Raw genomic sequence first — 115,343 nt, forward strand, 5'->3', positions numbered from 1 at the left:
ACGGAGCCGCCGAGCACGACCAGGACGAGCCCGGCGAAGCCGAGCAGCACCCGGTTGACGATCCTCAGCATCGTGTCTCATCCCTTCCGGCCGGGCCGGCGTACATGCACCGCCAGGGCGGGCGGCCGGGACAGGCCGAGCCCCCGGATGCCGTCGGCGAGCGTGACGTCGAGGTCGGCCCGTACGTCGTCGAGTTCCCGGAAGTGGGACACCGCGCGGACGTCGATCTTCTTCCGTCCCGCCCGGACCCGTACGGATCGCACCCCGGACACCTCCATGGCCCGGTCGCGCAGGGCCAGTGCGGCGGCGCCCCGGTGCAGTCCGGCCCGGACCCGGGGGTGGACGCGCCGCATCGGCAGGACGTCGCGCAGCCCGGGGGTCGCGGCGAGCAGGAGCAGCCAGAGGCCGAGGAGCACGGCGATCCCGGCGCCGACGAGCACCCAGATGTCGTCGAGGGGCCGCTCGGCGAGCTCCCGGGCCAGCGAACGGCGCCATGCCATCGCGGGCCGGTCGGCACGCACGGCGACGACGTCGTACAGGAGGAGGCCCGCGCCCGCGAGGAGCAGGACCGCGAGGATGCCCGCGGGGATTCTGCGCGCGGACCAGAAGCGTTTCTCGCCGCCGTTCTCGCCGTCGAGGACCGGCAACGGGTCGTAGACGGCGGCGGACGCCGACTGGTCCGGTTCGTGGCCGGCCGCCGCCCTGCCGCCGGCCGGCGCCCCGGCCGTGTCGTCGGTCTTCTCGGCGGTCCGCGCGGCGGCCTTGCCCCCGGCCTCGTCGGCAGGCTGGTCGGCGGCCTTCTCGATGACGGGTAGTCGCTGAGTGGTGCCTTCGGAGCGCTGGGGTTCGCTCATCGCGTCCTCCCCTGTGCCACGTCGTGTGCGTGCGTCGGATGCAGCCGTTCCACCTGGACGGCCACCTCCGACACGTGCATTCCCGCCAACGTCCCTACCCGCTCGGTGACATGACGACGCACCGCAGCGCATTGGCCACCGATGTCCGAGGGGTAGGGGAGCCCGAGACTGACCCGGACGCGCGCGGTCTCGCGCAGCACGACGACGGTGGCGTTCGGGGGCGCGGAGTCGCGCGTCGGCGCCACCAGTGCCTCGCGCGCCGCCTGCGCGGCGATCTTCGCGACCACCCGTTCGGCGATCCGGGTCGCCCCGCGCTCACCGGACGGAACGGCCCTCGTCTCTGTGGGACGGCCGCTGTCCACCGGGTTCATCGGCGTCGGTGGTCACGCGAACGGAAGAAGTCGCCCAGCTCCAGGTCCCCCTCCAGGAACCGGCCGACGACGAAACCGACGGCGCCCAGCGCGGCCACCAGCAGAAAGGCACCGAAGCCGCCGAAGTACCCGGCGAAGCCCAGCGCCATCCCGGCGATCATGCCGATCATGGCCAAGCTCATCCTGCGCTCCTAGGAACTCGGACTCCTGACATGGGGGGGGTGGGGCCCAGGCTCCGCTCACTGCAGCCGGGACTCCGGCTCGTCGTCCTCCTCGTCCGGCAGCTTCACATCGCTGACCGCGATATTGACCTCGACGACCTCCAGGCCGGTCATCCGCTCGACGGCCGCGATGACGTTCTCGCGCACATCGCGGGCCACATCGCTGATGGAGACCCCGTAGTCGACGACGATCTCCAGGTCCAGCGCGGTCTGCACCTCGCCGACCTCGACCTTCACGCCCCGGGTCGCCGCCTTCGTGCCACCGGGCACCCGGTCCCGCATGGCCCCGAAGGTCCGTGACAGACCGCTGCCCATGGCATGCACGCCCACCACTTCCCGCGCGGCGAGCCCGGCGATCTTCTCGACGACACCGTCGGCGATGGTCGTACGCCCCCGGGCCGCCGGATCGCCGCCACCGCGCCGGGTGGTCTTCCGCCCGACGTCCGTCGTCTCCTTGGTGGTGGCGGGCCCTTCCGTCCGGTTCCGCTCCGTCATGTCAGTCATGCCGTACGTCCCTTCCGGTCGTCCCCCTCAGACCCACAGTAAGCGCGGTTGCCGCGCGGCGCGCCGGGGATGCGGCACGCTGGAGGAATGACGGCGGACGGTTGGACGAGAGCGGTACGTCAGCAGCTCCGGCTGGGCCGGGTGCTCCCCCTGGGCGGCCCGCACGACGGCGCGTGGATCACGGAGAGCGCGGCCCGGGCGGCACTGCGCCACACGGCCGCCTCGCTGCGCGGGGTCGTCCTGGGCACCCTGCGCATCGCACCGGCCGACCCGGACGGCTCCCACGGCTCCCCCGGCACCGCGGTCCCCGCTCCGCCGAGCGCCCTTCCGCCCGGCCCCCTGCGCATCACGGCCGACTTCGTCGCCTACGCGGGCTCGTCCGCCGAGCCCATCCCGGTCACGGCGGCCCGCCTCCGCACGGCCCTCTCCGCCACGGCCACGGAGGGCCTCGGACTGACAGTGACGGAGATCGACCTCCGGGTGACACACCTGCTGGAGGACGTGGCGGACGAGGAGCAGCCCACCTACCCGGCCCCCGAGTCCCCGCCCACCGCCACGCCTCCGCCCACCGGCGACGACGAGAACGCCCGCGCCGCCGCCGCGGCCCTCTCGGTCCCCGGTGTCACCCACCTCACCGCCACCCTCGGCCGCCCCCATGCGACAGGGCCCGCCCTCCCCCGCCGCCATCTCCTCGTGGAACTGGCGGTGACGGAGGACAGACGGGCCCTGGACGTGGCACGCGACGTACGCGCAGCGGTGAGCGAGGCCCTGCCGGGCCACCCGTCGGTGGCGGTACTGGTCGCCTCGGTCGTTCCTGCCGCGGGTCGGTACGGCTAGCGGCCTGCCGGGCTACTCCCCCGCTCCCGCGAGGTCCCGCAGCCGCCGGGCCTGCGAGGCCCGCTCCGCCGCCCGCTGCTCGTCGTACGAACGACCTACCGCTCCGCGCAGCAGTGTCTTCGTCTCGATCACGGCATCCCGTGGCGCGGCGACCAGCGCGGCCGCGAGGTCCCGTACGGCGTCGTCGAGCTGGTCGACGGGCACGGCGAGGTTGGCGAGGCCGACCCGCTGGGCCTCGTCCGCCTGGACGAAGCGGCCGGTGAGGCAGATCTCCAGCGCGCGGGCGTATCCGACGAGGCCCACCAGCGGATGCGTGCCGGTGAGGTCGGGCACGAGCCCGAGGCTGGTTTCGAGCATGGCGAACTGCACGTCGTCGGCGACGACGCGCAGATCACAGGCGAGGGCAAGCTGGAAGCCCGCACCGACGGCGTGCCCCTGCACGGCGGCGATGGACACGATGTCGTTGCGCCGCCACCAGGTGAACGCCTCCTGGAACTCGGCGATGGTCGCATCGAGCCCGGCGTCGTCACGGCGCGCGAGATCGATGAACGACGGCTCCCCCTCGATGCCTTCGGGCGTGAACATCTGCCGGTTGAGGCCGGCGGAGAACGATTTGCCCTCGGCACGCAGCACGACCACACGGACGGAGCCCGGCACCGACCGCCCGGCCTCGGTGAGCGCCCGCCACAGAGCGGGGCTCTGCGCGTTGCGCTTGGCCGGATTGGTCAGCGTCACCGTGGCGATCGCGTCGTCGACGGTGAGCCGTACGCCATCCTTGTCGAGCAGCGGTTCGAGCGAAGCCATGGGGCGCCTCCGATGAGTGCGGTCAGCAGAGCGATGAAGCATTGCTAAGTGACTGCACAGTAACCACCCGGCCGATCAGTCGACCGACCGGGTGGCCACCATCGAAGCCGATGGGCCGCCCGGCGCGTCAGGCCGAGGCGGCCTTCTTGCCCCGCGTCGCGCCGCCACGCCCTCGGAGCGTGACGCCCGACTCGCTGAGCATCCGGTGTACGAAGCCATACGAGCGGCCGGTTTCCTCGGCCAGTGCCCGAATGCTCGCACCGGAGTCGTACTTCTTCTTCAGGTCTGCCGCGAGCTTGTCGCGCGCGGCGCCGGTAACCCGGCTGCCCTTCTTCAGAGTCTCGGCCACCCGGTCCTCCTCATGGGAAGTGCGCTCTGGTCTCCTCATGATCACCCCTCCGGGGCGTGATGGCCACCCATTCGGCAAGGTCCGTGAGACAAGGTTTTGACGACAGGAGCGCGTCCCCACAAGCGGAACCTGTAACTCCGCCCGGTGTCGTCCGTACACCCGAACGGGTTGTTCTGAGAAGTGCCAGGTCAGAGACGCACGACGGCCGAGCCCTTCGTGGAGAAGGGCTCGGCCGTGAAATCGATGTACGACACACCTCGGTACGAGGAGATCTCACACAGATGATGGATCACGGATGGGCCGAATGATCCATAGGCTGTTGATCAACCCATTCGATCAAGCTGTCGGCCGCGTCATCCGGCTCAGGCGAGCGCGACCAGGTCCGCGTAGTCCGCGCCCCAGAGGTCCTCGACGCCGTCCGGCAGCAGGATGATCCGCTCGGGCTGGAGCGCCTCGACCGCGCCCTCGTCGTGGGTGACGAGGACGACCGCGCCCTTGTAGGTGCGCAGCGCGCCGAGGATCTCCTCGCGGCTGGCGGGGTCGAGGTTGTTGGTGGGCTCGTCGAGCAGGAGGACGTTCGCGGAGGACACCACCAGGGTCGCGAGCGCCAGACGGGTCTTCTCGCCGCCGGAGAGGACCCCGGCGGGCTTGTCGACGTCGTCGCCGGAGAACAGGAACGAGCCGAGCGTCTTGCGGATCTCGACCAGGTCCAGGTCCGGGGAGGCGGAGCGCATGTTCTCCAGGACCGTGCGCTCCGGGTCGAGGGTCTCGTGCTCCTGCGCGTAGTAGCCGAGCTTGAGGCCGTGGCCCTCGATCACCTCGCCGGTGTCGGGCTTCTCGACGCCGCCGAGGAGGCGCAGGAGGGTGGTCTTGCCGGCGCCGTTGAGGCCGAGGATGACGACGCGGGAGCCCTTGTCGATGGCCAGGTCGACGTCGGTGAAGATCTCCAGCGAGCCGTACGACTTCGACAGGCCCTCGGCGGTGAGCGGGGTCTTGCCGCAGGGCGCGGGCTCGGGGAAGCGCAGCTTGGCGACCTTGTCGGAGACCCGGACCGCGTCGAGGCCTGCGAGCAGTCGGTCGGCGCGCTTGGCCATGTTCTGCGCGGCGACGGTCTTGGTGGCCTTGGCGCGCATCTTGTCGGCCTGCGAGTGCAGCGCGGCGGCCTTCTTCTCGGCGTTCTGCCGCTCGCGCTTGCGGCGCTTCTCGTCGGCCTCGCGCTGCTGCTGGTAGAGCTTCCAGCCCATGTTGTAGACGTCGATCTCGGCGCGGTTGGCGTCCAGGTAGAACACCTTGTTGACGACCGTCTCGACCAGGTCGACGTCGTGGGAGATCACGATGAAGCCGCCGCGGTAGGTCTTGAGGTAGTCCCGCAGCCAGACGATCGAGTCGGCGTCGAGGTGGTTCGTCGGCTCGTCGAGGAGGAGGGTGTCCGCGTCGGAGAAGAGGATCCGGGCCAGCTCGATACGGCGGCGCTGACCGCCGGAGAGGGTGTGCAGCGGCTGGCCGAGCACCCGGTCGGGCAGGTTGAGCGCGGCGGCGATGGTGGCGGCCTCGGCCTCGGCGGAGTACCCGCCCTTGGTGAGGAACTCCGTCTCCTGGCGCTCGTACTGCTTGAGCGCCTTCTCCCGGGTCGCGCCCTGGCCGTTGGCGATGCGCTGTTCGTTGTCGCGCATCTTGCGGATCAGGACGTCGAGGCCGCGCGCGGAGAGGATGCGGTCGCGGGCGAGGACGTCGAGGTCGCCGGTGCGGGGGTCCTGCGGGAGATAGCCGACCTCGCCGGAGCGGGTGATGGTGCCGCCGGCCGGGATACCCTCACCGGCCAGGCATTTGGTGAGGGTGGTCTTGCCGGCGCCGTTGCGGCCGACCAGGCCGATGCGGTCGCCCTTGGCGATGCGGAAGGTGGCGGACTCGATGAGGACGCGGGCACCGGCGCGCAGCTCGACGGCGGAGGCGGAGATCACGGACAGGCTCCAGGGCGGATCGGGGTGGCGGGTGGGCGGCTGAGGACGTTCCCGCCGTCTAATGCGCGAGGAGAATGGCCATGGGCCGATTCTAACTGGGGGCAGCAAGCGGTTTTCCGCCCGTGTGACAAGGGATCACGTGGTCTCGGTCACCGGTGCGCCGGGCTCCGGCCGGTCCGTTCGCTCGGCAGGGCGTTGTCAGTGGTGGGTGCAAAACTGAGCAGCGGGTCGTATTCCGGACGACGGAGAGGTCGTGATCGGTATGACAGGCAGGAGCGACGGACGCCCCAGCGTCTATCCGACGCTGCTGTACGCGGACGCCAAGGCCGCCATCAGGCAGCTCACGGAGGCCCTGGGCTTCACCGAGCTCTCGGTGTACGAGGGCGAGGACGGGGTGGTGCAGCACGCCGAGCTGACGCAGGGCAACGGCGCGGTGATGGTCGGCTCCAAGGGCAGCGGCAGCGTCTTCGACGGCGCGATGAAGGGCGCGGGGCCCACCGGGGTGTACGTCGTCGTGGACGACGTGGACGCCCACCACCGGCGGGCCGTGGAGCACGGCGTGGAGATCCTGACGCCCCCGACGGACCAGGACTACGGCTCGCGGGACTACATGGCCCGGGACGCCGAGGGCAACATCTGGAGCTTCGGCACGTACGCCCCCGAGATAGGCGGCTGACGCCCGCCCCGGTTCCGTGCGGCCCCGAGTGTCCCGGTCAGCTGCCTCCGGTGTGCACCTGGAAGGCGGCGCGGCGGACGGCCTTGGCGAGGGCCGGGTCGGGGTGGGCGGCGGCGAGGGCGACCAGGACCTGGACGGTGCGGGGGTGGCCGACCGCGCGGACCTCGGCGAGCAGCGCGGGGACCGTGGGCTGCACCGCGGACTCCAGATGCCGTACGAGGAGGGGGGCCTCGCCGTGGTCGGCGACGGCGGCCGCGGTGTCCACCCAGAGCCAGGTGGACTCCTCGCGGGTGAGGACCTCGTGGGCGTCCTCGGGGTCGGCGCCGTCGTGCTCGGCGAGCCAGAGCAGGGCGTAGGGGCGCAGCGGGGTCTCGTCGCAGACCGTGCGGACGTCGGGTTCGGCGGGGGCGCCGACGACGCGCAGCGCCTCGAAGGCGAGGCCGCGGATGAGGGCGTCCTCGCCGCGGGCGGCGTTGATGAGTTCGGTGACGGCGCCGCCGACGGGGCGGGCGGCGAGCCAGGCGCGGTATTCGGCGCGGGCCGCGTTCGGGCGGAGCTGAGCGCAGCCTCTGAGCATGTCCTCGGCGGAGACCTCGATGTTCCCGGCGGGGCTCTGCGCGGCGACGCAGATCTGCTCCAGCTTGACCCAGACCGCCCAGCTGCCGAGGGGGGTGAGGGTGGCCTGGGCGTCGCCGTAGGTGAGGGCGCCGACGGAGGCGAGGGCGCGCAGGGACCAGTCGAGGAGGGGGGCGAGGGGGGTGTCCTCGGTGCTGGGTTCCGGGCCGGCCTCGGGCTGGGGGCCGTAGGGGACCTCGCAGCGTTCGGTGCGCAGTTCGGTGACCCGCTGGTCCAGGAGGTCGAGGAGCTGCTCCACGGGGACGGGCCCGGCGGAGAGCTGGAGGAAGGAGAGCACCTGGGGCATGGCCGAGACGACCTCGGCGACGGCCGCGGGCTCCCGGTCCTCGGGCTCGGGGTAGGCGATGGACCAGGCGTCGAAGAACGCGACCCAGCCGCGCAGTACGGCGCTGTCGTCGCGGTGCCAGGCGCGCAGCCGCCAGCCGGGGCGCGCGCTGTCGCCGTGCACCTCGACGAGTCCGGCCAGCCGTGCCGTGTCCCAGTCGTGGCGGACCTGATCCGGGGTCAGCCCGAGGTCGGCCGCGGCCCGTTCGGCGGTCGCGGTGGAGAGGGTGCCCTTGCCGTCGGGGCTCCCGCTCTCGCGGCCGGGGCGCAGGGCGGCATCGGCCCAGTGGGCGACGCGGGCCGCGTCCGCCAGGACGGCGCGGGCCATGCGGGCGAGTTCCACGGGCGGCGGGGTGCCCTCCGGGGGCCGGGGAGCCGGTCGGCGGCGCTGGGTCACTGCTGCTCGGGGAGCGGCGGCCAGGGTTCGCGGGCTGACAAGTCGGAGCCTGGAGTCGCGCGGAGTACGGGACGTCACGGGGGCAGTCTTCCGGTTGACGGTCCGAAAACCCAAACGGAATGTCACAGCGGGCGACAGGGGTGGCCAACGCACGGGTCCCTCCGGGGGGACATGGGTGGGTATCGCCTTGGTTCGGCACTAAGCGGAATGGGCCCTACCTGTCTGGGGTGGGCCCGGATTCGTTCGCCCCCGCCGCCCCTACCCGTCCCATCCCCGGGGCTCCGCCCCGGACCCCGCTCCTCAAACGCCGGAGGGGCTGAGTATGCCGGAGGGGCTGAGAGGTTTCCGCGAACGTCTACATCAGCTACATCAGCGGGGTCAGGAAGCGGCGCAGGGTCTCTTCGTAGGCTGTGGGGTCCGCGTTCCACATGGCGCCGTGCGGGGCGTGGCGGACCGTGCGGAGGGTGACCCGGTCGGGGCGGAGGGCGGCGAGGCGGCGGGAGGGGCCCCAGGGGGCGACGGTGTCGTCGGGGCCGTGGAAGAGCAGGGTCGGCGCCCTCAGCCCCGAGGGGACTGCCTCCTGGCCGGCGGGGCCGGCGCGCAGTCCGGTGCGGCCCTGGGCGGCGCGGACCGCGAGGGGCAGCAGGGCGCCGGGGGTGCGGCGGGCGGCGGCGAGGGCGCGCAGGGTGGCCGTCCAGTCGAGGACCGGGGAGTCCAGGACGAGTCCGGCGACGCGGTCGCGCAGCGCGGAGTGCGTGGCGGCGCGCAGGGCCATGGTGGCGCCGGTGGACCAGCCGTGCAGGACGACCCGCTCGGCGCCGGACCTGACGGCGTACCGGACGGCCGCGTCGACGTCGCGCCACTCGGTCTCGCCGAGGTGGCCCAGGCCGTCCGGGGAGCGGGGTGCGCCGGGGTCGCCGCGGTAGGCGAGGGCGAGCACCGGGAAGTGGTGGCGGTGCAGGAACTCCATGACGTTCATGGTGTGTTCGCGGGTGGCTCCGAGGCCGTGCACGGCGATCACCCAGGTGTCCCGGGCGGCGGGCACGAACCAGGCGGGCAGGGTGCCGAGTTCGCCGGGGATCCCGATGTCGTCGTGGTCGAGGCCGAGGGCGGTCCGCGGGTCGCCGAGGTGGAGCCAGGGGGTGAGCCGGACCTTGTCCCCCGGCTCCAGGGTGCCGTGGGTGACGCGCTCCAGACGGCGCACGACCGTGTCGGGGGCGTGCGGGGCGCCGTCCAGGACGTTGCCGACGACCGCGTGGGAGCCGGTGCCGGTGAGGCCGTAGGTGCCGGGACGCTGGGAGGCGAAGGCCCGGGTCAGCGCGATACGGCCGGCGGCGGTGGAGTGCACGGTCAGCCGGGGTTCCGTGGGCAGCGGTTCGCCCGGCGGCGCCTTCAGCGCGACATCGCTCGCCAGCCGGCCCGCGGCGACACTGGCCGCGCCGGCCGCGAACGCGACTCCGACGGCGGCGACTGCTGCTTTGACTGGACCCACGGGACCAGTGTCCTGGCGGACTCCGTCGGGGGCCAGTGGGCGGGGGTGACGGGGGTGACGGCAGTGCGGACCTGGTGCCGGAGGCGCCTCACCCCGGCTGGCCGTACCCCCGGAGCCGTTCGCCCGCCTCGCTCAGCTGTTCGCCGGTGAGCAGGTGCGGGGCGAGGCCCGGGACCGAGGAGGCCGTCAGCCAGACCCTGCACATCCATTCGAGCTGGGTCGTGCGGTCGTAGGCCTCGGAGAGCGTGTTCCCGTAGGCCATCGTGCCGTGGTTCTGGAGGAGGCAAGCCGTGCGTTCCGTCAAGGCACGGAGCATGTTCTCGGCCAACTCGGGGGTGCCGTAGGTCGCGTAGGGAGCGACGCGGACGGGTCCGCCGAGGGCCGCGGACATGTAGTGGATCAGCGGCAGCTCGTCCACGAGGGTGGAGACGGCCGTCGCGTGGACGGCGTGGGTGTGGACGACGGCACGGGCGTCGGTGGTGGTGTGGATCGCCAGATGCATGGGGAGTTCGCTCGTCGGGCGGAGCGTGCCGAGGACCTGCCGGCCGGAGAGGTCCACGCCCGTCACGTCGTCCGGGGCCAGGCGGTCGTACGGCACTCCCGTCGGTGTGACCAGGACGGTGTCCCCGACGCGTACGGACACGTTGCCGGAGGTGCCGACGACCAGACCGTCGGCCACCGTCCGGCGGGCCGTCGCGACGAGTTCGTCCCACGCGCGCGCCACGTCGTCCGGCACGCCCCGCCGCCGTACGGTTCGCGCACCCCGAGAATCCCCACCCGCGTCCCGCTCGTCCCGGGTGCCGCTCCGCTGCTCAGCCATGCCGTGATCCTGCCAGGCGGATCGCGTCGCCGGGTCCCGGGCGCGGGCACTGCAGGACCGAGAGCGGGCCTCCGGAAGAGCCCATGTACGCATACATCGCCCGGTGTTGGTGATTGGCCGGTGATCGACCGGGATTCGGTGATCTTCCAGTAGCCTCCGGATGTTTTGTCGCACAAACAGCCATTCCGGGGGGAAACCAATGGCCCGAACTCTTCAGCCGTCCCGTCGTCGCAACCGCGCCTTCGCCGCCTCCGTCGCGGCACTCGCCCTGGGGGGAACCGCGCTCGCCGAGATCCCCGTCTCGGCCGCCGCCAAGCCCAAGGGGCACGACGTCTCCTCGCACCAGAAGAAGGTCGACTGGTCGAGCGCGAGGTCGAAGGGCGCCGAGTTCGTCTACGTCAAGGCGACCGAGTCCACCACCTACCGCAACCCGTACTTCGGCCAGCAGTACGACGGCTCGCGCGGCGCGGGCCTGATCCGCGGCGCGTACCACTTCGCGGTGCCGAACCGGTCGTCCGGCAAGGCCCAGGCCCGCTACTTCGTCGACAACGGCGGCGGCTGGCGCGCGGACGGCCGGACGCTGCCGCCGGCCCTCGACATCGAGTACAACCCGTACGACAAGAAGAAGAAGTGCTACGGACTGAGCGACAGCCGGATGGTCGGCTGGATCGCGTCGTTCAGCGACGAGGTCAAGCGCCTCACGGGCCGCCGTCCGGTGATCTACACGACCACGCACTGGTGGAAGACCTGCACCGGCAACAGCGCGGCCTTCGGCCGGAACCACGCGCTGTGGCTGGCCCGGTACGACTCCTCGGGGGCCGGGGAGCTCCCGGCGGGGTGGAAGTTCTGGACGATCTGGCAGTACGACAACGGCAGCGGGAGCCTGCCGGGTGACCAGAATCTCTTCAACGGCTCGACGGGCCGGCTGAAGGAGTTCGCCAAGGGGTGACGCACCGAGGGGCGCGGGTGTCCGCCGAGGGGCGAAGAGCCACCGGACCTCGGCATTCCGCCTCAGTTCGAACGCCAGGCCGCCGCTCCGTCGAGCTCGACACATCCGCCGACACACAAGCGGAACGGCGGCACCGCATTCACTACACCCCCGCGCCCGTCCCAGTTCATCTTCCGTTCACCCAGGTTGCCTACGGTCCACGTGCCACTGACATCCAAAAGAAGACCGGGTAAATGGAAAACTTCTCGCTGATCCTCGCGATCGTGGTCATCACCGCGCTTGCGTTCGATTTTACGAACGGTTTCCACGACACCGCCAACGCGATGGCCACCACCATCTCGACCGGCGCCATGAAGCCCAAGGTCGCGGTGGCCATGTCCGCCGTGCTCAACCTTGTCGGCGCGTTCCTTTCGATAGAGGTCGCCAACACCATCTCCAAGGGGCTCGTCGACGAGTCCGGCATACAGCCAGAGGTCATATTCGCGGCGCTCGTGGGCGCCATCCTCTGGAACCTGCTGACCTGGCTCGTCGGGCTCCCCTCCAGTTCCTCGCACGCCCTGATGGGTGGCCTCATCGGCGCCACCATCGCCTCGGTCGGCGTCGGCTCGGTCCACGGTGACGTGCTCGTCACCAAGGTGCTGATCCCCGCCGTCGCCGCCCCGCTGGTCGCCGGTGTCGCGGCGCTGCTCGCCACCCGGCTGACGTACCGGCTCGGACGGCACACCAGCGAGAAGGCCTCCGGCAAGGGCTACCGCGCCGGACAGATCGCCTCCGCCGGTCTGGTCTCGCTGGCCCACGGCACGAACGACGCCCAGAAGACGATGGGCATCATCACCCTCGCCCTGGTGGCCGGCGGCGCCCTCGCGCCCGACTCCGACCCGCCGGTGTGGGTCATCGTCTCCGCCGGCGCGGCCATCGCCCTCGGCACCTACCTCGGCGGCTGGCGCATCATCCGCACGATGGGCAAGGGCCTGACCGACCTCCAGCCGCAGCAGGGCTTCGCCGCCCAGACCAGCGCGGCCACGGTCATCCTGGCCTCCTCGCACCTCGGTTTCTCGCTCTCCACCACGCACTCGGTCTCCGGTGCCGTGATGGGCGCGGGCCTCGGCCGCAAGGGCGGGGTGGTCCGCTGGTCCACCGCGACCCGGATGTTCGTCGCCTGGGGTCTGACGCTGCCGGCCGCCGCGCTGGTCGCCGCGCTCGCCGAGTGGGTGACGTCCTTCGGCAGCTGGGGCACCGCCGTCGTCGCGGTCTTCCTCGTCGCCTCCAGCGCCGCGATCTGGGTGGTCTCACGCCGTGAGGTCATCGACCACACCAACGTGAACGACGCCGAGGAGTCGCCGGGCGTGGTGACCACGGCGATGGCGGCCGTGACACCGCCGCCGGCCGGCACCGTGACCGAGGACCTCACGGCGACCATCCCGGCCCCCGCCGCCGAGACCACGGCCTCCGCGAACGCGTCCACGCCGACGCCCGCCGTCTGAGCCCCGCGACCCCCTGAGGAAGATCACCACCATGCACATCGACTGGGCAGCCCTCGGCTCCGTCTTCGGAGTCAGCCTCGTGGTCACCGTGGCCCTCGTCGGCCTCTTCACCCTGGGCATCGTCGGCCTCTCCAAGCGGGAGGAGGCGTCGACCCGGGGCGACTCGGTGGCGCTCGCGACCACCGGGGCGTACGTCTGCTTCGCGCTGTGCGCGGCGGCAGTGGCGTACGGCATCTCGCTCATCATGACCTGAGCCCGGAAGTCCCACGGCCCTTCGGGGCCGTGGGGCGGCCTCGTCAGCGGTGGTGCGGCCTTCGGGGCCGCGCCTCCCCCAGCGCCCGGTTCAGGACCCGGAGCCGTTCCGTGACCGGGGTCAGTCCCCACCACAGGCCGGCCCCGGCGGCACCGAGGACGGTCACCACCAGCCAGACCAGGGCCCGCACATCACCGCCCGGCACCAGAAGCCCGGCCAGGGCGCCCGCTCCGACGGACAGCACGCCCATCACGGAGCAGAAGAGAGCCAGTGGGGCGGCCTCGGTCACCCGTTCTCGCCAGGCGTCCGACTTCCCCGTGCGTGCCGAGGCGGTTCCCCTCGCTCGGTCTGCCATGTGCGCACCTCCCGTCCCCCGGGCGGAACTTCACGATCCGCCCGCTCCCGGGTCCACAAGCCCCGCCAGAAAACCACACCACGGCGCGTAGCGGTAGACGAGCAGCGCGTCACTGTGTGAGTTCGCGTCACGAACCATGACGCGCTCGGCCCGGCGGCCACTTCCTGTCGTTCCCTCAGGTGTTCCCGGCCCGGGCATCGGGGAAGAGCGCGGAAGGAGCCGATTCGGGTGTCTGACGGGATTTCGGCGGTGTGGGCCTCAGCACACCGCTGCGCCGCAGGTCAACAGCAAGTTGACGGGTCTTCCGGGGGCGTGGTGGACTGCCGGGGCCATGTACGACGGCAGGAGAGGAAGCCGGTGCGAGTCCGGCGCGGTCCCGCCACTGTCACCGGGGGAGCTTCTCGAAGCCCTTCCCGGGAGCCAGGAACTCTCGCCGTCGGTCTCGTCGAACCAGGGCGTGGACACCCTGAGTGAGGACACATCGCCATGTGCGCCATGCGCGGCTGCCCGTCGGGGCTCGACGCCCGGTCCCTGCCCGACCCCGTGAACGGCTGAACCGATGCGTGCCGATCGCGTGTTCGCGTACGGCGCCGCCGCCGGACTTCTCGGTGATCTGCTGCTGGGCGATCCGCGCCGGGGGCATCCGGTCGCCGCGTTCGGGCGGGCCGCCGGTGCCGTGGAGCGGGTGCTGTGGCGGGACCACCGGGGGTGGGGCGCGCTGCACACCGCGGTGTGCGCGGGCGGCGCCGTGGCGCTGGGAGCCGCCGCCGCGTCCGCCGTACGGCCGTCGCGTACGGCCTCCGTCGCCCTGACCGCCGCCGCCACCTGGGCCGTTGTCGGGGGGACCTCGCTCGGGCGCGAGGCTCGGGCCGTCGGGCGGTACTTGGAGTCCGGGGATCTTGAGGGCGCTCGTGCCCGGTTGCCTCATCTGTGCGGGCGGGATCCGCAGGCGCTCGACGCGGACGGGATCGCGCGGGCCGTCGTGGAGTCCGTCGCCGAGAACACCTCCGACGCGGTGGTGGGGGCGCTCGTGTGGGGGGCCGTCGCGGGTGTGCCCGGGCTTGTGGGGTTCCGGGCCGTCAACACGCTGGACGCCATGGTCGGGCACCGGTCGGAGCGGTATCGGCGGTACGGCTGGGCCTCCGCGCGGCTCGACGATGTCGTGGGCTGGCCGGGTGCCCGGCTGACCGCGATGCTGGCCGCCGCCGTCGGCGGGGACGCCCGGGGTGCCGTACGGGCCTGGCGGGCGGACGCGGGGAAACATCCGAGTCCCAACGCGGGGCCGGTGGAGGCGTCGTTCGCGGGGGCGCTCGGAGTGCGATTGGGGGGCACGTTGTCGTACGGGGGGCGGGTCGAGCATCGGCCGGTGCTGAATGGGGAGGGGCGGGCCGTCGTCGTGGGGGACATCGAGCGGGCTGTGCGGCTGTCCCGGCGGGTGAGTTGGCTCGCGTTGGGGGTCGGTGCGGGTGCGGCGGTGCTGCGGGGGCGCGTCGCGGGGCGCTCGGCGCGGCGGTCGAGGAGTCAGGGATGAGTGGCGGGCTGTTGGTCGCCGGGACGACCTCCGATGCCGGGAAGAGTGTCGTCACCGCCGGGATCTGTCGGTGGCTGGTGCGGCAGGGCGTCAAGGTCGCGCCGTTCAAGGCGCAGAACATGTCGCTCAACTCCTTCGTGACGAAGGAGGGCGCGGAGATCGGGCGGGCCCAGGCCATGCAGGCGCAGGCCTGCCGGGTGGAGCCCACCGCGCTCATGAACCCCGTGCTGCTGAAGCCCGGGGGTGAGCGCAGCAGTCAGGTGGTGCTGCTGGGCAAGCCCGTCGGGGAGATGAGTGCGCGCGGGTACCACGGCGGACGGCAACAGCGGCTGCTCGGGACCGTGCTGGAGTGTCTCGCCGAGTTGCGGAGCACGTACGACGCGGTGATCTGTGAGGGGGCCGGCAGCCCCGCCGAGATCAATCTCCGGCGCACCGACATCGTCAACATGGGGATCGCCCGGAACGCCGGGCTTCCCGTGCTCGTCGTCGGCGACATCGACCGTGGGGGCGTGTTCGCGTCCTTCTTCGGGACCGTCGCGCTGCTCTCGCCCGAGGACCAGGCGCTCGTCGCCGGGTTCCTCGTCAACAAGTTCCGGGGCGACGTCTCCCTGCTGGAGCCGGGGCTCGACATGCTGCACGGGCTCACCGGACGGCGGACGTACGGGGTGCTGCCGTTCCGGCACGGGCTCGGCATCGACGAGGAGGACGGACTGCGGGTCTCGCTGCGCGGGACGGTCCGGGAGTCGAACGTCGCGCCGCCCGTCGGGGAGGACGTGCTGCGGGTCGCCGTGTGCGCGGTCCCGCTGATGTCCAACTTCACCGATGTGGACGCGCTCGCCGCCGAACCCGGTGTCGTCGTACGGTTCGTGGACCGGGCCGAGGAACTGGCCGACGCCGACCTCGTGGTCGTACCGGGGACCCGGGGCACCGTCCGGGCGCTGGAGTGGCTGCGGGAGCGGGGCCTCGCTGACGCCGTCCTGCGACGTGCGGCGGAGGGGCGGCCGGTGCTCGGGATCTGCGGCGGGTTCCAGGTGCTCGGGGAGCACATCGAGGACGACGTCGAGAGCCGGCGGGGGCGGGTGGAGGGGCTGGGAGTCCTTCCCGTCCGGGTGCGGTTCGCCGAGGAGAAGACGCTGACGCGGCCCGTCGGTGAGGCCCTCGGGGAGCGGGTCGAGGGGTACGAGATCCATCACGGGGTCGCCGAAGTGCTGGGCGGGGAAGCCTTCCTGGACGGCTGTCGGGTCGGGCAGACCTGGGGCACGCACTGGCACGGGTCGCTGGAGTCGGACGGGTTCCGGCGGGCCTTCCTGCGCGAGGTGGCCGCCGCTTCGGGGCGCCGTTTCGTACCGGCCGCCGACACCTCGTTCGCCGCGCTGCGCGAGGAGCAGTTGGACCGGCTCGGCGATCTGATCGAGGAACACGCGGACACGGACGCGCTGTGGCGGCTCATCGAGTCGGGGGCGCCGGCGGGGTTGCCGTTCGTGCCGCCGGGGGCGCCGGGGGTGCCCGGATGAGGGCGCCCCTGTCTCCGGCAATCCCCGCAGGCGCGGGGAGCAGACGAGAACGCCGCCCATGCGAGGCGACATGGCCGGGCCATCCCCGCTCGGGCAGGGAGCACGGCACCAGATTGATCGCCCATGAGCCACCAAGCCACCCCCGTCTCACCCATTCACCCGTAGGAGGGACCAACGCGTGAGCTCGCACTTCCCCTTCACCGCCGTCGTCGGGCAGGGCGACCTGCAACTCGCCCTGCTCCTCAACGCCATCTCACCGCGCATCGGCGGTGTGCTCGTGCGCGGCGAGAAAGGCACCGCCAAGAGCACCGCCGTGCGGGCGCTCGCGGCGCTGCTGCCGGAGGTGGAGGTCGTCGTCGGGTGCCGGTTCTCCTGCGATCCCACGAATCCGGACCCCGCGTGCCCGGACGGGCCGCACGAACCGGCGTTCGAGACCCGGCCGTCCCGCATGGTCGAACTGCCCGTCGGCGCCTCCGAGGACCGGCTCGTCGGCGCCCTCGACATCGAGCGGGCGCTCTCCGAGGGCGTGAAGGCGTTCGAGCCGGGCCTGCTCGCGGACGCGCACCGGGGCATCCTCTACGTCGACGAGGTCAACCTCCTCCACGACCACCTGGTCGACCTGCTGCTCGACGCGGCGGCTATGGGCGCCTCGTACGTGGAGCGCGAGGGCGTCTCCGTACGGCATGCCGCGCGGTTCCTGCTCGTCGGGACGATGAACCCCGAAGAGGGCGAGCTGCGGCCGCAGTTGCTCGACCGGTTCGGGCTGACCGTCGAGGTCGCCGCCTCGCGGGAGCCGGACCAGCGGGTGGAGGTCGTCCGGCGGCGGCTCGCCTACGACGACGATCCGGCGGGTTTCGCGGCCCGTTGGGCGGACGAGGAGGCCGACGTACGGCAACGGGTCGTCGCCGCACGCGAGTTGCTGCCGTCGGTGGTGCTGGGCGACGGGGTGCTGCGGCAGATCGCGGCGACCTGCGCGGCCTTCGAGGTGGACGGGATGCGGGCCGACATCGTGATGGCCCGGACGGCGACCGCGCTCGCCGCGTGGGCCGGGCGGACCGAGGTGCTCGCGGACGATGTGCGGCAGGCCGCACTGCTCGCGCTGCCGCACAGGCGACGCCGGAACCCGTTCGACGCGCCCGGCCTCGACGAGGACAAGCTCGACGAGACGCTGGAGGAGTACGCGGAACCGCCGCAGAACTCGCAGGACCCGAACGACTCGACCGACTCGACCGACTCGCAGGACGACGATCCCGACCCCGACCCCGACCCCGATCCCGACGGGCCCGGTGGTGGGCAGCCGCCCGCTCCGGAGTCCGAGGGGCCGCAGAGCGGCGACAGTGGTGCTCAGCCCGAGTCCGGGGAGGGCGTGCCGGCGCAGGCGCCCGCCGCCGGGGAGCAGTCCGCCGTACGGGCCGCCGAACCCTTTCGTACGAAGGTGCTGAGTGTGCCGGGGCTCGGGGAGGGTGCCGCCGGGCGGCGTTCGCGGGCGCGGACCGAGCACGGGCGCACGACCGGGGCGCGCCGGCCGCGCGGCGCGCTGACCAAGCTGCATCTGGCGGCGACCGTGCAGGCCGCCGCGCCGCATCAGCGGACGCGGGGCCGGTCCGGGCCGGGACTGGTCGTACGGCGGGACGATCTGCGACAGGCGACCCGGGAGGGGCGTGAGGGGAACCTCGTGCTGTTCGTGGTCGACGCCTCCGGGTCGATGGCGGCGCGGCAGCGGATGAGTGCCGTGAAGGGCGCGGTGCTGTCGCTGCTGCTCGACGCCTATCAGCGGCGGGACAAGGTGGGGCTGGTGACCTTCCGGGGGTCGGCCGCCGAGGTGGCGCTGCCGCCGACCTCGTCCGTGGACGCGGCGGCGACCCGGCTGGAGTCGCTGCCGACGGGCGGGCGGACGCCGCTCGCGGCCGGGCTGCTCAAGGCGCACGACGTGCTGCGGGTGGAGCGGCTGCGGGACCCCGCGCGCCGGCCGCTGGTCGTCGTGGTGACCGACGGACGGGCGACCGGCGGGCCGGAGCCCGTCGCGCTCGCCGGGCGCGCGGCACGGCTGTTCGCGGCCGAGGGCCACGCGTCCGTGGTCGTGGACTGCGAGTCGGGCCATGTCCGGCTGGGCCTCGCCGGGCGGCTCGCGGGTGAACTGGGCGGTACGGCGGTGACGTTGGACGAGCTGCGGGCGGACTCCATCGCCGGGCTGGTCCGGGATGTGCAGGGAACGCAGGGCGCAAAGGGCGTGCAGGGCGCCAAGGGCGTGCAGGGCACGCAGGGGACTTCGAGGAGGGTGGCGTAGATGCCGCAGGGACAGCCGAGTGTCGTACCCGACGACGGACTGACGACTCGTCAGCGTCGCAACCGTCCGCTGGTGTTCGTGCACACGGGCATCGGCAAGGGCAAGTCGACCGCCGCGTTCGGGCTCGCGCTGCGCGCCTGGAACCAGGGGTGGCCGATCGGGGTGTTCCAGTTCGTCAAGTCGGCGAAGTGGAAGGTCGGCGAGGAGAACGCGCTGCGGGTGCTGGGGGCGTCCGGTGAGGGTGGGTCCGTCGACTGGCACAAGATGGGCGAGGGCTGGTCGTGGGTGCAGCGCGACGGTCAGATGGACAACGAGGACAAGGCCCGGGAGGGCTGGGAGCAGGTCAAGCGGGACCTGGCGGCCGAGACCTACAAGCTCTATGTGCTGGACGAGTTCGCGTACCCCCTGCACTGGGGGTGGATCGACACCGACGAGGTGATCGACGTGCTGCGGAACCGGCCCGGCACCCAGCATGTCGTGATCACCGGGCGGAACGCGCCCGAGAAGCTCGTCGACTTCGCGGACCTCGTGACCGACATGTCGAAGGTCAAGCACCCCATGGACGCGGGCCAGAAGGGCCAGCGGGGCATCGAGTGGTGACATCGTGACTGCTTCCTCCCCTTCCTCTCCTTCCTCTCCTTCCTCCCCTTCCTCCGCTTCGCTGCCGTCCGTGCCCCGGCTGGTGATCGCCGCGCCCGCCTCGCGCAGCGGCAAGACCACCGTGGCGACGGGGCTGATGGCCGCGCTCACCGAGCGGGGCCTCGCCGTGTCCCCGCACAAGGTGGGGCCGGACTACATCGACCCCGGGTACCACGCGCTCGCGAGCGGGCGGGTGGGGCGGAACCTCGACGCATATCTGTGCGGCCCCGAGCTGGTCGCGCCGCTCTTCACACACGGCGCGCGCGGGTGCGACATCGCCGTCGTCGAGGGTGTGATGGGGCTGTACGACGGGGCCTCGGGGCAGGGCGAACTGGCGTCCACCGCGCATGTGGCGAAGCTGCTGCGGGCGCCGGTGGTGCTGGTCGTGGACGCGTCGTCGCAGTCACGGTCGGTGGCGGCGCTGGTGCACGGGTTCGCCTCATGGGACCCCGAGGTGCGGATGGGCGGCGTGATCCTCAACAAGGTCGCCTCGGACCGGCACGAGGAACTGCTGCGGGACGCCCTGGAGTCGACCGGTGTGCCCGTGCTGGGAGTGCTGCGGCGGGCACCCCAGGTGGACACGCCGTCCCGGCATCTGGGACTGGTCCCGGTCGCCGAGCGGCAGGCCGCGGCGGTGGAGGCCGTGGCGGCGATGGCCGCGCAGGTGCGGGCCGGATGCGATCTGGAGGCGCTGGTCGCGCTGGCCCGGACCGCCGGGCCGCTGTCGGGTACGGCGTGGGAGCCGCCCGTCGCCGACGTCACGGGGAGGCGGGAGGTGGTCGCCGTGGCCGGTGGGCCAGCCTTCACCTTCTCCTATGCCGAGCACGCCGAACTGCTGACCGCCGCCGGGGCCGAGGTCGTCGTCTTCGATCCGCTGCGGGACGAGCAACTGCCCGACGGGACACGGGGGTTGGTGATCGGCGGCGGGTTCCCCGAGATGTACGCCGCCGAGCTGTCCGCCAACGAGCCACTGCGGAAGGCGGTCGCCGAGCTGGCGTTCGGCGGGGCTCCGGTGGCCGCCGAGTGCGCCGGGCTGCTCTATCTGTGCCGGGAGCTGGACGGGCGGCCCATGTGCGGGGTGCTCGACGCGACGGCCCGGATGGACGAGCGGCTGACCCTCGGCTACCGGGACGCCGTGGCCGTCACCGACAGCGTGCTCGCGCCGGCCGGGACCCGGATGCGGGCGCACGAGTTCCACCGGACGGTCGTCGAGCCGGGGGCCGGAGCGACTCCCGCCTGGGGGATACGGACTCCGCCCCCGCGCGTCGAGGGGTTTGTGCGGCGAGGGGTGCACGCGAGCTATCTGCACACCCACTGGGCGGCGGAGCCGGGGGTCGCGCGGCGGTTCGTGGAGAGATGCCGGACGTCATGAGCGGGTCCGGAGGGTCCGGAGGGTCCGGAGGGTCCCGCCGCACGCCCGTCGCCGCGTTCTGTTCATTCCGCCACCCCCACCACCAGCCAGATGAAGCCCGCCCCGGCGATCGTGCACAGCAGGGTGGAGCGGGCCGGGTGTTCGTGGTGGGCCTCGGGGAGGATCTCGGCGGCGGCGAGATAGAGCAGCGCGCCGCCGAAGAAGCCGAGGTAGCAGCCGAGGGGGCCCTCGGGGATCGTGAACAGCAGGGTGGAGGCGGCTCCCACCACCGGGGCCGCCGCGTCCGCGAACAGCATCGCGAGCGCGCGGCGGCGGGCGTTGCCGTACACGCTCGTGAGTGTGTACGTGTTGAAGCCGTCCGCGAAGTCATGGGCGATCACCGCGAGCGCGACCGCGATGCCCATGCCCTCGCCGATCTGGAAGGCCGCACCGATCGCGACGCCGTCCATGGCGCTGTGTCCGACCATCGCGGCGGCGGCCGTCAGGCCCACCTGGGGCGTACGGCCGTTGTGCTCCTCCGCCCCGTGCGCCGCCTGACGGGCGGCCAGCAGGCGTTCCACCATGTGGGCCAGGAGGAAACCGGCGACGAACAGCAGCAGGGCGGCGGGGACGCCGAAGACCTCGTCGCCGGCGGCCTCCAGGGCCTCGGGGAGCAGGTCGAGGCCGACCACGCCCAGCATCAGGCCGCCGGCCAGGCCCAGCACCAGGTGACGGCGGTCCGTCACGCGTTGTGCCGTCCAGCCGCCGAGCAGGGTCATCAGGAACGCGCCGAGTGCCACGAAGACCGCCATGCGTACTTGCTACCGGATGAGTGGGGGGTGTTGGCTGCGGCGCCCCGGGTGAGTGCGGAGTGGGGAGGTCGGGTTTCGGGTGCGGGTTCGTCGTGGCTTGTCGCGCAGTTCCCCGCGCCCCTCAAGGGGCGCGGCTGTGGCTGAGCCTGTGTTCAAAGCACTCGTTGTAGGTGTGGGCGCCTCCACGGGTGCGCCGGTGGCGGAGGTGCTCGGCCTGGTCAAGGGCACCCTGCGGGAGGCCGGTCTTCCACCCGATGCGGTCGTCGCGCTCGCCACCGTCGACGCGAAGGCTGGTGAGCCCGGGCTCGTGCGGGCCGCCGAGGGCCTCGGGGTTCCCCTGGTGAGTTACTCGGTGGCGGAGTTGGCCGCCGTGGAGGTGCCGAACCCGTCCGACGCGGTCCTCGGCACCGTGGGCACCCCGTCCGTCGCGGAGGCCGCCGCGCTGGCGGGCGGGGGTGAACTGCTCGTCCCGAAGCGGAAGTCGGAGCCGGTGGACGGGCGGGCGGCGAGGGTGACGTGTGCCATCGCGACGGCGAACCCTGGCTTCGCCGGACCCGGCGCGGGTCGGCATGATGATCATCATGACCATGAGACGGTGACCGCCGCCGCCCCGCCCTGACCACCCCCCACCCCGACCGACACCCTCCCGCTTCCGCCACCCACCACCCGCCACTCGCACTCGCCACCCGCCATCCAGGCCCGGCCCCGGCCCCAGACCCAGACCAGAACCCCGAGCCCGCCACCTGGCCCCGCACCCGCACCCGCACCCGCACCCGCACAATCCTTCGCCTCCGAGGAGACATCGTGACCACCCCGCCCCCCGCCCTGCTCATCGCCGGTCATGCCATCCGGGACGATGCCGGGGCCGAGGCGTTCCTCGGCTTACTGGGTGAGCTGGGGCGCCGCCACCCGGGGTTGCCCGTCGGGGGCGGCTTCGTCGAGCCGGGCTTCGTCGAGCCGTTCCGGCCGTCGCTGGGCGAGGCCGTGGACGGGCTCGTGGAGGGCGGGGTACGGCGGTTCGTCGTGGTCCCGCTGGCCTGGGAGCCCGGGCGCGCCGAGCGGGACGTGGCGGCGGCGCTGGCCCACGCGCGGGAGCGGCACCCGGAGATCTCGTACATCTGCGGTCGGCCGCCCGGCCCTCGTCCGGCGCTGCTCGACCTCCTGGAGCGGCGGACGGAGGAGGCGCTGGGGTCGTCCGCGCCGCGTATGCCGGGCGACCGGGCCGATGTGACCGTGCTGCTCGTCGGGCACGGGTCGACCGATCCCGAGGCCAACGCCGAGGTGCACAGGGCGGCCCGGCTGTTGTGGGAGGGGCGCGGGTACGCGGGGGTGGAGACGGCGTTCGTGTCGCTGGCGGCGCCGGACGTGCCGAGCGGTCTGGACCGGTGTGTGCGGCTGGGCGCGCGGCGGATCGTCGTGCTGCCGTACTTCCCGCTCACGGGTGTTCCGGCGGACCGGGTGCGGCAGCAGACCGAGGGCTGGACTGCCGCTCGTCCGGAGATCGAGGTACGGTCGGCCGATGTCATCGGACCGGAGCCTCAGCTGCTCGATCTGGTCGTGGAGCGGTACCGGGAGGCCCTGGAGGGCGACCGACACATGAACCGCGACTCCCGGGACTCCCACGGCTCCCCCGGCCACGGCGGCACCCCGCCCGGCGCCGGGGACATCACAGGGCTGCCGCGGCAGCCGCGCGTCCGTCCGGACGACGACGGGCACCATGGCCACGATCATCACCACTGGGGACACGCGCACTCCCATGCACACTGAATCCGATTCCGGGAGCAGGCCCGGCCTGCGGCACGCGGGGCACGACCTGCGGCATCACGGCGACGCCGAGGTGCGGGACGACGGGGCGAAACTCATCGACCTCGCCGTGAACGTCCGGGCCGACACACCGCCCGCCTGGCTGCGGGAGCGGATCGCCGGGTCGCTCGCCGGGCTGGCCGCCTACCCCGACGGGCGGGCCGCCCGGGCGGCGGTCGCGGACCGGCACGGGCTGCCGGTGGAGCGGGTGCTGCTGACGGCGGGCGCGGCCGAGGCGTTCGTGCTGCTCGCGCGTGCCCTGAAGGTCCGTCACCCCGTGGTCGTGCACCCGCAGTTCACGGAACCGGAGGCCGCGCTGCGGGACGCCGGGCACACCGTGGACCGGGTGCTGCTGCGGGCGTCGGACGGCTTCCGGCTGGACCCGGCGGCCGTGCCGGAGGACGCGGACCTGGTCGTCATCGGCAACCCGACCAACCCGACGTCGGTGCTGCACCCGGCGGAGTCCATAGCCCGGCTGGCCCGGCCGGGGCGGACGTTGGTGGTCGACGAGGCGTTCATGGACGCGGTGCCGGGTGAGCGTGAGGCGCTGGCCGGCCGGACGGACGTACCCGGCCTCGTCGTCCTGCGCAGTCTCACCAAGACCTGGGGGCTGGCCGGTCTGCGGATCGGGTACGTCCTCGCCGCCCCCGGGACGATCGCCGAGTTGGAGCGCGCCCAGCCCCTGTGGCCGGTGTCGACGCCCGCTCTCGCGGCGGCCGAGGCGTGTGTGTCGGACCGGGCGCTGGCGGAGGCGGCCGACGCGGCCGGGCGGATCGCCGCCGACCGCGCCCATCTGGTCGCCGGGCTCCAGGAGTTCGCCCCCGACGGCCTCGCCGTGGCCGAGCCCGCCGAGGGCCCGTTCGTCCTGGTCCGGCTGCCCCGCGCGACCGCCGTACGACGGCATCTGCGCAACCTCGGCTACGCCGTCCGCCGTGGCGACACCTTCCCGGGGCTGGACGAGGAATGGCTGCGTCTGGCGGTCCGCGACCGGGTCACGGTCAACGGTTTCCTCCAGGCGCTGGACCTGGCGATGACGCTGGCGGACCGCTGAGCCGACCGAATCGGCCCGAGGTCGCCGCCAGGCTCTCCCGGGTGCCGTCCGGGAAGCGGACCTCCACGGTTCCGTCGGCGGCCACCGCCGCGCCCGCGCCCGTGTGCGACGCGTGCGGGTCGGCGCTGAGCATCACGAGTGTGACCAGGAGGGGCGCGCTCCCCTGAAGTCCTCGTTCGAGGACGGGGGTTGCCGAGTGGTGCCCGTACGCGTTCGTGCCGACGGCCCGTACGACGGCTCCCGGTCCGTCGCCCCAGCCGTACAGGCCCACGATCGCGCTGGTCAGACCGTCCGCGCGGCGGGCCAGCGCCCAGCCCGGCCCCGTCGCCTCCACGGGCGGCCCGGAGTCGTCGGCCACGGCCCAGCCTCCTTCCCGTACGGCGACGGCCGTGTCGGGCGCGGTGTCGACGCGGTGCACCCGGATCTCCCACGGGCCGTGCACCACGCTGGTCGTCTCGATGCCGTCGCCGTACCGGGAGGCGGCGCGGCGGCCCTCGGCGCCCAGGGGATGGATGCGGCCTCGTGGGGAGGGTGTGCCGTCGGGGGCGAGCAGGGCGAGGTGGTTGTCGGGGCCCGACCGCGGGGGCGCCGGGGTCTCCGGTGCCGTGGCGCTGGAGTAGGCGAGCCGGGCGTAGTGGGGGCTGTCGTCGGCCGTGGCGGGCGGGGGCGGTAGCCGGTCGCTGCCGTGGTTGACGAGCCGTACGAGTCCGTCGGCGGCGGTGGAGTGCAGCAGCCAGCCGGGGCCGGGCAGGGCGAGCGTGGTGTCGGCCGTGTCGACGGGCGCGGGCTCCTCCGGTGCCGTCCACACGGGGTGGCTCTCGGGCAGGAGGAGGCCGAGGAAGGCTTTGCTCGCCCAGTACGGGGAGGCCGGGCCGGAGTAGCGCTGGGTGACGGGGAGGAAGGGCCGGTACCAGCCCAGGGTGAGCAGGCCCCGCTCGTCGGGCACGCCGCGTTCCGTGAAGTGCCTCAGGGCGCCGGAGGCGAGCCGGCGGGTGCGGCCCGGCGGCAGGGGTGTGGCGTCGGCGAGGGCGCCCGCCCACAGCGGGGCGGTGGTCGCGAAGCGGTAGGTGAGCGAGCGGCCCTGGTGCACCGGGGCCCCGTCGGCGCCGAAGAAGTGCTGGTGGGCGCCGAGGAACTCGCGCAGCCGCCCGCGATGCCGGGCCACCAGCCCCGCGTCCGCCCTCGGGCCGGCGATCCGCGCCCACAGCACCGGATACAGGTGCAGCGCCCAGCCGTTGTAGTAGTCGAACTTCCGTCCGTCGCCGTCCGTGTACCAGCCGTCGCCCCGGTACCAGTCCTCCAGCCGGGCGAGCCCCGCGTCGATCTCGGCGCGGCTGTGCGGGGCGCCGGCCGAGGCGAGGAACTCCTCGGTGATCACCTGGAAGAGCCGCCAGTTGGAGTCGTTGACGTCCGCCCCGACGAACCCGCCCAGCCAGTCGGCCACTTGTCCGCGTACGGCGTCGTCGAGGTGGTCCCACAGCCACGGCCGGGTCTCGTGCAGGGCGATGGCGATCGACGCGGCCTCCACCATGGGCTGCGCCCGGTCCGTGATCGCCGGCCACCGCTCGTCACCGCCGCCCGGATCGGTCCCGGCGGCGAGCCCGGCCGCGTACCGCTCGATCAGGGCGGGGCCGACCCGCCCGCCCGAGCCCGCGATCCGGAAGGCGGCGAGCAGAAAGGACCGCGCGAACCCTTCGAGGCCGTCCGACCATGCGCCGGAGTGGCTCGCCCGACCGGGCAGCCGGTACTGGGCCAGCCCCGGCGACGCGTACGGCACCAGCCCGTCGAGCAGCCGATCGGCCATGGCTTCCCAGTGGGCTCGGGTCCAGCCGGTGAGGGGGGAGAGGAGGTGGTCGGTGGGCGGAAGCGTCGAGTTGTCAGTGGGCGACACGTGCGGCGCGGTCATAGGGAAGTGCATCCTCCGTGACTTGTAGACAGAGAGCAGGGCAGCGCACCCCTTCAGGGGCGCGGGGAACTGCGCGACCAGCCACCCACGACCCGCACTGTCAAGACAGCCCCCTCGGTGGCCCCACACTCCGCCGCACAACGATGTGCGTGCCCAGCAGATGGTGCGTACCTGCGGCGCTGCCGGGATCGCGCAAGGCGATCCGCACAGCCGCCCGGCCGAGCTCCTCCGCGGGAGTACGCACCGTCGTGAGCGGCGGATTGAAGTCCTCGGCCAGCGGAATGTCGTTGTACCCGACCACCGAGATGTCACCGGGAACGCTCAGCCCCGCGTCGGCGATCGCGCGGAGCGCCCCCGCCGCGACCATGTCGTCCCCCGCGAACACGGCCGTGAACTCCCGTGTCTCCTTGAGCAGTTCGGTCATCGCACGCAGCCCGGCCGGGCGCCCGAGGCCGCAGTCAACGACCCTCGCGGCCTCGGGCGGCAGCCCGTGCTCGGCGAGCGCGGCCCGGTACCCGGCGACCCGGGCGTCGAGCGCGGTGTTGCCGGGCAGCCCGCCGAGGAAGACGATCCGGCGGTGCCCGGCCGACAGCAGATACCCGGTGACCGCCCGCGCCCCCGCCTCGTTGTCGAACTCGACGACCAGCGCGGGGATCCCGGGGTCCGGGGCCGGCCGCCCGCACAGCACCAGGCGGGCGCCGGACGCGTCCAGGGCCTGCGCGTACTGGGCCACGCGCGAGCGGTACGCGTCGTCCTCGACGACCCCGCCGACCAGGATCACCAGCCGCGCCCCCTCCTCCCGCATCAGCCGCACGAACTCCATCTCCCGCTGCGGGTCTCCCCCGGTGGCGCCCACCACGCACAGCCAGCCCCGGTCGGCGGCCTCCGCCTCCACGCCCTCGGCGACCTGGGCGTAGAAGGGGCTGGTGACCTGGCGGACGACGACGGCGGCCATCCTGCGGCCGCCGCCGACCAGGGCGCGGGCGTGCGCGTTGGCGACGTAGTCGAGCTCGCGGGCGGCGCGCAGGACGCGGGCCCGGGTGGCGGCGGGCACGGGGTGGTTGCCGCTGAGCGCGCGGGAGGTGGTGGCCGTCGACACCCCGGCCCGCTCGGCGACCTCACGGATCGTCACCCGCCCCTTGGCCACCGGGTCCTTGACGGCCGACTCCCTGGCAGCCGACTCCCCGGTGCCCGATTCCCTGGCTGCCGATCCCCTGTCGGCCGACCCCTTGGCGGCCGATCCCCTGGGCTCCGCCTGCTCGGGCGCCATGTCGTTCCCCATCCCCCGCGTCTCCTGTTCCGCTTCCGCTTTCGCTGCCGCCGCCGGCCCGCCGCCGTTCACGTGTTGGCCGCGTGGTCCTTCGCGAACTCCTCGGCCATTCTGTCGCCGCCCCGCTCCCGCCACTTCTTCACGGTGGCGTCCCATGCGGAGAGCGGAAGGCGTCCGGCGACGATGCCGGTGACCGTGTCCTCGACGAGGGCCTTGAGGGTGGCGCCCTGGGAGTTCTTCGTGGCCGACTGGAGCCCGAAGGAGGCGTTGCGGATGGCGTGCGGCACGACCTTCCGCTGCCAGCTGTGCAGGGCCCGTACGGCGTCCGGCATGCCCGGCACGAACAGCACCTGGGGGCCTTCGGCGAGGTACTTCAGCGGGAGGTTGGTGTTGTTCTCGACCTCGCCGAGCCGGGTGACCTGCGGGGAGCCGTCGGCGGCGCGGGTGAAGTGGGTGCCCTCGACGCCGTAGTGGACGAGTTCCCACTCCTCGCTTCCGAAGGGGGCGGCGAGATAGTCGAGGATGCGCAGCAGCAGCTCGATCCGTTCCTTCTTCGCCTTCTTCAGCACGGTGTAGCCGAAGGAGCGGCGGGCGGCGACGATCCCGCCGGGCTCACCGCCGACGCTGTACGGGAGGGCCGCCGCCGGGGTCAACTTGCCTTTGCTCTCCCGGTACTTGGGGAGGTAGGCGCCGAAGCCGTCCTGCATGGAGCCGACCGTGCCGTTGTAGTAGAGCGTGGTCAGGTCGATCTGGGAGACGGATGTGGCGTCGGGGTGGTACGAGCCGTCCTTCCGCAGCCGCGCCTGGAAGGCGAGGGCGGCCTTGAAGCGCTCGTCGGCCCAGGCCGACTCGAAGGTGCCGTCCTTGCCGACGGCCCACTCCATGGGCGCGTTGTGGGCGGCGGCGTGGACGGCGTTGCCGAAGAGGGAGCCGGCGGCGGCGCCGAGGGCGTAGGTACGGCCGTCGGTGGCCCGCTGGGCGACGGCGGCGAAGTCGTCGGCGGTCCAGCCCTCCTTCATGCCCGCGTCGGTGAACATGCCCTGGTTGAGCCAGAGCGTCGAGCCGGGCAGCGGGCGCTCCAGCGGGATGCCGTAGAGGAGGCCGCCGACGCGGCCCATGTCGCGCCAGGCGTGGGTGGGGATGTTCGCGAGGTTCGGGTAGTCGGCGATCGCGTCGCCGGAGAGGAACGGGGTGAGGTCCTCGGCGCGGCGCCGGACGAACTCGGCCTCGCGGGGCAGGACGAAGCCGGAGAAGACGTTGATGATGTCGGGCAGGGTGTCGGCGTCGCCGGCCATCACCGTGGCCATCTTCTTCTGGTAGTCGGCCTGGGGGACGATCGTGTACTCGATCTTCACCCCGAGCGCCTTCTCCACCGCCGCCCAGAACCGGTTGGCCGAGGCGGGCTTCGGGGGCGTACCGAACGACACGGACATGACCTTGACCGTGGAGCCGTCGCCCGGGGTGCGGGAGACGGACCTGGCGAGGTCGGCGGGGTAGGCGGTGTAGCCGGCCTGGACACCGGCCCCGGTGGGCGCGAGGTCCGGCTTCGGGCCGTTCGCGGGGGTGTAGGCGGGCCAGGGCGCGAGCTTCTTGCCCGCGTTGGAGACATCACTGTCGCCGGAGCCCGTGGAGCAGGCGGTCAGCAGGGCGGGGGCGGCGGCTGCGGCACCACCGGCGGCCATGGAGCGGAGCAACGTACGGCGGGACATGCGGGGCATGAGCGGAAGACCTTTCCGTGCACGGCTCTTGACGGTCTGTCAGCTGCCAGGGGGCTGTCAGCTCTTGATGGCGCCGGTGAGCACGCCCTTCGTGAAGTACTTCTGCAGGAACGGGTAGACGAGCAGGATCGGTACGGTGGCGATCACCAGCACCGCCATCTGCACGGTCTGCGGCGCGGTGACGGTGCCCTCGCCGGTGGTCGCGTCGGTGAGGCCGGAGCCGGCCACCACATAGGTGCGCAGGACCTGCTGGAGGGGCCAGTGGTCGCTCTCCAGATACAGCGAGGCGTAGAACCAGGAGTTCCAGTACGCCACCGCGTAGAACAGTCCGACGACGGCGAGCGCGGCCTTGGACAGCGGCAGGACGACCGAGAACAGCACCCGCCAGTCCCCCGCCCCGTCGAGCCGGGCGGCCTCGTACAGCTCCTCGGGGATGCCCTGGAAGAAGCCGCGCAGGACGACGAGATTGAAGACGTTCACGAGGACGGGCAGGACGAGCGAGGCGTAACTGTCCAGCAGGCCCAGCTCCTTGACCAGCAGGAAGCTCGGGATCATGCCGGGCGGGAAGAGGAAGGTGAACAGGATGAGCAGGAGCGCCGGCCGGCCGCCGAAGACGCCGGGGCGGGAGAGCGCGTAGGCGAGGGTGACCGTGCAGGCGAGGCTGAGCAGGGTGCCGACGAGCGTGACGCCGGCGCTGACGCCCAGGGCGTGGGTGACGATGCCGCCGTCGAGGATGTCGCGGTAGGCGTCGAGGCTCGGCTCGGTCGGCCACAGCACCCAGCCGCCGTTGGCCACGACCTCGTCCGTGGAGGCCAGGGACGTGGACACGATCACCAGGAACGGTACGCACACCAGCAGCACGACGGCCACGAGGGCGACGGCCTTGGCCGCCTGGGTGACGGGCTTCGGCTTCTCCAGCCAGCCGGGGCGGGCGGCGGTGCGGGAGCCCGCACGGCCGGCGGTTCGGGCTCGGGCGCTCACTTGTAGACCCCCTGTTCGCCGAGGCGGTGGGCGACCTTGTTAGCGGCGTAGACGAGCAGCGCGCCGATGACGCCCTTGAACAGGCCCGCGGCGGCGGCGAATCCGTAGTCACCGCCGACGATGCCCTGGTAGTAGACGAAGGTGTCGATGATCTCGGCGGCCTCGGGGCCGACCGCGTCGCGCTGGAGCAGCATCTGTTCGAAGCCGACGGAGAGGATGTCGCCGAGCCGCATGATGAGCAGCAGCACGATCACCGGGCGGATGGCGGGCAGCGTGACGTGCCAGAAGCGGCGCCAGGGGCCCGCCCCGTCGATCGCGGCGGCCTCGTACTGCTGCTCGTCCACCTGGGCCAGCGCCGCGAGGAAGATGATCGTGCCCCAGCCGGCGTCCTTCCAGATGACCTGGGCGACGGTGAGCGGCCGGAACGCGTCGGGGTTGCCGATGATGTCGACGGTGCTCAGCCCCATGCCGTCCAGCGAGGAGTTGAGCAGTCCGGTGTCGCCGAGCAGTTGCTGGAACAGGGCGACGACGATCACCCAGGAGATGAAGTGCGGCAGATAGGCCACCGACTGCACGAAGCGGCGGACGCTGCTGAAGGTGAGACTGTGCAGGAGCAGGGCGAGCGCGAGCGGCACGGGGAAGTAGAAGACGAGCTGGAGGACGGCGATCCAGAGGGTGTTGAGGACGGCCGCCCAGAACGCCCCGTCCTCGAACATCCGTTGGAAGTTGCCGGTGCCGACCCAGGGGCTGCCCCAGATGCCGTCGAACGGCACGTACTCCTTGAAGGCGATGAGGTTGCCGGCCAGGGCGCCGTAGTGGAACAGCAGGAAGTAGGCGAGGCCGGGGAGCATGAGCAGCAGCAGGGCCCGGCTCTGAAAACCTTTTCGTCGGACAGCGGCCAAGGTTCCCCTTCTTCTCGATGAGTCGAGGCGAAGAGGAAGTTAAAACGTTTTCATCGACCGGTCAACAGCCCTGACAGACAACGGGTGTTGGGCGCCGCAGCAAGTTCCGGCCAGTTCCCGACGTGGCGCATCGACACCCCCGGCGGACACTTTCCTGCGGCTTCACACCACCTCGCGTATCCCTCCAGGCTTTCCACGCATCGTTCGCAGTCCGGAACTTACTCCTCCTTTTGGCATGTCATTGACACGGCTTTGGGGGTTCTTGGTACACAGATGGGCCCGGCGATTCCTGTGCGACCCCTGTGCTCACGGGGAACAAGGAGCCCTTCATGGCAGCCTTAGACCACGCCCGTATCCGCCTCCGCCGCATCCGCCTCAGCCGTCTCCGTCTGCGTGCCGCCCTGGTCGGCGCCGTGGCGACAGCCCTGATCATGAGCACCGCGCCCGCCGCCCCCGCCCGCACCGGCGAGGCGAGACCCGCGGCGGCGGTGGAACCCGACACCAGCGATCCCCGCGAGGGCTGGAGACCCGCCGGCGAACTCGCCGAGGACAAGGACGACCCCGGCCTCCTGGACCGTCTCTTCGGCGACGACGAGGACGGCGACGAGAGCGACCGGGGCGACGGCCCCGAACCGCCCCGCATCGAGCTCGACCGTTCCCGGGGCAGCTCGTCGCTCACCCACCGGGGCGTCTCGGGCGACGCCGACGGCGTCCGGATCGAGGCTCCCCGCACCACGCACGCCACCGGCGCCGACCTCTCCTGGAGCGCGTTCCGGGGCAAGGGCCTGCGGGAGTACGAGGTCCACCGCTCCACGGAGAAGGGCTTCACCCCCACCGACGAGACCCTTCTCGCCCCCGTCGACCGCGGCACCCGGACCTTCGCCGACCGCACCGCGCCCCCGGCGCCCGGCGCCGGCAAGGCCGAGGACAAGGCCAAGGCCAAGGCCAAGGGCCGCACGTACCACTACCGGATCGTCGTCCGCACCCAGCAGGGCACACTGCTGGCGGGACCGGCGCGCACGGTCGAACTGCCCGCCGTCGGCAAGGTGGTCAAGGGCACCAAGCTGCTCGCCGCCCCCGAGGGCGAGACCTACTTCCTGCCGTACACGCCGGCGCGGATGATCCCCGGCGAGAAGGCCACCGTCGAGGCGACGCTCACCAACACCACCGCCACGGTGTGGAAGAAGGGCGAGCGCGTCCTGTCGTACCGGTGGACGCTGGACGGCAAGGACGTCACCCACCTCCTCAACAAGGACGCCACCCCGCTGCCGAAGGACGTGGCGCCCGGTGAAACGGTCACCTTCGACGCCGAGTTGAAGGCACCGGTCCTGGTCGACCCGCTCGACAAGCGGCTGACCTTCGGCCTGGAGTGGGACCTGCGGGAGAAGGCCACCGGCGACTGGCTGTCCGAGACCGACGGCGTGCCGCCGTCGAAGCACGAGGTCACCGCCGAGTACCCGACCTCCGACCAGCTCGGTCTTGAGGGCTTCCACTCGTACGCCGGGAAGAACACCGGTGCGGGTTCGGCGCTGATGAGCAATCTTCACGCCGGCAACGCTGTGTGGTCGTACAACTCCTTCTCGAATCCGTCGCTCGGCTTCTCGACGTTCCTGCGGCTGGCCTACAACTCGCAGGACGCGTCCAGCACTCCGGCCGGATATGGCTGGTCGCTACAGGCATCCTCGCCCGTCCGGGTCGGCACACCGCTGGACTTCCACCCGTCCGCGCTGCTGCCCAAGCAGATCACGCTGACCGACGGCGACGGCACCAGCCATGTCTTCAGCAAGAACAAGAAGGGCGCGTGGGACTCCCCCGCCGGGGTCCACTTCCGCGTCAAGCAGCTGGAGAAGGACTGTCTGCTCCATCCCCACCAGCGGGAGGCCTGGGAGTTCCTGCGCCCGGACCGCACCCGGTTCCTCTTCGACTGCCAGGGCTATCCGAGCGCCCAGGTGGACAAGAACGGCAACCGGATGGAGTTCACGTACGAGGAGCGGCTCCTCGGCCACCCGTCCAAGCTGCTGAAGTACGTCACCGACGCCGAGGGCCGGCGCACGCTCACGGTCGACTACTGGGAGAAGGGCGAGGCGTACACGTACGTCGACAAGGACGGCGAGGTCCGGGAGGGCAAGCACCTCCTCAACCCGTTCATCGTCGACAAGGTCCGCTCGGTCACCGATGTCTCGGGGCGGCGGATCGACCTCACGTTCACCGAGAAGGGGTTCCTGGCCCGGCTGACGGACGGGGCGAACGCCGCCGAGAAGCTCCGCAAGGTCTTCAGGTTCGACTACGGCAAGGAGTTCGACCACCCCGGCCTGAAGCTGGTCGAGGTGACCGACCCGCTCGGGCACGCCACGAAGGTGGACTACGTCGGCCCGCACGACGACAAGGACCAGCTGCATTACCTGGGGTACACCAAGGAGATCACCGACCGGCTGGGCGGCCTGACCGAGTACCGCTACGCGGACCCCGACGGTCATGACGGCAAGGGGACCCGGACGGTCGTCACCGACGCCGAGGGCAATCCGACCACCCAGCTGATGGACGGCTACGGCCGCCCGGTGAAGCTCACCGACGCCAAGAAGCGGACCACGAAGCTGGGCTGGGACGCGGAGAACAACGTCACGCGCCTTGAGGAGAACAACGGCGCCGCCCGCACCTGGAAGTACGACCCGAAGACGGGCTACCCGCTGGAGTCGAGGGACGCCGAGAGCGTCGAGCACGACCGTCCCGCCGCCACCCTCTCCTACGCGACCGGCGAGAACGGCTACATCGCCGACCTGGTGCGCCGTGTCTCCCCGGAGGGCCGCGCCTGGCAGTTCGGCTACGACGCGCGCGGCAACATGACCTCGGTCACCGACCCGAAGGGCGTGGAGAGCGAGCCGGCCGCCGACTACACCTCCACGAACGCCTATGACGCGCGGGGCCGGCTGACCGCCGCCACCGACGCCAACGAGCACACCACGAAGTTCGAGGACTACGACCCGTCCGGCTATCCCCGGGTGATCGAGGACGCCCTCGGCAACCGCACGGTGACGACGTACGACGTGCGCGGCAATGTCACCGAGGTCCAGGAGGCCGACGGGGCGACGACCACGCAGACGTACGACGTGTTCGCGCGTCCGCTGGAGAACCGCAGGCCGAAGGACCAGAAGGCGGGCGAGTTCATCGTCACGCCCGCGCCGGAGTACGACCGCAACGACAACACGCTGGTCTTCACCGCCCCCAACGGGGTGGCGAGCACCAGCGAGTTCGACGCGGCGGACCAACTGCTGAAGTCCACACAGCCGGGCGACGAGGAAGGCTCGCCCGCGCGGGTCTCGACCTTCACCTACGACAAGGTCGGCAACCAGCTCACCTCGACGGAGCCGAAGGGCAATCTGACCGAGAAGCCCGGGGACTTCACCTCGACGACCAGGTACGACGAGGTCTACCAGCCGATCGAGGCGGTCAACGCGGCCGGCAAGCGCGCCTCGGCCGTCTACAACGACGTCGGTGACCTGGTGAAGGTCGTCGACGCCCGCAAGAACGACACCGAGGACCCCGACGACTACACCAGCAGGTTCCGCTACGACCTCGACCACCGGCTCCTGGAGACCACCGACGCGGCCGGGAAGTCGACGACCAGCACCTACGACTGGGACGGCCTGACCGTCGCCACCGCGGACGCCGACGGCAACCGCACCGAACTGGTCCTGGACGCCCGCGCCGCCCTGGTCGAGGCCCGCGTCCCGCACGACGGGGACGGTGACGACGCGGTCGTCCGCACGACCCGCTTCGAGTACGACGAGGTCGGCAACCAGACCCGGGTCGTCACCCCGCGCGGGGTCGAGACCGGCGACGACACACGGGACTTCACCGCCGAGACCGTCTACGACGAGCTGAACCGCGTCAAGGAGACCCTGACCCCCTTCGATCCGGACGACGACCGCTACAACACACCGGACCGGACGACGTACGAGTACGACGCGCTGAGCCGGGTGAAGAAGGTCAGTGCCCCGCCGTCCGAGGGCCAGAGCGTCCGCAACGAGACGGAGTACACCTACTTCGACACCGGCTGGATCAAGACGTCCACGGACGCGTTCGACATCAAGAACGCCTACCAGTACAACGACCTGGGCCAGCAGATCCAGAACACCCTGAGCAGCGCGGGCGGTTCGGTCTCCCGCACCCTCGACTCCGCCTTCTACCCGAGCGGCGCCCTCAAGTCCCGCTCGGACGACGGCGTCCCGGTCGGTCTGCAGGTCGCGCTCGTCGACAACTCCGACATCAACAACACGGCGACGCAAGGCACGTGGACGGAGGTCGCCGCCGAGGGTTCGTACGGCTACAACGCGCAGACGCACGCGGCCGGTTCGGGTGAGGACCGCTTCGTCTGGCAGCTGACGATCCCGCAGTCCGGGGACTACACGGTCTACGTCCAGTACCCGAAGGTCGACGGGGCGGCGAAGGACGCGGCCTACGAGATCAAGCACAAGGACGGCACCGCGACCAAGACCCTCGACCAGACCGAACTCCCCGGTGAATGGCGCTCCTTGGGCAAGTTCGCGTTCACCGAGGACACCGGCCAGGCCATCACCCTCACCGACAAGGCGACCGGCACGGTGGTCGCGGACGCGGTCCGGCTGGTCCGTGACTACGAGGGCGACACCGACAACGAGAAGAAGGACTTCTCCTACCGGTACGACGCCAACGGCAACCAGACCGAGATCACCGACAACAGCCCCGGCGTCGAGACCGACCGCTACACCCTCGCCTACGACGAGCTCAACCAGCTCACCGAGGTCGTCGAGCACGACGGTGACACCGTCCGCGACACGACCGCGCTGACGTACGACGCCAACGGCAACACGCTCACCACCACCCACGACCTGACCTGGAGCAAGCTGGAGTACGACGCGCTGGACCGGGTCGAGCGGATCACCAACGCGGCGTCACCGACGGCGGGCGACCAGCAGGTCACGTCGCTCGCGTACACGGCCCGGGGCGAGCTGGCGAAGCAGACCAAGCCCAACGGCAACGTCCTGACCGTCGACTACTACCTCGACGGCGCGACGAAGAAGACCACCGAGAAGCAGTCCGACGACACCCTCGTCGCCGAACACGCCCTGAAGTACAACGCCAACGGCCACAAGGCCGAGGACGTCCTGAAGCTGATGGACGCCGACGACCACGGCAAGACGATCGACAACACGTACGCGTACACGTACGACCCGCAGGACCGCATCGCCAAGGTCGCGAAGTCCGGCGACGACGAGAAGACGGAGGAGTACCGGCACGACGCGGCCGGCAACGTCGTCTGGCAGACGGTCGACGACACGACCACGACCCACCGCTACGACCGCAACCGCCTCCTGACCTCCACGGCGGACGGCGCCTCGTCGACGTACAACTACGACCCGCTGGGCCGCCTCGACACCGTCTCCTTCGGCGGCGACACGATCCAGAAGTACCGCTACGACGGCTTCGACCGACCGGAGTCGATCACGGCCGGCAGTGGTGACGCGGCGAAGACGACCCGTCTGACGTACGACGCCTTCGACCGCACGGTCAAGGAGACGGTGGGCAGCGGCGACGACGCGAAGACCACCCTCTTCACCTATCTGGGCATCACCTCGAACTCCCTCAAGGAGGAGGTGACGGACGAGGGTGTCACGTCCTTCCAGTACGCGTCCTGGGGCCAGAAGCTGACCCAGATCAAGGACGAGGAGGACAAGGACCCGGAGACCACGCAGTACCTCTACCACCCGCACGGCGACGTCGAGGCCCTCACCGACAAGGACGGCGACACCAAGACGACGTACGGCTACACGGCGTACGGCAAGAACGACACGGCCCAGTTCACGGGCGCCGACAAGCCGGGCGCGGGCAGCGAGGAGCCGTACAACTCGTACCGCTTCAACTCGAAGCGCTACGACACGGCGTCCGGCACGTACGACATGGGCTTCCGCAGCTACGACCCGGGCCTGAACCGCTTCCTGACCCGCGACATGTACGGCGGCGCGCTGGCGGACATGGGCCTGACGATGGACCCGTACACCGGCAACCGCTACGCGTTCGCCGGCGGCAACCCGATCTCCTTCATCGAGATCGACGGCCACCTCTTCGGTCTCTCCTGGTCCGACATCGGCCACGCGGCCCTGGACGTGGTCGGCCTGATCCCGGTCGTCGGCGAGGCCGCCGACCTCGCCAACTGCGGCTGGTACGCGGCCGAGGGCGAGTACGTGGACGCGGCCCTGTCCTGCGCCTCGGCGATCCCGTTCGCGGGGTACGGGGCGACTGCGGCGAAGGCGGCGAAGTACGGCGACAAGGCGCTGGACGCGATCGACACGGCGGGCGACACGGCCCGCGCGGCGGACAACGCGGCGGACGCGGGGCGGGCGGCGGACGCGGGGACACCCCCGGCCGGCGGCACCCCGGACGCCCCGGCGACCCCGAAGGACCCGGCCCCGGCCGACCCGGCACCGGCCCCGGCGAACCAGGCGCCCGCCCCGGCTCCGCCGGTCAAGCAGCCCCCGGAGGCGCCGCCGGCCAGCGGTGCGTGCAACAGCTTCGTGCCCGGCACGAAGGTCCTGATGGCCGACGGTTCCACGAAGGCGATCGAGGACGTCGAACTCGGCGACAAGGTCGCGGCGGCGGACGTGGAGACGGACGACGCTCAGACCCGAACCGTAAGCCGCACGATCACGGGCGAGGGCACCAAGCACCTGGTCACCCTCACGATCGACACTGACGGCCGGGCCGGCGACGCCACCTCCACGATCACGGCCACCGACGGTCACCCGTTCTGGCTTCCGGACGTGGGCCGCTGGGTGGATGCCGGGGACCTGGAGCGCGGCCAGTGGCTGAGCACGGGCAGCGGCAGTTGGGTCCAGGTCACGGCGATCAGGACCCGGTCGGCGAAGGCAACCGTCCACAACCTGACTGTCGCGGGTCTGCACACGTACTACGTCCTGGCCGGGGACGCACGTGTGCTGGTGCACAATGACAACGGCTGCGTCACCGCCTACCGACAGGCACGGGACCTGGCAGGCACACGAGCCAACCCGGACACCTCGTCGGTGGCCGTGGCGCACGTCCGCAGCACCACGGATCCGTCGGTCACGGACACCTGGGTGGCCACAGAACTGCCGGGGCTGCCTTCCGAATGGAGGGGCGCGGGCTCGCCCAACATCAACGCCCGTTACGTCATGGGCCAGGGACACGCGGAAGACACGATCATGGGTGCTCTGGGAAGTGGCTGGGAGCTGGTGAGCATGGCCTCGTCGACCCGGATGTGTGGAGCGTGTCTGGCACAGGGCCTGGCCCAAGGACTGCAGACGACGAGGATCGGCTACGGAGGGGGAGTCTCCCGAACAGGCAATACTCCGTACCGAGTTCTGACCAGACGTTAGCGAGCTGTGAGTGCGATTGTTCGGTGAATTCGCGGAGGGTCCCAGGGTTGCTGTCTCCGGGGCCCTCCGCCTCGCTCGTGTCCTGCCGATCCTCCGGGTCATCCGGTCCCCCTCCGTCAGGGAACTGGAGAGCGTCGTCAACAGCTCCGGGAGGAACGGCTCCCTCGCGCCCGATGTCCTGGTGTCCCTGAGGCAGCGACGCGCCGAACTGGTCGGCAGCACCGATGTGCTCCTGCCCGATTACTACGAGGCGACGGCAGTGGCCATGGGGTTGTGGATCGCCGACCCCGGGGGGCTCGCCGCTGCCGCGGCTTTCTCGAAGACCAACGCAGTCGCCGCGAACCTGTGGGAGTGCTGTGACGACATCGTCCACAGGGCACACGCTTTCGCGTCCCCTCCGCTGAGCGGTCTCAGGACGACACTGCGCGGGGTGGAGAACATGTGGTTCGAGCGTGACCTCGAACTGCTCTCCTCTCCGGTCGACCCCCAAGAGGTCCTCACAGCGCGACTCCGGGACATCGCCGGCAAGATGGCCGGGAGGAGGGACATCGCGGAGACGATCGCCAGGTGCGCGGGCTGGACGCGGTGACGATCACCCCACGACCCGCCCGTTCAGCACCACCCGCAGCGGGGCCCCCAGCACGCGTACGTCCGTGCGGGGGTCCCGTTCGTACACCACCAGGTCGGCGGGGGCGCCCTCGGTCAGGGCGGGGCGGCCCAGCCAGTCGCGGGCGGACCAGGTGGTCGCCGCGAGGGCCTCGACCGGTGGGATTCCGGCGGTGACGAGTTCGGCGACCTCGGCGGCGACCAGGCCGTGGGCGAGGGAGCCGCCGGCGTCGGTGCCGACGTACACCGGGATGCCGGCGTCGTAGGCGTTTCGGACGGTGTCGTAGCGGCGTTCGTGGAGGCGACGCATGTGTGCGGACCAGCGGGGGAACTTGGCCTCGCCGCCGGCGGCCATGGTCGGGAAGGTGGCGATGTTGACGAGGGTGGGGACGATGGCGACGCCCCGTGAGGCGAACAGCGGGATCAGGTCGTCCGTGAGGCCCGTGGCGTGTTCGACGCAGTCGATGCCCGCCTCGACGAGGTCGCGGAGGGAGGACTCGGCGAAGCAGTGGGCCGTCACGCGGGCGCCCAGGAGGTGGGCCTCCGTGATCGCCGCCTCCACCGCCTCACGCGGCCAGCACGGCGACAGGTCGCCGACGCCGCGGTCGATCCAGTCCCCCACCAGCTTGACCCAGCCGTCGCCGCGCCGGGCCTCCTGGGCGACGTACGCGACGAGTTCCTCCGGCTCGATCTCATGAGCGAAGTCGCGGATGTAGCGGCGGGTCCGGGCGATGTGGCGGCCGGCGCGGATGATGTTCGGGAGGTCGTCGCGGTCGTCGATCCAGCGGGTGTCGGAGGGGGAACCGGCGTCGCGGATCAGCAGGGTGCCGGCCTCGCGGTCGGTGAGGGCCTGCTTCTCCGCGACGTCCTCCGGGACCGGCCCGTGGGGGCCCAGGCCGACGTGGCAGTGTGCGTCGACCAGGCCGGGCAGGGCCCAGCCGTCGACGGTGCGGACGTCGCCCGCGGCGAGGGGACGGTCGTAGGAGATCCGGCCGTCGATGACCCAGAGTTCGTCGCGGACGTCCTCCGGGCCGATGAGGATGCGTCCCTTTACGTGCAGCACCGCGTGGTCGCTCATGCACCGCACGATATGCGCTTCGCTCGCCGGGTTGTTCCTCGACCGCGGCCCGGTGGGGGCTTGTCGCGCGGTTCCCCACGCCCCTGACGGGGCGCGGGCCTTACGGGACGCTGTCGTGGTCCTCCTCCACGTTCGCCATCGCCGGGTCCAGCAGCCGTGAAAGGAAGTGGCGCGTGCGTTCGTGGGTCGGGTCGCCGATGACCTGGGCCGGGGTGCCGTCCTCCACGACCACTCCGCCGTCCATGAAGACCACTCGGTCGGCGACCTCCTTCGCGAACGTCATCTCGTGCGTGACGACCATCATCGTCATGCCTTCCTGGGCCAGCATCCGCATCACCGCCAGCACATCCCCCACCAGCTCCGGGTCCAGTGCCGACGTCGGCTCGTCGAAGAGCATCACCTCGGGGCCCATCGACAGCGCGCGGGCGATCGCCACGCGCTGCTGCTGGCCGCCGGAGAGGGAGGCGGGGTAGGCGGTCGCCTTCTCGGACAGGCCGACGCGTTCGAGGTTCTCGGCGGCCACCTTCGCCGCCTTCGCCTTGTCCCGCTTGAGGACCCGGCGCTGCGGCAGTGTGAGGTTCTCGGTCACCGTGAGGTGCGGGAAGAGGTTGAACTGCTGGAAGACCATGCCGATCCGGCGGCGTACGGCGTCGATGTCGACATCGGGGTCGGTGAGTTCGGTGCCGCCGACGAAGACCTGCCCCCTGGTGGGCTCCTCCAGGAGGTTCACACACCTCAGCAGGGTCGACTTGCCCGACCCCGAGGGGCCGATCACACACACGACCTCGCCCCGGCCGATCTCCAGGTCGATGCCCTTGAGGACCTCGTTGGCGCCGAACGACTTGTGCAGGCCGCGTACTTCGATTTCGGGCCGGGTCATTTCACGGCCTCCTGGGCCTTCGCCTCCATACGGCGTACGACGAAGCCGAGCGGGATGGTCACCAGGAGGTAGCAGAGTCCGGCGACCAGGATCGGCGTGGAGTTGGCGGTGGTGCTGGCCAGATCGCGGCCGTACTTGGACAGTTCGCGCTCCTCCAGCGTGACGCCGAGGAACAGGACGAGGGAGGAGTCCTTGAAGAGCAGGACCAGTTCGTTGGTGAGCGGCGGGAGGATGATCCGGAACGCCTGCGGGATGATGATCGAGACCATCGCGCGCGCCGGTGAGAAGCCCAGCGAACGGGCCGCCTCCAGCTGGCCCTTGGGGACCGCCTGGATGCCCGCGCGGATGGTCTCCGCCATGTACGCGGCGGCCACCAGGCCCAGCGCGAGGGCGACCTTGCCGTACGTACCGCCGGGGATCTCCGTGCCGGGGAAGGCCAGCGGCACGGCCACCCCGATGAAGATGAAGATCAGCAGGGCGGGCAGGCCCCGGAAGATCTCGATGTAGACCCCGGCGAACCAGCGGTACGGGCCCACCGACGACAGCCGCATCAGCGCGATGACCATGCCGAGGACGAGTCCGAAGACGAAGCCGGACAGCGTGTACAGCACGGTGTTCTTGAGGGCCAGCGTGATGACGTCGGGGAACATCTGCTCGGCGATGTCCCACTGGGCGAACTGGTTCTTCAGCCGCGCCCAGTCGGCGGACGCCGCGAAGGCGACGACGGCCCCGACGAACACCACGTACTGCGCGCCCCGGGACAGGGCTCGCTTCCGGCTCCGGCTGAGGCCCTTGCGCTTGGGCTGGAGCGGTGTGTCCGGGTCGGTCACGCTCATGAGGCGGACGGGGAGGCGGAGGCGGCGTTCTCGTCGTACGGGCCGATCCACTGCTCGTACAGCTTCTTGTACGTGCCGTCGGACTTGGCCTCGGACAGCGCCTTGTCGATGGCGGCGAGGAGCTTGGTGTTGCCCTTCTTCACCGTGAAGCCGTACTGCTCACCCGTGTTGATCTGCTCGGCGACCTCGAAGGCGGCGGCGTTCGTCTTGTCCTTCAGCCAGCCCTGGACGACCGGGTAGTCGATGATCACGGCGTCGACCTGCTTGGTGCGCAGGCCGTTGAGGACGGCGTCGGAGGACTCGAAGGAGACCGAGTCGATGCCCTTGCTCTTCGCGTAGTCCTCGCCGGTGGTCTGGGCCTGGGTGCCGACCTTCTTGCCCTTGAGGTCCGCGAAGGAGCCGATGCCGGCGTCCTTGTCGGCGAGGACGGCCTGGGTGGCCTCGAAGTACGGGTCGGAGAAGTCGACGTTCTTCTTGCGCTCGTCGGTGATCGTCATACCGGCCGCGGCGAGGTCGCACTCGCCGGAGTTCAGGAAGGCGCCCGTCTTGAAGTTCTCGAAGGGCGTGTCCAGGATCTCCTGCTTCACGCCCAGGTCCTCGGCGACGAGGTCGATCAGCGCCACGTCGAAGCCCTGCACCTTGCCGTCGATCTCCGACTGGAACGGCGGGTACGGGAGGTGGGTGCAGGTCGTGAGCTGACCGCCCTTCACCAGCTCCACCCCGCCGGCCGCGGTCGTGCTGCCGCTGCCGCCGTCGCCGTCCGAGGAACAGCCGGCCACGAGCAGCAGACCGGCCGCGGCGGTGGTGGCGGCCAGGATGCGGGACCGGCGTCCGGGGACCGAGTTCACGGGGAGACCTCCTGTAGGGGAACTGAGACAACCGATTATAAGGAGATGTTTGACTTCCCCAAACCAATCCGTTGGCCATCAGGGCGCCTGACCTCGGATGTCGCTGGTGTGGGGTGCGGGGGGGTGCCGTCGGTACTCTCGAAACCATCTACCCCGTCAGTGAAGAGAGCACCCCGTGACACACCCGTTTCTGGATCTGGCCCCGCTGACCGCCGCGCGCTTCGCGTCGATCGAGGACCGGGTGGCCCGGCTGCTCTCCACCGAGCAGGACGTCGTGATCACCCAGGGCGAGGCACTGCTGCCGCTGGAGGGCGCGATCCGCGGGGCCGCCGGGCCCGGTACGACCGCGCTGAACGTGATCACCGGCCCGTACGGGCAGACCTTCGGGGACTGGCTGCGGGACTGCGGGGCGACCGTGATCGATCTGGCGGTCCCCTTCCACTCGGCGGTGACGGCGGCGCGGATCCGGGACGCGTTCGCCGAGCACCCGGCGATCGACTTCGTGTCGCTGGTCCACGCGGAGGCGGCGACCGGCAACACCAACCCCGTGGCGGAGATCGGCGAGGTCGTCCGCGCGCACGGCGCCCTGTTCTATCTGGACGCGGTCGCCTCCGTGGGCGCCGAGCCGGTGCTGCCCGACGCGTGGGGTGTCGACCTGTGCGTCATCGGGGCGCAGAAGGCCATGGGCGGGCCGGCCGGGGTGTCGGCGATCTCGGTGAGCGAGCGGGCGTGGGCGCGGATGGCGGCCAACCCGCGGGCGCCGCGCCGCTCGTACCTCTCCCTCCTCGACTGGAAGGAGCGCTGGATCGACGGCGGCCGACGCGCGCTCCTGCACGCGCCCGCCCAGCTGGAGATGCTCGCCCTGGAGGCCTGTGTGGAGCGGATCGAGGCGGAGGGGCTCGACACGGTGATGTCCCGGCACGCCTCGGCCGCCGCGGCGACCCGCGCGGGGGCGCTCGCGCTGGGCGGGGGCCTGGAGCCGTACGTCCACGAGGCGGCCGACGCCGCTCCGGTCGCCACGACCCTGCGGGCGCCGGCCGGGGTCGACGCGTCGGAGCTGGTCGCGAAGGCGCTCGCCGCCGACCCGGCTCTGCCGCTGGCGGCGGGCGGCGGCGCCCTCGCCGCGGAGATGGTCCGGGTGAACCACTACGGCCCCGACGCGACCCCCGGGGTGGTGCACGCCTGCCTCGCGGGGCTGGGCGCGGCGCTGGCGGAGTTCGGCGTGGGGGTCGACCTGGAGGGGGCCCGCCGGGCGGCGGCGGAGGCCTGGGCGTAGCCGGGCCCGAGGAATCGGAGGGAATTGCGGGCGGCCGACGGCAACTGATTGAGCCTGTTGGCGACTGTTGGCGGCCGTTTTTCCGGCAGGAATACAGTGGAATTCACAGAACAGGATCCCGTATTCTTCTGCCCGCTCTTCACTCGCCTAAACGCAAAGGTTTCGCGAACAACGGCGGGACCAATTCGAGCAGATCTCGTGAGGGTTACGTACGTGTGACCGACTCCACAGCGCGCCCTTTTTGTGCGGTAATTTACGGGCAAACACCCGCACATCGACCACGTTTCCCCGGTCGACTCACGCCCGCGTGATAACACGCGAGCGCCCCATGCGTAACCCCTTGCGGCGATGCAATTCGAAATTCCCGTGGGTAAATTCAAGCCCATGACTGCCGCACAAGCAGAACCACTGACGGAAATCGCTGAAGGGATTCGGATCGACCGCCCGGACGTGTCGGACGGCGCCGCGCTGTGGCGCATCGCCGGGGACTCCGGAGCCCTCGACCTGAACTCCTCGTACAGCTATCTCCTGTGGTGCCGGGACTTCGCGGACACCTCGGCGGTGGCGCGCGACGAGTCCGGGGAACCGGTCGGATTCGTGACCGGATATGTGCGCCCCGAGCGGCCGGACACCCTGCTCGTGTGGCAGGTGGCCGTCGACGAGGCGCACCGGGGCCTCGGCCTCGCGGCCGCCCTGCTGGACGGGCTCACGGCACGGGTCGCTCGACGGCACCCCGTCACCACCGTCGAGACCACCATCACCCCGGGCAACACCGCGTCCGAGCGCCTGTTCGCCTCGTACGCCGAACGTCATGGCGCGAGTGTCGAGCGCACGGTCCTGTTCGAGGCGGGTGACTTCCCGGACGGCTCGCACCAGCCCGAGGTGCTGCACCGCATCGGTCCGCTGTCCCCCTGAGCCCCGCCCGCACTCCCCCGCACTCCCCCTCCCCTTCACTCCCCCCACGCACCGAGGAGCGATTCGACGTGACCATCACCCAGCCCGACCTGAGCGTCTTCGAGACCCTGGAGTCCGAGGTGCGCAGCTACTGCCGCGGCTGGCCCACCGTCTTCGACCGCGCGCAGGGCAGCCGGATGTTCGACGAGGACGGCCACACGTACCTGGACTTCTTCGCGGGTGCCGGGTCACTCAACTACGGCCACAACAACCCCGTACTCAAACGCGCCCTCATCGACTATCTGGAGCGGGACGGCGTCACCCACGGGCTCGACATGTCGACGACGGCCAAGCGGGCGTTCCTGGAGTCCTTCCAGAACCTGGTGCTGCGGCCGCGCGACCTGCCGTACAAGGTGATGTTCCCGGGCCCGACCGGCACCAACGCGGTGGAGTCGGCGCTGAAGCTGGCGCGGAAGGTGAAGGGGCGCGAGGCCATCGTGTCGTTCACCAACGCCTTCCACGGCATGTCGCTCGGGTCGCTCGCCGTCACCGGCAACGCCTTCAAGCGGGCCGGGGCCGGCATCCCGCTGGTGCACGGCACCCCGATGCCGTTCGACAACTACTTCGACGGCCAGGTCCCGGACTTCCTGTGGTTCGAGCGGCTCCTCGAGGACCAGGGGTCCGGGCTGAACAAGCCCGCCGCCGTGATCGTCGAGACCGTGCAGGGCGAGGGCGGCATCAACGCCGCCCGCCCGGAGTGGCTGCGGGCGCTCGCCGAGCTGTGCGAGCGGCAGGACATGCTGCTGATCGTCGACGACATCCAGATGGGCTGCGGTCGTACGGGCGCCTTCTTCTCCTTCGAGGAGGCGGGCATCACCCCCGACATCGTGACCGTCTCCAAGTCCATCAGCGGCTACGGGCTGCCGATGTCGCTCTGCCTGTTCAAGCCGGAGCTGGACATCTGGGAGCCGGGCGAGCACAACGGCACGTTCCGCGGCAACAACCCGGCCTTCGTCACGGCCACCGCCGCCCTGGAGACGTACTGGGCGGACGGCTCCGCGATGGAGAAGCAGACCCGGAAGCGCGGTGAGCAGGTCGAGCAGGCGCTGATCTCCATCACCGAGGAGAACCTCGCGGATGTGAAGGAGTACCGGGGGCGCGGCCTGGTGTGGGGCATCGAGTTCCACGAGAAGGCGCGCGCGGGGCGGATCGCCCAGCGGGCCTTCGAACTCGGGCTGCTGATCGAGACGTCCGGCCCGGAGAGCGAGGTCGTCAAGCTGCTGCCCGCGCTCACCATCACGCCCGACGAACTGGACGAGGGCCTGCGCGTCCTCGCCCGCGCCGTACGGGAAACCGTCTGACTCCGAACGGGAAACAGTCTGACGCCGTACGGGAATTCATCTAACTAGGAGGCATCGCAACACCGTGATCGTCCGTTCGTTCAAGGACATCGAAGGAACCGACCGGCATGTGAAGGCGGCGTCCGGCACCTGGGAGAGCAAGCGGATCGTGCTCGCCCGGGAACGCGTCGGGTTCTCCCTGCACGAGACCGTCCTGTACGCGGGTACGGAGACGTCGATGTGGTACGCGAACCACGTCGAGGCCGTCGTGTGCGTGGAGGGCGAGGCCGAGCTCACCGACCAGGAGACCGGGCGGAGTTACACGATCACGCCCGGAACCATGTACCTCCTCGACGGCCACGAGCGGCACACGCTGCGGGTGAAGGAGGACTTCCGCTGCCTGTGCGTCTTCAACCCGCCCGTGACCGGACGCGAGGACCACGACGAGAACGGCGTCTACCCGCTGCTCACCGAGCCCGAGGAGGTGTGACACCACCATGACCACCGTCACTGTCACCGATCTCTACCCCAGCCGCGGCGCCACCGAGGTCTCGGTGCCGCGCAAGGACCCGGTCGTCTGGGGCTCCCCCGACACCCCCGGCCCGGTCTCCCTCGCCGAACTCCAGGCGTACGAGCGCGACGGCTTCCTCCCCGTCGAGCAGCTCATCGCGCCGGACGAGGTCGCCGTCTACCGGCAGGAGCTGGAGCGGCTCGTCGCCGATCCGGCGATCCGCGCCGACGAGCGCTCGATCGTCGAGCCGAAGTCGCAGGAGATCCGGTCGGTCTTCGAGGTGCACCGCATCAGCGAGCTGTTCGCGCAGCTCGTACGGGACGAGCGGGTCGTCGGGCGGGCCCGGCAGATCCTCGGCTCGGACGTCTACGTCCACCAGTCCCGGATCAACGTGAAGCCGGGCTTCGGCGCCTCCGGGTTCTACTGGCACTCCGACTTCGAGACCTGGCACGCCGAGGACGGGCTGCCGAACATGCGGACGGTGTCCGTCTCGATCGCGCTGACCGAGAACCACGACACCAACGGCGGCCTGATGATCATGCCGGGGTCGCACCGGACGTTCCTCGGCTGCGCCGGGGCCACGCCGAAGGACAACTACAAGAAGTCGCTGCAGATGCAGGACGCCGGCACCCCGTCCGACGAGGCGCTGACGGCCATGGCGTCCGAGTACGGCATCAAGCTGTTCACGGGCAAGGCCGGTTCGGCGACCTGGTTCGACTGCAACTGCATGCACGGCTCCGGCGACAACATCACGCCGTTCCCGCGCAGCAACGTCTTCATCGTCTTCAACAGCGTGGAGAACACGGCCGTGGAGCCGTTCTCGGCGCCGGTACGGCGGCCGGAGTTCATCGGCGCGCGGGACTTCACCCCGGTGAGGTGACCCCGCCGTCCCGGTGACAGGGCCGGGCGGTCGCTCCCCCTCAGCGACCGCCCGGCCCTTTCGCGTGCCCCGGCACCCGGCCGGAGTGCCGGGTGCCGTGCGGCGGCGGGTGCTACAGCGCCGGGTAGTCCGTGTATCCCTTGGCGTCGCCGCCGTAGAAGGTCGCGGGGTCGGGCTCGTTGTACGGGCCGCCCGCCTTCAGCCGGGCCGGGAGGTCCGGGTTGGCGAGGAAGAGCTGACCGAAGGCGACCAGGTCGGCGGTGCCGTCCTCGACGAGGGCCAGGTCGTCGGGGCCGGTGGGCCCGTCCGTCGCCGGGTTGAGGACGAGGGCGCCGGAGAACAGCTTGCGCAGCCGCTGGGTCAGCTCGCGCTGTCCGGGGGCCTCGCCGATGTGCAGATACGCGAGGCCGAGCGGCTCCAGGGCCTGGACGAGCGCGGTGTACGTGGGCTCGGGGTCGGGTTCGCTGATGTCGTTGAAGGGGTTGCCGGGCGAGACGCGCAGCGCGGTGCGGTGGGCGCCGATCGCCTCCGCGACGGCCTTCACGGTCTCCACGGCGAAGCGGACACGGTTCTCGTCGGAGCCGCCCCAGTCGTCGGTGCGGAGGTTGGAGCCGGGGGCGAGGAACTGGTGGATCAGATAGCCGTTGGCGCCGTGCAGTTCCACTCCGTCGAAGCCGGCCTCGATGGCGCCGCGCGCCGCCGCCGCGAAGTCCTGGACGGTGCCGAGGATCTCGTCGTGGGTCAGCTCGCGCGGGGTGACGAAGTCCTTGGGGCCCTCGTGCGTGTACACCTGCCCCTGCGCGGCGACCGCCGAGACGCCGACCGGGTGCAGGCCCTCGGGCAGCAGCACGGGGTGACCGATCCGGCCGGTGTGCATCAGCTGGGCGAAGATCGTGCCGCCGGCCGCGTGCACCGCGTCGGTGACCTGGCGCCAGGCGGCGACCTGGTCCTCGTGGTGCAGCCCGGGGGTGTTCGGATAGCCCTGGCCCACGTGGGAGGGCTGGATGCCCTCGGTCACGATCAGACCGGCGGAGGCTCGCTGGGCGTAGTACTCGGCGGTGAGAGCGGTGGGGCGACCGCCCTCGGCGGCACGGCTGCGGGTCATGGGGGACATGACTATGCGGTTGGCGAGCCGCGTGCCGGACAGGTCGATGGGGTCGTAGGCGGTGGTCACGGTAACTCCCGATGAGTGGGTCATGTGGTCGGCCAATCAATCCAACCGGGCAGCACCGCAACCCATTCCTTGGTCGGCAAACTTTTTTCGGCCGGGCGGTACCCTTGGGCGGTGAGACCGAGCTGACCAGGGAGTTTTCTCATGGACCCCACCGAGAAGTGTTCGACCGCGCTGCCGTCCGCGGCGCGCGGCGGTCCGGTCAGTCACGCGGTCTCCCGGGTCGCCCGGCTGCATCGCAACGCCGCCGGGCGGCTGTTGCGGGGGCTCGGGCTCCACCCCGGGCAGGAGCTGGTGATGATGCACCTGTGGGAGGGCGGGCCGGCGCGGCAGTCCGCGCTGATCCGGCTGCTCGACCTCGATCCGTCGACGGTGACGAAGATGCTCCAGCGGCTGGAGCAGGCCGGGCATGTGCGGCGGCGCTCCGATCCCGCGGATCGGCGGGCCGTGCTGGTGGAGGCGACCGAGGAGAGCGGAGCTCTTCTGGGTCGGGTGGAGGCGGCTTGGGCGGAGTTGGAGGAGCTGACGTTGGCTGGGCTCGATGCTGCCGAGCGCGCTCAGTTCTTGCGACTGCTGACCCGGGTTGAGTCGAATCTTTGTACGGAATCGACAGGTCATTGATGCCTCGTGGGTACATGCGGGTCCGTGGGGGCTGGTCGCGCCCGCGCGGCGGAGCCGCGAATGCCAGAGCCCCGCGCCCCTTACGGGGCGCTCCTCACAGCCACGCCAGGGACGCCGCCGTCTCCAGTACGGTCCTCGCCGCGTTCTCGTCGCCCGTGATTCCCCTCGGGACCTCGTCCGGGGCGTAACGGCCGCCCACCAGGAGGCAGAAGTCGACCGGGTCCAGGGCGAGTTCGGCGTGTACGGGCTCGGTGTCTGAGCCGAGGACCCAGCTGGTGTCGGTGGGGCCGGTGACCTCGAAGAGGACGGGGGGCGCGTCGTGGAGGGCCAGGCCGAGGATGCGGACGGCCAGCCGGACCAGGGACCAGAGGTGTTCGTCGGGGGGCGCGGGGACGGGGATGCCGAGCGCGCGGCCGATGTCGTCCGTGTGGATCCACGCCTCGAAGGCCCGCACCACGAAATGGTCGGCGACCGGCAGCCGCAGGCCCATCACCGTGACGGCGCGGGCGGCCAGTTCGGGGTCGGCGGCCTCGGGGGTGGCCAGCAGCGCGGCGGCCTGCGCGGCCCAGGTGGCGACCGTCTGCCCGGGGGTGCGCCCGTGCTCGTGGGCGATGACGTCGGCGGTGCGCCTGGCCCAGGCGTCCCCCGGGGGCGTGCCCTCCGGGATGTGCGATGCGGGCAGGCACGGGGCGACGCCGAGGAGTACGGCGAGGTGCTCGTCGGCGGCGACGAGATGCGCGACGGTGGCGTGCGCGTCCCAGTCGTGCACGACCGGTGTGCCCCAGCGGCCGTCCAGCTCCGGGACCAGCGCCTGGAGTCCGGCCACGGCGGCGGCGTAGGGGGCCGCGTGGTGGGCGATCTCGGCGGCGCGGGGACGGCGGGAGCGGAGGGCGAGCCCGAGGACCCCGTCGGCGCTCCCGTTCACGGAACCGTTGGGCCCGGCGCCCGGCTCCCCCGCTCCGTCCAGCAGTCGTACGGTGTCGCGCAGCCGGTCGGCCTCCGCCGCGCACGAGGTGCAGGCGGCCAGGTGCGGGGAGACCGTCCGCCGGTCGGCGGGTGGGAGCGCGCCGACCGCCCAGGCGGCCAGCAGCTCCCGTACGCCGTCGTGGTCGTTGGTCATCGCGCGCCGCCCTTTCGCCCTGCCATGTCCACGATACGCACGACCCGTACGGTACGGACGGTCGTGTGCGCCCCCATCACACGCCCCTCACCGTCGCGGGGTCCGGTGGGTCCGCGAGGGACTCCGCCAGTTTGCGCAGCGCCGAGCGGAGCCGGGTCTTCGCGGTGCCCTCGGGTATGCCCAGTTCGACGGCGGCCTGGCGGTAGGTGCGGCCCGCGAAGTACGCGAGGTGGACCACCTCCCGCTGGGGGCGCGGGAGTTCGGCGAGGGCGGTGTGCAGCTTCAGGGAGCGCTCACGGTCGACGACCGCCTCGTCCGGGCCGGGCCCGGCGTCGGGGATGGCGTGCAGCGCGATGTCGTCCGCGCGGGCGTCCTTGCGGTGCCGGGCCTCGCTGCGCACCCAGTCCACGGCCCGCCGGTGGGCCACCATGGACAGCCAGGTGCGCAGCGAGCCCCGGCGCGCGTCGAAGCCGTACGGCCTGCTCCACAGCTGGGCGAAGACCTCCTGCGCCACGTCCTCGGCCGCCGCCGGGCTGCGGGTGACCCGGACGGCCACCCGCCGGACGAGTCCCCCGTACGCCGCGTACGCCTCACGCAGCGCGGACTCGTCCCCGTACACCAGCCGCCGATGCAACTCCACATCGATGGACGGCTGTTCGAGCGTCGGCTCCACCGGCACCACCACCTCGTGAAGCCTTCCTAGCGTCCTGGGGGCGGTCCGCGCCAGTGGGTCTCGGAAGTCAGCCGGACAGGACGTCCAGGAGCCGGTCGACATCCGCGGGCGTGTTGTACAGGTGGAAGGCGGCCCGCAGATGGCCCGCGCGGTCGGAGACCTCGACCCCCGCTCGGCTCAATTCCGCCTGCCGGTGGCCGAGTCCGGGCACCGACACGATCGCCGACCCGGGCGCCGGAACCGGCTCGTGGTCCAGTACGGCGAGGCCCGCGCGGAACCGGTCGGCCAGCGCCAGGTCGTGATCCCGTACGTTCGCCACGCCCAGCTCCTCGATCAGGGCCAGGGAGTGGCGGGCGCCGGCGTAGGAGAACAGGCTGGGGCTCTCGTCGAACCGGCGGGCGGAGTGGGCGAGTTCCTCGACCGGGCCGTAGCAGCTGTCCCAGGGCTCCTCCCCCGCGACCCAGCCGGCGAAGAGGGGGGTGAGGCCGCCGAGGTCCTCCGGGACGACGAGGAAGGTCACTCCGCGCGGGCAGACGAGCCACTTGAAGGCGACGGAGACGACATAGTCGTAGGCGTCCGCCTCGATCGGCAGCCAGCCGGCGGACTGCGACGCGTCGACGTACGTACGCGCCGCGTGCGCCCGCGCGGCCTCCCGGATCGCGTCCAGGTCGGCGACCCGGCCGTCGGCGGACTGCGCGGCGCTGACCGCGACGAGCTCCGTACCGGGGCGCACCGACTCGGCGACGCGCTCCAGCGGGACCTGGCGCACCTTGAGGTCGCCGCGTACGTGGAAGGGGTTCACGAGGGAGGTGAAGTCGCCCTCGGCGGTCAGCACCTCCGCGCCCGCGGGCAGCGAGGCGGCGACCAGGCCGCTGTAGACGGCGACCGAGGCCCCGGCCGCCACCCGGCGGTCCGGCACCCCGACGATCCGCCCGAACGCCGCCCGCGCGGCCTCCACATCGGCGAACATGTCCTGCGGCCGGCCGTCCGCCACGGACTCCACACCGGCCCTCATCGCGTCGACCGCGCGGGCGGGCAGCAGCCCGGTACTGGCGGTGTTCAGATAGGTGTTCTTCGGGACGAACTCGGCACGAACGAGGCTCTCGAAGGTCTCCATACGCCCACTGTGGCAGCAGACCCGGCATTTCAGGGGCGCGGGGAACTGCGCGAGCGACCACGACGCGGGTGCGGCCCGCGAACCGTCCGCACCCCTACGGCACTACCCGGCCCCTCTACTGAGGCACCGCGCACCCCTCCGGCCCACAGGCCTCCGCCCCTTCCGCCGCCACGACCTTCAACGGCGCCGGCCGCTCCCCCCAGGCCTGAGCGAGCGCCTTCTCGAACACCTCCGCGGGCTGCGCCCCCGACACCCCGTACTTCCGGTCCAGCACGAAGAACGGCACCCCGTTCGCCCCCAGCTCGGCCGCCTCCCGCTCGTCGGCGCGGACGGCGTCGGCGTAGGCGTCCCGGTCGGCCAGCACCTTGCGCGCGGCCTCCTCGTCGAGCCCCGCCTCGACGGCCAGCTCGACCAGGTACGCGTCCGCGTCGGCGTACACGGACCGCTCCTCGGCGAAGTTCGCCCGGTAGAAGGCCTGCAGCAGCTCGCTCTGGCGGCCCTGCTCCTTGGCGAAGTGGATCAGGCGGTGCATGTCGAAGGTGTTGCCGTGGTCACGGCCCTCCGCGCGGTAGGGGAGCCCCTCGGCCGCCGCCTGCTCACGGAGGTTGTGCTCGCCGGCCTGGGCCTGCGCCTCGCTCATCCCGTACTTCTTGGTCAGCATGGTGAGGACCGGCTGGATGTCGCCCTTGGCCCGGTTCGGGTCGAGCTCGAAGGAGCGGTGCACCACCTCGACGCCGTCGCGGTGCGGGAAGGCGGCGAGCGCCTTCTCGAAGCGGGCCTTGCCCACGTAGCACCAGGGGCAGGCGATGTCGCTCCAGATCTCGACGCGCATGGTGTCAGCTCTCCAGTCGTACGGGTACGGAGACGGCCTCCGCCTCTACGGTTGGTGAACGTTCAAGCAGGCGGGCTCATTCCCGGGCCACGCTTGTTCCCGGGCCGCGCTCATCCCCGCCTCGCTCATCCCGGCCGTGCTTGTTCCCCGGCCGCGCTCATTCCCCGGTCACGGTGAAGGTGAGGAGGATGTGGTGGTCGCCCGGGGCGGGCGGGTGCAGGGGGTCGGGGGTCCAGCCCAGGGTCGCGTAGAAGGCGCGGGCCCGGTGGTTGTCGATGTGGACGGAGAGTCCTGCCGTGCGTTTGGCGTCCGCCCGCCACTCCTCCACGCAGGCCGCGTGCAGGGCTCTGCCGGTGCCGCGGCGCCAGTGGGCGGGGTCCACGTGGAACTGGGTGAGGTGGACGGTGTCGGTGGGGGCGTCGGCGGGGGTGCGGAAGGAGGCGATGGCGGTGATGTGGCCGTGCTCCACGGCGCACAGTACGTGGCCGTCCGGGCGCTCGATGGCGTGGCGCCAGGTGGCGGGCCAGTCGGTGCCGTCCTGAGGGATGCCGTTGGGGTAGTACGTCGCGCGGGCTCGGGTGTGCAGGGTGGTGATGGCCGGGGTCTCTGCGGGGAGCGCGGTCCTGATCACGCGCGCGCCGGTCACTCGGGTCACACGGTCCTTGATCATGTCGGGGAGGACGTGGGTGGGGGCGCGTGTGGTTCCGGGGGGTTTTCTCGCCCCCGCTGGGGGGTGGCTTGGGGATGTGGGTGGGTGCGGGTGCGTGGGGCTTCTCGCGCAGTTCCCCGCGCCCCTGAAAAGCAGGGGCTGCGCCCACTGCTTTTCAGGGGCGGCCCCCCTCAGCTGCCGTTTCTCAGGTCCTTTGGCCAGTTGGGGCGGAATTCGATCTTGTCGTAGGTGACTACGCAGCCCTCGCCCATGGGGGACTGGGTCATGAAGCCGATGAGGGCGGCGCCGCTCTGTTTTTCGTCGGCGAGGGTGAAGAGGCGGACGAAGGTCCAGTGCTTGCCGTCGCGGGAGGCGTGGAAGGCGAAGGCGCGGCCGGTGCGGCTGACCCGTAGCCAGACCGAACTGCCGTCCACGGTGAAGGAGTTGGCGTCGTCCGAGTGGCCCCGGGTGACCACCGTGCACACGGTCGGCACGTCCGGGGAGTACTCCAGGCAGAGCTTCGCCCACGCCCGCTCTCCCACGTGGACATACAGCACGCCCGCGTCGAACCCGGCGGCGAAACCGACGGTGACGCGGGCGATCAGCTGGAAGTCCCCCTCCGGCGACCCCAGCAGCCTGGGCGCGTCCGAGGCGGGGTCCAGCCCCTCACCGGTGGGCGGCACGAACCGGTCCTGCCGAGCACCGGCCCACCCGGTGAGCACCCCGTCCTCATGGGACCAGTGCCCATCGGGACCGTATGTGCGAAGGGGGAAGGGGAGTTCGGGTATCTCGACGTCCATTGGGGGATTCTTGCAGCTCCCGGCCCCCTGCCGCGCCCCGGAAAGGGGCGCGGGGAACTGCGCGAGCAACCACGATGCTCGCACAGCCGGAAACGAACAGAACCCCTACGGCGCTCCGCAAAGCGCTGCTAGCGCTCCAGCACCCCGTTGAAGCGACGCGGCAGCCCCAGCGGGTTGTCGTCCCGAAGCTCCGGCGGAAGCAGGGCCTCGGGCGCCCCCTGGTAGGCGACCGGTCGCAGCCACCGCTCGATGGCCGTCCCGCCCACCGACGTGGACGTGGAGGTCGTCGCCGGGTAGGGCCCACCGTGGTGCTGGGCCGCGGCCACCGCGACTCCCGTCGGCCAGCCGTTCACCAGCACACGCCCGGCCAGCGGCGTCAGCTCGGCCAGCAGTTCCGGTCCGCGGCCCTCGCCGGCGGCCTCCCCACCGGACAGGTGCACTGTGGCGGTGAGGTTGCCCGGCAGACGGGACAGGACCGACTTGGCCTCGTCCTCGTCCGCGTAGCGCGCCACGACCGTGAGCGGCCCGAAGCACTCCTCCAGGAGCAGATCGTGCTCGCCCTCGGTCGCCAGCTTGCCGGCGGGGACGGTCAGGAATCCGGGGCTGACGGTGTGCTCGCCGCCCGCGCCGGCGGTCACCGGGGACTCCACGTCGGGCAGCTCGGCGCGCTCGGCGACACCGGCGAGGAAGTTGTCGCGCATCCGGTGGTCGAGGAGGACCCCGGAGTCGACGTCGCTGACCGCGTCGGTGAGGGACTTCAGCAGGCGGTCACCGGCGTCACCGGCGGGCGCCAGCACCAGGCCCGGCTTCACGCAGAACTGGCCGACACCGAGGGTCATGGAGCCGGCGAGGCCGGTACCGATGGCCTCGGCGCGCTCCTCGGCGGCGGCCGCGGTGATCAGGACCGGGTTCAGGGAGCCCAGCTCGCCGTGGAACGGGATCGGCACCGGGCGGGCCGCGGCCGCGTCGAAGAGGGCGCGACCGCCGCGTACCGAACCGGTGAAACCGGCGGCCGTGACGAGCGGGTGCTTGACCAGCTCGACGCCCGCCTCGAAGCCGTGCACGAGACCGAGGACGCCCTCGGGGATGCCGTGCTCGGCGGCGGCCCGGCGCAGCACGATCGCGACCAGCTCGGACAGCGCCGGGTGGTCGGGGTGGGCCTTGACGACGACCGGGCAGCCGGCGGCCAGCGCGCTCGCCGTGTCGCCGCCCGGGACGGAGAAGGCGAAGGGGAAGTTGGAGGCCGAGTAGACGGCGACGACACCGAGGGGGACCTTGTAGCGCCGCAGGTCCGGGATGGGCGGGGTCGCGGTGTCGTCGGGGTGGTTGATCACCACGTCGAGGAACGCGCCCTCGTCCACGATGTCGGCGAAGGCCCGCAGCTGGTAGCAGGTACGGGCTAGTTCACCGGTGAGCCGGACCGGGCCGAGCGCGGTCTCCGCGTCGGCTACCTCGACGAGCTGGTCCTTGGCCGCCTGGAGCTGGTCGGCGGCCGTGCGCAGGAAGGCCGCGCGGACCGTGCGGTCGGCCAGGGAGGCCCGGGCGGCGTGCGCCGCGCGGACGGCGGCGTCCACCTCCTGGGCTGTGGCCTCCACCGCAACCTGCTCGCGCTGCTTCCCGGTTCGGGGGTCGACACTCCAGACTGGTGCTGCTGCCACCGCGGGTTCCTCCACGTATATCTGGGTCAATTCCCAGGGGTATTTCTGGGTCATCCACCAGGGTCGTTCGATATGCTGAACGCTGTCTCTGATGATGAATACTCGGTATCGGAGACTATTTCCCGTCCAACGAAGGGGTCAAGGGCGATGTCGGCAGTCGAGACGGGCGGCGGAGCACAGGTGAAGTCGGCGGTGAGGACCGTTGAGCTGCTCGAATACTTCGCCGGGCGCCCCGGTATGCACTCCCTGGCGGCGGTCCAGGAGGCCGTCGGTTACCCCAAGTCGAGCCTGTACATGCTGCTGCGCACCCTCGTGGAGCTGGGCTGGGTGGAGACGGACGCGACGGGCACGCGGTACGGCATCGGCGTACGGGCACTGCTCGTCGGCACGTCGTACATCGATGGCGACGAAGTGGTGGCGCTGGCCCGGCCGACGCTGGACCGGCTGTCGGACGACACGACGGAGACGATCCACCTGGCCCGTCTGGACGGCACGAACGTCGTCTATCTGGCCACCCGGCAGTCGCAGCACTATCTGCGGCCCTTCACCCGGGTCGGCCGCCGGCTGCCCGCCCACTCCACCTCGCTCGGCAAGGCGCTGCTGGCCACCCACACCGACGAGCAGGTCCGCAAGATGCTCCCGGAGACCCTTCCGGCGCTGACCGAGCACACGATCACGGACCGGGAGCAGCTCATCGAGGAGCTCCGCCAGATCCGTGAGCAGGGCTTCTCCGTGGACCGCGAGGAGAACACACTCGGGCTGCGCTGCTTCGGTGTGGCGATCCCGTACCGCACCCCGGCCCGTGACGCGATCAGCTGCTCGGTCCCGGTGGCCCGGCTGACCCCGGCCCATGAGCAGCTGGTCAAGGACGCCCTCTTCGACGCCCGCGACCGGCTGACGCTGGCGACGCGGCGGCTCTGAACCCGCACCCGGAACGGCTCGACGGCAACCCCGGTTTCATGAAGACCTCATGAGAAAGCCGGACGAAGGGAACGACTGATCGCTTCCCGCTCGTCTTTCCGGGTGCCATGAACAAGACGATCAGGCGCTCCGCCGTCTTCACCCTGCTGCTCGTGCTCGCCCTGCTGGTACGGGCGACCTGGGTGCAGTTCTACGAGGGCACGGCGCTCGCGGACGACCAGAACAACCGGCGCAACGCGATCAAGACGTACGCCGACCCGCTGGGGAACATCATCGTGGCCGGGGACGCGATCACCGGATCGGCCCGGACGACGGACAGCGATCTCGCGTACAGACGCACGTACACGGACGGCGAGCTGTACGCGGCGGTGACGGGCTACGCCTCGCAGGCCTACGCGCCGACGCAGCTGGAGGGCGTCTACCGGGATCTGCTCGACGGCACGGACCTCCGGCTGAAGACCGTGATGGACACGGTCACCGGCCAGCGGGCCGACCCGGGCAATGTGATCACCACGATCGACCCGGCCGTGCAGAAGGCGGCGTTCGAGGCGCTCGGCGACAAGAAGGGCGCGGCCGTGGCGATCGACCCGGCGACCGGGAAGATCCTCGCGGTGGTGTCGACCCCGTCGTACGACCCGTCCTCGCTCACCGACGCCAACACCGCCGGTACGGCCTGGAAGAAGCTCAACGCGGACGCGGACAAGCCGCTGACCAACCGGGCGCTGCGCCAGCCGCTGCCGCCGGGGTCGACGTTCAAGCTGGTCGTGGCCGCCGCCGCGCTGGAGGACGGGCTGTACGGGTCGGTGGACGACAGGACGGTCAGCCCGGACCCGTACCCGCTGCCGGGGACGACCACGGAGCTGTCGAACGAGAACCCGAGCGCGCCCTGCGAGAACGCCACGATCCGTACGGCGCTGCAGTACTCGTGCAACAACGTGTTCGCGAAGATGGCCGTCGACCTCGGGCAGGACAAGGTGCGGGCGATGGCTGAGAAGTTCGGGTTCGACGACAAGGCGCAGGACGTGCCGGTGCGGGCGTACGAGAGCGTCTATCCGTCGGACATGGACAAGTCCTCCACGGCTCTGACGGGTATCGGCCAGTACGACGTCACCGCGACGCCGCTCCAGATGGCGATGGTGTCGGCGGCGATCGCCAATGGCGGCAAGCTGGTCTCTCCGCACATGGTGGCGCAGATCACCGACGGCGGTGGCGACGTCCTGGAGGACTACGACGCCGACGCGGACACGAAGGAGATCATGAGCTCCGACACGGCCGGGGAGTTGCAGTCGGCGATGGAGACGGTCGTCGAGGACGGCACGGGCACGAACGCGCGGATCTCGGGCGCGACCGTGGGCGGCAAGACCGGTACGGCCCAGCACGGCGAGAACAACAGCAAGACGCCGTACGCCTGGTTCACGTCGTTCGGGAAGTCCGACGGCAAGGAGGTCGCTGTCGCGGTCGTCGTGGAGCAGTCGAACGCTGCGCGGTCGGAGGTCAGCGGCAACGGGTTGGCCGCGCCGGTTGCGAGGGCCGTGATGGAGGCGGCGCTGAAGGGCTGAAAGGCTGAAGGACCACGAGGTCCACCTGAACCACCTGAATAGGAAGGGCCGCCCTCACTCCCCCCGGAGGGCGGCCCTTCGTCTTCGGCTGCGGGCCGGTCGTGGTTGCTCGCGCAGTTCCCCGCGCCCCTTCAGGGCACGGGGTGGTCAGCGAGGTTACTTGACGCCGAACAGCTGCTGGATCGGGTTGATCGCGAAGTAGATCAGGAACAGGGCCGAGGTGCCCCACAGCAGCCAGTGGATCTCCTTCGCCTTGCCGAGGACCGTCTTGATCAGGACGAAGGCGAGGAAGCCGGCGCCGATGCCGTTGGTGATGGAGTAGGTGAACGGCATCACGACGATGGTGAGGAACGCCGGGATGGCGATCTCGTACTTGTCCCAGTCGATGTTCTTGACCTGGATCATCATCAGGAAGCCGACGGCGACGAGCGCGGGCGCGGCGGCCTGCATGGGGACGATGGTCAGCAGCGGGGTGAGGAAGAGCGCCACCGCGAAGAGGCCGCCGGTGATCAGGTTGGAGAAGCCGGTGCGGGAGCCCTCGCCGACGCCGGCCGCGGACTCGATGTAGGAGGTCGCGGAGGACGAGGAGGCCGCGCCGCCCGCGACGGCCGCGGCGCCGTCGATGAGGAGGACCCGGCCGAGGTTCGGGACCTTGCCCTCCTCGTCCAGCAGGCCCGCCTCGGCGGTGATGCCGACGACCGTGCCCATGGTGTCGAAGAAGTCCGACAGCAGCAGGGTGAAGATCAGCAGGACGACCGTGATGACGGTGGTCTCGCCGAACGAGCCGAACAGGCTGAAGTCGCCGATCAGTCCGAACTCGGGGGCGGCGACGAGGTCGTCGGGGACCTTCGGGGTGGTCAGGCCCCAGCTCTTGATGTCGGCCACCGAGTTGATCACGATCGCAACGACCGTCATCGTCAGGATGCTGATCAGGATCGCGCCCTTCACCTTGCGGGCGAGCAGCGCGATGGTCAGCAGGACACCGAGACAGAAGACCAGGATCGGCCAGCCGGACAGCGCTCCGGTCGCGCCCAGCTGCACCGGCACGGTGGTGTTGGCGATGTCGGGTATCCGGCTGACGAAGCCGGCGTCGACGAAGCCGATGAAGGCGATGAACAGGCCGATGCCGACACTGATCGCCTGCTTGAGCGCCTGCGGGATGGCGTGCATGACGGCCTCGCGGAGGCCGGTGACGACCAGGACGCAGATCAGCAGTCCTTCGAGGACGACCAGGCCCATCGCGTCGGACCAGCTCATGAGCGGGGCTATCTGGAAGGCGACGACGGCGTTGAGCCCGAGGCCCGCGGCGAGCGCGAGCGGCAGGTTGCCGCCGACGCCCATGATGATCGTCATCACGGCGGCCACGAGGGCGGTGGCGGTGACGAGTTCGGCGCCGTCGAGGGTGTGGCCGTACTTGTCCTTCGCGCTGCCGAGGATGATGGGATTCAGGACAAGGATGTACGCCATCGTGAAGAACGTGGCGAAGCCGCCGCGTATCTCACGGGCGAAGGTGGATCCCCGGGCGCTGATCTTGAAGAAGCGATCGACGCTGTTCGCCCCGGGTGGCGCGGCTCCGGGACGGTCGGCCACCTTCTGTGCGTCGGACATGGACGGTACTCCTAGAGACATGCGTGTTCTACGCGCGGATGCTGGCTGGATTGTTCCCCTGTTGAACGTGATTCAGGTTTTCTCCGTGTTACGGAATCGGAGTTCTCCCTGTAAGACAGCGTTCGAAGCCACGTACGAACACCTTTCACGATCACTGCTACTCTTCCGGATCTCGTCGGGGGTCGACCCCTGACGATCACGTGTCATTCACATGACACGCACAGGCAGCCGGCTCGGCTGCCGAGGCCGCAGCGAGAAGAGAGGTCCCCGTGGGCACTGTCGTCGACGACGCAGCCTCCGTGGAGTTCCACGCCTTCTTCGAACGTCACTACGCCGAACTGTCCCGCCTGGCCCACCTGTTGACCGGTGAGGCCGACGCCGCCGACGACCTGGCCGCGGACGCGTTGCTCGCGATGTGGCACCGCTGGGACCGGGTCCGCGCGGCGGACCATCCGGTGGCGTACGCCCGCGGTGTGGTCGCCAATCTTGCCCGCACCCGGATCCGCAGCGCGGTCCGTGAGCGCCGCAGGATCACGCTGTTCTGGTCGCAGCGCGAGGAGAAGACCGAGAATCCGGATGTGCCCGGGGTGGTCGACGTCCAGTCGGCGCTGCGCAGACTGCCGTTCCGCAAGCGGGCGTGTGTGGTTCTGCGGCATGCTTTCGACCTCTCGGAGAAGGACACGGCGCTCGCCCTCGGGGTCTCGGTCGGTACGGTGAAGAGCCAGACGTCCAAGGGGATGGCCGAGTTGCAGAAGCTGCTCGGCACCGAGGACGCGCCACGGCGTATGCACGCCGGTGTCACGAGCGGGGGCGTGCGGGGCGCGAGTGTGACCGGTGCGGGTGCGCCGGGCGGCGGAGGAAGGGACCGATGAGGGACGTGCACGAGGAGCTGCGCGCCCGGCTGCGCGAGTCGGCCGAGGCGCACGAGCCCGACCGCGCCCGCATCCTGGCCCGGATCGAGCGCGGTATGGCCACCCCCGAGAAGCGCCGGAGCCGTGAGGCGACCCGGCCGCCGCTGTGGGGCTGGGTGCGGGTGGTCACCGCCACCGCCGGGGTCGCGGGTGTGCTCGCGGTCGGCGGTTACGCGGTCGCCTCCGCGGTGAAGGGCGAGGAGGCACCGCCGGCGGACCGGGGGACCGTCGTGGTCTCCCCGACCCCGGTCGAGTCCCCGGCCGCGACGAGCCGGGCGCCGGTCCACCCCGACCACCCGAACCCGAGCACCGGCGGCGAGCAGCGGAAGAAGCCCAGCTCGACCCCGTCGAAGAGCCCGTCCACCAAGGACACGACCGCGCCCGAGCTGCCCGCCTCGGGGAACGAGGAGGACGGCCCGCTCTGGTCGGACGGCTCGGTCGACCCGCACAGCAACGACTTCTGGGCGCAGAGCAATCTGACCCTGAGGACGAGCGAGCAGCTCACCGAGCTGACCGTGCAGCTGCGGATCGCCCAGACCGGCGGGGTCACCTCGGCCGGTGCCTGGCGCTCGCTGCCGGAGCAGGACTTCGACCTCACGGTCGAGGCGGACGACGGCTTCCTGGTCTACACCTGGGTGCTCAAGGACGGCCGTACGGTCCCGAAGGGCGAGTTCGTGTTCGCCGGGCAGTACAACCACGAGCGCGGCGGCCGGGACGCGGGCGACGACCGCTACGCGATGACCGCGAAGGCGGGCGGCGAGGACCTCGCGGTGGCGGGCGACTTCGAGGGCCACGACGACAACGACTCGACGGACGACGGCGATTCGTAAAGAAAACCCGTAGCGGCGGCAACCCTTTCCCCGCCGGTGGCGACCAAGAGACGCAAGAGTCACCACCAGCGAGGAATCGGGTCATGACCGTACCTGTGGGCGTGGACGGAACCACCTGCGCGTTCCCGTCATCTGCTCTCACGTGCAAGTGACCCGAGAACCGACAAAACCGGAGTACCACCCTTGAGCACCCACAAGAGACGCCTCACACGCCGGCGCGTGCTCGGGGCCGGCGCGCTCGGTGTCGCCGCCACCGGCGCCGCCGTCGCGGGCGGCACCGGCCTTCTCTCCACGGCGTCCGCCGCCGGCTTCGGCCACTCCGACGACGGCGGGAACTTCGTCGTCGACACCGGGGCGAACCTCGTCTTCAAGGTCTCCAAGACCACCGGCGACCTCACCTCGCTCCGCTACCGGGGCAAGGAGTACGAGGGCTACGGCGGCAAGCACTCGCACGTCGAGTCCGGTCTCGGCGCCTCGACGGTCACGATCAAGCAGTCCGGGTCGACGATCCTGGTCAAGGCCGTGCACGGCGCGATCACCCAGTGGTACGCGGCCCGCAGCGGCCAGAACACCGTCTACCTGTGGACGAACAAGGCGGACGCCTCCTTCACGGCGACCCGCTTCCTCGTCCGCCTCAAGCCGGGGATGTTCCCGAACGAGGGCCCGGACTCCTGGATCGAGGCCTCCGACAAGGTCATCGAGGCCGGTGACGTCTGGCGGCGCGCGGACGGCACGACCCACTCCAAGCACTACTCGGGCAAGCGGGTCGCCGACTACGACCACATCGGCTTCACCACCGGTTCGGTCGGCCTCTGGATGGTCCGCTCCAACCATGAGAAGGCCTCCGGCGGCCCCTTCTACCGCTCGCTGCTCCGCCACTCCAACGACCTCGGCGCCGGGCTCTACGAGATCCTGCACTACAACCAGGCCCAGACCGAGCCGGAACGTTTCGGCCTACAGGGCCCGTACATGCTGGCCTTCACGGACGGCGGGGCGCCCCCGGCGTCGCTCTCCCACGCGAAGCTCGACACCTCCTGGGTGGACGGGCTCGGCATCACCGGCTGGGTGGGGGCGTCGGGCCGCGGCAGGGTGGCCGGGGTGGGCCTCAAGGGCATGGACCCGAAGTACGCCTACACGGTCGGCTTCGCCAACAAGGACGCCCAGTACTGGACGAAGGCCGCCGCCGGTACCGGTGCCTTCTCCTGCAAGGGCATGCTGCCGGGTACGTACACGCTGACCGTCTTCAAGGGCGAGCTGGCCGTGCACACCCGGGAGGTGAGGGTGACGGCGGGCGGCTCGACCGCGCTGAACTCCCTCACCCTCACCGGCGATCCGTCCGCCGCGAGGACCCTCTGGCGGCTCGGCGACTGGGACGGCACGCCCGGCACGTTCAAGAACGCCGAGCTGATGACGTACGCGCACCCCTCCGACGGCCGCGCGGCGAAGTGGACGGGCAATGTCACGCTGGACAGCGGCGACCCGGCGGCGTCCTTCCCGGCGTACATGTGGCAGGACGTCAACGACGGCATCCAGATCTTCTTCAAGCTGACTGCCGCCCAGGCCGCCGCCGCGCACACCCTGCGGATCGGCGTCACGGACGCGTTCGCGGGCGGGCGTCCCCGGGTATCAATCAACGACTGGGTCTCGCCGATCCCGGCGGCCCCCAAGCAGCCTTCCACCCGCTCGCTCACCACGGGTTCGTACCGGGGGAACAACCACACGTTCACCTACAGCGTCCCTGCAAGTGCGTGGAAGTCGAACACCAGTCAGTACAACGTCCTGAAGCTCAGCATCGTCAGTGGTTCGAGCGGCACGGCCTTCCTCAGCCCGGGCACCTCGTTCGACTGCGTGGACCTGCTGGCCTGAGCCCCCCTCGGCCGGCAGCAGTGCCGACCAGAGCCCCCCTCGGGGTCGGCACGACACAGACCGCCCCCGCCGGTGACGACCGGCGGGGGCGGTTTCTTCCTGGCTGCGACAGCGCTTCTCTTTCCGGCCACCGGGGACCGCGGTTTCTCAGGGGCGCGGGGAACTGCGCGACCAGCCACAGACGGCCGGCAGCTCCCCACAAGCCTTTCGCGGCACGTCAGTTCATCGTCGAACCGATAGCCGTGGAGCCCGTCGTCAAGAACGTCGTCCCCGGCAGCGATCCATCCGCCTTACGCGCGCCGTACGCGCCCCCCGCATCCGTCGACTTGAACCCCGGCGTCACCACACCCCCGTCCCAGTTGTTCGCGGCCGACACCGTCGCGGAGCCCAGCTTGGCCTTGCCCGACCCGTTGCCCATCGCCAGGTTCCGCGCCAACCGGGCCTTGCCCGTGGCGAAGTAGAACCCGTTCGCCTTGTTGGCGTAGGCGGTGTTCCGGTTCAACCGCACCGCCCCGGTGTTGGAGTTCTCGGTGAACCCGTGCAGCGTGTTGTCCCAGGCCGCGTTGTTGTTGACGGAGTGGGCGACCGACACCCCTCCCCCGCCGAGCTTGAACCCGTTGCCGTTGCCCTCGAAGGCGGAGTCGTTCCAGCGGTTCCTGCCGTTGCCGAAGGCCCAGGAGTGCTCGACGGTGACGGGCGAGGAGAACTGCCAGAGGTCGAGCCCGTCATCCGCGTTGTTGTAGAGGCGTGCGCCGGTGATCCTGTTGCCCGTGCCGGAGCCGAACTTCACGGCGATGCCGTCGGCGTTCTGCCCGTGGTTGGCGGCGTCGTAGTTGCCGTGACTGTCGAGGTTCTGCACGAGGTTGTCGGTCGTGCCGTCGCCGCGCAGCGTGAACCCGGAGTCGCCGTTGCCGGCCGTGACCAGGTTCCGGAAGATCCCGCCGACCGAGGACGTGGCGACGAAGCCCTGGGCCGGGGAGTTCTGGAAGGCGATGCCGGAGACCGTCCAGTAGTCGCCGTAGATCCCGGCGAGCCAGGACCCGGCGGCGAGTCCGGAGCCGTCGATCTTGACCTTCTCGCTGCCGTACGCGGTGAGCGTGATCCGGGCCGAGGGGGTGCCGTTCGCCGTGGACTTCAGGGTCCGAGCCGGCTGGTACGTGCCGCCGCGCACCTGGATGGTCGTGCCCGCGACGGCGTTCGCGACGGCCGACTCCAGCTGGGCCGTGCTGGAGACGGTGACCGTGGTGGCGGCGGCCTGGGCGCCGTCGTCCGAGAGGCCCAGACAGACGCCGCCCGCCCCCGAGGCGACGGCCACCGCGGCGGCGATCGACAGGGTGCGGGTTCTGCGATGGCGTCCGCTGCTCTGGCGCACGGGTGTTCCTTTCTCGGGGGACGCGTCTCGGGGAGACGAGGAACGAAGCGGGCCGGAGGGGCCGCCCCGACCCGCTTCTGATCACTGGTCGCCGCCCGGCCGGAAAGGGTTGCCGTGTCCATGCGAAAGCGTTCGAAAGTTTCGCTCGGAGTCTTCACACGCACACCGATTGACGCGCTGAACCCCACTGATGAAACTCCGAGAGCAACTCACCCAACAGAATCCATCAGACTCCCACAGGATGTGTCATGCGCCCCACCGCCCGTACGCTCCTGCTTCCCCTCCTGGCCCTCTTCCTCGGCCTGTTGGCCGCTCCACCGGGGGCGGCCAAGACCGAACCACGGGACTCGTCACAGTCCACGTCGCAGAGAACGAAGTACGCCGGTTATCTCTTCGCCTACTTCACCGGTGAGGGCACGGCGGACGGAGAGCAGATCCGCTACGCCCTCAGCCGTGGCAACGACGCGCTGCACTGGCGGGAGCTGAACGCCGGCAAGCCGGTCCTCACCTCGACCATCGGTGAGAAGGGCCTGCGCGACCCGTTCGTGATCCGCTCCCCCGAGGGCGACAAGTTCTACATGATCGCGACCGATCTGCGCATGTACCGCAACAGCAGCGGCAGTTGGGACCAGGTCCAGCGGCACGGCAGCAAGTCGATCATGGTCTGGGAGTCCACCGACCTGGTCCACTGGACCGACCAGCGCCTGGTGAAGGTCTCGCCCGACAACGCGGGCAACACCTGGGCGCCGGAGGCGTACTGGGACGACAGCCTCGGTGAGTTCGTCGTCTTCTGGGCGTCGAAGCTGTACTCCGACGACGACCCGGACCACACCGACTCGACGTACAACAAGATGCTGTACGCGACGACGAAGGACTTCCGTACCTTCAGCGAGCCGAAGGTCTGGAACGACCCGGGCTACTCGGTCATCGACTCGACCGTCGTCCAGCACGACGGCACGTACTACCGCTACACCAAGGACGAGCGGGACCCCACCTCCTCCAGTCCCTGCGCGAAGTTCATCACGGGTGAGAAGTCGACGTCGCTGACCTCCACGAAGTACGACTTCGTCGCGGACTGCATCGGCAACGGCGCCATGGACCGGGGCGAGGGGCCGACGGTGTTCAAGTCGAACACCGAGGAGAAGTGGTACCTGTTCATCGACGAGTACGGCGGCCGGGGCTACCTCCCCTTCGAGACCACCGACCTCGATTCCGGCAAGTGGACCCCGTCGAAGAACTACCAGCTGCCCGCGAGCCCCCGGCACGGCACGGTCATCCCGGTGACGCGGCAGGAGTACGACCGGCTGCTGGCCGCCTACCCGGTGAGCCCCGCCTCGGTCGTGGACGTGACCGCGAAGGACCAGGAGGGCTACGCGATCGTCACCGAGGACGCGGACAAGGTCGTCCTGCCGATGGAGCCCGACGCCGATCTCCGGCGGCTGGCGCCGAAGGTGTGGCTCGGTGAGGGCGCGAAGGTGAGCCCGAGGTCGGGCACGCGCCGTGACTTCCGCAAGCCGCAGAAGTACACGGTCACGGCGGCCGACGGCACGAAGCGCGTCTGGACGGTCGAGGCGGTGCCGACCCGCAGCCCCGTCCTGCCGGGGCTCTACGCCGACCCCGACGTGAAGTACATGAACGGCCGCTACTGGATCTACCCGACCACGGACGGCTTCCCCGGCTGGAGCGGCACGCGGTTCAAGGCGTTCTCCTCCAAGGACCTCGTCCACTGGAAGGACCACGGTCCGATCCTCGACCTCGGCCCCGACGTGACCTGGGCCGACAAGAACGCCTGGGCCCCGGCCATCGCCGAACGCGACGGCAAGTACTACTTCTACTTCTGCGCCGAGGGGAACATCGGCGTCGCGGTCGCGGACTCCCCCGCCGGCCCGTTCAAGGACGCCCTCGGCGAACCCCTGGTCGCCAAGGGCCAGTACAGCGGCCAGGCGATCGACCCGTCGGTCTTCGTCGACGACGACGGGCGGGCGTACCTCTACTGGGGCAACATGCACGGGTACGTCGTCCCGCTGAACGACGACATGCTGTCGTTCGACGCGACCCAGGTGAAGGACATCACCCCGGACAACTACCGGGAGGGCTCCTTCGTGATCAAGCGCAAGGGCACGTACTACTTCATGTGGTCCGAGGACGACACCGGCAGCGAGAACTACCACGTGGCGTACGCGACCGGACCGTCCCCGCTGGGCCCCTGGACCAAGCGGGGCACGATCCTGTCCAAGCGTCCCGAGTACGGCATCAAGGCGACCGGCCACCACTCGGTGGTGAACGCGCCGGGCACGGACGACTGGTACATGGTCTACCACCGGTTCGCCCTCAACGGCCCCGGCAAGTCCGGCGGGGACGGCACACACCGGGAGACGACCATCGACCGTATGGAGTTCGCGGCCGACGGGACGATCCGGCCGGTGGTGCCGACCCTGGAGTCGATCAGGCCTGTGCGGCGCCCGTAGTCGGTTCCTTGGTCACCGTCAGCAGCAGGTCCGCCCTGAAGCCGGTCCCTCCGACTTCGAAGGCCCAGGTGCCGGGCCCACCCTCGCCGGTGGGCCTCATCGGCCACACCTCCGAGACCTTGTCGTCCTCCGCGGCGGCGCGCCCTTCCTCGGTGCTCACCCCTGGCGCCAGGAAGCGCTCGCCGGTGTGGAGGTACAGCGACCACTTCTCCTCGCCGCCGGGCACCGCCTGGACGTAGTACTGCTTGCGGAAGACGAGGTTGTCGGAGAATCCGATGCCGAGGCTGTCCCGCTCGTACACCTGGACGTCGAGGCGGAGCACCACGCTCCGGTCCCCCGCTCGCTCGGGTTTGGCCGCGGCGTCGACCCAGCCCTCCCAGATCAGCCGGTTCCCGTCCGCCCAGCCGGTGGTGGCGTCACCCGGTACCGCGAGCGGCTTGCTCAACTCCTCGGCGAGATCGGGCAGATCGTCGCTGAAGTCGTCCTTGCGGAAGGGGCCGTAGTAGTTCTCGGCCTCGCTGCTCTGATGGCACAGGTCGAAGTCGAGGAACCGGGGTTTGACGGACACCCCGAAATAGAACTCGCTGCGGCCGAAGAGGTCCCGGCCCCGTGTCACCTCGGCCTTGTCCAGTCGCAGCTGTACGTGGTGGGTGCCGTGGAAGAAGCGCATGGCGATCTCGTACGCCTCGCGCGATGTCACCAGGGAGTCGTTGCCGCCGTGGCATTTGTGGACGAAGGTCCGGGGAGCGCCCGGGATCTGTGCGGAGGACTGTTTGACCAGGCCGTCGCTGCGGTTGTAGGTGAGTGTGCCCTCGTCGAGCAGGCCCGAGATGCGATTGCCCAGGGTGGCGAGCTTGGCGCTGTAGGAACGGTGGTCCGTACCGACCACCGTGAGGATTCTCCTGACGGGGAAGGGGATGGCCCGGATGTCCGTGCGGTCCGGGTCGAAGGCGGCGATCTCGTCCGCGACCGCGTCGGGCAGGCACTTGACCAGCGCGTCGGGCATGTACTGGAAGGCGATTCCCCGGTGCGGTGTGCCCAGGGTGACGATGCGGTGGACGAGGTCCGCGCTGCTGTCCCCCAGCCGGGTCAGGGCGGCCCGGGTGACGAGGCCACCCATGCTGTGCGCGACGATGTCCACACCGGTGAACTCCTCGTCCGGCCGCATGCCGTGCCGGATGATCTCGATGAGCCGGACGAGCCCTTCCCCGAAACGGTCGATCGTCCGGGGGACGAGGTCGTAGTAGCGGTAGATCCACAGGGTTCCCAGGGCGCCCTGGCCCAGTACCTCGCGCGCCATGGGGACGTCCACCACCATCGTGCCCTTGAGCAGATGAGCGGGCCATCCGCTCTGCTCTCCCGGCCTGGGCTCCTGGTCCTCCTCGTAGTAGCCGACCACGTTGGTGGCGTCCCGGTACGGGTGGAGCTTCGACTTGAGGGCGCGCAGGACGAATCCCTCGTAGATGTAGTTCTCGCCGTAGCGCTTTCCGTAGACGGTGCCGTTGTTGAATCCCTGATAGGCGTCACGCCGCTCGTCCGACACACCGGGGCCGCCGAATCCGCGAATCAGGATCAGCGGGCGAGGATTACCGACCACGAGGACCACTCCACTCAGGTGCGCAGGTGCTGTTCGTCGCGCAACACTGTGTGGGGTGAAACCGGCTCCCTGTCGACAGAATCGTTTTGCCCGGCGTGCCGACGAGCACCGCGCCGATCGTCAGTTCATCGTCGAGCCGATCGTCGTACTGCCCGTGGTCAGGAAGGTGGTCGCGGGCAGCGTGCCGCTCGACGAACGGGCGTTGAACGTCGTCGAGGCGTTGGTGGAGCGGAAGGCCGGGGTCGAGACGCCCGAGTCCCAGTTGTTGCCGGACGACACGACCGACGAGCCCTTGTTGACCGAGCCGCCGCTGTTGCTCACCGCCAGGTTCCTGCCGAGGCGGGCCGCGCCGGTGGCGAAGTAGTAGCCCCATTTGGCGTTGGCGTAGGCGGTGGTGCGGTTGATGACGATGGCGCCCTTGTTGCTGTTCTCGGTGAAGCCGTTGCCCGCGTTGTCCCAGGCCGCCGAGTTGTTGATGACATGGGCCACGGTCTCGCCGTCGCCGCCCAGCTTGTAGCCGTTGCCGTCGCCCGCGAACGCGGAGTCGGACCAGCGGTTCTTTCCGTTGCCCATGGCCCAGGTGTGCTCGACGGTGACGGGCGAGGAGTAGGACCAGAAGTCCAGACCGTCGTCCGAGTTGTTGTACAGGCGGGCCCCGGTGATGAGGTTGCCGCCGCCGGAGCCGAACTTCACGGCGATGCCGTCGGCGTTCTCCCCGTGGTTGGCCCGGTCGTAGTGGCCGTAGGAGTCGATGTTCCGGACGGTGTTGTTGGTGGTGCTGTCGCCGGTGAGCGTGAAGCCGGAGTCGCCGCCGTTGATGGTCTTGATGTTGTCCCAGACCGTCGAGGCGCACGACTGGCAGACGACCGCGCTGTCCGGGGAGTTCTGGAACGTGATGCCGGAGACGGTCCAGTAGTCGGCGGTCAGCTTGAAGATCCAGCCGCCGGCGGGGAGGTTCGAGCCGTCGATCTTCACGGTCTCGGAGCCGTAGGGCTGGAGCTGTATCCGGCTGGAGGACGTGCCGTTCGCCGTCGACTGGAGGGTCGCCGTCGGGTAGTACGTGCCGCCGCGTACCTGGATGACGGTGCCGGCGGTGGCGTTCTTGATGGCGTTGGACAGGTCGGTCGTGTTGCTGACGACCACGGTGGCGGCCTGGGCGGGGGTCGCCAGGACGCCGAGGCCGGCGGCGGTCGCGGCGGCGGTGGCGAGAGCGGTGAGCGAGAGCCTCGTACGACGCATGGTGTGCGGGTCCTTTCGTCGTGACACAGAGGGGGACGGACGAAAACGGACGTGCTACAGGACGGCGTCCAGCCATGTGAAGGCGTCGTCCTGCATGGGCGCGGTGAACACATGGCCCAGCTCGGGCCAGGTCCTCAGCCGCAACCGCTCCCCTGCGTGGCGTGAGCGCCAGACGGCGCGCAGCTTCTCGTGCGCGACCCGGATGCCCTCGCTCGTGAAGAGGGCGTCCTGGCCGCCGTCGAGGAACAGCATCGGCTTGGGGGCGCCGATGCTCGCCACGTCGGGGAAGTCGAGGTACCGGGCGAGCCCGGGGTGGAGCATGTAGTAGGAGGACTGGCCGCGCAGGATGTTGTTGCCGGGGACCATGACCTCCTTGAGGCCGGTCATCCAGCAGGCGCTCACGGCGGCCGCGATGTCGTCGCTGAGCGCGGCCGTCTGCCAGGCCCGGAACGCGCCCATCGAGAAGCCGAGGGCCGCGACCCGGCGCCGGTCCACCCGGTCGAGCCCGGCCAGGAACGCCGCCGCGCGCACATCCTCCCTGGCCATGAGCCCGGCGAGCGACGAGCCCAGGTGGTAGAGGTTGCTCGCGAGGGCCTGCTGCTCCTCGTAGGTGACCGGTCCCCGGTCGCCCCAGCCGAGCGCGTCCACGGCGAGGACGACATAACCGCGCCGGGCCAGGTCGTCGCCGACGAAACGCCCGCTGAAGTACCGGTCGGCCCAGGCCCGCGCGGAGGCAAGACGGGTGTCGTCGTACCAGGGCCGGACCAGTTTCTCCTTCCCGATGTCGAACCTGGCGCCGTGGTCGTGCAGGAGGAGCACGGCCGGGAACGGGCCGCTGCCGTGCGGGGTGAGCAGGGCGCCCCGCACCCGGCCGTACCGGGAGAGGGAGAAGGTGACCAGCTCCCGGGTGAAGCCGTCGTCCTCGATGCGCTGCCCGCCGAACTCGGGTTCGTACGGGGTGTCGTCCCGACCGGCGAACAGATGCTCCTCGACCTTCGCCCGGGCCACCCGCCGCCAGGTACGGAAGTCGCGGATCGGCGAGGTGCCCCAGGCCAGCGGGAAGCGGAGCTCGTCCTTGAGGAGGGGGTGGAAGTCGGGGAGGGTGGCGCCCGGGGCGAGGGGTGTCGCGGCGGCAGCCGTCAGGGGTGCCGCCGCCTCGGCGGATCCGGCCGTGGCGCCGCCGAGGAGGGCCGCCGTTCCCGCGCCCACCACGAAGGCCCGCCGCCCCACCGGTTCATGGGCGGCCATAGGGCCTCCAGTTCCCGAGATACGTCCGCCGCGTGTGCGCCCCGGCTTCGGCGGCTGTCAGCTGAGGCCGGTTCTCCGGCACCGGGATCACCGCGCCCGGACCGGAGTTGGCGTACTCGCGGAAGCGCATGGTCTGCCAGGGATAGGTCTCGCGCATGTTGGTGTACGGGGCGACCGCGTCGATCCCGGGGCCGATCCAGGTGTCCCGCACGACCAGCGAGGGCCAGGCGGTCGTCTCGTACGACGGCACCCAGGGCCGGGCGAGCTTGTACGCGGCGTCCTCCGCGCCGGAGGTGATCCGGCCGCGCAGGGCGAGGAAGCCGTAGGGGTTGGCGCGGGCGGTGGCGGGGGCGAAGACCATGCCCTTGGGGGTGAACGACACCTCCCGCCGGAGAGTGCGGAAGTGGCAGGAGTCGAAGACGGCCCGGGCCCGCCCGAACACGAAGTCGACGTCGCCCTCGATGTAGCAGTGCCGGTAGTACTGCCGGTCGAAGGCGTCGAGCGCGGTGGTGTCCGCGAACAGGGTGTCCTGGTGGGCGAGGAACCGGACGTTCTCGAAGTGCGACCGGTCCCCGGTGACATAGGCGGCGACCGCCTGCGTCCCCGTGTAGTCCGGATGGTCCGCGCGCAGCCAGTCGTTGGCGAGGGTCAGATCGCGCACTGTCAGGCCGGGCGCCGCCGAGGTGAAGGTGGCGGAGCCCGCGGTGCCGTAGGTGCCGCCCTCGGGCCTCGGGGTGCCGTTGGCGCGGGCGAACACGACGACGACGGCGCGGGGGTCGCGGGACGCGCCGCGCAGGGTCAACTCCCCCTTGTTCGCTTGGATGTTGACGACTTCGCGGTACGTCCCCGGGTGGACGACGATCGTCCACCCGGGACCGGTGACGGCGTCCACGGCGGCCTGGACGGACCCACCGGGCCGGACGTGCAGGACCCGGCGGGTATGACCGCCGCCGTGAGCGAGGGCGGGGGTCGCGCCGGCCCCCACCAGGCCACCGGCGATCCCGGTGAGCAGCGTGCGTCGGCGCATCTCAGCACCTCTCCCACGGGGTCCAGTCGCCGAGGTACGCCTCACGGGTGGCCGACGCGGCTTCCGTGCGCGTGAGTTGGGGCCGGTTCTCCGGTACGGAGACGACGGCGCCCGGCCCGGTGTTGCGGTACTCGGCGAACCGCTGGTCCTGCCAGGGGAAGCCCGACGACATGTTGGTGTAGGGCGCGACCGCGTCGATCCCGGCCCCGAGGCGGGTCTCGCGCACGGTGAGCATCGGCCGGGCGGTGGTGTCCGAGCTGGGCACCCAGGGGCGGGCCAGCTTGTAGTAGGCGTCCGGGGCCCCGCTGGTGATCCGGCCGCCGGTCACGAGATAGCCGCGCGGGTTGGCACCGGCGGTGGAGGGCGCGAACACGAAGCCGTACGGGGCGGACGTCAGATCGGTCCTGGTCAGCGTGTGGAAGTGGCAGCGCTCGAACACGGCCGTGGCCCGCCCGAAGACGAAGTCCACGTCCCCCTCGGCATAGCAGTCCCGGAAGTACTGCCGGGCGAAGGTGCCGAGCGCCATCGAGTCGGCGTACAGCGTGTCCTGGTGCCCGAGGAACCGGCACCGCAGGAACGCCGACCGGTCGCCCTGCACCTTGATGGCGACGGCCTGTGTCCCTGTGATCTCGGGATGGTCGGCGCGCAGCCAGTCGTTGGCGAAGGTGATGTCCCGCGCGGTGAACCCGCCGGCCTGCACGAGGGTGGTCGCCGACCCGGTGGTGCCGTAGGTGCCGCCGCCGGGCTTCGGGGTGCCGGCCGCGTTGTCGTACACGACGACCACGTCCCGGGCGTTCCCGGAGGCCCCGATCCAGGTCATCTCCGTACGGGCGACACCGACGGCGACCGTCTCCCGGTAGACGCCCGGCGCGATGACCAGCGTGTATCCGCTGCTGCTCGCGGCGGTCACGGCGGCCTGGACGGTGGTGTAGTCACCGGCGCCGGTGGCGTCGACGTACAGGGTCAGGGCGCTGAGCCGGGCGGAGGGCGAACCGTAGCGGCCGAAGGGTGAGCGGCCACGGGCGGCTCGGGCGTACGGTGCGGCCCCCAGCGTGAGCGCGGTGCCGATGCCCGCGGCGAGGAAGGACCGTCTGGCGAACGGTCGGCCGGAGACCGGTCGCCTGCCGAATCTTTGGCCGGAACCGCCCATCAGCAGACCTTCCCCGCGCCCGCGCCACCCGCGACGATGCCCGGCACGGCACGCGGCGAGTCGACCTTGGTCCGCAGGGTCGGCGTCCACCCGGCGCCGGACCGCAGGATCTCCGACGGGATCTCGGCGTTGTGGACGGCGATCAGATCCGTCAGCCTGCCGTTGACGTAGTTGTTCTGAGCGGTGAGCGGGGAGTCGTTCCACTTCTTCAGGGCCTTGCCGACACTCGCGCCCGCCGGCAGGGAGATCGCGTTGTCGCTGGCGTGGAGCTGCGAGGAGATGCCGACACCGAAGATGTAGTAGTCGTCCTTCTGCCGCTCGTTGACCACGTAGTGGTTGTTGTAGACGTCGACCTGTCCGAACCGCACGCGCGGGGAGCGCTGGAGGATCCCGTCGAAGCGGTTGTGGTGCATGGTGACCTTGAGCTTGCCGCCGTCGGTGGAGGCGAGGCCGTCGCCGTTGCCGATGAGCATGTTCTTGTCGTGGTTCTGGAAGCGGTTCCAGGACACGGTCACGTAGTTGGAGCCGCGCACGATGTCCGTGAGGCCGTCGTGCTGCTGGAAGACCTTGCCGAAGTAGACCGGCCGCTCGCTGTCGGGGTAGCGCCCGTCGGTGAACGTGTTGTGGTCGAGCCACACATGGTCGGTGCCGTAGACGACCACGGCGTCGTACTCGGAGTTCCAGTTGCCGGTCCGGTTGTCGTCGGTCGGGTCCCACTTGGGGAAGCAGTCGAGCGGGGCCTCGATGGTGAGGTTGCGCATGATGACGTTCGAGACGCCCTTGATCTGCAGGCTCCCGCCGAGGATGCCGGAGTTCTTGCCGACGCCGACGATCGTGGTGTTGCTCGGGACGTTGGCCTTGATCTCCGTGTCCTGCTTGGCGGCGGACGCGACCCGCGCGTCCTCCTGCGGGCCGCTGGCGACCTCGTCGTTGCCCCAGACGGCCGGGTCGTAGTCCTTGAGGTACTGCTGGAGGTCGTACCCGCCGGTGACGAAGGCCTCGCAGCCCTCGGAGACGGCGTCGATCATGCCCTTGACCTTGATGATCTTCGGCGCGCTGCCACCGTCCGCCAGCGCGGCCTTGAACTGCGCCCACGTGGTGACGGTGTAGACGTGCGAGGCGTCGGCGGCCGAGCCACCGGTGGTGCCCCCCTCGGCCGAGCCCCAGCCGTCACCGGCACCGAGCACCGCACGACCGAGATCACGATCGGCGGCGGAGGCCACTCCGGTCCCGGTGACACCGAGCACGAGAGCGGTGCAGCCGACGACAGCTGTCATGACATGGGCATGCCAGAAACGAGGACGCATGAATACGGTTCCTTTCACAGCAAAGGGAGATGTCGCGCCCGGAAAGGGGCGCGGGGAACTGCGCGACCAGCCACGACGAACCCGCGGCCGACAACCGACCTACGAACGGACCACTACACCGCCGGCCACGTGATCCAGGACTCGGGAATCTCCTCGTCCAAACGCCGCACATCGGCGCGGGAAAGCACCCGCCGCCGCACCAACTCACCAGCGACCAGCCGCGCCACGGCGATCGCCCCCGGCGGATTGAAATGCGTGTTGTCCTGCTCGGTCCCGGTCCAGTTGAAGTACTTCTTGGTCTCCTCGACCCCGAGCCTCTGCCACAACGCGATCGACAGCGCCTGGATGTCGAGCAGCGCGACCCCCTCCTCCGCGGCGAGAGCGATCGCCGCTGCCGGATAGTCGCCATGCGTCGGCACCGCGTTGCCGCTCGCGTCGAACTTCCTGCGCTCCACGGAGGTCGCGAGCACCGGCCGCGCGCCCCGCGCCCGCGCCCCGTCGACGTACTGGCGCAGATGGTCCTGGTACGTCGTCCACGGCTCGGTGTACCGCGTGGGATCGGCGATCTTGGAGTCGTTGTGCCCGAACTGGACGACGAGGAAGTCCCCGGGCCGGATCGCCGCGAGGACGACGTCGAGCCGCCCCTCGTCGATGAAGCTCTTCGAACTGCGGCCGTTCACGGCATGGTTGGAGACCTTCAGCCCCGACCGCAGGAAGAACGGAAGTGCCATGCCCCACCCCGTCTCGGGCGCGGCGTCGGCGTACTTCTGCGCGGCGGTGGAGTCACCGGCGATGAACACGGTCCGCTCCCGCCGCACCCCCGCGGCGGACGCGGGCCCGCCGGCGGCAACGGCGAGCGGAACAGCGGCGAGAGCCGCACCGGTGACCTGTCTGCGAGTAAGTGACACGTGCGGGTGCCTTTCTCAACAGGGGTTACCCCCGCGCCCCAAAAGGGGCGCGGGGCTGTGACATATGCGGCTCCGCCGCGTGGGCGTGACCAGCCACACCGAACCCGCGGCCGGCCACGGATGAACCGGACCGAGCTCTTAGCCCTTCTGTTCCTTCCACTCGGCCTGAGCCTTGTTCAGCTGATCGGCCAGCGAGTCCAGGAACTCCTTCGCGCTGCTCTGCCCGTCCATCACCTTCTGGAAGGCCGGCTCGTTGTCGGTCTTCGAGATCGTGTTCCAGTCCGGCAGGTAGTACGGCAACTGCACGATCGTCGTCGACCCGTCGGTCAGCGCGGCGGCGGCCAGCTTCGTCGGCTCCGCCTCGGAGATCCAGCTGTCCTTCGCGGCGTCGTTGTTCGACGGCACCTGCCCCGCCGACTTGTTGAACTTGGAGTTCTCCTCGTGCGAGGTGGCGAACTCGATGAACTTCCAGGCCGCTTCCTTGTTCTTCGAGCTCTTGAACAGCCCGAGCCCGTCGACCGGGTTGGAGACCTGGACCCGCTTGCCGCCGGGCCCGGTCGGCTGCGGGATACCCCGGAACTTGTCGACGCCGAACGCCTTCACATGGTCCTGGTAGGAGCCCAGGTTGTGGTTGAGCATGCCGATGGTGCCGGAGTCCCACTGGGCGACCATCTTGGTGAAGTCGTTGTTGAGGTCGGCGGCCGGGGTGACCTTCTTGTAGAGGCCGACGTACTTCTCCAGGGCCTCGACGTTCTTCGGGTCGTTGACCGTGGTCTTCTCACCGCTCGCGTCCCAGAACGAGGTGATGCCGGACTGCCCGTACATCGCGTCCAGGCCCTGGGCGATGGAACCGGCGCCACCGCGGATGGTGTAGCCGAACTTGTTCTTGTCCTTGTCGGTGAGCTTCTCGGCCGCCGCGTAGAACTTGTCCCAGTCGGTGGGCTCCGGCAGGCCCGCCGCCTTGAACAGGTCGGTGCGGTAGTAGAGGACACCGTTGTTGGCGGAGGTGGGGATCGAGTAGAGGGCGTCGCCGCCGCCGGCGGACTTCAGCGACTCGACCATCGCCTCGTTCAGCTTGCCGTTCAGGGAGGACTTGGAGAGCCGGTCGTCCAGCGGCTCCAGCGTGCCCTGCGCGGCGAACCCGGCGGCCATGGCCGCGCCGACACCGCCGACGTCCGGCAGACCGCCGCCCTGGATGGCGGTGTCGACCTTGGACTGGTACTCGGTGGAGGCGATCCCGACGTACTCGACCTTGATGTCCGGGTTGGCCTTGTGGAAGTCGGCGATGATCTCCTTCCAGATGTCGGTGCGGACACCGCCGTTGTTGTCCCAGAAGAGGACCTTGCCCTTGCCGCTGCCCTCCGAGCCCTTGTCGCCGCCCGCGCCGCTGCCGTCGTCACCGCAGGCGGTGGCCGTCAGCGCGAGTACGGATCCCAGGGCGACGGCCGCGGCGGCGCGCCTGCTTCTGCGATTGCTGATCTTCATTGAACGGCTCTCTTCTTCTGGATACGAGGGTTATGAAGTTGTGGGGGGTCTGTGCTGTCCCCGGGAACGGAGTCGCCGGACTCGGCGAACCCGCCGGACTCGGCGAACTCAGTGGCCGGCGCCGGCGCGTGCGCGATGCGGTGCCCAGCCGTCCGTCCCCGCGAGGTACTTGGTGACCGTGTAGGTCGAGGCGTCCGAGCCGGCGAGCTGCGGCCGGTCGGCGGTCGCAGCGGCCCCCGGCCCGTACGTCCGGTACTCCGTGAACCGCGCGTCCTTCCACGAGAACCCACCCATGTCCGTCCACGGCGACGCCTTGACCGCGGCGGGCAGCTCGGTCTCCCGGAACAGCACCTGGGCGACGGCGTTCGGTTCGCCGCCCGGGTGCCAGGGCCGGCCCAGGTGGTAGGTCCCGGCGGGTGCGTCGCTGATCACCTTCGACCTGGTGATCAGGAAGCCGTACGGGTTGTTCTTCCAGGTCGAGGCGGCCGTGATGTAGCCGTTGTTGCTGTCCGAGCCCCGGCTGAGCGCCTTGATCAGGGAGCGCTCGATGACGGTCGTGGCCCGGCCGTAGACGAAGTCCACATCGCCCTCGATGTACGAGTCGCGGATGTAGACCCGGCTGATGACGTCGAGCCGGGGGCTGTCGGTCATCAGCGTGTCCTGGTTGCCCAGGAAGGCCGTGTTCTCGAAGACGATCCGGTCGCCGGTCGTCTTCACCGCCAGTGCCTGCTCGCCGTTCAGCTCGTGCGCGGCCTCGTCGAAGTCGTTGCTGAAGGTGAGGTTGCGGGCGGTCACGTCACTGGCGAGGATCCGCACGGTGGCGCTGCCGTTGGAGCCACCGTACGCGGCGGGAGTGTCGTGGACGATGACGGTGTCCGAGCGGTGCCGTCCGGTCCCCCGCAGCACCAGGTTCGGCTTGGTCGCGGGGACGAGGACCTTCGCGCGGTACGTGCCGGGGGCGATGCTGATGGTGACCGTGCCGTCGTTGCCGTCGGGCACGGCGTCGACGGCGGCCTGCACGGTCGGGTGGTCACCGGGGACGTTCAGCACGGTGTTCGTGCCGAGGCCCTTCTGCGGGCCCGAGAAGCGGGTGACCAGCGCGGGCACGGCGGCGGCCGGGTCGAGGCGGTAGGCGTAGAAGTCCCTCGGGTCGAAAGCCGTGCCCCAGGCGTCCCGCCGTCCGGCGACGTTCTTCAGGATCGACCCGCGCTGCACCAACTCGGCGGTGGCGTAGGCCTGGTAGGGGTGCTGCACCCCGTCGTAGTAGCTGTTCTCGATGACCATCCTGGTCCTGCCGCGCGACCAGTTGCCGTACGTCCACACGGGGTCGCCGTCGGCCACCTGCGCCGAGAGGTAGTTGTTGTAGAGGTGGGCGTAGGCGCAGTTGTCCGCGGAGGGGTTGCGCTGCTTCGTACCGGTGAACCAGTTGTGGTCGATGGTGACCTCGGTCTTGACGTTGGTGGTCCAGCCGATGCCGAGGGCCTTGTTGTGGTTCCTGAACTGGTTGTAGGAGACGGTGACGTACCGGCTGTCCTTGCGGATGTCGAGGAGGCCGTCGCCCATGTGCTCGAAGCGGTTGTGGTCGATCCAGACGTGGTCGACGGTGTCCATCTGGATCGCGTCGAAGTCGGTCGTCTTGCCGTCCCAGTCGCCCTCGACATAGGAGTCGCGGATCGTCAGATTGCGGATGATGACGTTGCTGGTGCCGGGGTTGAGATGCAGTTCGCCGTGGACGATCTCACCGGTGTCACCGACGCCGATGATCGTCTTGTCGGACTTCACGACGATGTCCGAGCCGAAGGGCTCGACATCGATCGCCCCGGCGACGCGGATGACGTACGGCTCGTCGGCGGACGCGTATCTGGCGAGCGAGGCCTGGTCGGTGACGGTGACCACCTTCCCGCCCGCGCCACCGGTGGTCCCGCCGTCGAGGGAGGCGAAGCCGTGCGGCCGGTCGGTCCAGCGGGGTGCCGCCGACGCCTTGGCGGCCTCGACGGACCCGGTGGACGCGGTGGACCCGGGCGCGGACCCTCCGGGCTGTGCGGCCTCCGCAGGGCTCAACGCGCCGACGACGAACGAGGCGATCAGGGCGGTGACGGCGGCGAGCGTTCTCCCTCGATGCGGCAAGCGCTTGCTACGGAGGTGCGTCATTGCGGCTCCCAACAGGCGTACGGATGACGTGCGTCGAGCTACGGGTCGAGCTACAGGTCGGGCTGCGAGCGGGTGATGCGGAAGTGCGTGAACGTGGCGGCCCCGGCGTGTCCCGCGCCGTTGGGCGCGACCGCGAAGAGGCCGAGCAGGGCGCCGACCCAGCGCCAGGGGGTGGCGGCGAAGACCTGTCCCGAGGACTCCCATCCCTCCCCCACGTCGTAGGAGAAGCGGCAGCGCGCCCCGGCCGAGGTCTCGATCCGCAGCCGGGCCCGTCCCCCGGGCGCCGGGCGCGGACGGTCGGCGTCCCGCTCGCGCTCGGCCACGGTCTCGGCGAACCGGTGGACGAGGCGCACGCTTCCGTCGGCCTCTCGCTGAAGGCCGATCCAGCGGAACGCGTCCCCGAGCACGGCGAGCCCCGCCCGCGCCCCCGGCTCCTCGCTGCCGAGACTCAGCTCCACCTCGACGACCGCCGGGATCCCCGGCAGCCGCTGGGTGAGCACATGCGCCAGTTTCCGCAGGTCGTGCGCGTGCACGGAGCGCACACAGGTGAGCCGCAGCCCGTCGCCGGAGTGCTGGGTGGCCCAGCCGTCCTGCGGGTTGGCGGTCCACTGCCACTGGCGTCCGAAGCGGCCACCGGGGAAGTCGTCGTCGGTGGCGGGCGCGGCCGGCGGCTGCGGCGGCAGCTCCGGCTTGCGATGGACGGCGACGGGGGCGCCCTCGTCGCCGAGCACGGGCCACCCCTCCGGGTCCCAGGTCATCGGCTGGAGGTGGACGACCCTGCCGTACGCGCCCCGCTGCTGGAAGTGCGCGAACCAGTCCTCGCCGGCCGCCGTACGCACCCAGCCGCCCTGGTGCGGCCCGTTGACCTCGGTGTCCTTCTGCTCCAGGGCGATCCGCTCCTCGTACGGGCCGAAGAACTCGCGGGAGCGGAAGACGCCCTGCCAGCCGGTCTCCACTCCCCCGGCGGGGGCGAAGATCCAGAACCAGCCGTCGTGGCGGTAGAGCTTGGGGCCCTCCAGGGTGAACCAGCCGGGGAGCCGGTCCGCGTCGACGATCACCTTGCCCTCGTCGAGCAGGCCGGTGCCGTCGGGCCGCATCCGGTGCCCGGTGAGCCGGTTCTTGATCCCGGAGCGGGACTTGGCCCAGGCGTGCACGAGATAGGCCTCGCCGGTCTCCTCGTCCCACAGCGGGCAGGGGTCGATGAGCCCCTTGCCCTCCTTGACCAGGTGCGGGCGGGTCCAAGGGCCTCTGATTCCGGGGGCGTTGACCTGGTAGATACCGTGGTCGGGGTCGCCCCAGAAGATCCAGAACCGGTCGTCGAAGTGCCGGAGCGAAGGCGCCCACACCCCGCAGTCGTGCCGCGGGACCCTGAACTCGGCGGCTGGCTCCAGGAGTTGGAGCGCGTGGCCGACGAGCGTCCAGTTGACCAGGTCCCGGGAGTGGAGCAGGGGAAGCCCCGGGACCCGGCCGAAGCTGGAGGCGGTCATATAGAAGTCGTCGCCCACGCGCAGGACATCGGGGTCGGACCAGTCGGCGTCGAGGATCGGGTTGCGGTAGGTGCCGTCACCCTGGTCGGCGGAGAAGGAGGGCGCGGAGGCGGTGGCGGAGGCCGTGGCTGTGGCTGTGGCTGTGGTGGACGCCCCGGTCATGGCGGTGGCGGACGCCCCGGTCGTGGCGGGGGCCGCTGCGGATATCTCGCTCACGGGCTCACCGCCTTCCGTACGAGGGCCGCCGTCTCGTCCCGGTCGAGGGTGCCGTCGGCGACGACGGTGACGACCCGGCGTACGGCCGTCTCGCCCGGGTCGATCGGGAGGCGCTCGGTGTGGGCGAGGGAGGAGCCGACGCCCGGGTACTCGTCGGCGCGGACGAACCACGGGTCGCGGCGGGTGGTCTCCGTGGCCCCCGCGAAGACGAGCGTCCAGCCGCCGCCGGCCATGGCGAGCCAGTCGGCGCGGGTGCCGTGGACCGCCGACTCGCCCTCGGCGTCGGCGGTGAAGACACGAGGCGGCTCGGCCTCCTTCCGGGCCCGCCAGAAGAAGCCGCCGTACGCGGCGCCGGGGCGGCCGTTGGTGGCGGGGCTGCCGATCGACACGGGTGCGCCGGTGATGTTGGTGAGGGAGAAGGTGAAGTCCAACGCCCAGGCGGAGTCGGTGAGTTCGGTGGCCGCGACCGTACGGCGCTCACGCAGTAACTCGGTGCCGGACGCCACCCAGCGCAGTTCCTCGACGAAGCCGTCGGGGTCGCGCAGCTGGAAGGCGGTGTGGCGCTGGGAGCCGTGGTTGTCGAGCTCGGTCGGGCCCTGGTCGCGGACGTAGGTCCGTCCGCCCCAGAAGTTGTGCCCCTCGACGTCGGGAACGGCGACACCGACGCCGAGGTGGTGGAGGTGGTCGGCGGGGCTCAGTTCGGTGACCGCCGTACCGGACAGGGTGGTGACGGGGTGGAGACAGGGGCGCGGTGAGAGCCGGTCCGGCAGGTCGGGCCGGGTGAGGTAGCGGCCCACCGGACGGCCCGCCACGCGCAGGACGAGGGAGTTGTCGGTGATCGTCATGTGCTCACCTCTTTCGCTGGGGCTGCGGGGAGCGCCCAGGGGGCGCCCAGCTCGGAGTAGAGGGCGAGACGGTCGGCGGCGGCCGTGACCAGGCCGTCGATGCCGTCGACGACCCGGCGGTCCTCGTCGGACAGCCGGTGCCAGGCGTCGGCCGGGAGCGCGACCGGGTCGGGGGCGGTCCGGATGGCCTCGACGACCTTCATGAACGCGCCGGTCACCTCCGGCGGGACCAGCAGGTCGGTGCCGTCGACGAGGTGGTCGACGAGGTTCTCCAGCAGGTCCGTGCGGCCGTACTCGATCTCCTCGGGGCCGTGTCCGGCCCGCTGGACGAGCACACGGTCCTGCTTGTACCAGTAGGTGATCCGGCCGCTGGTGCCGTGGACGACGTTGTACGGCTCGCCGGGGTTCTCGGCGCAGAGGGTGACGGCGACGGTGATCCGGGCGCCGTCGGCGGTGGTGACGCGCACGCACGAGGTGTCGTCGGACTCGATGTCGTTGGCGCGCAGCAGCTCGGTCTCGATGCCGGTGACGTCCTCGGCGCGGCCCGCGCCGGCGAGCGCGAGCCCGGTGGCGACGGCGTGCGCGAGGGGGTTGGTGAGCGCCCCGTCGATCACGTCCACGCCGTTCAGGCGCCGCTTGCCGGCCCAGGGCGCCCGCCGGTAGTACGCCTCTGCGCGGGCCCAGGCCCCGGCGCCGCCGATACCGGTCACCTCTCCGATGAGACCCTCGGCGACCATCCTCCGGATCGCGGGCACGGCGTGCGAGCCCAGCGACTGGAAGCCGATCTGGCAGACCGTGCCGGCCTGCGCGACCCCGTCGGCCATCCGGCGGAACTCGGCGTACGACGGGGCCGGCGGCTTCTCCAGCAGCACGTGCACGCCCCGCCGGGCCGCCGTCAGCGCCAGGTCGGTGTGGGTCGGGATCGGGGTGCAGATCACCGCGATCGCGGCACCCGTGGAGTCGAGGAGCGCGCCGAAGTCGGCGGACTGCTCGGGCGTGCCGAGGCCGTCCGGGATCTCGTCCGCGCCCAGCGGGGTCAGCTCGCAGATACCGGCGAGCCGGACGATGCCCTTGTCCGCCAGCCGGCGGATGTTCTCCAGGTGCCAGCGGCCGTGGCCCCGGGCGCCCGCGAGGACGAGCGGAAGCGGGGGAGCGAGCGGGCTGCCGTGCGTGGCGTCGGTCTCGTGCTTGGCGGTGGTCATCGGATCCTCCCTGCGCCCGCGCCGCGTGCCACCTCTCGGTCGGCCTTCCCGGCGCTGTCGATCTTTTGGTGCAGGGTAGGCGTCCAGCCCACGTCGGCCGTGAGATCACGCTCGCTGCCGGAGTTGTAGGCGTTGTGAATGGCGAGCAGGTCCACCGGATAGCCGTTGAAGAGGGTGCCCGTCTGGTGCAGGGCGGTGCCGTTCCAGCTCTTGACCAGGTCGGCGACCTCGATGTGGCCCGGCGTGGTGAAGGCGTTGTTCTCGGCGTACACGGCGGACTCGGTGGAGACGCCCAGGGAGTAGCGGTAGTCGTGGGCGCCGGCCGGGGCGGAGACGACGTATCGGTTGTTGTAGAGGTGCACCTGCCCGAAGCGGACGCGCGGCGCGCGCTGTACGACGTTCTCGAACTGGTTGTGGTGCAGCGTCACCCGGAGCCTGCCCCGGTCGCCGGTGGCCGTGTCGCCGTTGCCGATCAGGATGCCCTTGTCGTGGTCGACGAAGCGGCTCCACGAGACGGTGACCAGGTCGGAGGCGTTGGTGATGTCGAGCAGGCCGTCGTGGCGGAGGTAGTTGCGGCCGTAGTACGTCGGCTCGTCCGCGTCGGAGTGACCCTTGTCGGAAATGGTGACGTGGTCGATCCAGACATGGCTGGATCCGCGTACCCAGATGTTGTCGTACGCCGTCTTCCAGTCGCCGAGGCCGCCGGTGTTGGGCTGCCAGACGGGGAAGCAGTCGTAGGCGTCCCGGAGTTCGAGGTCGCGGACGATGACGTTGTCCGCGCCCTTGAGCTGGAGGCTGGCACCTTTGAGGACCGCCCTGCCGCCGAGGCCGACGATGGTGGTGTTGGAGCCGACGGCCAGCTCGACCCGCTCGGCCTGCTTCGCCGCCGACGCCTGCCGGGCCTCCTCCTGGGGGCCGCTGGGCTTGGCGGATCCCCAGGTGCGCGGGTCGTACGCGGCCAGGTACTTCCTCAGGTCGTAGCCGTCGGTCGCGTAGTCGGCGCAGTCGAGGCGGTCGCCGTCGTCGGCGGTGTTGGCGTCGACGGTCCCCGCGATCCGGATGATCTTCGGGGTGGCGCTGCCGCCGTCGAGCGCGCGGACCAGCTCGCTCCGGGTGCGTACGGTGAAGACATGGGCGTCGTCGGCGGTGGAACCCCCCGTGGTACCACCGTCGGCCGCGGCCCAGCCGTCGTCCGCCGCGAGCGTGTCCCGGCTGATGTCCCGGGACTCGGCCCCGGCCGGGGTGGTCAGCGTGGCGCCCAACACCCCCGCGAGGGCGACGAGTTGTACTGCCTTCCGCCGTATGGTCATCCCTTCACCGCCCCGGCGCTGAAGCCCGTGATCAGCCACTTCTGGATGAAGGCGAAGACGATGACCACCGGTACGGCGGCGATGATGCCGCCGGCGGCCAGTGCGCCCAGGTCGACGCTGTCGGCGCTGAGCAGGGTGTTGAGGCCGACCGGGATGGTCTGCTTGTCCTGGTTGCTGAGGAACATCAGGGCGAACAGGAAGTGGTTCCAGGAGTGCACGAAGGCGAAGGAGCCGACGGCGATCAGTCCGGGCCGCAGCAGCGGCAGCACGACCACCCGGAACGCGGTGAAGCGATTGCAGCCGTCCACCCAGGCCGCTTCCTCAAGGGAGTACGGCACGTTCTTGATGAAGTTGCTGATCAGGATGATCGACAGCGGCAGCTGGAAGACCGTCTCGGCGAGGATGACACTGCCGAGCGAGTTGATCATCCGCAGCTCGGCGAAGATCTGGAACAGCGGGACGAGGAGCAGCGCGCCCGGCACGAACTGGGAGCACAGCAGCGCCAGCATGAACCCGCGTTTGATCCTGAAGTCGAAGCGGGCGAGGGCGTAGCCGCCGGCCAGGGCGACGAGCGTGGTCATCAGCAGGGTGACGACACCGACGAGCACGCTGTTCTGGAAGTAGACCCCGAAGCTGCGCTCGTTCCACACCTTCTCGAAGTGCTCGAAGGTGACCGGCCACGGCGCGAGCGAGGTCGAGCCGGGCTTGCGGAGCGCGAAGAGCAGGATCCAGTAGAAGGGGACGAGGGTGAAGACCAGGTAGATCGACAGCGGGAGGTAGATCTGCCAGCGCGGCACCTCGTCCCAGGCGCGGCGGACCTTGCCCGGGCGCTGCGGGGGCTCCTCGGCCGCGGGCGCGGGCCGCACGGGGGCGACCTTCTCGGCGTCCTTGGTGATCACTTGGACTCGCCTCCGAACTTGCTCAGCCGCAGATAGACCATCGAGCAGAAGAGCAGGATCACGAACGCGACCGTGGTCAGGGCGGACGCGTAGCCGAAGTTGTGGGCGTCGACGGAGGTGTTGGCGATGTAGAGGGGGAGAGTCGTGGTCTCGCCCGCCGGTCCGCCGCCGGTCAGGGTGTAGAGGAGGTCGACGTTGTTGAACTCCCACACAGCGCGCAGCAGCGTGGAGAGGATGATCGCGTCCTTCAGGTGCGGCAGCGTGATGTGCAGGAACTGCCGGACGCGGCTGGCGCCGTCGACCTCGGCGGCCTCGTACAGGTCCTTCGAGATGGACTGGAGGTCCGCGAGGATGAGGATCGCGAAGAAGGGGACACCGCGCCACAGGTCGGCGACGATCGCCGCCGAGAAGACGGTGGAGGTGTCGGAGAGCCAGCTGGTGCCGTACTCGCCGATGCCCATGTCCGCGAGGTAACGGGTGATGCCCGTCTGGGAGTTGTAGAGGAGCACCCAGATCGCGGAGGTCAGTACGCCGGAGACGGCCCAGGGGGAGAAGACCAGGGCCCGGCCGACGGCCCGCCCGACGAACGTCTGGTTGACGATCAGCGCGAGCGCCAGACCGAACAGCAGCTGCAGCGAGACCTCGACGAGCACCCACTTGGCGCTGAACACGAGGGTGTCCCAGAACAGGGGGTCCTCGGTGAAGGCGTGCACGAAGTTGTCGAAGCCGGCGAAGCCGTTCCGCCAGGGTTTCGTGGGGTTGTAGTGCTGCAGGCTGTAGTAGAAGACGCTGATGACCGGGTAGGCGATGAAGCCCAGCATGAGCAGGGCGGCCGGGGCGATCAGCAGGTACGGCAGCCTGCGCGGGGTCGCCGAGGCACGGCGCGCACGGCTCCGCGCACGGCTCCGCCGGGGTGGCGCGGGCGGTTTCGCCACGGCTGCGGCTTGGGCCATGACTGGGGCTCCGTTTCTGGGTACGTCGTCGTCGTGCGGCGTCGTGCGGCTCGCGCGTGGTGCAGGAAGCGCTTTCTCGTTGTGCAGGGGTGTGTCTGATTTCGCGGTACGGGGTGCCTCTTGCGGTCGTGTGGCGTCTGCGGATGCGGTGTGGGCTTGTCGCGCAGTTCCCCGCGCCCCTTGAGCGGACGGGGTTTCGTCGGTCAGCCTGCGTAGGGGTCCGGGACCTTGCCCGGTCTGGCCAGGAACTCGAAGTCGCAGCCGGTGTCCGCCTGGGTGATCTGGTCGTTGTAGAGGGCTCCGTAGCCGCGTTCGTAGCGGGTGGGCGGTGGGGTCCAGTCCGCTCGGCGGCGTGCCAACTCCTCGTCTTCCACGTTGAGTTGGAGGCTGCGGGCCTCGACGTCGAGGGTGATCGAGTCGCCGGTGCGGACCAGGGCGAGGGGGCCGCCGACGTACGACTCGGGCGCCACGTGCAGGGCGCAGGCGCCGTAACTCGTGCCGCTCATCCGGGCGTCGGAGATCCGCACCATGTCCCGGACGCCCTGCTTCAGCAGATGGTCGGGGATGGGCAGCATGCCGTACTCGGGCATGCCCGGGCCGCCCTTGGGGCCGGAGTTGCGCAGCACCAGCACGGTGTCGGCGGTGATCCCGAGGGACGGGTCGTTGATGGTGCGTTGCATGGTCCGGTAGTCGTCGAAGACGACCGCCGGGCCGGTGTGCTTCAGCAGGTGCGGTTCGGCCGAGATGTGCTTGATGACCGCGCCGTCCGGGCAGAGGTTGCCGCGCAGGACGGCGACCCCGCCCTCGGCGGCGACCGGGTTGTCGCGGGTCCGGATCACGTCGTCGTTGTGGACGAGCGCGCCGTCGAGCTGCTCGCGCATCGTGTCGTACGAGACGGTCGGCCGGTCCAGGTGGAGCAGGTCGGTGATCCGGGAGAGGAAGCCGGGCAGGCCGCCCGCGAAGTGGAAGTCCTCCATCAGGTACTTCTGGCCGCCGGGCCGGACATTGGCCAGCACCGGGACCGTACGGGCGACGCGGTCGAAGTCGTCGAGGGTGAGCCTGACGCCCGCGCGGCCGGCCATGGCGATGAGGTGGATGACCGCGTTGGTGGAGCCGCCGAGTCCGAGGACGGTGGTGACGGCGTCCTCGAACGCGTCGGCGGTGAGAATGTCGTTCAACTTCCGGTCCTTGTGGACCAGTTCGACGATACGGAGGCCTGCGGCGGCCGCCATACGGTCGTGCCCGGAGTCGACGGCCGGGATGCTGGACGCGCCCGGGACCGTGACGCCGAGGGCCTCGGCGGCGGCGGTGAGCGTGGACGCCGTACCCATCGTCATGCAGTGGCCCGGCGAGCGCGCGAGACCGGACTCCAACTCGGTCATCTCGCAGTCGCCGATGAGCCCGGCGCGCTTGTCGTCCCAGTACTTCCACATGTCGGTGCCGGAGCCGAGGACCTCGTTGCGCCAGTGGCCCGGCAGCATGGGCCCGGCGGGCACGAAGACGGTGGGGAGATCGACGCTCGCCGCCCCCATCAGCAGCGCGGGCGTCGACTTGTCGCAGCCGCCCATCAGGACGGCCCCGTCGACCGGGTACGAGCGGAGCAGTTCCTCGGTCTCCATCGCGAGCATGTTGCGGTAGAGCATGGGGGTCGGCTTCTGGAAGGTCTCGGAGAGGGTCGAGACCGGGAACTCCAGCGGGAAGCCGCCCGCCTGCCACACGCCCCGCTTGACCGCCTGGGCCCGATCCCGGAGGTGCACATGACAGGGATTGATGTCGGACCAGGTGTTGAGGATCGCGATGACCGGCTTGCCGAGGTGCTCCTCGGGGAGGTAGCCGAGCTGACGGGTGCGGGCCCGGTGGCTGAAGGAGCGCAGTCCGTCGGTGCCGTACCACTGGTGGCTGCGGAGGTCTTCCGGCTTCTTCTTCTCGACCAGTTTCTTCTCCTCGACCGGCTTCGTCATATCGACCACCCGGCGACGATGGCGGCGACCTCGGCGCGTTCGGTCTCCGGCAGGTGCCTACTGGGGGCCCGGACGTCGCGGCGGCAGAGGCCGAGGGAGGCGAGAGCCTCCTTGACGACGGTGACGTTGTTGGCGGAGCCGTTGGCGGCGCGCAGCTCCTCGAAGCGGCGGATCTGCTCCCAGACCTTCATGGCGGCCGGGAAGTCACCCGATCGAAGCGCTTCGATCATGTTCAGCGAAACGGCCGGGGCGACGTTCACCAGCCCCGAGGTGAAGCCGGTGGCGCCGGCCGAGAAGTAGGAGGGCGCGTACGGCTCGGCGAGCCCGGCCACCCAGACGAAGCGCTCCAGGCCGGCGTCGCGGGCGAAGGCGGCGAAGCGGGCGGCGTCCGGAACGGCGTACTTGACCCCGATCACGTTCGGGCAGGTGTCGGCGAGTTCGGCGAGCCGGACACCGGTGAGCTGCGCGTTGCGGATGTACGGCACGACGCCCAGCTCGGGCACGGCCTGTGCGATCGCCCGGTGGTAGTCGACCCAGCCGTCCTGCGAGACGTAGGGGTGCACCGGCTGATGGACCATCACCATCTGCGCCCCGGCCTCGCGGGCCTGCCGGGCGGAGGCGATCGCGGTCGGTACGTCGTGCCCGACCCCGACCAGGATCACGGCCCGGTCGCCCACCTCGTCCATGGTCAGCTCGGTGACGAGGCGGCGCTCCTCGGGGGTGAGGGCGTAGAACTCGCCGGTGTTGCCGTTCGGGGTGAGGGTGGTGATCCCTCCGTCGAGCAGCCGACGCAGCAGGGCCCGGTGGGCGTCCTGGTCGACGGTGCCGTCCTCGGCGAACGGCGTCACCGGGATGGCCACCACGTCGGCCAGGGCCGCCCGTTGGGTCTCGAACGTCACGCTGCTCATGGATGACCTTCCTCTGCAAGGACTTCTTGGAGGACTGCGGAGGTCCGGCGCGCCCGCCGTGCGATGCGGGCTCACCGTGCCTCGTGAACTCGGGGGCTTACTGGGCTTGCTGGGCCTGCGGTGCTTGCGTGGCCCGCTGTTCCTCGCGGGCCCCGGGGAAGGCCCGTTCGACGAACGAGGCGATGTGCGCGTGCAGGGCGGCGGCGGCGCCGTCGGCGTCACCGTCGAGGGCGAGCCGCAGGATCTCCCGGTGCTCGGCGGCCTCCCGTTCCCAGGAGGGATCGGCGGCCCAGGCGACGGCCGACACCAGGGCGGCCTGGTCGCGCACCTCGTCGAGCATCCGGCCGAGCAGCGGATTGCCGCACGGCACATACAGCGCGCGGTGGAACTCCCGGTTGGCCAGCGACCGTTCGGCGGTGTCCGAGGCCCCGTCGGCCCTGGTCAGCGCGTCGCTCGCCGCGTCCCACGAGGCACCGCGCCGCACCGAGCGCCGCAGGGCCTCCGGCTCCAGGAGCAGCCGTACGTCGTAGACCTCGCGCGCCATGTCCGCGTCCACCATGCGCACCGTGACGCCCTTGTACTGGTTCATCACGACGAGCCCGGTCCCGGCGAGCGTCTTGAGCGCCTCGCGGACGGGCGTCTTGGACACCCCGAACTGCGCGGCCAGCTCGGTCTCCACCAGGGCCTGACCGGGCGTCAACTGCCCGGTGAGGATGCGGTGCTTGATCCCCTCCAGCACGAACTGCGTGCGGGACGGGATCGGCGTGGGCACAGAGGTCATGCGCGCCTCTCGCTCTCGGATCTCACATATCGCGTCTCATATATGACGTACGAAGTACGACGCGTTGAAGGTAGGAGTGGCCCTGTGTTTCGTCAATGCTTCCGACAAAAGAAGATGTGCCCGCCGTCACATGATCTTGCTGCCACACGATCTCGATGTCACACGATCTTGGTGTCGCCCTCGCGTGCGCTCTCGGTCGGCCCGCCGAAGACGACGGCCGCCCGCCCGGTCGCCCCCTCCGGGGTGAGCGTGGGCCCCACATGGGTGATCAGCAGTCGGCTGGCGCCCTTGGCGTACGTCCCGGCCTCCTCCGGCGTCAGATGCACCCGGGGTTCGCCTTCGCGATGTGTGTCGACGTCCGCCTCGCACAGGAACAGGTCGGCGCTGCCGGCCAGTTGGCTCAGCGCGTCGCACGGACCGCTGTCCCCCGAGTACGCGAAGACCCGCCCCTGGCACTCGGCGCGCAGCCCGTACGACTCGACGTCGTGGACGACGGCGCGGGCGGTGAGGGTGAGGTTCCAGTGCTGGACCGAGTGGCCGTCATACAGGGGTCGGAAGTCGAAGACGCCGTTCAGGAAGGTGGTGTCGGGCCGTCCGAAGAACCCGGCGAGGCGCTCCGCGCAGTCGCCGGGCGCGTAGACGGGCAGCGGGGCGGGGAGGGTGAGGCCGCCGTACGCGAACCCGTACGTCGCGGCCACCAGATCCGCGCTGTGGTCCGCGTGCAGATGGGAGATCCAGATCGCGGTGAGCCGCGTGGGATCCGTGTGCCGCTGCAACTCGGCGAACGTACCGAACCCGGCGTCCACCCATATCTCGGCGCCCCCGCCGCGCAGCAGATACCCGGAGGCGGGCCGGCCCGGGCGGGGGTACGGAGAGGCGGTGCCGAGGGCGGTGAGGCTCAGGGGCATGTTCGGGAGCGTACGGAGGCGGGCGGGGGCGTGCGCCGCGTTTGAGCCTTCTTTCGTGGGCTTGTCCGTGGAGGGCCTCGGTATGGCCGTGGGATGACCGTGGGGTGAGTCCTACGGCTTCCACTTCGGATCACGTCCGCTCAACCCGATCACACGGTCGAGCAGCGGCGCGTCGTCCGGGACGGGCACCACGGGGCCGAAGATCTCCCCGCGCGAGGGATCGTCGACGGAGGCGGCGAGCAGGGAGTGCGCCGCCGCGAGAGCCGCCGGATCCGGTTCGTATACCTGCCCGGTCGCCCGCGCGAGGTCCCAGCCGTGCACGACCAGCTCGTCCGTCGCCACGGCCCCTGCGACGTCCCCCGGCAACGACACCCCGCCGGCCCGGGTGCCGCCCGTCCAGGCGGCCGGGTCCTGCCAGGCCCCGGCCAGCTCGTCGAGCACCTGCGGCAGGGCCTCGCGCCACCCCGGCCCGATGTCGGGCAGCGCCGACTGCGGGCTGGTGTCCGTCGTGGGCCCCAGGTCCTTCCGGCCCGCGTCCCGGAAGGCGACGGCCAGGCCGAGCAGATGCCCGAGGAGATGGCGCACGGCGTACTCCGGGCACGCGGTGGGGTCCGGGAGCTGGTCGTCGCGGACGGCCCGGACGAGGCGGGCGATGATCCTGGTCTGAGGGGCGAGATCGAGGAGGGGCGAGCCTTGCTCGGTCATGCGGTGCTCCTTGGAGGGGCGTCGGAGGGCGATGGGGTCGCCCTTGTCCGGTAGACCCTCGACGGCCCGGGAACTCATCGCTCGCGGCGAAACCGCCCCTCCCGGCGACGATTCCTAGGGCATCCGCCGGATCCGCACAGCGGCTCCTCAGCACCACGATCAGCAGCCATGACATCCACGACACCGGCTTCCACTCCGACTCCGCGCCGGGCGACGAGGCGGGTCCTCGGAGACCGGAACGCGGGGCTGTATCTGGCCGGGGTGGTGGTCTCGGGCCTCGGTTCGTCGGCGATGTGGCTGGTCGCGGGCGTCTGGGTCAAGGACCTCACCGGCTCGGACACGCTGGCGGCGCTGTGCGCGTTCGCCCTGTGGGCCCCGCTCCTCGCCGGCCCCCTCCTGGGCGCCCTCGCGGACCGCCCCCGCCGCCGCGCCCTCCTCGTCACCACCAACCTGGGCCTGGCAGCCCTCCTCCTCACCCTCTTCACCGTCGACACCCCCGGCGACCTGTGGCTCCTCTACACGGTCCTCCTCCTCTACGGGGCGGCAGGCGTCGTCACCGACGCGGCCGAGTCGGCCCTCGTCGCCGTAGCCGTCGACAAGTCCCTCCTCGGCGACTTCAACGGCTTGCGCATGACGGCGAACGAGAGCATGAAGCTGGTTGCTCCGCTGGCGGGGGCGGGCCTGTACGCGGCGTACGGCGGAGCGACGGTGGCCCTGCTGGACGCGGCCACGTTCGTCGCGGCGGCGGGGTTGTACGGGTTGGTGCGGGAGCGGGGGCGTGAACGGGGGCGGGGGCCGGAGCGGGAGCGGGCACGTGAACGAGGGCGGGAGCGGGAGCGAGGGCGTGAACGGGGGCGTGAACAGGTCCGGGAGGCGCGGCCCCGCTCCCCCGAACGCCCCGTGCCGGGCCCCCACGCCCGCACACTCGAAGGCGCCCGGCACCTCCTCACCCACGAGCGCCTGCGCCCCCTGCTCCTGGCCGGCGGCACGACCATGCTGCTCTCCGGCGTGAACGCCGCCCTGATCTACGCCGTGGTCGAGTCCCTGGGCCACTCCCCCGCCTACACGGGCCTCCTGTACGTCGCCCAGGGCATCGGCTCGATCGCCGTCGGCCTGGCCACGGGCCCCCTCCTGCGCCGCCTGGGCGAACTGCCCTTCGCGGCGTACGGCATCGCCCTGACGGGGGTGGCGGTGGCACTGCGCGCCGTACCCGACGACACGGTGGCCCTCCTGTGCGGCACGGCGATCGGCGTAGGCCTCCCGTGCGTCCTGACGGCCGCGCTCACCTCGGTCCAACGCGAAACCCCGCCCGGTCTGCTGGGCCGCGCGACGGCCACCGCCCACACCCTGCTGTTCGCCCCGACGGCGGTGGGGCTGGCGATCGGCGCGGGCCTGGTGGACCTGGTCGGCCTCCGGGTGCTGCTGCCGACGGTGGGGACGATGTGTCTGCTGACGGCGGCAGGTCTGCTGCGGCGTCGCTGACCGGTAGGAGACCCTGGGCGCATGGGCAAAGTGATCTGCGACATCACGATCTCGGTCGACGGCTACTCGGCCGGACTCAACCAGTCGGAGGAACGCCCGTTCGGCGACGACGGCGGCGACGGGACGGGCGGCAAGCTGCACGCCTGGATGTTCGACACCCCCGACGAGAACCGGGCGGAGCTCGACCGGATGGCCGCCGCCAGGGCGTTCGTCATGGGGCGCAACATGTTCGGCCCGGTGCGCGGCGCGTGGGACCGGCCGTGGAACGGCTGGTGGGGCGACGATCCGCCGTTCCACGCACCGGTGTTCGTGCTCACCCACCACGCGCGCGAGCCGCAGCCGATGGCCGGAGGCACCACGTTCCACTTCGTCACGGACGGCATCGCCTCGGCGCTGGCGCAGGCCCGCGCGGCGGCCGGTGACGGCGATGTCGCGATCCAGGGCGGCGCGACCACCGTCAACCAGTACCTCGCCGCCGGCCTGATCGACGAACTGCGGCTGCACATCGCGCCGCTCACCCTCGGCGCCGGCACCCGCCTGTTCGAGGGCGTCCCGGCGCTGGGACTGGAGCAGGTGGAGTCACGGCCGGCGAGCCTGGTCACGCACGTGACCTACCGCGTGCTGCCCTGAGCCGCCCGCCGTCCCCGTCGCCCCCTGTTCCGCCGGTTCCTCCAGTTCACGTTCGGCAACCAGGTCACGCGTTCGGGGGTTGTTTGTCCCGCGCCGATGTCCGATGGTGAAGAACCAGCCAACCGCCGTACCTGGAGCGTGAGTTGGCGGGAACAGGGAGGGGACTTCTCATGGCACTACGCAAGGTGGCCGCGGCACTGTTCGCCGCGGCGGCGATCGCGGCCTCGACGGTCGGGCTCAACGGTACGGCCGCCGCCCACACCGACAGCGCCGGCGTGGGCTCCGGCATCCTCACGTCCGAGGAGGCCCGGCAGCCGTCGCTGACGGCGGCCCAGATGAAGAACGCCGTCGTACCGGAAGCGGCCGGGTCCGGCTCGTTGGCCGCCGCCTCGCTGAACTGCGCGTACTACTACGTGTGCGGGAAGGGCGGGAACGGCAACAGATTCGACTACACCACCTGCGGCGTCACGTACACCCTGCCCAACCTCGTGGGCTGGGGCTCGCTCCACAACAACCAGACACCGGGCACCAGGGCGAACTTCTACGACGTGAACGGTGCCTGGATGTTCTCCAGCGTCGCTCCCGAGAGGAACGACGTGTTCTGGACCCCGGTCTGGTACGTCATCGCCTGCTGAGCCGACAGCCCGGCCCGGCTGGCCGTTGACGGCGGTGGGACGAACCCGACGGTTCACCCCACCGCCGTCAACGCCTCCCGCACCGCCGCCAGGTCCTGGTCCGACGCCAACCCCGCGTGGTACAGCCGCAGTTCGGTGGCGCCCAGCGCCTCGGCCCGCCCCGCGTCCTCGGCCAGGGTCACCGGACTGCCGCCCATGCCGGACACGATGCCGAAGTTGGCGGCGAGCACGGCGCCCTCCGCCCCGGCCCCGGCGAAGGCGGGCAGCAGGCCCGGTCCGCCCGCGCACGGTACGACGACCCCGTCCGCGACGCCGAGGATGTGCGCGGGGTCGACGCCGGGGTTCGCCCCGCAGTGGTACGTGACCGGGTCCGCGTGCAGGAGCACCTGGAAGCCCTCCGGCGCGGCGGCGCGGACCGCTCCCACGGCCTCCTCCTGGAGCGAGCGCGCGATCCCGTCGCGCCACACCCGGGTGGCCGCCGCCCGCTCCGGGCCGAGGAGCTTCTCGACGGCCGGCCAGCCCTCGTCGACGCCTTCGCCCCGCCACAGCGGCTCCAGCGCCTCCCGCACGGCCGCCGCCAGCGCGTCCGGAGCCTGCCCGGCCTCGGCGTACCCGTCGCGGCAGGTCCCGCAGAAGCACAGCGACATCAGGTACTGCCCGGCGTCCCCGAGCCCGACCCCGCCCGTCTTGTCGTGGGCGTGCAGATGGGAGATGCCGTACCAGCCGAGCGACTCCAGTTCCGTGCCGAGCGCGCCCGGGCGGACCGCCGCCTCCACGGCCAGGTCGACCAGGTACGCGCGGGTCGCGGGCTGCGCGACGCACGGCGCCCACGGGTAGCGGTCCCCGTACGCGTTGACCACGGAGGTCGAGGGGTGCTCGGTGCCCAGGCGGGAGTTGTGGGCGAGGACGACCCAAGTGTGCACGTCGAGCCCGGCGTGCGCGAGCGCGGTCGCCGCCTCGCCGTACGCGTCGCCCGGCGCCCACTCCCCCGCCGGGTACGGGCGCAGCGTACGGCCCGCCCAGCGCTCGCCCGGCGGGTACAGCACGGCCGCGTGCTCGGCGGTGACGATGCGCCGGCGGGGGTGGCGGGGGGTGAGCGCGCGCGTGGAGTGGTACGCGGAGGCGAGCGTCACCTGCCCGACGCCGAGCCCCGCGATGCGCTCCGCGGCGGCCGGATCCCCGTTGACGTCCCACGGGTAGACGAACGTCGACGCCTTCACTTGCCCTCCCGGCACTCTTCCAGCAGCGCGTGGCCGCGCTCGATCAACTGGCCCAGCCGCTTGACGTGTTCCTCGGCCGGCTCGTGCAGCGGCGGCCGTACCTCTCCCACGTCCAGCCCCCGTAGCCGTACCCCGGCTTTGACCAACGACACGGCATAGCCGCGTCCGAGGGCCCGGAGTTCGACGAAGGGACGGTAGAACCCGTCGAGCAGCCGATCCACGGTGGCGTCGTCGCCCGCGCCGAGCGCCCGGTGGAACGCGAGGGCGATCTCCGGGACGAAGCAGAAGACGGCCGACGAGTACAGGGGGACCCCGACGGCCCGGTAGGCGGGCTGGGTCAGTTCGGCGGTCGGCAGGCCGTTGAAGTAGAGGAAGTCCCCGGCCCCGCACGCCTCGCCGCGTACCGCGCTGACGATCCGGGTCATCAGGTCGAGGTCGCCGACGCCGTCCTTGAGGCCGACGATCCCTTCCGTGCGGGCCAGTTCGACGACGGTCTCCGGGGTGAAGACCGCGTTGTCGCGCTGGTAGACGACGACCGGGAGGGAGGTCGCCGCGGCGAGTTCCCGGTAGTGGCGCAGCAGCCCTTCCTGGGCGGCCACGACCAGATACGGCGGCATGGCGAGCAGGCCGTCGGCGCCGGCCTCCTCGGCGAGGCGGGCGTAGCGCACGGCGAGGGCGGTGCCGTAGCCCGCGCCGGCCACCACCGGCACCCGGCCGGCCGTCTCCGCGACGGCGGCCCGTACGCACTCCTGGAACTCCTCGGGCGTGAGCGCGTGGAACTCGCCGGTGCCGCAGCAGGCGAAGACGGCGGCGGCCCCGGCTTCGACGCCCTGGCGGACATGCGCGCGATAGGCGTCGAGATCGACCGCGCCGTCCGGGCCGTACGCCGTGACGGGGAAGAACAGCGGTCCGCTGGGGATCCGGAGCCGGGCGGTGAGAGGGGCTGACGTCACGGGCTCTCCCAAGTCCACGGGCTCTCCCTAGTCCATGTCACTGATCAGTGTTTACATTTCTGAACAAGAGCACGCTAAGGCGCCTCCTGGCGGCCGGTCAAGCCGGACAACCCGCGCCGCACCAGCAATTTCACACCTCGGCGTCACACTTGACGCACGGGACCCACACTCCCTAGCGTGTCCATGAATGTGAATGTCGGACGCCCATGTGCACGGCTGGCGATGGCGATGCAAGGAGATCCACGGATGCCCGCTCCCCGCACCGTTCTGCTCACCGGCGCCGCCGGTGGACTCGGCACCCTGATGCGGGACCTGCTCCCGGCCCACGGCTACGAGCTACGCCTCCTGGACCTGCTGCCCGTCGAGGGCGCGCCGGACGCGATCACGGCCGACCTCGCCGACAAGGAAGCCCTGCGCGAGGCCGTACGGGGCGTCGACGCGATCATCCACCTCGCGGGCATCTCCCTGGAAGCCTCCTTCGAGAAGATCCTCAAGGCGAACATCGAGGGCACGTACAACCTGTACGAGGCCGCCCGCGCCGAGGGCGTCCCGCGGATCGTCTTCGCCTCCTCCAACCACGCGGTGGGTTACACACCCCGCCCACAGGGCGACGATCCGCTGATCCCGATCGACGCCCCGCACCGCCCCGACACCTTCTACGGCCTGTCCAAGTCCTTCGGCGAGGACCTGGCCCAGCTCTACTGGGACAAGCACGGCCTGGAGACGGTCTCCGTGCGCATCGGCTCCTGCTTCCCCGAGCCCACCAGCGTCCGCATGCTCTCCCTCTGGATGAGCCCGGCCGACGGCGCCCGCCTCTTCCACGCGGCCCTGACCGCCGAGCACGTCGGCCACACGATCGTCTACGGCTCCTCCGCCAACACCCGCCTGTGGTGGGACCTCTCCACCGCCCGCGCCCTCGGCTACGACCCGCAGGACGACTCCGAGCCGTACGCCGAGAAACTCATCGCCGAACAGGGCGAGCTGGACCCCGGGAACGTGGCCCACGCCAACCTCGGCGGCCACTTCGTGAGCGACCCGCCGATCTGGCCGTACTGACAGACACCAGCCGTACTGGCAGACACCAAGGGCTCGTGCGCCGCACGGGAAACGAGGGCCGTAGCGGCGTACGAGAAGGAGCGGGCGGGCACCGAACGGGCCCGTCCGCTCCCGTATGCGGGCACGCTCGCTGTAGAACTGCCATCGGGGCCCCACAGGGCCCGAACGGGCAGCACCACGGCGAGGGAGAGCAGGTGTCGGCCATGAACGCGGAGGAAAGGCAACGCGAGATCGTCCGGGCCGCCCGCCGCACGGGCGCGGTCGACGTCGCCGAACTCGCCGCCGAACTGGGCGTCGCCAAGGAGACCGTACGGCGTGATCTGCGCGCCCTGGAGGACCATGGGCTGGTCCGCCGCACGCACGGCGGGGCGTATCCCGTGGAGAGCGCCGGGTTCGAGACGACGCTCGCCTTCCGCGCCACCAGCCAGGTGCCCGAGAAACGCCGGATCGCCGCCGCGGCGGCCGAGCTGCTCGGGGACGCGGAGACGGTCTTCGTCGACGAGGGCTTCACCCCTCAGCTCATCGCCGAGGCACTGCCCCGGGACCGCCCGCTGACCGTGGTCACCGCCTCCCTCGCCACCGCGGGCGCGCTCGCGGAGGCCGGCAACACCACCGTGCTGCTGCTCGGCGGCCGGGTGCGCCCCGGCACCCTCGCGACCGTCGACCACTGGACGACGAGGATGCTGGCCGGCTTCGTCATCGACCTGGCGTACATCGGCGCCAACGGCATCACCCGCGACCACGGCCTCACCACCCCCGACCCGGCCGTCGGCGAGGTCAAGGCCCAGGCGATCCGCGCCTCCCGGCGTACGGTCTTCGCGGGCGTCCACACCAAGTTCGGCGCGGTCAGCTTCTGCCGGTTCGCCGAGGTCGGCGACCTGGACGCGATCGTCACCAGCACCTTGCTCCCGGCCTCGGAGGCCCACCGCTACTCCCTGCGGGGCCCCCAGGTCACCCGGGTCTGACCACCGCCGACCGAGGAGGACACGGCATGACCGAAGTGAAGGGCATCGACACTCGCGCCACGCGACACTGCGAGACCACGGCGCTGGGAGTGCTGCTGCGGCACCAGGGCCTCGACCTGTCCGAGCCCATGCTCTTCGGCCTCGGCTCCGGCCTGTCCTTCATCTACTGGGACAGCAAGAGCATGGACTTCCCCTTCCTCGGAGGACGGGTCAAACCCTTCGAACTCACCAGGAATCTGGCCGCCGGGCTCGGCCTGGACCTCCTGGTCAGGGAGACCGGCTCGCCCCGCAGGGCCTGGGAGAACGTGAAGGGCCCCATCGACGCCGGCCACCCGGTCGGACTCCAGCTCGACAGCTACCACCTGGACTACTTCGGATCGAAGGTGCACTTCGGCGGCCATGTCGTCGCCATGTACGGCTACGACGACCACCACGCCCATCTCGTGGACACCGACCAGCAAGGCGGAGCGGTGTCCACCAGCCTCACCGGCCTCGCCCTGGCCAGGGCCGCACGGGGCCCGATGAGCGCCCGGCACCGCTCCTTCACCCTCACCGTTCCGGAGAACCCGCCCACCCCGCGGAGCCGGATCGTTCCCGCCATCACCGCCTGCGCCGACGCCTTCCTCCACCCGCCCATCGCCAACCTGGGCCACCGGGGCATCGAGAAGGCCGGCAAGCTGGTGCGCACCTGGCTCCAGCGCACCGACACCCCGGAGCGGGACCTGCCGCAGGCCGCGATGCTGATGGAGAGGGCCGGCACCGGCGGGGCCCTGTTCCGCAACCTCTACCGCGACTTCCTCGCCGAATGCGCCGACCTCCTCGACAGCGGCCACCTGCGCACCGGCCACACGCTGTACACCGAGGCGGCCCTCCTGTGGACGGAAGTGGCGGCGCTGATCGAGAAGGCCGGTACGTCCGGCGAGGAAGAGTGCCTCCACCGCGCCGGCGCCCTCCTCGGCGAGCTTTCCCGCATCGAACGCGAGGCCATGCGGGCGCTGAGCCGCCTGGAGACATGAGGCATGAGGCATGAGGTGACCTCAGTCACCACCCCCAAGGAACACGACAGCCCCGAACGGCCCTCCCCCGCGCTCGGTAAGGGAACGGTAAAGCGGCCTGAATCGTTCACCCGGCATGACCGCTATGACCCCCGGCTCGAACATCCCGCTGCCCGTCACCCGCGTCGCGGTGGACGTCGCCGCCCCCGTGCGGCTCGACGTATCGGGCCTGCTGCTCACCGCCGACGGCAAGGTGCGCTCGGACGACGACTTCATCTTCTTCAACCAGCCGACCGGACCGGGCGTGACCTACCGCTCCGGCGGCGGCACGACCCCCGACTCGATCACGGTGGACACGACGGCCGTCCCCCCGGGCATCGAGAAGATCGTCATCACGGCCAGCCCGGACGCGGCGGGCCAGACGTTCCAGGGCATCGAACCGACGGCCACGATCCGCAACGCGGCCGACAGCTCCGTGATCTCCACGTTCACCCCGCCGCAGCTGGGCACGGAGACGGCCCTGGTGATCGTGGAGATCTATCTGCGCAACGGCGCGTGGAAGGCCCGCGCGGTCGGCCAGGGATATGCGAACGGCCTGGCGGGCATCGCCACGGACTTCGGCGTCAGCGTGGAGGAGCCCGCCACCCCGGCCCCGGCTCCGGCACAGACCGCCGCGCCCGTCGCCCCTGCCGCCCCACCCGCACCCGCGATGGACCCGCGTATCTCGGCACCCCCGGCGCCCCCCGCCCCTCCGGCACCGCCCGCGGCCCCCGCCCCCGGTGCCGGCAAGATCAACCTGGACAAGGGCCGCGTCAGCCTCCAGAAGAACCAGACGGTCTCCCTGGTCAAGGGCGGCCGCCCGCTGCTCTCGCAGGTCAAGATGGGCCTGGGCTGGGAGCCGGCGTACCGGGGCAAGGACATCGACCTGGACGCGTCGGTCATCGCGTACGGCCCGCAGCGCAACCACATCGACAGCTGCTACTTCGGCAAGCTCTCGATCGTGAACGGCGCGATCAAGCACTCCGGCGACAACCTCACGGGTGAGGGCGGAGGCGACGACGAGGTGATCGTGGTCGACCTCGGAAGGCTCCCCCAGGAGGTCACCGGCCTGGTCTTCACGGTCAACTCCTTCTCCGGTCAGAAGTTCACCGAGGTCGCCAAGGCCTACTGCCGCCTCATCGACGCCGCCACCGGCGAGGAGCTCGTCCGCTTCGACCTCACCAACGCCGAGTCCCAGACCGGCGTGATGATGGCCAAGCTGATCAAGCAGTTCTCCGGCGAGTGGGACATGACCGCGATGGGCGACTTCGTGAAGTCCCGCACGGTCAGGGGCATGGTGAAGCCGGCGGCCCAGGCGCTGTGACCTGACAGGCGGGTGCGGGCGTCCGCATCCGCCTGTGGTCGTCCCCGGTCACCTCTTCATCGCGCCCGGCGTCACTGGATCACCCCGCTGTACGCGTTCAGCGCGGGCTGGCCGCCGAGGTGGGCGTACAGAACGGTGGACTCCGGGCCGATCTCGCCGCGCTCGATCAGGTCGATCATCCCGGCCATGGACTTGCCCTCGTACACGGGGTCGGTGATCATGCCCTCGGTGCGTGCGGCGAGTTGCATGGCGACGAGGGTGGCGTCGTCCGGGACACCGTAGATCCCGGCGTGGTAGCGCTCGTCCAGCTCGACGTCCGCCACGGTCAACTCCCGCTTGAGCCCGATGAGTTCGCCGGTGTTCCGGGCGATGCGGGCGACCTGCTCACGGGTCACGGTCGGCTTGGCCGAGGCGTCGATGCCGATCACCCGGCGCGGCCGTCCGCCCGCCTCCTCCAGCGCGGCGAAACCGGCGACCATACCGGCCTGGGTCGACCCCGTCACCGAGCACACGATCACCGTGTCGAAGAAGACGCCCAACTCCCGCTCCTGCTCGGCGACTTCGTACGCCCAGCCCGCGAAGCCCAGGCCGCCGAGGGGGTGGTCGGAGGCGCCGGCCGGGATGGCGTACGGCTTGCCGCCGCCCTCCTCGACCTCCCTGAGCGCCAGTTCCCAGCTCTCCTTGAAGCCGATACCGAAGCCGGCCCGGACGAGCCGTACGTCGGCGCCGGCCAGCCGGCTGATCAGGATGTTGCCGACCTTGTCGTACACCGCGTCCGGCCAGTCGACCCAACTCTCCTGCACGAGCACACACTTGAGCCCTGCACGGGCGGCGACGGCGGCGACCTGGCGGGTGTGGTTGGACTGCACACCACCGATGGAGACCAGCGTGTCGCAGCCCTGGGCGAGCGCGTCGGCGACCAGGTATTCCAGCTTGCGAGTCTTGTTGCCGCCGTACGCGATACCGGAGTTGCAGTCCTCGCGCTTGGCCCAGACGGAGGCGCCGCCGAGGTGCGCCGTCAGCCGCTCCAGCGGGTGGACCGGCGAGGGGCCGAAGAGGAGCGGGTAGCGCTCGAAGGAAGAAAGGGACACGGGTCCTCCCGGGGTGGAGTGGGGCGGGATGCGGCGGGGCGAGGGGCGGATCAGCGGTCCGCGTCGAGCGCGGGCGCGGGGGCAGGCACGGGCGCGGGGGCGGGCGCGTCGGCGTAGTCGTGGGCGGGCTCGTCGCCAGGAGCCCCGGAACGCCCGTCGTTCGACTGGTCCGCCGGTTCGCCCGCCGGTTCGTCGACGAGGGCGGCCAGGCCGTGCCAGATCTCCGCCGTGACGCGGACCGCCTCGTCCGTGTCGCCGGTCGCGCAGGCCTCGATCAGCTGGTCGTGCAGTCCGGCCGAGCGGCAGTTGCCGCCCTCGCCGAAGCGCCGTCGCTCCAGCCGGCGGATGAGCGGGGTGTAGCGGGCGATCGTGGCGGCGGCGGCGCGGTTGCCGCTGACCCGGACGAGGACGTCGTGCAGTTCGTCGTCGGCGACCAGGGCGGCGTCGACGTCGCCCGTGCGGACGGCCGCCGCGAACCGCTCGTTGGCCGAGCGCATCGTCTCGACGTCCGCCGCGAACAGCCGGGGCACGGCGGTCCGGGTGGCCAGCTCGTGCATGGCGCCGACCACGGCGGCGGCGTCGCGCACATCGGCGGCCACGACGGGCGTGACCCGGGTGTAGCTCTGCGGCTTGCTCTCCAGGAGCCCCTCGTCCACCAGCCGCGAGAACGCCTCCCGCACCGGCGCCCGCGACAGCCCCAGCAACTCGGCGAACTCGGCGTCCCGCACCACCGCACCGGGCTCGATCTCCCCGGCCACGATGGCGTCCCGGATGGCTTGGTAAGCACGGTCCCTCAGCAGGGTGCGGCTCACCGGTCGTATGGCCTCCATGGACTGAAATGTTAGATGTCAGTACGGGACGCGAACAAGAGTGTGGCCCGTACCCTCACTGGGATACGGGCCACACTCACCCCCGTTCGTCAGCCGCGGCCGACACCGGGCCGCCGCCTCTCAGCCGGCCCACGGCCAGTCGGCGTCCCGGGCCGCCTCCAGCAGCGGGACCATCCGGAAGGCCGCGTCGGAGAGGCCGCCGAAGGTGTGGCGGTTCGCCTTGCCGGAGGGGCCGTGGCCCGCCCGGTAGCCGGCGAGGTTCCAGGTGTAGACGGGTACGGCGGCCGGAATCTGGCTGGTCGGGTCGCCGTAGTGGCTGTAGGTCGCCTGCTCGTCGGTGACGATCAGCACCCGGTCGTGCTCGCGGTAGTGGCGGCGGACGGCCCCGGTGGTGTCGGTGCCGCCCAGGTCGCCGAACCGGCCGATGATCTTCAGCACGGACTCGCCCGCGTCGAACCTCACCACCCGGCTCGTGCTCCCGAACTCGACGAGATCCGCGTCCGCCGCCCGCAGCGCGAGCGCCGTGCCGAAGATCGCCGCCGCGTCGGCGTAGCTGAGCGACGAGCGGTCGGTCAGGCGCGAGCCGAACATCGAGCCCGAGCGGTCGACCAGGACCAGGGTCCGGCCGGGCAGCGCGGGCACGTTGGCCAGCGAGTGGCCGAGCGCCCGCTCCAGCGGGTACGCCCAGCGCAGCGAGGGCGCGTGGCGGTACGCCGAGAGGTAGCGGAACGGGAACTGCCGCGACCGCGCGACCTCCGCCGGGTCGCTGATCCGTGCCGCCACCTGGGCCGCGACCTCGTCGGAGACGCCCGCCTGGTCGAAGTTCCGCAGGTTGCGGACGAGGGCCATGGCGCCCATGGACGGGATGACGGCCTCCCAGGCCGCCTTGTCCATCGGCCCCTGCAGCCAGCCCGCCAGCGCCTCCCAGGTGATGCCCGCGTCGGCGAGACGCCGGGCGCCGCCCGCGCCGGTGACGACCTTGCGCCGCTTCGCGGGCCGCAGCTCCATCAGGTCACGGTGCGCGGCGAGCATGGGCAGCGACCTGGGCACGACCGCCGTGTCCGGGTTGTGGCGCCGGTCGAGGGCGTACTGGAAGAGGTCTCCCTGCCAGGGCTTGTCCGGGTCCGGCGCCGCGTGCACCAGGTTCAGGATGTCGCCGAAGCGGTAGCCCTTGGACGCGGTGTCGTACTTCAGCAGCGACTTGGGGCTGTAGAGCCGTCGTACGGCGTCGGCGACGCCCCGCTTCACGGGCTTGGGGAGCGTACGGCCGTACCGCGAGGTCCAGTAGGCCAGCAGCTCACCGGGCTCGTCCGGGCGCCGCAGCACCGAGGCGACGACCTGGCGGTTGCTCGGGCCGTCGGTGACGCCCGCGTCGAGCCGGGCCTTCACGTACTCGGCGGCGCCCACGATCGAGGCCGTACGGAGGTTGCCCTCGCCGCGCAGCCAGCCGAGCAGGCCGGCCGTCCACGCCGGGTCGGTGACGGCGAGGCGGCGCACGAGCGCGGCGAACCGGTCGTCCCGGTCCTCGCCGCTCTCGTAGAACGTCTTCTGCGCGACGAAGTTGGCGATCGACAGCAGGAACAGCTCGGAGCGCTCGTCCCGCTCGCGGCCCCTGCCGCCCTCGTACGTACGGAGCACACGCCCCGTCGAGGTGACCCGCGAGGTGGGCTGTGCCTTGGCCGTCCTGGTTGCCTTGGTGTTGAATCGCGCCATGATGAATTCCCCCGAATTCCTCGGCACTTCGTGCGTCGAATGTTCGGTTCAGGGGGAGGCGCGGCAAAAGGAAGGTGCCCGAGGTCGAATTCGGCTGCGGTGCTTATAACTGGCGCGTCTGCCGTTCCGCCACATCGACCCTGAGTCGATGACGGGATTCGAACCCGCATGAGGATTTCTCCCCACCAGTTCCCGAAGTATCCGCTGCCTGCGCACCGGGCACCCACCATCTGCCGCGCCTCCCGAGATCGACTGAGCGCACCGGGAGGTGCGTGAAGCTTTGGGTGTCCAGAGATCGAAGTCGGCGGAACCGACGTAGGTGCTCTAACCCCTGAGCTACACCGGCGTGTTGGTACCGGTGGCGGGACTCGAACCCGCGGCCGCCCCATTATGAGTGGAAGTAGGTCCTGCCTTCGCACCTGGACAGGCATCACTCTAGGAGGCGTACCGCGGGCCGGGCGAACGAATGAATTCAGGGGGTGGCCGTGGGGGTTGTCAGCGCTTGTGCCGCTTCCACGGGCCCGTGATCGCAAGCAGGATTCCCGGGGTCTGAATGTTGGCGTACAGGGTCTTTCCGTCGGGTGAGAAGGTGACGCCGGCGAACTCGCTGTATTCCGGCTCCTCCTCGGTGCCGATGTTCAGGTCGTTGCGGGCGATCGGGTACGTACGGCCGCTGTCGGTGGCGCCGAACAGGTGCGAGACGCCCTCGCCGTCCTCGGCGAGGACGATGCCGCCGTACGGGGAGACCGTGATGTTGTCGGGGCCGTCGAGGGCGCCGTCGACGGACGGGTCCGGGTTGACGCCGAGCAGGACCTTCAGGGTCAGGGTGCGGCGCTTGGGGTCGTAGAACCAGACCTGGCCGTCGTGCGCGGCGCCGGGGCTCTCCGCACGGGCGTACGAGGAGACGATGTACGCGCCGCCGTCGCCCCACCACATGCCCTCCAGCTTGCGGGCGCGGGTGATCTCGGTGTCCGCGAACTGCTTGCGCACGGCGACGGTCTTCGCGTCGCGGTCGGGGACGTCGATCCAGTCGACCCCGTACACCGTGCCGATCTTCGTGGCGCGGGAGAGGTCGTCGACGAACCGGCCGCCGGAGTCGTAGCAGCGGGGGGCCTGGAGGACGCCCGCGTCGTCGGCGAGCTTGCGGAACTTGCCGGGGCCGTACGCGAATCCCTTGGGCGGGGTCCAGCGGAAGAAGAGGCCGTTGGGGGCCGCCGCGTCCTCGGTGAGGTAGGCGTGGCCACGCTTGGGGTCGATGACGACGGCCTCGTGGTCGTAGCGGCCGAAGAACTTCAGCGGCTTCGGGGCGCGGTTGGCGCGGCGGTCGCAGGGGTCGACCTCGAAGACGTAGCCGTGGTCCTTGGTCATGCCGTTGACGCCGGCCCGGTCGGAGTTCTCCTCGCAGGTGAGCCAGGTGTTCCACGGGGTGCTGCCGCCCGCGCAGTTGGTGGAGGTGCCCGCGATGCCGACCCACTCGGCGACGCGTCCGTCGGGCCGGACCTCGACCACGGTGCAGCCGCCGGCCGCCGCCGGGTCGTAGACGAGTCCCTCGGTGAGCGGCACCGGGAACTCCCAGTTGGCCCGGGGGCCCTTCAGCTCGTGGTTGTTGACGAGGAGGGTGGTGCCGCGAGGGCCGGGGAAGGCGGCGGTGCCGTCGTGTTTGCCCGGCGTGAACTCGCCCGACTCCAGCTTGGTCTTCCCGCTGTAGGTGATGATCCGGTACTTGAACCCGGCGGGCAGGGCCAGAATGCCCTTGGGGTCGGGCACGAGGGGGCCGTATCCGACGCCACCGTGGCGGTCCGCCCCGCGCTCGGTGCCGGCGGCGTCGTGGGCCGCGTCGGTCTGTGCGTCGGAGTCCGTGTCCGCGTCCGTGTCCGTCGACGCGAGGGCGTTCGGCGCGGTGGCGAGTGCGCCTACGCTGCCGGCCAGCGCGACACCGGCTCCGGTGACCGCGGATCGTCTGGCGAAGTCCCTGCGGGTGAGCGGCATGCTGTCTCCTGCGTGCGGTGGGCTGACCGTGGGGGGCGGACCCGGGTGTCGCCGACACGGTTGCGCTCGCGCTTGAACGCCGGTTGAACGGGGGGAGAAGGGAGCCTCCCGCCTTCAGTGAACCCACCTGACAGCTCGGAGGGTTCGGTTCGTCGGCGGGTGCGGGTGCGTGGGGCTTCTCGCGCAGTTCCCCGCGCCCCTAAAAGCTTCAGGCCCCTGCGGGCCTGAAAGACCACGGCCCCGCCGGCCTGAGAGACGGCGAGGCTGCGGGCCTGAAAAGCGGCGGGGCCGCGGGGTGAAAGCACGGGGCGCAGCCCCTGCTTTCAGGGGCGCGGGGAACTGCGCGAGCAACCACGACGCACCCGCACCCGCCGACGAATTCGCACCCCCGAGCTACTAGGCGCCCGGCCCCATCTGCGACCGCGCCTTGAACGCCGCCTTGCGGGCCTCCTTCGCCACCCTCTTGTCGGGGTGGATCCTCCCCATCGCCTCGAGAACATCGGGCGTGGCAGGGTGATCCACCCGCCACGCCGCGGCGAAGAACGCCCCGTGCTGCGCGGCCAACCCCTCCACCAGCCCCCGCAACTCCGCCGAGTTCCCCTCGGCCGCCAGCTGCGCGGCAACCGTGTCGATGGTCAGCCAGAAGACCATCGCCTCGGACGGCGCGGGCACATCGAGCGCACCCCGCTCGGTGAGCCACACCCGGGCGAGCCCGCCCAGCTCGGGATCGTCCAGCACCTCGCGCAGGGCCGGCTCGGCGACCGTCCCCACCAGCGACAGCGCCTGCTGACAGCGCAGCCGCCGTAGCGGCGCGCCCCCGTCGGACCCGCGCGCCGCCGCGAGCAGCTCGCGCGCCGCGTCCAGCGGCTCCCGCCGCGCGAGCCACTGCTCGGTCTCGGCCTGGGCCGCCGCCGGCGGGAACCCGGCGGTGCCGTCCAGCAGCGCGTCCGCGCCCTTGTCGACGATGTCCCCGACCGCGGGCGCGGTCACGCCCGCCTCCTGCAGCCGGGCCCGGATCCCGTACAGCCCGAGCGGGGTGAGCCGGACCATGCCGTACCGCGTGACATCGGTGTCGTCGACCACCGGCGCCCCCGGCGAACCCGGCGAACCCGGCCCGCCCGGCCCCTCGGCGGCGGCGACAGCCTCCTCCGCGTCCGTCATCAGCGCCTCGTCCACGGGCTGGTACTCCACCAGCCCGACCGGCTCCAGCACCCGGAACTGGTCGTCGAGCCGCATCATCGCGTCCGAGACCTGTTCCAGTACGTCGTTGGTGGGCTCCCCCATGTCGTCGGGGACGATCATCGACGCGGCGAGGGCGGGCAGCGGCACCGGCCCGTCGGGGCCGTCCTCGCTGACGGTGAGGAGGTAGAGGTTGCCGAGCACGCCGTCGAGGAACTCCGCCTCGGCCTCGGGGTCCCAGTCCAGTTCGGAGAAGTCGATCTCGCCGCCGGCGTCCATGGCGTCGACGAGGCCGTCGAGGTCGGGCACGCTCGCGTCGGCGAGGGCGGTCTCCAGGGCCGTGAGCCAGATGCCGAGGACGTCCTGCGGGCCGCCGGAGGTGAGGAGCGCGAGGTCCTCGCCCACGGTGACCGTCCCCTCCGCCCCTTCGCTCTCCCCTTCGCCGGGGTTCACGAGCTCGACGAGCCCGGTGTCCACGGCCACCCGCCAGGCCTCACTGGCCGAGGCCGCCGCGTCGTCGCCGTCGACGCCCTCGCCGGTGAGCCCGAGCGCCTCGGCGGCGGCGGGCAGCTGCTCGTCGACGAGTTCGCCCCCGGCGCCCACCCGCGTGTCCGGGCCGGCCCAGCGGGCGAGCCGCGCGGCGCGCGAGAGCAGGGGGGTGGCGAGCGCCTCGCGCGCCAACTCCGCTTCGGGGAGGAGCCGCACCGGCGGCAGTGGCGAGCTGTCTGACATCGGTGGGGGTCTCCTCGGGACAGCGGAACAGCGGGACAGTGGGACAGATGGTGGCGGGTGGCCCCCGCAAGGGGTGCCCATGAGCGGTACGCGTACGAGTACGCAGCCGCTCAGCCTAGACGGATTTGGACCCATGCCGCCCGGTTCATGTACCTGCCAGGAGTCGGTCGTGGCTGAAACCTTGACAACTGGCCTGACCAGGCAGGAGATTGACGCGCGTAGAAACTCACGGGTAGCTCTGGGCCGATTCCGGGGCCGCCCACAGACACGGCCCTCGGCGTTGCCCGGCGTTCATCGACGTCCGCCGAAAGTTCACCGGAGTCCGTCAGGGTTCTACGCGCGTCACACCGCCCCACCGGTCGCAGGCCACCCCCGCCCGTCCACCCCCCGTCCACTCTCGTCCCGGCGCCCACGTACGCCCCCGGAGGGATCCCCTTGCCGAGCAAGAGAACCGCGCGCATCGGCGCGCTGACTGTCGCCACCATCTGCTCCACGGTGTCCGCCGTGGTCCTGACCTCGCCCGCCGAGGCCGACTCCGTACGCATCCACGACATCCAGGGCACCACCCGGACGTCCCCGCTCGCCGGCCAGCAGGTGACCGGCGTGGAGGGCATCGTCACGGGCGTACGCACCTACGGTTCGCGCGGCTTCTGGATCCAGGACACGCGGGCCGACGCCGACCCGGCCACGAGCGAGGGTGTCTTCGTCTTCACCAGCTCCCGGCCGACGGTCTCGGTGGGCGACGCGGTGACGGTCGCGGGCACGGTCGGTGAGTTCGTGCCGGGCGGCACTTCGTCCGGAAACCAGTCCGTGACGCAGATCACCCGCCCCACGATCACGGTGGTCTCCACGGGCAACGCCGTCCCGGCCGCGACCGTCGTCGACGCCAGGTCCGTACCGAGCCGCTACGCCCCGGCCGGCGACACCGCCGCCGGTGGCTCGGTCAACGGCCTCACGCTCGCCCCGGCCAAGTACGCCCTGGACTTCTACGAGTCCCTGGAGGGCATGAACGTCAAGGTCGCCGACACCCGTGTGGTCGGCGCCACCGACCCGTTCACCGAGCTGTGGGTGACGGTCAAGCCCGGGGAGAACGACAACCGTCGCGGCGGCACGGTGTACGGCTCCTACACCTCGCAGAACACCGGCCGGATCCAGATCCAGTCCCTCGGCGCGGTCGCCGACTTCCCGAAGGCGAACGTCGGTGACGTTCTGAAGGGCACCACGGCCGGCCCGCTGGACTACAACCAGTTCGGCGGCTACACGCTCGTCGCCAACGAGATAGGCACCCTGGAGCAGGGCGGCCTGGAGCGCGAGACGACCCGTAAGCAGGGGCGCGGCGAGCTGGCGGTGGCGACGTACAACGTCGAGAACCTGGACCCCTCGGACGCCTCCTTCGCGGACCACGCGGCCGCGATCGTGCACAACCTCCAGTCGCCCGACATCGTGGCCCTGGAGGAGATCCAGGACAACAACGGCGCCACCAACGACGGTACGGTCGCCGCCGACCAGACGGTGAAGAAGCTGGTCGACGCGATCACGGCGGCGGGCGGCCCGGCGTACGAGTGGCGGTCCATCGACCCGGTGAACCTCTCGGACGGCGGTGAGCCCGGCGGCAACATCCGCCAGGTCTTCCTGTTCAACCCCGAGCGGGTCTCCTTCACCGACCGCGCGGGCGGCGACGCCACGACCGCCGTCGGCGTGACGAAGGCGTACGGCAAGGCGCGGCTGACGGTCTCCCCCGGCCGTATCGACCCGGCGAACACCGCCTGGACGAACAGCCGTAAGCCGCTCGTCGGCGAGTTCTCCTTCCGCGGCAAGTCCGTGTTCGTGATCGCGAACCACTTCGCGTCCAAGGGCGGCGACCAGTCGCTGCACTCGGAGTTCCAGCCGCCGAAGCGCTCCTCGGAGACCCAGCGGCACCTCCAGGCGACGGCCGTGAACACCTTCGTCAAGGAGATCCTGGCGAAGGAGAAGAACGCGGACGTCATCGCCCTCGGTGACATCAACGACTTCGAGTTCTCCCGGACCGCCGAGCTGCTGGAGGACGACGGCGCCCTGTGGTCGGCGTTCAAGTCGCTGCCGAAGAGCGAGCGTTACTCGTACGTCTTCCAGGGCAACGCGCAGGTCCTCGACCAGATCCTGATCAGCCCCTCGATCCGGCGCTCCTGCGAGTTCACGTACGACAGCGTGCACGTGAACTCGGAGTTCAACGACCAGATCAGCGACCACGACCCGCAGGTGCTGCGGTTCAGGCCGTAACACCCTGGGCAGCGGGTTCTCAGGGCTGGCTGAACACGCCGTTCAGCCAGCCCTTCCACGCGGTCTCGTCGGCCTCGGCGTCGGCGCCCGGCGCGAAGTCGTGGACGCTCATACCGACGCGGTAACCCCAGTGGTTGCGGCCGAAGAAGCGGATGAGGGCGTCGTCGGTGCGCAGGCCGATGAAGTACGGGTCGCGGTAGTCCACCACGGCGTCGAGGACCTGCCCGTCGGGGCCCTTGGCCTGGACGCGCGCCCCTTCGGCGGTGTCGTCCGTGAGGCCGAGCGCCCGTCCGACGACGGTGAGCGCGTCGGCGCCGCCGGCCGTCTCGGGTGCGTCGAAGGTGGCGAATGCGGTGACCCTCCGGCCCGCGAAGCGCGTCAGGTACTGGCGCAGGGTGTGCAGATAGAACCCGGTGTGCTTGGCCGCGCCGTCGTACTGGTTGTCCCAGTCGTCGACGAAGACGCCGCTGTGCACGTACCGCACCCAGGCGCGCCGGCCGTCGTCGCGCGGCTCGATCGTGTAGTCGAGCTGGTTGAGGGTCTGCTCGGAGATCCCCTCGACGTCCTCGACCCGGTTGGTGTACCGGTGGGGCGGCTCCCAGGCGATGACCTCGGAGCCGAACGGCCCCTTGCCGCCGACCCTCGGCTCCGGCGCCTCCATCGGCCACAGCCACCCGTCGGTTCCGGCGGTGACGGCCTCCCACACCTCCTCGGGGGTGGCGTCGACCTCGAACTCCCGGGCGATCTCGAATTCCTTGGACATGACGTGCTCCTCAACGGGTCTTACTGATCTGACAGTTCGGGCCGATCCGGCTCAGCTTGCGCTTCTTCGGCGGGCTGCGGCTTGAGCGTGGGGTGCAGGGCGACGACGATCCGGTGGCCCCGGCCGTTCTCCGCGTCGGGCGCGTCGTACTTCCGGAGCAGCGCGCTCACTCCGGCCGTCAGCTCCTGGACGAACGCGGCCCGGTCGGCGGCCGAGGCGAAGGTGACCTCGCCGTCGAGCGCGTAGGTCGCGAGCCGCTTGCGGGCCTTGGCCGCGCCCGTGATCAGCGACCCCACGTCCCGGACCAGCCGGGCGCCGAGCGCCAGCAGCCAGCGCGCGGAGAGCTGGTCCCGGAAGCGGTCCGGGTCGGGCTGTACGGCGGCGAGCGCGAGCGGCGAGATCACGTACGACGCGGCGGTCGCCCGCATCAGCCGCTCGGTGACATTGCCCTTGCGGCGCTCCCCCGCCAGCTCGACTAGGCCGTGCCGCTCCAGCGCCTTGAGGTGGTAGTTCACCTTCTGGCGCGGCAGCCCGACCCTCCCGGCCAGCATGGCGGCCGACGCGGGCCCGGCCGCCAGCTCGGCGAGCAGCCGGGCCCGTATGGGGTCCAGCGAGACCGCCGCTGCCTCGGGGTCCTCGATCACGGTGACGTCCAACATGACTCCACGCTCTCACCGAAAACTTTTCTTGTCCAGACGGTTGGAGTGTTCGGTGAGTCGAAGGTGGGTGGGTCAATCGGGGACGAGGCCGAGTGCGTACTCGTAGCGCTTGACCGAGCCGGTCTCCAGTAGTCCGGGCCAGGTCTGGACCCGCTCCCAGAGCGGCGAGGGTGAGCCGATGCCGTCGCCGGGTGCCGCCATGGCGTCGATATGGGCCTGGGCGGACTCCCACTCGGCGTAGTTGAGGACGCGGGTGCCGTCGGTACCGAGGTGGAAGTGGGCGGAGATACCGCCGGGGTGCGCGTTCGGCTCGGCGGCGAGCGCCTCCTCGACGGCGGCCACCCAGGCGCGCTGCCGGGCCGGATCGGGCCCGTCGAACACGATGTCGACGATCACGACACACCCCGGCACCCGTGCGGCACGACCGTCGCCCCCGGTGAGGCTGCGATGCCGCCGGTAACGCCCGAGCCGTACCCGCTCGATCCCGGGTACGGCGGTGTCGACGGCGTCGTTGCGCTCCTGCCTGTGCGTCTTCACGAAGGCCTCGTACGCCTGCTCGTCGGCCCACTGCGAGTAGTGCAGCAGGCCGGAGCCGTCCTCGGCCGTGTAGACGAAGTACCCCAACAGCCCGTCCGCCGGCCACGGCCGCCGCTCCCAGGTGTCGGCGATGGCCTCGACGGTCCGCCGCTGCCGCTCGGGCGTCCCCACCTCCCAGGTACTGAAGAAGGGCGCCCCGACGTCAGGGCGGTCGAGGACGGGATGGAGGTGCGTACGACGGGTCATGAGGATCTCCCCTGATCGATGGCCGGCACTCGGCATGAGGCACGCGATGTGCGATGCGCGATGGGCGATGGGCGATGCGCGTGCACCGACCACCCTTCAACCTCAACCAAGATTCAGGTCAAGTGGGCGATTCGGGGCCGGAATTGGGGAGACCCGCCCGGTCATGGACGAGAAGCGGCCGGAGGCCGAGCGGGTGGGGAAGGAAACGGAGACCGGCGCGGACGGTCCCACCGGACTGCCGAGGCGTTCGTGGTGGGCGGTGGTGCGGCGCACGGTCAAGGAGTTCCAGGACGACGAACTGTCCGACCGGGCGGCGGCGTTGACGTACTACGGCGTCCTGTCCCTCTTCCCCGCGCTGCTGGTGCTGGTGTCGATGCTCGGGGTCGTCGGACAACGGGCGACCGACAAGATCCTGGACAACATCGGCGACCTGGCGCCCGGCCCCGCGCGGGACATCCTGCGGGACGCGGTGGTCCAGCTGGGCGACAGCGGCGGTACGGGCGGAGTGCTGGCGATCGTCGGTCTGCTGGCGGCGGTGTGGTCGGCGTCGGGGTACGTGGCCGCGTTCATCCGTACGTCCAACGCGGTGTACGACCTGCCGGAGGGCCGCCCGGTGTGGAAGCTGACGCCGCTGCGGATCGTCCTGACCCTGGTGCTGATGGTGATGCTGGCGGTGAGCGCGCTGATCGTGGTGTTCACGGGTCCGCTGGCCGAGCGCGCGGGCACGACGATCGGGCTCGGCGACGCGGCCATCGCGCTGTGGGACATCGCCAAGTGGCCGGTGCTGCTGGTGCTGGTGACCCTGATGATCGCGCTGCTGTACTGGGCCGCGCCCAACGTCCGTGGCCGGGGCTTCCGTTGGGTCAGCCCCGGTGGTGTCCTCGCCACCCTCATCTGGCTCGCCGCGTCCGCCGGTTTCGCCCTCTACGCCGCCAACTTCGGCTCCTACAACAAGACGTACGGCGCCCTGGCCGGCGCCGTCGTCTTCCTCATCTGGCTCTGGCTCACCAACCTCGCGATCCTCCTCGGCCTCGAATTCGACGCCGAGCTCTCCCGCGAACGCGCCATCACCGACGGCGGCTCCCCCACCGACGAGCCCTACGTCGAGCCCCGCGACACCCGCAAGTGGCCGCCCCGCCTCCGCGCCCTACGAGAGGCCCGCACCCGCACCACGGTCGAACCGGACGCGACGCCCAAGGGGTGAGGGGTGAGCCGGCGCGCGGCCACGGACTCCGCCCGGTTCGGGGGCGGAGTCCGTGGCCTCCGCCCCCGAACCGACCCACCCGTCCACAACCCGCCGCCCTCCCGCGAGAGCGACCCACCGCCGTCCACCACCCGGCACAGCCACCCAGCCCACCCACCGACGCACCCGGAACCAGCCGCCGTCGACACCCGCGAGGCAGCGACCGCCGCGCCGACGCCCCTCGCGCTCCCGCCGCTCGACACCCGCCACCACCATCGCCCTGCCGCCATCGCCATCGCCATCGCCCTGATGATCGACGCTCCGCGACCACCGCCGGACAGCGATCAGCCCACGGCCAACCGCCGCACGCCCGCGCGGACCAGCCGATGACTCGATCACTGTCCGTGCGCGCGCATGCTCCGCACCCGACCGCCGTGATCGCCGGCGATCGGGTGGAGATGCCACGCTCGGCCGACCCCTTCGAGCACCGAGCTCTTGGGGCACTCTCGGGGGCGGGCCCCGCACAGGCCGTTCGAGCTGGACTTGTCAGAAAAGCGAGTCGGGTGGGTGGGTAGGAAAAAGGGTCGCGCCCGGCGGCTAGTGGTAGTGCCGCCAGACCAGCACCCCAGCCGTGGCCGCCACGGCGACCCCCGCACCGCCCACGATCACCGCTTCCCGAGGCACCCGCTCCCACGCCGAGTGCATCCGGGCCTTCACATCGGCCTTGGCGGCCAGTTCCTCGACCGTGTCGCCGAGCTGGGCCCGGGTCTGCTCGATCTGCCGTCGGAGTTCGTCGGGCCCCTTGGCG

General features: G+C 71.1%; 97 protein-coding genes, 3 pseudogenes and 1 riboswitch (2 of these 101 cut by a window edge). Of the genes and pseudogenes, 37 read left to right on the forward strand and 63 right to left on the reverse strand.

Annotated features, from left to right (window positions below; all coding sequences use genetic code 11):
* The 5 genes in view from amaP to ABT147_RS21145 are tightly spaced (at most 57 nt apart) and all read right to left on the reverse strand, a layout consistent with a single transcriptional unit that may run on beyond the window.
* Positions 1-71, reverse strand: partial view of an alkaline shock response membrane anchor protein AmaP gene (gene amaP / locus ABT147_RS21125; RefSeq protein ID WP_351408311.1) — the 5' end (the start) only. 508 nt of this gene lie to the left of the window's left edge; only the first 71 of its 579 coding nucleotides appear in the window; the start codon lies at positions 69-71; its stop codon lies beyond the left edge, outside the window.
* A gap of 6 nt (positions 72-77) precedes the next feature.
* Entirely contained in the window at positions 78-854 is a 777-nt protein-coding gene (locus tag ABT147_RS21130; RefSeq protein ID WP_351408313.1) for a DUF6286 domain-containing protein, read from the reverse strand.
* Positions 851-1,225 (reverse strand): Asp23/Gls24 family envelope stress response protein, encoded by a 375-nt coding sequence (locus ABT147_RS21135; protein WP_351408315.1) that lies wholly within the window; start codon positions 1,223-1,225, stop codon positions 851-853. Before ABT147_RS21135 ends, ABT147_RS21130 begins: the two co-directional genes overlap by 4 nt.
* Positions 1,222-1,407: a hypothetical protein gene (locus tag ABT147_RS21140; protein WP_351408317.1), complete on the reverse strand. Its 186-nt coding sequence runs from the start codon at positions 1,405-1,407 to the stop codon at positions 1,222-1,224. Before ABT147_RS21140 ends, ABT147_RS21135 begins: the two co-directional genes overlap by 4 nt.
* Before the next feature lie 57 nt (positions 1,408-1,464).
* A complete protein-coding gene (locus ABT147_RS21145; RefSeq protein ID WP_351408319.1) occupies positions 1,465-1,950 on the reverse strand; it encodes an Asp23/Gls24 family envelope stress response protein in 486 nt (161 codons plus the stop codon).
* 87 nt (positions 1,951-2,037) lie between these two features.
* Between ABT147_RS21145 and ABT147_RS21150 the strand changes: the two genes are divergently transcribed.
* Positions 2,038-2,787 carry a nucleopolyhedrovirus P10 family protein gene (locus ABT147_RS21150; RefSeq protein ID WP_351408321.1) on the forward strand — a complete coding sequence of 250 codons (750 nt, stop codon included), beginning with the start codon at positions 2,038-2,040 and terminating at the stop codon, positions 2,785-2,787.
* 12 nt (positions 2,788-2,799) lie between these two features.
* Here the strand turns inward: ABT147_RS21150 and ABT147_RS21155 are convergent, their stop codons facing one another.
* From ABT147_RS21155 to abc-f, 3 genes are all read right to left on the reverse strand, one after another.
* Entirely contained in the window at positions 2,800-3,591 is a 792-nt protein-coding gene (locus tag ABT147_RS21155) for an enoyl-CoA hydratase/isomerase family protein (RefSeq protein ID WP_351408323.1), read from the reverse strand.
* Positions 3,592-3,718: 127 nt separating this feature from the next.
* Entirely contained in the window at positions 3,719-3,940 is a 222-nt protein-coding gene (locus tag ABT147_RS21160; protein ID WP_006123601.1) for a helix-turn-helix domain-containing protein, read from the reverse strand.
* Between the two features lie 362 nt (positions 3,941-4,302).
* Positions 4,303-5,901 (reverse strand): ribosomal protection-like ABC-F family protein, encoded by a 1,599-nt coding sequence (abc-f, locus tag ABT147_RS21165; RefSeq protein WP_319363826.1) that lies wholly within the window; start codon positions 5,899-5,901, stop codon positions 4,303-4,305.
* A 253-nt stretch (positions 5,902-6,154) separates the two neighbouring features.
* Between abc-f and ABT147_RS21170 the strand changes: the two genes are divergently transcribed.
* The gene (locus ABT147_RS21170) at positions 6,155-6,577 is read left to right on the forward strand and encodes a VOC family protein (protein ID WP_351408326.1); all 423 of its coding nucleotides are present in this window, start codon (positions 6,155-6,157) and stop codon (positions 6,575-6,577) included.
* 37 nt (positions 6,578-6,614) lie between these two features.
* On the opposite strand, the gene ABT147_RS21175 is transcribed toward ABT147_RS21170, so the two are convergent.
* From ABT147_RS21175 to ABT147_RS21185, 3 genes are all read right to left on the reverse strand, one after another.
* Positions 6,615-7,865, reverse strand: coding sequence for a hypothetical protein (locus tag ABT147_RS21175; RefSeq protein ID WP_351408496.1), 1,251 nt, complete (start codon positions 7,863-7,865; stop codon positions 6,615-6,617).
* Positions 7,866-8,298: 433 nt separating this feature from the next.
* Positions 8,299-9,426, reverse strand: coding sequence for an alpha/beta hydrolase family protein (locus ABT147_RS21180; protein ID WP_351408328.1), 1,128 nt, complete (start codon positions 9,424-9,426; stop codon positions 8,299-8,301).
* A gap of 88 nt (positions 9,427-9,514) precedes the next feature.
* Positions 9,515-10,246 carry a class II aldolase/adducin family protein gene (locus ABT147_RS21185; RefSeq protein WP_351408330.1) on the reverse strand — a complete coding sequence of 244 codons (732 nt, stop codon included), beginning with the start codon at positions 10,244-10,246 and terminating at the stop codon, positions 9,515-9,517.
* A 199-nt stretch (positions 10,247-10,445) separates the two neighbouring features.
* Between ABT147_RS21185 and ABT147_RS21190 the strand changes: the two genes are divergently transcribed.
* The 3 genes from ABT147_RS21190 to ABT147_RS21200 all read left to right on the forward strand — a co-directional run bounded on the left by ABT147_RS21190 (position 10,446) and on the right by ABT147_RS21200 (position 12,932).
* Entirely contained in the window at positions 10,446-11,195 is a 750-nt protein-coding gene (locus ABT147_RS21190; protein WP_351408332.1) for a lysozyme, read from the forward strand.
* Positions 11,196-11,428: 233 nt separating this feature from the next.
* Positions 11,429-12,679 carry an inorganic phosphate transporter gene (locus tag ABT147_RS21195; RefSeq protein WP_351408334.1) on the forward strand — a complete coding sequence of 417 codons (1,251 nt, stop codon included), beginning with the start codon at positions 11,429-11,431 and terminating at the stop codon, positions 12,677-12,679.
* Between the two features lie 31 nt (positions 12,680-12,710).
* On the forward strand, positions 12,711-12,932 hold the full coding sequence (locus ABT147_RS21200) for a hypothetical protein (RefSeq protein WP_257546910.1): 222 nt from the start codon (positions 12,711-12,713) through the stop codon (positions 12,930-12,932).
* A 43-nt stretch (positions 12,933-12,975) separates the two neighbouring features.
* On the opposite strand, the gene ABT147_RS21205 is transcribed toward ABT147_RS21200, so the two are convergent.
* A complete protein-coding gene (locus tag ABT147_RS21205) occupies positions 12,976-13,287 on the reverse strand; it encodes a hypothetical protein (protein ID WP_351408336.1) in 312 nt (103 codons plus the stop codon).
* Positions 13,288-13,609: 322 nt separating this feature from the next.
* Positions 13,610-13,739, forward strand: a riboswitch (cobalamin riboswitch).
* Between the two features lie 107 nt (positions 13,740-13,846).
* Between ABT147_RS21205 and ABT147_RS21210 the strand changes: the two genes are divergently transcribed.
* From ABT147_RS21210 to ABT147_RS21230, 5 genes are all read left to right on the forward strand, one after another.
* On the forward strand, positions 13,847-14,818 hold the full coding sequence (locus tag ABT147_RS21210) for a cobalamin biosynthesis protein (protein WP_351408338.1): 972 nt from the start codon (positions 13,847-13,849) through the stop codon (positions 14,816-14,818).
* A complete protein-coding gene (locus ABT147_RS21215) occupies positions 14,815-16,332 on the forward strand; it encodes a cobyric acid synthase (RefSeq protein ID WP_351408340.1) in 1,518 nt (505 codons plus the stop codon). The genes ABT147_RS21210 and ABT147_RS21215 overlap by 4 nt, the downstream gene beginning before the upstream one ends.
* A gap of 178 nt (positions 16,333-16,510) precedes the next feature.
* On the forward strand, positions 16,511-18,619 hold the full coding sequence (locus ABT147_RS21220; RefSeq protein WP_351408342.1) for a putative cobaltochelatase: 2,109 nt from the start codon (positions 16,511-16,513) through the stop codon (positions 18,617-18,619).
* The gene (gene cobO, locus ABT147_RS21225) at positions 18,620-19,219 is read left to right on the forward strand and encodes a cob(I)yrinic acid a,c-diamide adenosyltransferase (protein WP_033529174.1); all 600 of its coding nucleotides are present in this window, start codon (positions 18,620-18,622) and stop codon (positions 19,217-19,219) included.
* A 61-nt stretch (positions 19,220-19,280) separates the two neighbouring features.
* Positions 19,281-20,630 carry a cobyrinic acid a,c-diamide synthase CobB gene (locus tag ABT147_RS21230; protein ID WP_351408497.1) on the forward strand — a complete coding sequence of 450 codons (1,350 nt, stop codon included), beginning with the start codon at positions 19,281-19,283 and terminating at the stop codon, positions 20,628-20,630.
* A gap of 62 nt (positions 20,631-20,692) precedes the next feature.
* On the opposite strand, the gene ABT147_RS21235 is transcribed toward ABT147_RS21230, so the two are convergent.
* Positions 20,693-21,421: a ZIP family metal transporter gene (locus ABT147_RS21235; RefSeq protein ID WP_351408345.1), complete on the reverse strand. Its 729-nt coding sequence runs from the start codon at positions 21,419-21,421 to the stop codon at positions 20,693-20,695.
* A gap of 118 nt (positions 21,422-21,539) precedes the next feature.
* On the opposite strand from ABT147_RS21235, the pseudogene ABT147_RS21240 reads away from it, so the two are divergent.
* From ABT147_RS21240 to cobC, 3 genes and pseudogenes are all read left to right on the forward strand, one after another.
* Positions 21,540-21,989, forward strand: a pseudogene (locus ABT147_RS21240) (cobalamin biosynthesis protein); the annotation flags it as partial.
* A 236-nt stretch (positions 21,990-22,225) separates the two neighbouring features.
* Complete coding sequence (locus ABT147_RS21245) at positions 22,226-23,188, forward strand: sirohydrochlorin chelatase (protein WP_351408347.1); 963 nt, start codon at positions 22,226-22,228, stop codon at positions 23,186-23,188.
* Positions 23,178-24,275 (forward strand): Rv2231c family histidinol phosphate aminotransferase CobC, encoded by a 1,098-nt coding sequence (gene cobC, locus ABT147_RS21250; protein WP_351408349.1) that lies wholly within the window; start codon positions 23,178-23,180, stop codon positions 24,273-24,275. Before ABT147_RS21245 ends, cobC begins: the two co-directional genes overlap by 11 nt.
* Here cobC and ABT147_RS21255 read toward each other — a convergent pair.
* The 5 genes from ABT147_RS21255 to ABT147_RS21275 all read right to left on the reverse strand — a co-directional run bounded on the left by ABT147_RS21255 (position 24,223) and on the right by ABT147_RS21275 (position 31,001).
* Positions 24,223-26,181: a DUF2264 domain-containing protein gene (locus ABT147_RS21255; RefSeq protein ID WP_351408351.1), complete on the reverse strand. Its 1,959-nt coding sequence runs from the start codon at positions 26,179-26,181 to the stop codon at positions 24,223-24,225. The genes cobC and ABT147_RS21255 overlap by 53 nt on opposite strands.
* Before the next feature lie 100 nt (positions 26,182-26,281).
* On the reverse strand, positions 26,282-27,463 hold the full coding sequence (locus ABT147_RS21260) for a LacI family DNA-binding transcriptional regulator (RefSeq protein ID WP_351408353.1): 1,182 nt from the start codon (positions 27,461-27,463) through the stop codon (positions 26,282-26,284).
* A 56-nt stretch (positions 27,464-27,519) separates the two neighbouring features.
* The gene (locus ABT147_RS21265; protein WP_351408355.1) at positions 27,520-29,169 is read right to left on the reverse strand and encodes a type 2 periplasmic-binding domain-containing protein; all 1,650 of its coding nucleotides are present in this window, start codon (positions 29,167-29,169) and stop codon (positions 27,520-27,522) included.
* Between the two features lie 57 nt (positions 29,170-29,226).
* Entirely contained in the window at positions 29,227-30,150 is a 924-nt protein-coding gene (locus ABT147_RS21270; protein ID WP_502983126.1) for a carbohydrate ABC transporter permease, read from the reverse strand.
* Entirely contained in the window at positions 30,147-31,001 is an 855-nt protein-coding gene (locus ABT147_RS21275) for an ABC transporter permease (protein WP_351408501.1), read from the reverse strand. The genes ABT147_RS21270 and ABT147_RS21275 overlap by 4 nt, the downstream gene beginning before the upstream one ends.
* 380 nt (positions 31,002-31,381) lie before the next feature.
* On the opposite strand from ABT147_RS21275, the gene ABT147_RS21280 reads away from it, so the two are divergent.
* Together ABT147_RS21280 and ABT147_RS21285 are read left to right on the forward strand one after the other, a co-directional pair.
* Positions 31,382-38,443 carry a golvesin C-terminal-like domain-containing protein gene (locus ABT147_RS21280; protein ID WP_351408357.1) on the forward strand — a complete coding sequence of 2,354 codons (7,062 nt, stop codon included), beginning with the start codon at positions 31,382-31,384 and terminating at the stop codon, positions 38,441-38,443.
* A 10-nt stretch (positions 38,444-38,453) separates the two neighbouring features.
* On the forward strand, positions 38,454-39,032 hold the full coding sequence (locus tag ABT147_RS21285; RefSeq protein ID WP_351408359.1) for a hypothetical protein: 579 nt from the start codon (positions 38,454-38,456) through the stop codon (positions 39,030-39,032).
* A 3-nt stretch (positions 39,033-39,035) separates the two neighbouring features.
* On the opposite strand, the gene ABT147_RS21290 is transcribed toward ABT147_RS21285, so the two are convergent.
* From ABT147_RS21290 to ABT147_RS21305, 4 genes are all read right to left on the reverse strand, one after another.
* Positions 39,036-40,127, reverse strand: coding sequence for an amidohydrolase family protein (locus ABT147_RS21290; protein WP_351408361.1), 1,092 nt, complete (start codon positions 40,125-40,127; stop codon positions 39,036-39,038).
* 100 nt (positions 40,128-40,227) lie between these two features.
* Positions 40,228-41,007 carry an amino acid ABC transporter ATP-binding protein gene (locus tag ABT147_RS21295; protein WP_351408363.1) on the reverse strand — a complete coding sequence of 260 codons (780 nt, stop codon included), beginning with the start codon at positions 41,005-41,007 and terminating at the stop codon, positions 40,228-40,230.
* A complete protein-coding gene (locus ABT147_RS21300) occupies positions 41,004-41,837 on the reverse strand; it encodes an amino acid ABC transporter permease (protein ID WP_351408503.1) in 834 nt (277 codons plus the stop codon). The genes ABT147_RS21295 and ABT147_RS21300 overlap by 4 nt, the downstream gene beginning before the upstream one ends.
* A 2-nt stretch (positions 41,838-41,839) precedes the next feature.
* Positions 41,840-42,691, reverse strand: coding sequence for an ABC transporter substrate-binding protein (locus ABT147_RS21305; RefSeq protein ID WP_351408365.1), 852 nt, complete (start codon positions 42,689-42,691; stop codon positions 41,840-41,842).
* A 175-nt stretch (positions 42,692-42,866) separates the two neighbouring features.
* Here ABT147_RS21305 and ABT147_RS21310 point away from each other — a divergent pair, with 175 nt between their 5' ends.
* The 5 genes from ABT147_RS21310 to thpD all read left to right on the forward strand — a co-directional run bounded on the left by ABT147_RS21310 (position 42,867) and on the right by thpD (position 47,592).
* Positions 42,867-43,967: a pyridoxal-phosphate-dependent aminotransferase family protein gene (locus ABT147_RS21310; RefSeq protein WP_351408367.1), complete on the forward strand. Its 1,101-nt coding sequence runs from the start codon at positions 42,867-42,869 to the stop codon at positions 43,965-43,967.
* A gap of 384 nt (positions 43,968-44,351) precedes the next feature.
* Positions 44,352-44,882, forward strand: a complete 531-nt coding sequence (gene ectA / locus ABT147_RS21315; RefSeq protein WP_351408369.1) for a diaminobutyrate acetyltransferase — start codon at positions 44,352-44,354, stop codon at positions 44,880-44,882.
* 68 nt (positions 44,883-44,950) lie between these two features.
* Positions 44,951-46,222 (forward strand): diaminobutyrate--2-oxoglutarate transaminase, encoded by a 1,272-nt coding sequence (gene ectB, locus ABT147_RS21320; RefSeq protein WP_351408371.1) that lies wholly within the window; start codon positions 44,951-44,953, stop codon positions 46,220-46,222.
* A gap of 64 nt (positions 46,223-46,286) precedes the next feature.
* Complete coding sequence (locus tag ABT147_RS21325; RefSeq protein WP_257563397.1) at positions 46,287-46,691, forward strand: ectoine synthase; 405 nt, start codon at positions 46,287-46,289, stop codon at positions 46,689-46,691.
* A gap of 7 nt (positions 46,692-46,698) precedes the next feature.
* Positions 46,699-47,592 carry an ectoine hydroxylase gene (gene thpD, locus ABT147_RS21330; RefSeq protein WP_351408374.1) on the forward strand — a complete coding sequence of 298 codons (894 nt, stop codon included), beginning with the start codon at positions 46,699-46,701 and terminating at the stop codon, positions 47,590-47,592.
* 112 nt (positions 47,593-47,704) lie between these two features.
* Here the strand turns inward: thpD and ABT147_RS21335 are convergent, their stop codons facing one another.
* Positions 47,705-48,766 carry an alkene reductase gene (locus tag ABT147_RS21335; protein ID WP_351408376.1) on the reverse strand — a complete coding sequence of 354 codons (1,062 nt, stop codon included), beginning with the start codon at positions 48,764-48,766 and terminating at the stop codon, positions 47,705-47,707.
* Positions 48,767-48,907: 141 nt separating this feature from the next.
* Here ABT147_RS21335 and ABT147_RS21340 point away from each other — a divergent pair, with 141 nt between their 5' ends.
* Positions 48,908-49,384, forward strand: a complete 477-nt coding sequence (locus ABT147_RS21340; protein ID WP_351408378.1) for a MarR family winged helix-turn-helix transcriptional regulator — start codon at positions 48,908-48,910, stop codon at positions 49,382-49,384.
* A gap of 94 nt (positions 49,385-49,478) precedes the next feature.
* On the opposite strand, the gene ABT147_RS21345 is transcribed toward ABT147_RS21340, so the two are convergent.
* From ABT147_RS21345 to ABT147_RS21375, 7 genes are all read right to left on the reverse strand, one after another.
* On the reverse strand, positions 49,479-50,504 hold the full coding sequence (locus ABT147_RS21345; protein WP_351408380.1) for a maleylpyruvate isomerase family mycothiol-dependent enzyme: 1,026 nt from the start codon (positions 50,502-50,504) through the stop codon (positions 49,479-49,481).
* Between the two features lie 76 nt (positions 50,505-50,580).
* Positions 50,581-51,189 carry an RNA polymerase sigma factor gene (locus ABT147_RS21350; RefSeq protein ID WP_351408382.1) on the reverse strand — a complete coding sequence of 203 codons (609 nt, stop codon included), beginning with the start codon at positions 51,187-51,189 and terminating at the stop codon, positions 50,581-50,583.
* A gap of 55 nt (positions 51,190-51,244) precedes the next feature.
* The gene (locus ABT147_RS21355; protein ID WP_351408384.1) at positions 51,245-52,294 is read right to left on the reverse strand and encodes an aminotransferase class V-fold PLP-dependent enzyme; all 1,050 of its coding nucleotides are present in this window, start codon (positions 52,292-52,294) and stop codon (positions 51,245-51,247) included.
* A gap of 115 nt (positions 52,295-52,409) precedes the next feature.
* Positions 52,410-53,126: a DsbA family oxidoreductase gene (locus ABT147_RS21360; protein WP_351408386.1), complete on the reverse strand. Its 717-nt coding sequence runs from the start codon at positions 53,124-53,126 to the stop codon at positions 52,410-52,412.
* A 157-nt stretch (positions 53,127-53,283) separates the two neighbouring features.
* A complete protein-coding gene (locus tag ABT147_RS21365) occupies positions 53,284-53,796 on the reverse strand; it encodes a GNAT family N-acetyltransferase (RefSeq protein WP_351408388.1) in 513 nt (170 codons plus the stop codon).
* Between the two features lie 170 nt (positions 53,797-53,966).
* Positions 53,967-54,575, reverse strand: a complete 609-nt coding sequence (locus tag ABT147_RS21370) for a DUF1349 domain-containing protein (RefSeq protein WP_351408390.1) — start codon at positions 54,573-54,575, stop codon at positions 53,967-53,969.
* 128 nt (positions 54,576-54,703) lie between these two features.
* Positions 54,704-56,233 (reverse strand): aldehyde dehydrogenase (NADP(+)), encoded by a 1,530-nt coding sequence (locus ABT147_RS21375; protein ID WP_351408392.1) that lies wholly within the window; start codon positions 56,231-56,233, stop codon positions 54,704-54,706.
* A gap of 147 nt (positions 56,234-56,380) precedes the next feature.
* Here ABT147_RS21375 and ABT147_RS21380 point away from each other — a divergent pair, with 147 nt between their 5' ends.
* A complete protein-coding gene (locus ABT147_RS21380) occupies positions 56,381-57,154 on the forward strand; it encodes an IclR family transcriptional regulator (protein ID WP_037691381.1) in 774 nt (257 codons plus the stop codon).
* A 107-nt stretch (positions 57,155-57,261) separates the two neighbouring features.
* Positions 57,262-58,713: a peptidoglycan D,D-transpeptidase FtsI family protein gene (locus tag ABT147_RS21385; protein ID WP_351408394.1), complete on the forward strand. Its 1,452-nt coding sequence runs from the start codon at positions 57,262-57,264 to the stop codon at positions 58,711-58,713.
* Between the two features lie 156 nt (positions 58,714-58,869).
* Here ABT147_RS21385 and ABT147_RS21390 read toward each other — a convergent pair whose 3' ends face one another.
* Positions 58,870-60,321, reverse strand: a complete 1,452-nt coding sequence (locus tag ABT147_RS21390) for an NCS2 family permease (protein WP_351408396.1) — start codon at positions 60,319-60,321, stop codon at positions 58,870-58,872.
* Positions 60,322-60,590: 269 nt separating this feature from the next.
* On the opposite strand from ABT147_RS21390, the gene ABT147_RS21395 reads away from it, so the two are divergent.
* The 3 genes from ABT147_RS21395 to ABT147_RS21405 all read left to right on the forward strand — a co-directional run bounded on the left by ABT147_RS21395 (position 60,591) and on the right by ABT147_RS21405 (position 63,928).
* Positions 60,591-61,193: a SigE family RNA polymerase sigma factor gene (locus tag ABT147_RS21395; protein ID WP_351408398.1), complete on the forward strand. Its 603-nt coding sequence runs from the start codon at positions 60,591-60,593 to the stop codon at positions 61,191-61,193.
* A complete protein-coding gene (locus ABT147_RS21400) occupies positions 61,190-62,062 on the forward strand; it encodes a hypothetical protein (RefSeq protein WP_351408400.1) in 873 nt (290 codons plus the stop codon). Before ABT147_RS21395 ends, ABT147_RS21400 begins: the two co-directional genes overlap by 4 nt.
* A 183-nt stretch (positions 62,063-62,245) precedes the next feature.
* The gene (locus ABT147_RS21405; RefSeq protein WP_351408402.1) at positions 62,246-63,928 is read left to right on the forward strand and encodes a rhamnogalacturonan lyase B N-terminal domain-containing protein; all 1,683 of its coding nucleotides are present in this window, start codon (positions 62,246-62,248) and stop codon (positions 63,926-63,928) included.
* Positions 63,929-64,145: 217 nt separating this feature from the next.
* On the opposite strand, the gene ABT147_RS21410 is transcribed toward ABT147_RS21405, so the two are convergent.
* Complete coding sequence (locus ABT147_RS21410; RefSeq protein ID WP_351408404.1) at positions 64,146-65,300, reverse strand: right-handed parallel beta-helix repeat-containing protein; 1,155 nt, start codon at positions 65,298-65,300, stop codon at positions 64,146-64,148.
* Positions 65,301-65,548: 248 nt separating this feature from the next.
* On the opposite strand from ABT147_RS21410, the gene ABT147_RS21415 reads away from it, so the two are divergent.
* Positions 65,549-67,768 (forward strand): glycoside hydrolase family 43 protein, encoded by a 2,220-nt coding sequence (locus tag ABT147_RS21415; RefSeq protein WP_351408406.1) that lies wholly within the window; start codon positions 65,549-65,551, stop codon positions 67,766-67,768.
* Here the strand turns inward: ABT147_RS21415 and ABT147_RS21420 are convergent.
* From ABT147_RS21420 to ABT147_RS21515, 20 genes are all read right to left on the reverse strand, one after another.
* The gene (locus ABT147_RS21420; RefSeq protein ID WP_351408408.1) at positions 67,746-69,365 is read right to left on the reverse strand and encodes an esterase/lipase family protein; all 1,620 of its coding nucleotides are present in this window, start codon (positions 69,363-69,365) and stop codon (positions 67,746-67,748) included. The two genes, ABT147_RS21415 and ABT147_RS21420, sit on opposite strands and share 23 nt — an antisense overlap.
* A 120-nt stretch (positions 69,366-69,485) precedes the next feature.
* Positions 69,486-70,604 carry a right-handed parallel beta-helix repeat-containing protein gene (locus ABT147_RS21425; RefSeq protein ID WP_351408410.1) on the reverse strand — a complete coding sequence of 373 codons (1,119 nt, stop codon included), beginning with the start codon at positions 70,602-70,604 and terminating at the stop codon, positions 69,486-69,488.
* 54 nt (positions 70,605-70,658) lie between these two features.
* Positions 70,659-71,852 carry a dienelactone hydrolase family protein gene (locus ABT147_RS21430; protein WP_351408412.1) on the reverse strand — a complete coding sequence of 398 codons (1,194 nt, stop codon included), beginning with the start codon at positions 71,850-71,852 and terminating at the stop codon, positions 70,659-70,661.
* On the reverse strand, positions 71,839-72,879 hold the full coding sequence (locus tag ABT147_RS21435) for a pectinesterase family protein (protein ID WP_351408414.1): 1,041 nt from the start codon (positions 72,877-72,879) through the stop codon (positions 71,839-71,841). Before ABT147_RS21435 ends, ABT147_RS21430 begins: the two co-directional genes overlap by 14 nt.
* A gap of 1 nt (position 72,880) precedes the next feature.
* Complete coding sequence (locus ABT147_RS21440) at positions 72,881-74,029, reverse strand: pectinesterase family protein (RefSeq protein ID WP_351408416.1); 1,149 nt, start codon at positions 74,027-74,029, stop codon at positions 72,881-72,883.
* Positions 74,029-75,336, reverse strand: coding sequence for a pectate lyase family protein (locus ABT147_RS21445; RefSeq protein ID WP_351408418.1), 1,308 nt, complete (start codon positions 75,334-75,336; stop codon positions 74,029-74,031). The genes ABT147_RS21440 and ABT147_RS21445 overlap by 1 nt, the downstream gene beginning before the upstream one ends.
* Before the next feature lie 113 nt (positions 75,337-75,449).
* Entirely contained in the window at positions 75,450-76,244 is a 795-nt protein-coding gene (locus tag ABT147_RS21450) for a rhamnogalacturonan acetylesterase (protein WP_351408420.1), read from the reverse strand.
* A gap of 138 nt (positions 76,245-76,382) precedes the next feature.
* The gene (locus ABT147_RS21455) at positions 76,383-77,729 is read right to left on the reverse strand and encodes an ABC transporter substrate-binding protein (protein ID WP_351408422.1); all 1,347 of its coding nucleotides are present in this window, start codon (positions 77,727-77,729) and stop codon (positions 76,383-76,385) included.
* Between the two features lie 108 nt (positions 77,730-77,837).
* On the reverse strand, positions 77,838-79,880 hold the full coding sequence (locus ABT147_RS21460) for a pectinesterase family protein (RefSeq protein ID WP_351408424.1): 2,043 nt from the start codon (positions 79,878-79,880) through the stop codon (positions 77,838-77,840).
* 50 nt (positions 79,881-79,930) lie between these two features.
* Complete coding sequence (locus ABT147_RS21465) at positions 79,931-81,529, reverse strand: glycoside hydrolase family 43 protein (RefSeq protein ID WP_502983130.1); 1,599 nt, start codon at positions 81,527-81,529, stop codon at positions 79,931-79,933.
* Between the two features lie 50 nt (positions 81,530-81,579).
* Positions 81,580-82,428, reverse strand: coding sequence for a DUF6807 domain-containing protein (locus ABT147_RS21470; RefSeq protein WP_351408426.1), 849 nt, complete (start codon positions 82,426-82,428; stop codon positions 81,580-81,582).
* Positions 82,425-83,630: a Gfo/Idh/MocA family protein gene (locus tag ABT147_RS21475; RefSeq protein ID WP_351408428.1), complete on the reverse strand. Its 1,206-nt coding sequence runs from the start codon at positions 83,628-83,630 to the stop codon at positions 82,425-82,427. Before ABT147_RS21475 ends, ABT147_RS21470 begins: the two co-directional genes overlap by 4 nt.
* On the reverse strand, positions 83,627-84,940 hold the full coding sequence (locus ABT147_RS21480; protein WP_351408430.1) for a pectate lyase family protein: 1,314 nt from the start codon (positions 84,938-84,940) through the stop codon (positions 83,627-83,629). Before ABT147_RS21480 ends, ABT147_RS21475 begins: the two co-directional genes overlap by 4 nt.
* Entirely contained in the window at positions 84,937-85,839 is a 903-nt protein-coding gene (locus ABT147_RS21485; protein WP_502983127.1) for a carbohydrate ABC transporter permease, read from the reverse strand. The genes ABT147_RS21480 and ABT147_RS21485 overlap by 4 nt, the downstream gene beginning before the upstream one ends.
* Entirely contained in the window at positions 85,836-86,792 is a 957-nt protein-coding gene (locus ABT147_RS21490) for a carbohydrate ABC transporter permease (RefSeq protein WP_351408432.1), read from the reverse strand. The genes ABT147_RS21485 and ABT147_RS21490 overlap by 4 nt, the downstream gene beginning before the upstream one ends.
* Before the next feature lie 203 nt (positions 86,793-86,995).
* A complete protein-coding gene (araD, locus tag ABT147_RS21495) occupies positions 86,996-88,753 on the reverse strand; it encodes an L-arabinonate dehydratase (RefSeq protein ID WP_351408433.1) in 1,758 nt (585 codons plus the stop codon).
* Positions 88,750-89,661, reverse strand: a complete 912-nt coding sequence (locus tag ABT147_RS21500; RefSeq protein ID WP_351408435.1) for a dihydrodipicolinate synthase family protein — start codon at positions 89,659-89,661, stop codon at positions 88,750-88,752. The genes araD and ABT147_RS21500 overlap by 4 nt, the downstream gene beginning before the upstream one ends.
* Before the next feature lie 97 nt (positions 89,662-89,758).
* A complete protein-coding gene (locus tag ABT147_RS21505) occupies positions 89,759-90,442 on the reverse strand; it encodes a GntR family transcriptional regulator (RefSeq protein WP_351408437.1) in 684 nt (227 codons plus the stop codon).
* Between the two features lie 158 nt (positions 90,443-90,600).
* Positions 90,601-91,350: an MBL fold metallo-hydrolase gene (locus ABT147_RS21510; RefSeq protein ID WP_351408439.1), complete on the reverse strand. Its 750-nt coding sequence runs from the start codon at positions 91,348-91,350 to the stop codon at positions 90,601-90,603.
* A 111-nt stretch (positions 91,351-91,461) separates the two neighbouring features.
* A complete protein-coding gene (locus ABT147_RS21515) occupies positions 91,462-92,055 on the reverse strand; it encodes a TIGR03086 family metal-binding protein (RefSeq protein WP_351408441.1) in 594 nt (197 codons plus the stop codon).
* A gap of 168 nt (positions 92,056-92,223) precedes the next feature.
* On the opposite strand from ABT147_RS21515, the gene ABT147_RS21520 reads away from it, so the two are divergent.
* The 3 genes from ABT147_RS21520 (at position 92,224) to ABT147_RS21530 (ending at position 94,802) form a co-directional block, all read left to right on the forward strand.
* Positions 92,224-93,537: an MFS transporter gene (locus ABT147_RS21520; protein WP_351408443.1), complete on the forward strand. Its 1,314-nt coding sequence runs from the start codon at positions 92,224-92,226 to the stop codon at positions 93,535-93,537.
* 21 nt (positions 93,538-93,558) lie between these two features.
* The gene (locus ABT147_RS21525; protein ID WP_351408445.1) at positions 93,559-94,167 is read left to right on the forward strand and encodes a dihydrofolate reductase family protein; all 609 of its coding nucleotides are present in this window, start codon (positions 93,559-93,561) and stop codon (positions 94,165-94,167) included.
* Positions 94,168-94,337: 170 nt separating this feature from the next.
* Positions 94,338-94,802, forward strand: a complete 465-nt coding sequence (locus tag ABT147_RS21530; protein ID WP_351408447.1) for a hypothetical protein — start codon at positions 94,338-94,340, stop codon at positions 94,800-94,802.
* A 53-nt stretch (positions 94,803-94,855) separates the two neighbouring features.
* On the opposite strand, the gene ABT147_RS21535 is transcribed toward ABT147_RS21530, so the two are convergent.
* Positions 94,856-96,022 carry a hypothetical protein gene (locus ABT147_RS21535; protein ID WP_351408449.1) on the reverse strand — a complete coding sequence of 389 codons (1,167 nt, stop codon included), beginning with the start codon at positions 96,020-96,022 and terminating at the stop codon, positions 94,856-94,858.
* Positions 96,019-96,975 (reverse strand): 5-dehydro-4-deoxyglucarate dehydratase, encoded by a 957-nt coding sequence (locus ABT147_RS21540; RefSeq protein ID WP_351408451.1) that lies wholly within the window; start codon positions 96,973-96,975, stop codon positions 96,019-96,021. Before ABT147_RS21540 ends, ABT147_RS21535 begins: the two co-directional genes overlap by 4 nt.
* Positions 96,976-97,221: 246 nt before the next feature.
* Between ABT147_RS21540 and ABT147_RS21545 the strand changes: the two genes are divergently transcribed.
* From ABT147_RS21545 to ABT147_RS21560, 4 genes are all read left to right on the forward strand, one after another.
* The gene (locus ABT147_RS21545; RefSeq protein WP_351408453.1) at positions 97,222-98,031 is read left to right on the forward strand and encodes an NAD-dependent epimerase/dehydratase family protein; all 810 of its coding nucleotides are present in this window, start codon (positions 97,222-97,224) and stop codon (positions 98,029-98,031) included.
* Positions 98,032-98,234: 203 nt separating this feature from the next.
* The gene (locus ABT147_RS21550) at positions 98,235-98,996 is read left to right on the forward strand and encodes a DeoR/GlpR family DNA-binding transcription regulator (RefSeq protein ID WP_351408455.1); all 762 of its coding nucleotides are present in this window, start codon (positions 98,235-98,237) and stop codon (positions 98,994-98,996) included.
* Positions 98,997-99,022: 26 nt separating this feature from the next.
* Entirely contained in the window at positions 99,023-100,012 is a 990-nt protein-coding gene (locus tag ABT147_RS21555; protein WP_351408457.1) for a BtrH N-terminal domain-containing protein, read from the forward strand.
* A 124-nt stretch (positions 100,013-100,136) separates the two neighbouring features.
* Positions 100,137-101,354: a TerD family protein gene (locus ABT147_RS21560; RefSeq protein WP_351408509.1), complete on the forward strand. Its 1,218-nt coding sequence runs from the start codon at positions 100,137-100,139 to the stop codon at positions 101,352-101,354.
* A gap of 71 nt (positions 101,355-101,425) precedes the next feature.
* Here the strand turns inward: ABT147_RS21560 and ABT147_RS21565 are convergent, their stop codons facing one another.
* The 5 genes and pseudogenes from ABT147_RS21565 to ABT147_RS21585 all read right to left on the reverse strand — a co-directional run bounded on the left by ABT147_RS21565 (position 101,426) and on the right by ABT147_RS21585 (position 108,888).
* A complete protein-coding gene (locus tag ABT147_RS21565) occupies positions 101,426-102,445 on the reverse strand; it encodes a 1-aminocyclopropane-1-carboxylate deaminase (RefSeq protein ID WP_351408459.1) in 1,020 nt (339 codons plus the stop codon).
* A 191-nt stretch (positions 102,446-102,636) separates the two neighbouring features.
* A pseudogene (locus tag ABT147_RS21570) lies at positions 102,637-103,275 on the reverse strand (GntR family transcriptional regulator); the annotation flags it as partial.
* A gap of 120 nt (positions 103,276-103,395) precedes the next feature.
* Entirely contained in the window at positions 103,396-104,988 is a 1,593-nt protein-coding gene (locus tag ABT147_RS21575; protein ID WP_351408461.1) for a TROVE domain-containing protein, read from the reverse strand.
* 495 nt (positions 104,989-105,483) lie between these two features.
* The gene (locus ABT147_RS21580; protein ID WP_351408462.1) at positions 105,484-106,977 is read right to left on the reverse strand and encodes an alkaline phosphatase PhoX; all 1,494 of its coding nucleotides are present in this window, start codon (positions 106,975-106,977) and stop codon (positions 105,484-105,486) included.
* Positions 106,978-107,373: 396 nt separating this feature from the next.
* Positions 107,374-108,888, reverse strand: coding sequence for a hypothetical protein (locus ABT147_RS21585; RefSeq protein WP_351408464.1), 1,515 nt, complete (start codon positions 108,886-108,888; stop codon positions 107,374-107,376).
* A gap of 435 nt (positions 108,889-109,323) precedes the next feature.
* Here ABT147_RS21585 and ABT147_RS21590 point away from each other — a divergent pair, with 435 nt between their 5' ends.
* Positions 109,324-111,147, forward strand: a complete 1,824-nt coding sequence (locus ABT147_RS21590) for a DUF8508 domain-containing protein (RefSeq protein ID WP_351408466.1) — start codon at positions 109,324-109,326, stop codon at positions 111,145-111,147.
* Positions 111,148-111,166: 19 nt separating this feature from the next.
* Here ABT147_RS21590 and ABT147_RS21595 read toward each other — a convergent pair whose 3' ends face one another.
* From ABT147_RS21595 to ABT147_RS21605, 3 genes are all read right to left on the reverse strand, one after another.
* A complete protein-coding gene (locus tag ABT147_RS21595; RefSeq protein WP_351408468.1) occupies positions 111,167-111,910 on the reverse strand; it encodes an SRPBCC family protein in 744 nt (247 codons plus the stop codon).
* A gap of 20 nt (positions 111,911-111,930) precedes the next feature.
* Entirely contained in the window at positions 111,931-112,569 is a 639-nt protein-coding gene (locus tag ABT147_RS21600; protein WP_351408470.1) for an ArsR/SmtB family transcription factor, read from the reverse strand.
* A 72-nt stretch (positions 112,570-112,641) separates the two neighbouring features.
* Positions 112,642-113,352 (reverse strand): antibiotic biosynthesis monooxygenase, encoded by a 711-nt coding sequence (locus ABT147_RS21605; RefSeq protein WP_351408472.1) that lies wholly within the window; start codon positions 113,350-113,352, stop codon positions 112,642-112,644.
* 163 nt (positions 113,353-113,515) lie between these two features.
* Between ABT147_RS21605 and ABT147_RS21610 the strand changes: the two genes are divergently transcribed.
* Together ABT147_RS21610 and ABT147_RS21615 are read left to right on the forward strand one after the other, a co-directional pair.
* On the forward strand, positions 113,516-114,556 hold the full coding sequence (locus ABT147_RS21610; RefSeq protein ID WP_351408474.1) for a YihY/virulence factor BrkB family protein: 1,041 nt from the start codon (positions 113,516-113,518) through the stop codon (positions 114,554-114,556).
* A 3-nt stretch (positions 114,557-114,559) separates the two neighbouring features.
* Positions 114,560-114,925, forward strand: coding sequence for a hypothetical protein (locus ABT147_RS21615; RefSeq protein WP_351408476.1), 366 nt, complete (start codon positions 114,560-114,562; stop codon positions 114,923-114,925).
* A 315-nt stretch (positions 114,926-115,240) separates the two neighbouring features.
* On the opposite strand, the pseudogene ABT147_RS47355 reads toward ABT147_RS21615, so the two are convergent.
* Positions 115,241-115,343 (reverse strand): annotated as a pseudogene (locus ABT147_RS47355) (DUF3618 domain-containing protein) (its annotated part continues 38 nt past the right edge of the window); the annotation flags it as partial.

This window comes from Streptomyces sp. NPDC001868 (genome assembly GCF_040297125.1).
Classification (GTDB): Bacteria; Actinomycetota; Actinomycetes; order Streptomycetales; family Streptomycetaceae; genus Streptomyces.

Bases quoted from the DNA above. Each gene is read 5' to 3' on its own strand.
- ABT147_RS21130 (WP_351408313.1), bottom strand. From the start codon at position 854: ATGAGCGAACCCCAGCGCTCCGAAGGCACCACTCAGCGACTACCCGTC.
- ABT147_RS21135 (WP_351408315.1), bottom strand. From the start codon at position 1,225: ATGAACCCGGTGGACAGCGGCCGTCCCACAGAGACGAGGGCCGTTCCG.
- ABT147_RS21140 (WP_351408317.1), bottom strand. From the start codon at position 1,407: ATGAGCTTGGCCATGATCGGCATGATCGCCGGGATGGCGCTGGGCTTC.
- ABT147_RS21145 (WP_351408319.1), bottom strand. From the start codon at position 1,950: ATGACTGACATGACGGAGCGGAACCGGACGGAAGGGCCCGCCACCACC.
- ABT147_RS21150 (WP_351408321.1), top strand. From the start codon at position 2,038: ATGACGGCGGACGGTTGGACGAGAGCGGTACGTCAGCAGCTCCGGCTG.
- ABT147_RS21155 (WP_351408323.1), bottom strand. From the start codon at position 3,591: ATGGCTTCGCTCGAACCGCTGCTCGACAAGGATGGCGTACGGCTCACC.
- ABT147_RS21175 (WP_351408496.1), bottom strand. From the start codon at position 7,865: ATGGCCCGCGCCGTCCTGGCGGACGCGGCCCGCGTCGCCCACTGGGCC.
- ABT147_RS21185 (WP_351408330.1), bottom strand. From the start codon at position 10,246: ATGGCTGAGCAGCGGAGCGGCACCCGGGACGAGCGGGACGCGGGTGGG.
- ABT147_RS21190 (WP_351408332.1), top strand. From the start codon at position 10,446: ATGGCCCGAACTCTTCAGCCGTCCCGTCGTCGCAACCGCGCCTTCGCC.
- ABT147_RS21195 (WP_351408334.1), top strand. From the start codon at position 11,429: ATGGAAAACTTCTCGCTGATCCTCGCGATCGTGGTCATCACCGCGCTT.
- ABT147_RS21200 (WP_257546910.1), top strand. From the start codon at position 12,711: ATGCACATCGACTGGGCAGCCCTCGGCTCCGTCTTCGGAGTCAGCCTC.
- ABT147_RS21205 (WP_351408336.1), bottom strand. From the start codon at position 13,287: ATGGCAGACCGAGCGAGGGGAACCGCCTCGGCACGCACGGGGAAGTCG.
- ABT147_RS21210 (WP_351408338.1), top strand. From the start codon at position 13,847: ATGCGTGCCGATCGCGTGTTCGCGTACGGCGCCGCCGCCGGACTTCTC.
- ABT147_RS21215 (WP_351408340.1), top strand. From the start codon at position 14,815: ATGAGTGGCGGGCTGTTGGTCGCCGGGACGACCTCCGATGCCGGGAAG.
- cobO (WP_033529174.1), top strand. From the start codon at position 18,620: ATGCCGCAGGGACAGCCGAGTGTCGTACCCGACGACGGACTGACGACT.
- ABT147_RS21235 (WP_351408345.1), bottom strand. From the start codon at position 21,421: ATGGCGGTCTTCGTGGCACTCGGCGCGTTCCTGATGACCCTGCTCGGC.
- cobC (WP_351408349.1), top strand. From the start codon at position 23,178: ATGCACACTGAATCCGATTCCGGGAGCAGGCCCGGCCTGCGGCACGCG.
- ABT147_RS21255 (WP_351408351.1), bottom strand. From the start codon at position 26,181: ATGACCGCGCCGCACGTGTCGCCCACTGACAACTCGACGCTTCCGCCC.
- ABT147_RS21260 (WP_351408353.1), bottom strand. From the start codon at position 27,463: ATGGGGAACGACATGGCGCCCGAGCAGGCGGAGCCCAGGGGATCGGCC.
- ABT147_RS21265 (WP_351408355.1), bottom strand. From the start codon at position 29,169: ATGCCCCGCATGTCCCGCCGTACGTTGCTCCGCTCCATGGCCGCCGGT.
- ABT147_RS21275 (WP_351408501.1), bottom strand. From the start codon at position 31,001: ATGCTCCCCGGCCTCGCCTACTTCCTGCTGTTCCACTACGGCGCCCTG.
- ABT147_RS21280 (WP_351408357.1), top strand. From the start codon at position 31,382: ATGGCAGCCTTAGACCACGCCCGTATCCGCCTCCGCCGCATCCGCCTC.
- ABT147_RS21290 (WP_351408361.1), bottom strand. From the start codon at position 40,127: ATGAGCGACCACGCGGTGCTGCACGTAAAGGGACGCATCCTCATCGGC.
- ABT147_RS21295 (WP_351408363.1), bottom strand. From the start codon at position 41,007: ATGACCCGGCCCGAAATCGAAGTACGCGGCCTGCACAAGTCGTTCGGC.
- ectA (WP_351408369.1), top strand. From the start codon at position 44,352: ATGACTGCCGCACAAGCAGAACCACTGACGGAAATCGCTGAAGGGATT.
- thpD (WP_351408374.1), top strand. From the start codon at position 46,699: ATGACCACCGTCACTGTCACCGATCTCTACCCCAGCCGCGGCGCCACC.
- ABT147_RS21340 (WP_351408378.1), top strand. From the start codon at position 48,908: ATGGACCCCACCGAGAAGTGTTCGACCGCGCTGCCGTCCGCGGCGCGC.
- ABT147_RS21345 (WP_351408380.1), bottom strand. From the start codon at position 50,504: ATGACCAACGACCACGACGGCGTACGGGAGCTGCTGGCCGCCTGGGCG.
- ABT147_RS21355 (WP_351408384.1), bottom strand. From the start codon at position 52,294: ATGGAGACCTTCGAGAGCCTCGTTCGTGCCGAGTTCGTCCCGAAGAAC.
- ABT147_RS21360 (WP_351408386.1), bottom strand. From the start codon at position 53,126: ATGCGCGTCGAGATCTGGAGCGACATCGCCTGCCCCTGGTGCTACGTG.
- ABT147_RS21365 (WP_351408388.1), bottom strand. From the start codon at position 53,796: ATGATCAAGGACCGTGTGACCCGAGTGACCGGCGCGCGCGTGATCAGG.
- ABT147_RS21370 (WP_351408390.1), bottom strand. From the start codon at position 54,575: ATGGACGTCGAGATACCCGAACTCCCCTTCCCCCTTCGCACATACGGT.
- ABT147_RS21380 (WP_037691381.1), top strand. From the start codon at position 56,381: ATGTCGGCAGTCGAGACGGGCGGCGGAGCACAGGTGAAGTCGGCGGTG.
- ABT147_RS21385 (WP_351408394.1), top strand. From the start codon at position 57,262: ATGAACAAGACGATCAGGCGCTCCGCCGTCTTCACCCTGCTGCTCGTG.
- ABT147_RS21390 (WP_351408396.1), bottom strand. From the start codon at position 60,321: ATGTCCGACGCACAGAAGGTGGCCGACCGTCCCGGAGCCGCGCCACCC.
- ABT147_RS21400 (WP_351408400.1), top strand. From the start codon at position 61,190: ATGAGGGACGTGCACGAGGAGCTGCGCGCCCGGCTGCGCGAGTCGGCC.
- ABT147_RS21415 (WP_351408406.1), top strand. From the start codon at position 65,549: ATGCGCCCCACCGCCCGTACGCTCCTGCTTCCCCTCCTGGCCCTCTTC.
- ABT147_RS21425 (WP_351408410.1), bottom strand. From the start codon at position 70,604: ATGCGTCGTACGAGGCTCTCGCTCACCGCTCTCGCCACCGCCGCCGCG.
- ABT147_RS21430 (WP_351408412.1), bottom strand. From the start codon at position 71,852: ATGGCCGCCCATGAACCGGTGGGGCGGCGGGCCTTCGTGGTGGGCGCG.
- ABT147_RS21435 (WP_351408414.1), bottom strand. From the start codon at position 72,879: ATGCGCCGACGCACGCTGCTCACCGGGATCGCCGGTGGCCTGGTGGGG.
- ABT147_RS21440 (WP_351408416.1), bottom strand. From the start codon at position 74,029: ATGGGCGGTTCCGGCCAAAGATTCGGCAGGCGACCGGTCTCCGGCCGA.
- ABT147_RS21445 (WP_351408418.1), bottom strand. From the start codon at position 75,336: ATGCGTCCTCGTTTCTGGCATGCCCATGTCATGACAGCTGTCGTCGGC.
- ABT147_RS21455 (WP_351408422.1), bottom strand. From the start codon at position 77,729: ATGAAGATCAGCAATCGCAGAAGCAGGCGCGCCGCCGCGGCCGTCGCC.
- ABT147_RS21460 (WP_351408424.1), bottom strand. From the start codon at position 79,880: ATGACGCACCTCCGTAGCAAGCGCTTGCCGCATCGAGGGAGAACGCTC.
- ABT147_RS21465 (WP_502983130.1), bottom strand. From the start codon at position 81,529: ATGACCGGGGCGTCCACCACAGCCACAGCCACAGCCACGGCCTCCGCC.
- ABT147_RS21470 (WP_351408426.1), bottom strand. From the start codon at position 82,428: ATGACGATCACCGACAACTCCCTCGTCCTGCGCGTGGCGGGCCGTCCG.
- ABT147_RS21475 (WP_351408428.1), bottom strand. From the start codon at position 83,630: ATGACCACCGCCAAGCACGAGACCGACGCCACGCACGGCAGCCCGCTC.
- ABT147_RS21480 (WP_351408430.1), bottom strand. From the start codon at position 84,940: ATGACCATACGGCGGAAGGCAGTACAACTCGTCGCCCTCGCGGGGGTG.
- ABT147_RS21490 (WP_351408432.1), bottom strand. From the start codon at position 86,792: ATGGCCCAAGCCGCAGCCGTGGCGAAACCGCCCGCGCCACCCCGGCGG.
- araD (WP_351408433.1), bottom strand. From the start codon at position 88,753: ATGACGAAGCCGGTCGAGGAGAAGAAACTGGTCGAGAAGAAGAAGCCG.
- ABT147_RS21500 (WP_351408435.1), bottom strand. From the start codon at position 89,661: ATGAGCAGCGTGACGTTCGAGACCCAACGGGCGGCCCTGGCCGACGTG.
- ABT147_RS21505 (WP_351408437.1), bottom strand. From the start codon at position 90,442: ATGACCTCTGTGCCCACGCCGATCCCGTCCCGCACGCAGTTCGTGCTG.
- ABT147_RS21510 (WP_351408439.1), bottom strand. From the start codon at position 91,350: ATGCCCCTGAGCCTCACCGCCCTCGGCACCGCCTCTCCGTACCCCCGC.
- ABT147_RS21515 (WP_351408441.1), bottom strand. From the start codon at position 92,055: ATGACCGAGCAAGGCTCGCCCCTCCTCGATCTCGCCCCTCAGACCAGG.
- ABT147_RS21520 (WP_351408443.1), top strand. From the start codon at position 92,224: ATGACATCCACGACACCGGCTTCCACTCCGACTCCGCGCCGGGCGACG.
- ABT147_RS21525 (WP_351408445.1), top strand. From the start codon at position 93,559: ATGGGCAAAGTGATCTGCGACATCACGATCTCGGTCGACGGCTACTCG.
- ABT147_RS21530 (WP_351408447.1), top strand. From the start codon at position 94,338: ATGGCACTACGCAAGGTGGCCGCGGCACTGTTCGCCGCGGCGGCGATC.
- ABT147_RS21545 (WP_351408453.1), top strand. From the start codon at position 97,222: ATGCCCGCTCCCCGCACCGTTCTGCTCACCGGCGCCGCCGGTGGACTC.
- ABT147_RS21550 (WP_351408455.1), top strand. From the start codon at position 98,235: ATGAACGCGGAGGAAAGGCAACGCGAGATCGTCCGGGCCGCCCGCCGC.
- ABT147_RS21555 (WP_351408457.1), top strand. From the start codon at position 99,023: ATGACCGAAGTGAAGGGCATCGACACTCGCGCCACGCGACACTGCGAG.
- ABT147_RS21560 (WP_351408509.1), top strand. From the start codon at position 100,137: ATGACCCCCGGCTCGAACATCCCGCTGCCCGTCACCCGCGTCGCGGTG.
- ABT147_RS21575 (WP_351408461.1), bottom strand. From the start codon at position 104,988: ATGGCGCGATTCAACACCAAGGCAACCAGGACGGCCAAGGCACAGCCC.
- ABT147_RS21580 (WP_351408462.1), bottom strand. From the start codon at position 106,977: ATGCCGCTCACCCGCAGGGACTTCGCCAGACGATCCGCGGTCACCGGA.
- ABT147_RS21585 (WP_351408464.1), bottom strand. From the start codon at position 108,888: ATGTCAGACAGCTCGCCACTGCCGCCGGTGCGGCTCCTCCCCGAAGCG.
- ABT147_RS21595 (WP_351408468.1), bottom strand. From the start codon at position 111,910: ATGTCCAAGGAATTCGAGATCGCCCGGGAGTTCGAGGTCGACGCCACC.
- ABT147_RS21600 (WP_351408470.1), bottom strand. From the start codon at position 112,569: ATGTTGGACGTCACCGTGATCGAGGACCCCGAGGCAGCGGCGGTCTCG.
- ABT147_RS21605 (WP_351408472.1), bottom strand. From the start codon at position 113,352: ATGACCCGTCGTACGCACCTCCATCCCGTCCTCGACCGCCCTGACGTC.
- ABT147_RS21610 (WP_351408474.1), top strand. From the start codon at position 113,516: ATGGACGAGAAGCGGCCGGAGGCCGAGCGGGTGGGGAAGGAAACGGAG.